Below are 115,343 nucleotides of genomic sequence, written 5' to 3'. Positions count from 1 at the left end.
TATTTTTAAGTACAGGTTTGTCTGCTCCCTGATAGGTTTTACTCAATTTCTGCATTGAGAAAATTACTTTCTTATCGTCTGACATTTTTTATTTTTATTATAATTATTTATTTTTTTAATGAATTTTGAGATTAAAACTTTCTAAACTCTACCTTTTAAAGCATTGAAAACCCAAGCATTAGCTAAAAAACCAACTCCTACAGCTCCAAATCCCCATCCTGAAACATCGCTATATCTAAAGATTCCAAGACCTATAAGCAACAATCCCATAAGTACCATTATTAAAGTTGCCCATCCTAAAATGGTATTTTTATTCATTCCCATAATTGTGCAATTATTTTAAGTAGAAAAATTTTCAGAAAGGCAAATATCGTGAATTTTAATGGCTTAATTAAATATTTTATACAGCATTTCTTTCAGCAAATCTGATTGAGGTAAAGCATTGGCTCCCACACCTTTACTTTTAACATCAATATCACGTAAAGCCCCAACAATCTGACTTACTTTTCGCATTGGGTAATTTTTTACAGCCAAATCATATTCCTTCAAGAAAAACGGATTCACACCAAGTGCTGACGCTACGTTTTTAGCGCTTTTATCTTTTAATCCGTGGTATTTTAAAAGCTGAACAAAAAATCCAAAAACTAAACCTGTTGTCATAACCAAAGGATATTCCTTCGGATTATGAGCAAAATTATCTGCTATCTTATAAGCTTTCAACTGATTACGTTCACCAATTGCTTTTCGAAGCTCAAATACATTATAATCTTTACTAAAACCAATATTTTCTTCAATATGCTGTGGCGTGATCATAGTTCCTTGAGGCAATATAATCTGTAATTTTTCTAGCTCATTATTGATCTTACTTAAATCTGTACCTAAAAATTCCACCAGCATAGCATTTGCTTTTGGATCAATAGTATATTTTTTACCAGCTAAAACTCGTTTAATCCAGTCTCCTACTTGATTTTCGTATAATTTTTTACTTTCGAAAACAACACCTTTCTGACCTAGTAATTTGGTGACTTTTTTACGCTTATCGAGTGTTTTATATTTATAGCAAAAAACTAAAACTGTAGTTTGCATTGGATTATCAACATAAGATTCAATCTTGTCAATTGTTCGAGATAAATCTTGAGCTTCTTTTACAATAACTACCTGACGTTCAGCCATCATAGGATAGCGCTTGGCCGTTGAAATAATATCATCAACAGAAACATCTCTTCCATACAAAACTGTCTGATTAAAACCTTTTTCTTCTTCAGCTAAAACATTCTGCTCAATATATTCTGATAATTTATCTATATAATAAGGTTCTTCCCCCATTAGAAAATAAATCGGTTTAATATCTCCGGCTTTAATATCGTTAACAATTTTTATTACTTCGTCCATTAAATTAAGTTTTCAGTATTCAGTGTCAGTTTTCAGTTTAATTCAAAATAAATAATTAGCAAATTTTCAAATTGACTAATTTTCAAATTATATTTGCTTTATGCTTAAACTTAATTTCCCAGCTTACACTTTCCGATTCAAAAATAGCGAAAATAAAGTGTCTATTTTTGATGAAATCAGGAAAAAATTTATAATTCTTACGCCAGAAGAATGGGTTCGTCAGCACGTTGTTCATTTTTTAATGCACGAAAAAAAATACCCCAAATCACTCATTAACGTAGAGAAAGTTTTAACTGTCAATGGATTAAGAAAACGATACGATGTTGTTGTATTCAATCCTGACGGTTCTATACTTATATTAGTAGAGTGTAAAGCACCCGAAGTAAAAATTTCTCAGGCAACTTTTGACCAAATTGCTCGTTATAATATGACAATGAAGGCACGGTTTTTGAATGTCACAAACGGACTAAACCATTTTTATTGTCAAATGGATTTTGAAAACGAAAAATATGAGTTTTTAAGAAACCTGCCTGATTATAAAGAAAACCATTAACAAATAAATAATTCAGTACTTTTGGATAAAATAGCTGTTGTCATTTTAAATTGGAACGGAGTAAAATTGCTTGAGCAGTTTTTACCATCTGTCATTCAGTTTTCCGAAGGCGCAACGATTTATGTTGCTGACAATGATTCTACAGATAATTCTGTTGAATTCGTTACAAAAAATTTCCCAAACATAAAGATTGTAAAGAACTCAGGTAATCATGGTTTTGCAAAAGGCTATAATGATGCTTTACAGCATATTGATGCAGAGATCTATGCTTTAGTCAATTCAGATATTGAAGTAACTGAAAATTGGCTAAAACCAATTCTTGATACTTTTGATAAAGAAAAACAAACTGCAATTATCCAGCCTAAGATTCTTGATTTTAAGAATAAAGAATACTTTGAATATGCTGGTGCCGCAGGTGGTTTTATTGATAAATACGGATTTCCTTTCTGTAGAGGAAGAATATTCGAAACAGTCGAAAAAGACAACGGACAGTACAATGACAACATAGAATTGTTCTGGGCTTCAGGCGCTTGCTTTTTTATCAGAAAGAAAGTTTTTGATGAATTAAAAGGTTTTGACGAAAGCTTCTTTGCGCATCAAGAAGAAATAGATCTATGTTGGCGTGCTGCCAATGAAGGACATATAATAAAGTACAATTCTCAATCTGTCGTGTACCACGTTGGAGGTGCAACATTACAACAAGGAAATCCTAAGAAGACCTATTTGAATTTTAGAAATTCATTATTAATGATGGTCAAAAATCTGCCAAAAAGTGGATTGTTTTTTGTGATTTTCTTCCGTATGGTTTTAGACGGAATTGCTGGTATTCGTTTTCTTACACAGGGCAAATTCGGGCATACTTTCGCCATTCTAAATGCACATTTTTCATTTTATTGCTTATCTTTAAAATATCTAAAAAAACGTAAAGATTTTCAAATACAGCAATACTATACGGTAAAAAGCATCGTTTTCCTTTATTATATAAGGAAATTGACCTTATTTAAAGAAATCTTTAACAGTATTCAAAATATTAAAAACTAAATTTGTAATCAAGTCTAATTAAAATTAAATTTATGAGAAAAATAGTTATCGCACTATCAGTATTAATGGCCCTGACTTCATGTGTTTCTAAAAAGAAATATGCTGAGTTAGAAGCTAAAAACAAAGAGACTCAAGATTTGTTAAACTCATGTACTGTAAAATTAAATACGTGCTTAGAAGAGAAAGCTGGATTAGCAGCAACAGCTGAAAGTTACAAACAACATAATCAAGATTTAATAAACAGTTCTAAAGATTTAACTATCTTAACTACTAAAGGTGCTGAAAACCTTGAAAAATCTCTTGAAAGTTTAAAAGAAAAAGATTTGAAAATCTCTAGACTTCAAGACGCTTTAACTAAAAAAGACAGTGTTACTTTAGCATTAGTTACAAGCTTGAAAGGTGCAGTTGGAATTAACGATCCAGATATCGAAGTTAATGTTGAAAAAGGAGTTGTATTTATCTCAATCGCTGATAAATTATTATTTAAAAGCGGAAGTTATGACGTAAGTGACAAAGCTAAATCTGTTTTGGCTAAAGTTGCTAAAGTTGTAAATGACAAACCAGATTTCGAATGTATGGTTGAAGGACACACAGATGACGTTCCTTACAAAAGCAACGGAATTATCTTAGACAACTGGGATTTAAGTGTTAAACGTTCTACTTCAATTGTTCGTGTATTAACAAACGATCTTGGTGTTAACCCAGCTAAATTAATTGCTGCAGGTAGAAGTTCTTACGTACCGTTAGTTGCAAACGATTCTGCTGAGAACAAAGCTCGTAACAGAAGAACTCGTATCGTAGTTATGCCAAAAATCGATCAATTCTATGATATGATTGAAAAAGAAATGAAAAAACAAGCTAAATAATCTTGTTTGACATACTATAAAAACAGAAAAAGCAGGTCAATCGACCTGCTTTTATGTATTCTTAATTTACTATTTAATAAGTAATTAAAGGAGAAATCAAGAATAACATTATCTTTATTAACTAACTAAATTTAACTATAATAAAGTTAGGCATTATTTTTATAAGTTTACACAATTAAAGTATTTATTTACAAAATCAACATTACACTATCTTCTGACGAGACATACTAGTATTTTGAAATCAAATCTGTCTGTCGATTTATAAATACTTTTTCAATTTATACCATAATTTAAAGGTACCATTTCTCCTATTTTTTCTTCTGCAATTTTTCCTGTAAAAATAATATCTTCAATATTAGAATTGTTTCCATACTTATATATGTAGAAAGTTTTCACATCAAAAATAACCCTTGATTCTTCTCGATTACCAAATACAAGATCATATGAGGCAACAAATTTTTTGTCGCCGTTTTCTTTTCTTTGACTTATCACTTCAACTTTTGTAAAATTATCTTGTTTAGAAACTTTAAAACAATTCTCAGGAATAACGTCGCTGTTATTTTTAGATATAAAAAACTGATCTTGCCCCCAAGTACCATTGGCTAAATTTCTAAAAAAATTAATTTGTGAACCTTTATACGCTTCTTCTCTTCGTTTTAAAATTAAATCTGAATTATTGATTTCTTCAAAATGACTGAAACCTGCATAATAACTTTTAATTACATCTCTGGAGTATATGCTTAAACTACCGAATGTAACTTCAAATTTTTGCAAGTCATAGCTTATTTTATAACCTAAGTAAGAATTAATAATCACTAACGGTTTATCCGAATAAGCTTGTAAAACATGGTTGAGTCTATCATATTTAAAGTGAATATCATCTTCATTTTCAATAGTAATTTTAGCACTATTTCTGGTTTCTCCAATAAAATACTCCCTAAATATTTTTAGTCTTTGCTCCCTAGTAAATATATCTTTTTTATTTCCTACAACTATTTCTTTAAGTGTATTTTTGGCAATTTCCATATATACAACAATATCTTTTTTTAGATCAAGATCTGTAATATATTGATTCTCAAATCCCATATAACTAAACACTAAGGTATTCTTTGCATCAGGGTCGTATTCTATAACAAAATTTCCATTTTTATCGGTACTAGTAGAAATTGTTGTTCCATCTAAAAAAATATTTGCCCCGGACAACGGTACTTTATCATTACTAAATACTTTACCTGCAATCCTTTGGCTGAAACAAGATATAGAAAAAAGTAAAACAAGAAAGAAGAATAAATTTTTCATAATTATACTGTTAATATTTAATACTAATTAACAATATATTATTTAATTTACAGTAAAATCGATGTCTTTTTTTACAAAATATCAATATCACCTTTTCCTTCTCTTACAATAACAGGTTCATGTTCAGAAAGATCTATAATTGTTGATCCAACATTATCTCCGTAGCCACCATCGATTACCATATCAACGAGATTCTGCCATTTCTCGAAAATTAATTCTGGATCTGTCGTATACTCAATTACATCATCTTCGTCACGAATAGAAGTAGAAACCACTGGATTTCCTAACTGACGAACAATTTCTAAAATTATATTATTATCGGGAACACGAATACCTACAGTTGTTTTCTTCTTAAATTCTTTCGGCAGATTGTTATTTCCTGGTAAAATAAAAGTATACGGACCAGGTAAAGCTCTCTTCAAAATTTTAAAAGTCGACGTATCAATTTGACGAACGTAGTCTGATAAATTACTCAAATCGTGGCATATGAAAGAAAAATTAGCTTTCTCTAGTTTCACTCCTTTAATTTTAGCAATTTTTTCTAAAGCTCTAGAATTGGTAATATCACAACCTAAACCATAAACAGTATCTGTTGGATAAATTACCAATCCACCATTCTGAAGCACTTTTACCACTTTTGCAATTGCAGCTTCACTAGGTTTATCGGGATATATTTTTATAAATTCAGCCATTTTGTTTCATTTTTTTGTTTGTTTCAAGTTTGTCAGGCTGAACGAACTCGAAGCCCTCATTTGTTAAAAAGCTCTTCGACTTCGCTCAGAGTGACAATAATTTATAGGTTTGAAACAATATTTTTTATCCTACGACATCTAATTTAGCAAATCTTAACAACAATTTCTTAATTCCTCCCACTTCAAATTTAATTTCTGCTTTTCTATCTGCTCCGACTCCTTCAAGATTAATCACTTCTCCTTTTCCAAAACGTTCGTGCATGACAACATTTCCTACCGTCAATTTGCTGTCAAATAAATTCGAATTTCCAGTGCTTGGAGCATTTCCAGAAACAGGTTTTAATTTTCTAATATTCAAATCTGGTTTCGGACTATTATCTGTAATATGTTTTGGCGGAGTTCCTCCTACAGGTTTTGCTAATCTCAATTTCGATTTATCTACATCTCCAAAAATATCGCCATCAATTGGTGATTTATAACGATAACTTGTTTCAGAAGGGGTTAAATATTCTAGAAACTGCCCGTCAATTTCTTCAATAAAACGAGATGGTTCACTGTCTGTTAGTTTTCCCCAACGGTAACGAGACTGAGCATAAGTCAAATACGCCTGATGTTCTGCACGTGTCAAAGCTACATAAAACAAACGACGTTCTTCTTCCAATTCGCTTCTAGTACTCATACTCATAGCACTCGGAAACAAATCTTCTTCCATTCCTACCACAAAAACGTGTGGAAACTCCAATCCTTTTGCTAAGTGAATCGTCATTAGCGCCACACGATCTTCGTCATTAGTATCTTTATCTAAATCAGTTGCCAAAGCCACATCTTCCATAAATTCAGAAAGTGCACCTCTTGCTCCGTCAATTTCTCTTTGTCCTTCGGTAAAATCTTTAATACCGTTTAAAAGTTCTTCGATATTCTGAATTTTAGCCATTCCTTCTGGAGTCGCATCTTTCTTTAATTCCTGAACCAAACCAGTTTTTTTCGCAACGTGATCTGTTATATAAAACGCGTCTTGATTTTGATCAATAACCTGAAAACTCTGAATCATCGTTACAAAATCTTTCAATTTGTTTTTTGTACCAGCATTCAGTTTCAAGTCGATTTTATCAATATTCACCATTACTTCCCAAATCGAGCGTTTGTAATGGTTTGCAGCAATAGTCAATTTTTCTACAGTTGTATCTCCAATTCCACGTGCAGGATAATTGATAACACGAATCAAAGCCTCTTCATCTTTCGGATTCAGAACCAAACGCAAATAGCATAAAACGTCTTTAATCTCCTTACGTTGGTAGAAAGATAAACCTCCATAAATTCTATACGGAATATCACGTTTTCTCAGTGCATCCTCCACCGCACGCGACTGCGCATTGGTACGATACAAAATAGCAAAAGCTCCATTATGCAACTGATTCTGCATTTTCTGCTCAAAAATCGTACTCGCTACAAAACGACCTTCTTCAGCATCAGTCAAACTTCTGTGGACTTTAATTTTTGGGCCAAATTCATTCGCCGTCCAAACTACTTTATCCAGTTTCGTTTTGTTATGCTCCATAACGGTATTTGCCGCTTCAACAATATTTCGTGTCGAGCGGTAATTCTGCTCTAAACGAAACATTACAACTCCTTCATAATCCTTCTGGAAATTCAAAATATTATTAATGTTCGCACCACGGAACGCATAAATACTCTGTGCATCATCTCCAACAACACAAATATTCTGAAATCTATCTGATAAGGCCCTAACAATCAAATACTGAGAGTGATTTGTATCTTGGTACTCATCAACCAAAATATAACGAAAACGATCTTGATATTTAGCCAAAACTTCTGGAAAACGTGTCAGTAATTCATTGGTTTTAAGCAATAAATCATCAAAATCCATTGCGCCAGCCTTAAAACAGCGATCAACATACTGCTGATAAATTTCTCCCAATCTTGGTCTTTTTGCCATTGCATCGGCTTCTACCAATTCTGGATTATTAAAATACGCTTTAACCGTAATCAAGCTGTTTTTATAACTAGATATACGTCCCAAAATTTGCTTGGGTTTGTAAATATCGCGATCCAGCTGCATTTCTTTAATAATAGAAGAAATTAATCTAGCCGAATCCTGAGAATCATAAATAGTAAAATTAGAAGGATAACCTAAATGATCTGATTCTGCACGAAGTATACGTGCAAAAATCGAGTGGAAAGTTCCCATCCAAAGATTTTTTGCTTCACTCGCCCCCACAATATCCGAAATCCTGTGTTTCATCTCGCGGGCTGCTTTATTGGTAAAAGTCAGCGACAAAATATTGAAAGCATCAACACCTTGAGCCATCAAATACGCAATTCTAATTGTTAAAACACGGGTTTTTCCCGAACCTGCACCAGCAATAATAATCATCGGCCCGTCTTTCTTTAAAACAGGTGCCCTCTGTGCTTCGTTGAGCTGGTCAATATATTTCTGCATGTAATTTTCTCCTTTTATGCAAAAATAAGAATTAAAAAAGAAAGTTCCTAAGATGCTACTCAAAGGTTCTGAGATACTAAGGTTCTGAGATACTAAGTTTTTTTTGAAGCCAAAGAATAGGCATTTTTTCAGACATGGGTTCCCGCTTTCGGCTTTATCTCTCCGCTCCGCTACGAGGATATCGCCTCAATCGGGGCTAGATTCAAACATTTTTTTTGAGATGCTAAGCTACTAAGATTCTAAGCTTTTTCTTTAGACAAAAGAGAGAAACTCAGAATCTTAGAACCTTAGCAACTTAGAATCTTATTTAAAAAACACATCGTAAGCAAATCGGATCAAAGTGCCGACAACTACAATCAAAAAGAAAATTCTAATAAATCCATTTCCTTTATTAATTGCCAATTTTGCACCAAGCCAACCTCCAAGACCATTGCTTATTGCCATCGGAACTGCAATTGCCCAAATGATTTTTCCTTTGATCATAAACAGGCAAATCGAACCAAAATTTGTGGCAAGATTTACCATTTTAGCATTCGCGGAAGCGTGAAGAAAATCAAAACCTAGAAGTGCAATAAAAGCCACTACAAAGAAACTTCCAGTTCCTGGACCAATAAAACCATCATAAAACCCAACTATTACACTAATCACAACTGCATAGATAATTTGAGTTACAGCCGAATGATCTTTAGCAACATGCTGTCCGAAATTTTTCTTGGCATAAGTATAAACAAACAATAAAGACAAAACCACCAATAAAAGCGGTTTCATAAAATCATTGCTGACCATTGTCAAAATAGTTGAACCCAGAAAAGCAGAAGGAACTGCTAGACACATCATTATAATAAGCAGTTTCCATTGAATAATAACTTTCTTTAGATATTGAAAAGCAGCAAAAGCGGTTCCGCTAAAAGCTGGAATTTTCAAAGTTCCAACAACTGTCGAAACAGGAAGATTTGGCAATAAAATCAGTCCCATTGGTGTTTGAATTAATCCGCCACCGCCTACAATTGCATCAATAAAACCAGCAGCAAAAGCCGCTAAACAAAGAAAAAATATTATGTATGTGTCCATTGCAACTATATTTCAATCAAAGTAAAAAACAAGTTGCAAAAGTACATCTTCCTTTTTGTTTATTACCATAAATTTAAAGTGGATTTCTCATCAAAAAGTATATTTTTGCTAAAAAATTAACCCAATGGATTTTACAAGAATTATAGAATTAGCCAGTTACACTTTACCTGCAATTGTTACTGGATTTGTAGCTTACAGTTTTTTTGAACTGCACATTAAAAACAACGATAAAAAGCGTGCGTTTTTGTTAAACAAACAAGCACATAAAGAATCTCTTCCTATACGTTTACAAGCTTACGAGCGTATGACTTTGTTTTTGGAGCGTATTAATTTGACAAAACTGTTAATTAGAATTACTCCAATTTCTCAAAATAAACACGATTACGAAAACTATGTAATTGATCAAATCGAACAGGAATTTGAGCACAACTTAACACAGCAAATTTACATGTCTGAAGAATGCTGGACTATCATTACAACTGCAAAAAATGCAACAATTCAAATGATTCGTAAAGCTGCAATGAGCGATAAAGTTGAAAATGCAGATAAACTTCGTGAAGTTATCTTGAATGATTTATTAGAAAAACAATCTCCAAGTAATGCCGCATTAGGATTTATAAAATCTGAAGTTGCAGAACTTTGGTATTAAATAGTCTTATAGATTTTAGATTGATTTTAGAACTTTTTGTGTCCAATCTTTATCTGTTTCAGAAATTACAATAACCTTAAAACCATATTTATCACCTTCCATTTGAACTCCTTTTGAATCATCAACATGAAGATCTATATTAAATGAAGGTGGAAATTTTGAGCAATAAATATTTTTATTTAATAAACTTCTTTGGTGTTTCTGCTGGTTTATAATATAATCCACAGAAATACCATATGAATAAAACATCCATTTTATTTTTGAAATGCTTCTGTGAGAAGTAGTATAAATATAAATTTTGTGTTTTCTCTTTTTTAATTCTTTGAATAAAACTACTGTTCCTTTTCTTAGTCTCTCAATTCTAAAAATCTTGTGAAACAAGTTTCTTTTATCCAAATCAAATTTATTGTTTAATATCAAAGTGTCGTCAAGATCAAAAGAGATTATCATAAAAACTAAACTTTAAAAATCTCAAATCAATATCTTATTATCGCTCATAACTTCAGACTTATTCTGAGCATATTCATATCCTTGCTCCCACCATTCTTTCATAACTTCTTTATTAAAAATCAAGGCATTATCTGTTAATTTTATTGGTGTGTAATATAAATTTAATTTTACATTCTTATTGTTTGCCATAAGTTTTCCTATAGCAATATCATGTTTTTCTACTTGGTCTAAAGCGATTCGGAACAAATCGATCATTAACGAAAAAGGATTTTTACCAATAACCATTTTAGAAGTATTAACCTCTGTTTCTAAAATAATAACATCAATTTCTGTAGCACCGCGATTGATTGCCTCACGTATTGGAACTAAACTTGAAAATCCGCCATCACCATATTCACAATTGTTTTTTTCGACCAAACTCATAAAAGGAACATAGTTACTAGATATCCAAGACCATTCACAAAACTCTTCATAACTACAATCCTTAACTGACTTATATTCAGATTCATTTTTAGTAAAATTGGTTACCGTAACAATAACATCTGTTTTTAGTTTTTTGAGTTTATTGAAATCTGAAAGAGAAAAATTATTCTGAATATACTTTTTCAGACCTTTGCTTTCTCCAAAAGTACGTTTCCCTTTAAAAAACTGGCGCAGTACATTAAAGTGATTAATTGTCACAATATCAACGCCATCCTTATTTTTCACCACAAACGGACAAATATTAAAAATACTCGACATGGTAACATTGGTATAAACTGAATGGATTTTTTTAATATGACCGAGAGCTAAATGCGGAATCAATAAACTTCCGGTAGAAGTTCCTATAAACAAATCGTATTCATGTTTTTTTTCTTCTATTAAATACTGGGCAACACCGCCGGCAAAAGCGCCTTTACTACCACCTCCTGAAATAACCAATGCTCTCATAAATTGTAATGTAGGTTTTGTTTTTGGATTTTAAGAGGGAAATTTTAGAGATAAAAAGCAAAATAAAAACTTCATAAACTTTTGAAATCTTTTCCCTAACTTCTTTATTTCTTGATCGATCACTCTTTCAACAAGCGATTCAATTGGAATTGCTCATCGGGTGTCAAATTAGGTAAAATTCTATTAAATGAAGCACGCATTTCGGGATTTTTTAACAGAAGCCGAATAGTATCTCGTCCGAACTTTGAAAATTGCCACATATGATGCGTTGTAGCGCCAACTAAATTACTCAAAACCTGATCGTTAATAATTTTAAAAGCAATTAGTTTTTCTAATGCATTTTGTCTTGTTGTGGCTTTATATTTTGTTGATGAAAATGCAATTAATTCATTAACCAAAGAATCTTGGTCATTGCTGTAGTTTGGTGTAGATAAAGCCAAAGAAAGCCATAGCGTTCTTAGATTATAATCGTTAAAACCAATCCAGTTTTTAGATTTATCCAAATAAATAGTTCTCTGATTCGGAAAATTTCTCCATAACCAATAAAGTGCAATTTCTTGTGTCTGATATGATTTGTCATCTAAAAGTGTTTCGTAATTTGCTCTAAAATCTTCCGGAATTTTGGTTAACGATCCAGCTAAATTTTGACGAACATTTATATTATTAGTTTGCAATGCTAAAAGCAAAAGCGCTTTTTTGTCTTCGTATTTTTCATTTTCCAACTGATCAACAACAGCTTCTTTTACAGATTGGTAAACATCTGACTCTAAAGTACTTTTTAAAACATCTGCTTTTTCAGCTAAAGGCGTTTTTTTCAATTTATCGATTTCCAATCGTTTTTGGATTGCTTTGTTTTTGCTCAATAAAGCATTTGCAGTCGGCGTATCAAAAGCAGTCGATTCTAGCCAAGTTTTTTGGAATTTATCCAAATCAAAATCGGATACTTTTTTAATTTCGTTGAAGAAATTCTTGGTGTTTACCGTTTGATAAGCATACTTATTCAGATAACTTTTAATCGCTTTTTTAAAAGCTTTATCTCCAATTGATTCATGTAAAACAAACAATGTCCACGCACCTTTTTCATAAAAAGTTAGAGAACTTGCTTTTCCATTCAAAACTGGAATAGTATCTGTGCGGGAAGCAAATTTTATCTGCTGTGCCGTATCGTATAACTTAGAATAGAAATAATCTTCGCCATAAATATCTTTTTCTGCAAGCAAGGCAAAGTATGTCGCAAATCCTTCTTGAAGCCAGTGATGTGTGCTGCTTTCAGCTGTGATCAAATCTCCAAACCAATGATGCGCCAATTCATGAGCATCTACATTAGTATAATTTCGATCGCAAAAACCTGTTGAATCTACTACGTATCGTGTGGCAAAAAGAGTTGAAGTTGTATTTTCCATTCCAGCATACAAAAAATCTCTTACTGGAATCTGTCTGTTAATTTTCCAAGGATATTTTACGCCAATTTCTTTTTCAAGGAAATCAAAAATGCGTTTCGAATAACGGTAAGTTGGTTCAAAACGATCTGCATCTTTGGGTATATAATAATATTCTAATGGAATTTTGCTTTTGGATTTAAATTCTTTTTTATCAAATTTTCCAATTGCCAGCATTAATAAATACGAACTCATTGGTTTTTCCATTTGATATTGCCAATGATTTAGATTTCCGTTTGTTGTTTTTTCTTTTAAAACTCCATTTGAAACTACCTGATAATCTTTATCATAAGAAATCTCTAAATTAAAAATCAATTTTTCATTCACATCGTCAAAACTTGGAAACCAATTGCTCGTGTATCTTCCCTGCCCTTGTGTCCAAATCTGTACTTCTTCATTTTCCATTTCAACAAAATACAGCGCTTGTTTTGGTTTTGTTGAATAATTAAAAGTTAGATGATTTTCTCCTTTTTTAAATGGAAAAACCAATTTTAACTGTTTGGTTGTATTAATGAAAATGATTTCTTTCTCGTTGATTTTCACGTTCGAGAATTCCATATTTTTAGCGTCAAGCGAAATAGTATCACAATCCTTTAAAACCTCAAATTGAAAATCGACAGCACCTGAAACTGTTTTTTCTTTTGAATTTAAAGACAATTGTCCTGAAACAGATTTAAAATCGACATATTGATTTTGCTGCGCAAAAAGAAAACTGGTGAATAATAGAAAAATGTATTTCATTGAAAATTTTATTTTAAAGAATCTGTTTCCCAAGATCTTGGATTGTTTTTAATGTAATCGTAAATCTTTTCAAACCTTTTATAATTTCTAACAATATGATCATGGTAATTAGCCTGCCAAATTGATTCTGAACCGTTTATTTGTTTAGTAGTTATTGATTTAAAAATGGCCACAAATGATGAAATCGAATTTGATTTGCGAGAAAGTTTAGATGATAATTGATTTTGAATTAGATTTTCATCGAAGCCATTTTTTGAATCCGATTGGTTTTGTAGAGGCGCACTGCAGTGCGTCTCACGCCCGTATGTCAACAAAGATATGTTCGAAATATTGTTTTCTGTTGTGGATATACTGGACGTAGACGCACTGCAGTGCGTCTCTACAATATGCGTGGTGGTTTCTACGTCAACAACAGCATCTGGATTTTGAATTTCGATTAATAAATGAATATGATTTGGCATAATAACCCAATTATGAAAAAACCAATTTTTACGAATTTTTATTGATTTTAAAAGTTCTTTTTCAATAATCCTTCCATTTTCATTTAAAATCATTTTTTCTTCTTCGATAGCACCAAAAATACATTTTCTATCTTTTGTAACTATAGTAATAAAATAAACTGCTTCACTAGAATAATCCCAGTTTTGCAGTCGGTGAGAATTTATTTTGAATCTATCTTTAAATAATAATGTCATTTGGCATGTAAAAATCCAAAGTTACAAAGGTTTCCTTTACAAATAGAATGAAATTTGTAAGTTTACAATATAAAACCGCCAAATCGTGTCTACACCTCAAAAAGCCTTATTTAACTGGAGCAGCGGAAAAGATTCTGCACTTGCCTTATACAAAACACTTCAAAATAATGATTTTCAAATAGAATGTCTACTGACAAGCGTAAATCAGCAATATCAGCGCATTTCGATGCACGGAATTCGTGTTGAATTATTACGTGAGCAAGCGCAAAGCATCGGAATTCCTTTAAAGATTCTAGAAGTTCCTGAAATGCCAACTATGGACGTTTATGAAAAAGTGATGACGGAAGTTTTAACGGAATTAAAGGGAAATGGAATAACGCATTCTATTTTTGGAGATATTTTTCTTGAAGATTTGCGCCAATATCGTGAAAATCAACTAGCAAAAATTGGCTTAAAAGGCGTTTTTCCGATTTGGAAAATCCCAACTCAAGATTTAATTCAGGAGATTATTTCATTGGGATTCAAAACAATTGTGGTTTGTGTAAATGAAAAATATTTAGACAAAAGTTTTGTTGGCAGAATTATCGATCAGGATTTTATAAATGATTTACCTGAAAACGTGGATGTTTGCGGTGAAAATGGTGAATTTCATACCTTTACTTTCGACGGCCCAATATTCTCAAAACCAATTGATTTTGAAATTGGCGAAATTGTCTATCGAAAATATGAAAAACCAGAAAAGAAAGATTCGTCAAACACAGCTTGCGATACAAATGATGAAACTGCTTTTGATTTTGGATTTTGGTATTGTGATTTAATTAAAAAATAAATGAAGTTTTTTTATAAATTTATATTTCTAATTCTTGTTTGCTTCTCTTTGCAGAGTTGTTTGGTTAATAGATGTAAAAGGCCTCAAATTACCGGTTATATTTATGATGCCGAAACGAAAAAGCCAATTGAAAACTGTAAAGTTGGTGAAACTTTAAGTCAATCTAATGGTTATTTTTCTTTAGATGAAAAACGGTATAGGCAATTTACATTTTTTGGTTTTGAAGCGCCAACTTTAGCAGTAAATGAGACTGTTAAAAAAGAAGGCTATGAATCTCAGAATATACAATATATACAACCTTTTGGAGGTGGATTGAAGAAAGGGGCTATACATAATGCAGACACTATTTACATCAAAAAAAATATTTTAAAAACTAACTAATATGGCTTTAAAAGAAAAAGATGAAGTAAAAAAAGTAGTTTTATTTTTGAAAGAAATTGGTATTGAAGTTATTGAAAAAGAGCTTGGAGAAACCTTTTTACCTGGTTTAGAATTAGGGCCTGATTGCATTTATATCGATTATAATAAATTATTATATCCTGGCGATATTTTACATGAAGCAGGGCATCTTGCTGTAACAGTTCCTGCAGAAAGAAAATTAGTTGGTACGGCAGAAATTTCTAAAGATTGGCCAACTCAAGGTGACGAAATTGCCGCAATTTTATGGTCATACGCTGCATTGCATCATTTAGAATTTCCTGCTGAGTTTGTTTTTCATCCAAATGGATACAGAGATAGTTCTGAGTGGTTTATTTCAAATTTCGAATCCGAAAATTATATGGGATTGCCTCTTCTGGAATGGATGGGATTGTGCCTTGGAAATGAAAAAGCCGAAAAAGAAAATAAATCTCCTTTTCCAGCTATGCAAAAATGGCTTCGCGATTAATCTTAAGTAGATTCGTCAACCCAAGTTTTTAGAAACCATTTATTCTCTTTTAGTTCGAAAATATAATCGACATAAATTCCATTATCAAGTCCGCGCTGTTGGAGAATGGCTTTGTTTTTCTTTACAGAAATTGTTCTTTTTAAATATTTTTCATCTGCTTTATTATTCAAATTAAGGGCTTTATACTTTTCTTTTGTCATGGTATAATCCGTTAATTCAAAATCGTCATTGTTCATTTTATATTTTAATGGAAAAACTACTCTGCTAGTTTGAAATTTCTGGTCAGCATTAAACTTCTTAAAAAAAGCATTAAAATCTTCAGAAGCTGATTTTGTATTTTGAGCGTAAATAATAGCATTTAAGCTCATTACAAAAACTATAAAAAAGTATTTTTTCATTATTCAGAATACATTTTAAGCAAATTAGTAACGGTGTTCCAGTTGCGAATCGTTGCTGTTACATTTAATTTTTTCTCAATATATTTTTGATCAAAACGGGTTTTTCCAGCGCCAACGGCATATTTTATAAAAATTCTATTTTCATCAATACTCGCTTCATCTGGTTTAAACTGACTGATCTTCAAATCGTTTATGTTTTCCTTTTTTAAAGCCATTGAAACGAATGCAACATATAGTCTTTTCGTATCAATATCTTTTTCTTTTAAAAACGAATTATTGGCAAAACAAGATTCCAAGTTCTCTTTGGTAATCATAACAATAGGAACTTCGTGTCCAAAAACTTTAAAAATTTCCTGTTTCATGATAAAACCAATTTTTGAAGCTTCTTCTTCACTATCTACAAAGACATTTCCAGATTGCAAATACGTTCGAACATTTTGAAAACCAAGATTCTCCAGCATTGCTTTCAAAGCTTCCATTTTCATTAAATTATGCCCAGAAACGTTGATTCCGCGTAAAAGCGCTAAATGTGTTTTCATTTTTTCTAATTTAAATTCAAAGATAAAAAACTATTCATCATCATCTTCCTCACTGATTTCAATATCAAATTTCACTAAAAAATCATTGAACTTTTGCTTGTACTTTCTTTTTGCTTGTTCTACAATTTCATCTGCTTCTTCATTAGATTCTATTGCATTAAAACCAAACTGTTCTTTAGCCCATTCCTGAAATTCTTCTTTGTTTTCGCTTTCTTCGTAATATTCTTCATCTTTATAAAAATAAGCATAATCAAAGTCAACAGAAATTTCAGTGTCTAAAGTCAGGAGCTGAATCAGTTTACGAGTGTTTTCTGCCACAACATGAACTCCTCCTTCGTCACCAAAAACAACAATCGGGCAATTATTCAAATCTTTATCAATAAGCCAATATGCATACGAACTTCCAGAACCATTTGCGCCTGCAAATTCGATAAAACTATTGTAAAATTCTTCTTCTTCAGACCAAGTTTTTATTCCGGTTTTATCGTCGTTAATCGTAAGTCCAAAACATTCTGAATAGGTTTCAACACCATATTCCTGCTCAAATTCGTATAATTTCACTAAATCTTCTGGTAGTTTATAATTGCCAAATTGAATAGCAAATTCTTCTAAAGAAAAACTGCTATCATAATCTGAATATTCTGTTTCTGCATCTTCTTCCTCTTCTTCAACAACTCCGGCTGTCAACATTTCAAAAGTTGCTATTGCAGCATTTTTTACGCAGAAAAGCTCAATTCCTGGAGCATTTTCATCATTTATCCATTGGTATTTTGGATTTCCTTCTTCATCAAGATATTCCAAAATAAGCATAATTTCTTCATCTTCATGACACCATAAAGCACGCATTCTGATACTAAAACCATTCGAAATTTCTTCAGAAATCTGGCTGTATTTCTTTCCTTCATAATCAAAAGGAATAAACAAATAAGTCGTTCCAGAAATATGTCTAACGATTTTTCCATTTTCTTTCAATTCCTCATTCTCAGACAAAACTTCAACCATATTAATAAACTGATTACGGAAATCTGCATACGAATATTTCTCTTTTTTATCGTAATCTAAAATTGAAAGTCCTTCTTTAAAAATATCTAAATAATTATTACCTAAGATTTCATTGCCGTAACTTGAAAGTTCTAAAAAAGCATCATCTACAATATCAGACAATTTATGAGTCGAAGGCAAATAATTTTCTACAGTTATAACAGATCCGTCGGTATCTTGAACATTACTACAAATTAAAACATCAGGTCTGCTAGCGCTTATAATTGCCTGAACATCTGTGAAACGCTCAAAATGAAATAGCATATCATCAGTATAAATCAGCCAAGCTGTAAGGTCTCCTTTTACAAAAAGTTCGCCATGATTGTATTCTCCAGCAAGTGTATCGCATTGCAATCCTCCACCTAAATAATGAACACTTCCGAACAAATTAATATTGACTGTTGTTGTTTTTCCTAAAACAATTAAGGCAGGAGAATTATCCGTATCGTAAGAACTGATAAGTTTTGCAACCGTTAGATTTCCTTTAAAAATAAATCCTAAAATGAAAATATTAGGATGTTCTTCTGTACTGAAATCCATCTCAAACAAATCCATTTCTACATCTTCTTCTGCTAATAAAAATATGGGATTTTCCTCGTAATCAGGAAAACGCCAAGTATTTTCAAAAACATTGTAGATTTTCTGATTATTGAAATCGGTAAGATCTCCAATAATATTGTGAGCTTCGTGTCGGTTGATTACTTTAAATGTAATACCTGAGAACACGATTGTTTCAAAAGGAACTTTTTCTTCTTTAATCATAATTTGAGGCTTATAATTTAAATGCTAAAACAAATCTAGCAATTATCTTTTTTTATTAAAATTATACTGACGATAAAAATAAAAAACTCCGTCAAAAAACGGAGCTTTAAAAAAAATTGAATTAGTAAGCATTCAAAAAATTATTCCTTTTTCTCATACACTAGCATTGGGCCGTCGCATATACTCCAAGTTCCGTACAAACTTCCAATACTATTAATGATGTATAAATTTTCTTTTATATTTGAAGTGCAAGATGCAATTATATCACTCTCTGCACTATAATTTAATTCAAACTGTGTTTGATCTGTCGTTTTTACTACAGAATAAGTCCCTGAAATAGTTGTAGTTTTTCCGTCTTTCTTTCTTGTTTTAGAGAATGTATTATTGGAATTAAAAGTATACGATTCCTCCCATAATAAAACATCAATCGAATTTGCTGCGGGATTGCCGCTACCCATTCTTGTTAACGTCCATTGTCCAATGTAACTTGCAGATGGTTTGTCGTCGTTATCAGAACAAGAAACAAGAGAAATAAACAACACAATTAAAAGTCCAATTTTTTTCATTTTTTAAGTTTAAGAAGGTTATCTATTTATAAGACTTTCCTTTCTTAAAATAGTTGCGTCTGCAATTTCAATTTAACGATAAATTAATATTCAAAGACTTGAAAACTATAATTCATTTTCAAATTTCCTAATTAAAATCTATCTTCGCTTTTTGATAAAATTCCAAAATTTTAAATTTCAAATTCCAATTTTTCAAATCTAAAATCTAAAATCAGAAATCTACAATAATTTAAATGTCTAATAATCTTCTAGAAACTCCAATTGAATACTTAAAAGGTGTTGGTCCGAGTCGCGGCCAGCTTCTTCGTAAGGAATTGGGTATTCATAAATATGGAGATTTAGTTAATCTTTTTCCGAATCGATATATTGACAGAACGCGTTATTATAAGATTAACGAATTGCAGAATACAGGTTCTGAAGTTCAGATTATTGGTAAAATTATCAATATTAAAACAGTTGAATTTGCTAAAAACAAAAAGCGTCTTGTAGCTAGTTTTGTTGATGAAACAGGGCAAATTGATTTAAACTGGTTTCAAGGACATAAATGGATTCGTGAAAGTTTAAAACTAAATGAGCCTTTAGTAATTTTTGGAAAATGTTCTCTTTACGGAAGCCAATTTAGTATGGCGCATCCCGAAATTGAGTTGTTAAGCGAACATGAAAGAAGCTTACGTTCGGCTATGCAACCCGTTTATCCTTCGACAGAAGCTTTGGCTAATAAAGGAATTTCGAATCGAACGATAAATAAATTAATGGAACAGCTTTTTCTGGAAACACAGGCATTGTTTACAGAAACTTTTCCTCCTTTTTTAATTGAAGAATTAAAGCTGATTCCAAAACGTGCCGCATTATTCAATATCCATTTTCCGAAAAGTGCTGAAATTTTAGCGAAAGCGCAATTCCGACTGAAATTTGAAGAATTGTTCTTTATTCAGTTGCAATTAATTACAAAAAATCTCATTCGAAAACACAAAATAAAAGGACATCCATTTGACAAAGTGGGCGAACTTTTTAATGAATTTTATAAAAATCATCTTCCTTTTGATTTAACGAATGCTCAAAAAAGAGTGATCAAAGAAATCAGAACTGATATGGGAAGTAATGCCCAAATGAATCGCTTGCTTCAAGGTGATGTGGGTTCTGGAAAAACGATTGTTGCTTTTATGAGTATGCTTTTGGCGATAGACAATGGTTTTCAGGCTTGTTTGATGGCGCCAACAGAAATTTTGGCAAATCAGCATTTTCTTGGTTTGTCTGAATTTGCTAAAACCTTAAATATCAATATACGAATATTAACGGGTTCTACTAAAACTTCTGAAAGAAAGATTATTCATGAAGAATTAGAAAACGGAGAGCTTAAAATTTTAATTGGAACTCATGCGTTATTAGAAGATAAAGTAAAATTCCAGAATTTAGGACTTTCTGTAATTGATGAACAGCATCGTTTTGGCGTGGAGCAAAGATCTAAATTGTGGAAGAAAAATGATATTCCGCCACACGTTTTAGTAATGACCGCCACTCCTATTCCGAGAACGTTGGCAATGAGTTTGTACGGTGATCTAGATATTTCTGTTATTGACGAATTACCTCCAGGAAGAAAACCAATTCAAACTGTACATCGATATGACACTAATCGTTTGAAAGTCTGGAAGTTTCTTCGTGATGAAATTGCAAAAGGAAGACAGATTTATATTGTTTATCCGCTAATTCAGGAATCGGAAAAAATGGATTATAAGGATTTAATGGATGGTTATGAAAGTATTTCTCGTGATTTCCCTCTTCCTCAATATTCTATTTCGATTCTTCACGGAAAAATGAAACCAGCTGATAAAGATGCTGAAATGAAGCGTTTCTCTGAAGGAAAAACCAATATAATGGTGGCTACAACAGTAATTGAAGTTGGTGTAAACGTACCAAACGCCAGTGTAATGATCATCGAAAGTGCGGAACGATTTGGGCTTTCGCAATTGCATCAGCTGCGCGGGCGTGTGGGGCGTGGCGCTGAACAAAGCTATTGTATCCTAATGACAGGACATAAATTGAGTTCTGACAGTAAAACTAGAATGGAAACCATGGTTCAAACCAATGATGGTTTTGAAATTGCTGAAGTTGACCTTAAGCTTCGCGGTCCAGGTGATTTAATGGGAACACAGCAAAGTGGTGTTCTAAATCTTCAAATTGCAGATATTGTAAAAGACAGGGAAATTCTTTCTTTGGCTAGAAATTACGCTATGAAAATTTTAAAAGAAGATTCTGCACTTCAAAAGCCTGAACATGCTATATTAAGGGCGATTTTCATCGAATTGACCAAAAAGAAAAACATTTGGAATTATATTAGTTAAAGATGCTAAGGCTTCAAACTTCAAAAAAAAACATATACTTCATTGCATTCTAATAGATTCTGGTGATTTAGATTTGTTGGGGGCCAAATTTAAAGTTTGAATAATTTTATAGACACAATGAAGTATATGGAAATTATTTTTTCAGGTCTTTTTTCTTTTCAAAAAGTCCGTTAAATAAGCCTTTGCTTACCTTATTTTTATCATCCTTTCCTGTAGCAATCAGATGATCGATGTATTCCATGTATGTTTTCTTTCTCTCTTCAAGAAAACCAACTAAATATTCTTCAGAAGCATGCATTCCGCTGGTTTCCTCTATTTGTAAAAGTTTCTTATACAGAGGCTCAATAAATTTGACAATAATATCATTTGGAACAGATTTTCGCGTTCCAAAAAAGCCCACGATTTCGCCATCTGTATCTGCTACAATTTTAAAATCGGTTACAACCCAGTAATAACGGCCAGTTTTAGCCATGTTTTTTATAATCACGTGAATATTTTCACTTGACTTAATGCTGTCCCATAAAAATTTAAAAATAACTTTTGGCATATCTGGATGTCTCACAATGTTATGAGGCTGTCCAACAAGTTCAAATTCGTCATAACCAGAAACATCTATAAAATCTTCATTGGCATATAAAATGGTTCCTTTTTTATCAGTTTTACTAAGCAGTACTTTATTTTTATTCCAATCTACTTCTCTATCAGAAGGTGTTGGGCGGTTTAGTTTGGCATCCATAAATTTTACATTTAAATTAAACTACAGTTCAATTATGAAAAAATAAAACAGGTCTAAAATTTATCTCTTTTTTTGAAAACTAATCCCGATTTTCACCGGGATTTCGTTGTTAGTTTCTATTGTTTGTTGATTTAACATGAATATCATTAACTAAATCGTCGATTTTCTTGGCACTTTCCCTCATCATTTCCAGATAAGTAAGCAATTTATCATTATCGGTGTGCCCTTTTGAAACATCAATAAGTTTTAAAACTGAATTTACAGGAAGTTTTAAGTCTAAAGTTGTTCTATGAATAAAGTCATTATAGTCTTTTGTAGCAGACATCGAGCTATATTTTGCAGAAGCTAATTTCATGTTTTCTAATTCATATTCATCAGAAATTTTAGAGATATGGTTTTCGCTATGCTCTTTAAAATAATAAGCCCAATAACCATTCATAAGGAATACTACGGCAGCCAAAACTGTATGAATTATTAAAGTTTCAAGATCAAAATTTACTTGAGAAAAATAAACCTGAAGTCCAGTTGCATCATTGTAGATGTAGTTTTGAAGATATGCTAACCCTGCATGATGAAGAACTACCAATAAAGTCAGCGGAATTTGAAGCCTCCAATTTTGATAAATAATCAAGATTGTACTTGCAATGAATACTGTAAAATGCATTTCGAACATTCCATGCATTTGATAAATATACTGCGCCATAAAAATGGCTAAAACAACCGACAAAACGTATTGGTAAAATTTAGAGTTTTTCATGAAAAATTTAGCCGAATAATAAGCTAAAAGATTCAATGTCCCAACACCTACGCCAATTTCGAAAGTGTCATACTTAAAGGACAATCCAATCCCGAGAAGGAAATAAACTGCAAGAACATAATTAATAATCGTATCCGATTTTTGTGTCATTGTAGACATAAAACTGTGCAAATAATCTTGCTCGTTTAAACTAGCTTTTGTTTTCATGGTTTGTTAAGATTTAGGTTTTTGGAAATAGTTATTTAGTACATTTTGGTAATGAACATCCGTATGCCTTGAGGGCTAAAGCAGTAAAAGAAGGATTGTTTTTTCTGCTGAGTAAAGAATCGATAGCCATTTGAGCATAATTACTTTTTTCATCGGTGCAATATCTCGTTTTATTGTAATTGCCTCGATAATACAAATTATGCAATGGATCTAGCAAAACTGCTTGAGGCGTAGAGAAAACACCACATTTCTTAGCTATAGATTCATCAAAATATACAGGGATTTTGGCATCGAACTTTTGTTGAATTTCTTCAATAGTAAAATTCTTTTGTTTGTTTAAAACCACAATTTTAAAATTGACTCTGTCACCATATTTTTTTATCAATCCACTTACATGCGGAACATTGAATCGTGAACAGGGACAATCTGGATTAAAAAAATGTATAAAAACTGGTTTATTATCAAATGCACAGCATGGTCCTAATTCGACTTTGGAGCCCATTGCAATGGCATGATAATTTTTTGGAATTGGTGTTGGAAGACTGTATTTAAACTCGTTCTGCCAAAATAAATAACCAATTGCAAGAAGTAAAAATGTAAACCATAAGCTTAGAAGTAATTTTTTCTTCATAGATCATTTTTTTAATAGTTTTAAACAACAAAAAATAAACACTTGTTAATATAATTATTTCCTTATATTCTTTAAAAAACTAAAAAACTACTCCTATTCGCATATTTTAACAATAATACTTTCGAATAAAGATTGTATTATCGCATAAATCAATCATTTTGTTTAACGTATCAATGTTACAAATAAAATCGATAAACTGCAAAAAAAATCAGACAAAATGCATTAAAAATATTCAAATTAAGAACTGGTCTAACTTCAGATAATTGTAAAATATCTTCTAGCCTTTTTGTTTATTAGGTTTAAGTTTTTATTCCTCATTAAAAAAATTTAATCTTTTATTAAACCTTTTGATCTCTTTTTAGTCTAACTGCAAACCTTTGTACATACAAATGTTAAATAAAAGCTAACAGCTTCCGATTTCACAACAAAAAGTTAAATTTGTAAGGTTACTAAAAACACAAAACTAAAATCTATATTCACCTCATTTTTATGAAAGTAAAACACCTCATTTACACTCTTTTAATTATAACAATTGGAGGTTTTATCACCTACAGAATAATATCTAATAAAGGTAAAAACGAAGACTCTAAAAAATTTAATGACAAAGATTCTCCAACAACTGTTAATGGAACTGTAATAAAGACAGCCACTTTTGACAATAATTTGTCTCTTACTGGTTCTATTGAAGCAAATGAACAAGTAGAAATACATAGTGAGGTTTCTGGAATTGTAGAGGGAATATTTTTTAATGAAGGAAGTTATGTTACAAAAGGGCAAGTGCTTTTTAAAGTTAACGATATTGAATTAAGAGCTCAATTAAGACAAGCTGTAACTAAAGAAGGTTTGGCAGCAGAAAACGAAAGAAGAGCAAAACTATTACTTCAAAAAGAAGCTATTAGCCAAGAAGAAGCTGATGTTGCAAGAGCAGATCATGCTTCGGCTCAAGCGCAGAGCCAATTAATTAGAGCACAAATTTCTAAAACATCTGTACGTGCTCCTTTTTCAGGAAAAATCGGATTACGTTCTATTTCTCCTGGAACTTATATTACACCAACAGTTTTAGTAGCAAAATTGGTTAATACAGGTAAATTAAAAATTACATTCTCGATTCCAGAAAAATACGCTTCTCAAGTAAAAAATGGATCTACTATAGATTTTACTGTTTCTGGTTCAGACAAAACTTATAATGCTAAGATTTATGCAATAGAGCCAGAAGTTGCTGTTGCGACTCGTACGCTTCAAATTCGTGCGATTGCTGATAACACAGACGGTAAGCTTTTCCCTGGAACTTTTGCCGACATCAAATTGCCTTTAAATATTATTAAAGATGCTATCGTTGTGCCTTCTCAAGCTATTGTTCCTGTGCAAGACGGTAAAAAAGTATTTGTTGCCGATCACGGAAAAGCAAAAGAAGTAATGGTCGATGCTACAACAAGAACTGATTCTTCAATTTTGATTTTATCAGGATTAAAAGCGGGAGACACTTTGATTACAAGTGGTGTTATGTCATTAAAGAATGAATCGCCAATTAAAGTAAAAGTAAAATAATTAAGAGTTATGAGTTTTGGGTTATGAGTTAAAAGCTAAATCTCGCTAAATCTAAAATCCGAATTCTAAAATCTAAAATCTCACATGAGTTTATCAACTACAAGTATAAAAAGGCCTGTTTTAACCATCGTACTGAATTTGTTAATTATACTTTTCGGTTTTATTGGTTATACTTTTTTGGGTGTTCGAGAGTTTCCTTCGATTGACCCTGCGCAGGTTTCCATTCGTACCAATTATACAGGTGCCAATTCTGATATTATTGAGTCACAAATTACAGAACCTCTTGAAAAAGCAGTAAACGCGATCGATGGAATTCGAAATATTACTTCTTCAAGTAACCAAGGAAGCAGTAATATCACCATCGAGTTTAATCTTGATAAAGATTTAGAAGAAGCCGCTAATGATGTTCGTGACAAAGTTTCACAAGCGATTAGAAGTTTACCACAAGATATTGATGCTCCGCCAGTTGTATCAAAAGCAGATGCCGATAGCGAAGCTATTATTTCGATGACGGTTCAAAGTGACACCAGAAGTTCCTTAGAATTAAGTGATTATGCTGAAAACGTTATTTCGCAAAGATTGGAAACAATTCCAGGAGTTAGTGCCGTTCAAATTTGGGGACAAAAACGTTACGCAATGCGTTTATGGATTGATCCTGTAAAATTAGCTGCTTACGGCTGTACCGTTGCAGAAGTTCGTACGGCATTAAATGCACAAAACGTTGAATTGCCGTCAGGAAAACTAACTGGAAACAGCACTGAATTAACAGTAAAAACAGTTGGAAACCTTTCTAAACCAGAAGAATTCAACAATATTATCATTCGTACAGATGGTGATAAAATTATTCGTTTAAGTGATATTGGAGGTGCAGAATTAGGTCCAGAAAATTTAGAAACTAAATTAAGCCAATCTGAACTTCCTTTAATTGGTTTGGCGATTGTACCAATGCCTGGAGCGAATTATTTAGATATTTCAAAAGAATTTTATAAAAAATACGAAGCTTTAAAGAAAGATCTTCCGAAAGATATTAAACTGAATATCGCGCTTGACAATACCATTTTCGTAAAGAAATCAGTACTTGAGGTTGCTGAGACTTTAGGAATTTCGATCATATTGGTAATCATTATTATTTATTTATTCTTTAGAGACTGGGCAATTGCATTTAGACCTTTAATCGATATTCCGGTTTCTTTGATTGCTACATTCTTTATTATGTGGATGTTTGGATTTTCAATTAACGTGTTAACCCTACTTGCAATTGTGTTGGCAACAGGTTTGGTTGTAGACGACGGAATTGTAGTTACCGAAAATATATTCAAAAAAGTTGAAGAAGGAATGTCGCCAATTGAGGCTGCAATTAAAGGTTCAAATGAGATTTTCTACGCTGTAATTTCAATTTCAGTTACTTTGGCAGCGGTATTTTTGCCTGTAATTTTCTTAGAAGGATTCGTTGGAAGATTATTTAGGGAATTTGGTGTCGTAATTGGTTCCGCTGTATTAATTTCTGCTTTTGTGTCTCTGACTTTAACTCCAATGTTGAATGCTTATTTGATGAAAGGTGGAGAACAGAAAAAATCTAAATTCTATATTAAAACAGAACCATTTTTCGAGAAAATGAATAGCAGTTATGCCGAAGCATTAACAAAATTTATGGGCAGAAAATGGATTAGTTTTCCAATTTTGATTGTTTGTTTCGGATTGATTTATCTGTTTTTTACAATTCTTCCAAAAGAAACAGCTCCTTATGACGATAGAAGTTCTGTAACCATGCGTATGACAACTCCTGAGGGTTCTTCGTATGAATACACAGATCGTTTTATGCAAGAAATTTCTAAACTGATTGATGACTCTATTCCAGAGAAAAAAGTAGCTTTAGTGATTACATCTCCAGGATTTAGCTCAAATTCAGTAAACAGTGGATTGGTTCGTTTGACTTTAAAAGATGTCGACGAAAGAGAGAAATCTCAAAAAGACATTGCCGACAAATTAACGAAATGGACTAAACAATATCCAAATGCAAAAACCTCAGTTACGCAACAGCCAACAATTGCTGTAAACAGACGTGGAGGTTTGCCAATTCAATACATTATTCAAGCTCCAAATTTTGATAAATTAAGAGAAAAGATTCCGTTGTTTATGGCTGAAGTTGGAAAAAGCGATGTGTTTTCTACAACAGATGTAAATTTAAAATTTAACAAGCCTGAAATTAACGTAACTATTGATCGTGCAAAAGCAGAAAGTTTAGGAATTTCTATTTTGGATATCGCACAAACTTTACAACTTTCTTTAAGTGGTCAGCGTTTTGGATATTTTATTAAAAACGGAAAACAATATCAAGTAATTGGGCAATTTGACCAAAAAGACAGATCTAAACCTTTGGATTTGACTTCAATGTTTGTAAAAAACAAAAATGGCGAACTGATTCAAATGGATAACGTGGTTAATGTATACGAACAAAGTAACCCACCGCAGTTGTATCACAATAATAGATATATGTCTGCTACAGTTGCTGCTGGTTTAGCTCCCGGAAAAAGTATGGGCGACGGTATTCAGGAAATGGACAGAATTAAAGCAAAAGTCTTAGACGAAAGTTTTACTACTGATTTAGCTGGTGAGTCTCGAGATTTCGTAGAAAGTAGCTCTAATACTTCTTTCGCTTTTGGATTAGCTTTATTGTTAATTTTCTTAATTCTTGCAGCTCAATTTGAAAGTTTTATCGACCCGTTTATTATCATCTTAACAGTTCCAATGGCGGTTGCGGGAGCTTTATTCTCGCTATGGCTATTCAATCAAACTTGGAATATCTTTAGCCAAATTGGTACTGTAATGCTGATTGGTCTGGTTACCAAAAATGGTATTTTGATTGTCGAATTTGCCAATCAATTGCGCGAACAAGGAAAACCTAAATTAGAAGCTATTTTAGAAGCTTCAGAAGCACGTTTACGTCCAATTTTAATGACGAGTTTAGCTATTGCATTAGGAGCGCTTCCAATTGCAATGTCACTTGGAGCTGCATCAACTAGTAGAATTGGTATGGGAGTTGTAATTGTGGGAGGAACTATTTTTTCATTGGCTTTGACACTTTTTGTTATTCCTGCAATTTATTTAATGTGGTCTCGAGCTAGAAAACATTATCCAGAATTTGACCACATTGACGAATACGAAAAAGAAAGCATTAAATAGAAATCAAAAAATGATGTTTTTTGGTTAAAGAAAAAAGATATGAATATCAAAAAAATATATTGTACAGTACTAATTCTGCTTTGCTGCATTTTTCAGACCAAGGCACAGGAAGTTCTTACTATTGAGCAAGCTATGACGATAGCTTTGGAGAATAATTTTGAAATTAAAATTGCAAAAAATAACTCCAAAATAAACGAAACAAACGTTACAATTGGAAATGCAGGAATGCTGCCGACAGCAACGGCAAATATTACCGACAGCAACAGCATTACAAACTCTACACAAGTTAGACAAGATGGAACATCGACTTCGTTGGATAACGCAAAAAACAACAGTTTAAACTATGGTGTTAGCTTAGGATGGACAGTATTTGACGGCATGAAAATGTTTGCTAAACTTGATCAGTTAAAAGAGCTTCAAAAACTAGGCGATGCAGAACTTAAAAGAACTATTTTGCTTAAAATAGCTCAGGTAAATTCTGCTTATTATGATTTAGTTTTACAGCAGCAACAACTTGCAGCTTTGGACACTACAATCGTAATTTCTAACCAGCGTTTAACTTTAGCTAAAAATCGATTCAGTATCGGAAAGGCTTCAAAATTAGAGGTTTTAAACGCACAGGTTGATTTAAATTCAGATCAAGTTGCTTTGTTGCGACAAAAAGAATCTTATGCTAATGGCAAAATTTTATTGAACCAATACTTAGCTCGTGACCCAAAAATTGATTTCAAGGTTACAGACGAAGTAAAAGTAGACAATAAACTGGTTTTGGCAGATTTGATGGATTTAGCGCAAAAACAAAATCCAGGTTTAGAAACGCAAATCATCAATAAACGTATAGCCGAATTACAGCTTAAACAGGTAAAAGCAGATCGATATCCTACTTTAAGATTAACTTCAGGATATAATTTTTCTGAAAGCCAGTCTAGTTTAGGTTTTACCAGTGAAACTTCTTCAAGAGGTTTGAATTATGGTTTTAATGCTTCTATGAACATATTTGATGGCTTTAATCAGCATCGCAATGAAAAAGTAGCCAAATTACAGATTGAAAATTCGCAGATTGCAATAGAACAGCAAAGCACGATTTTAAATACACAGTTAAGCACCGCTTTTCAAACGTATTTAACTAATCTTGAATTAATTGATTTAGAAGAAGATAATGAGGCTATTGCGAGACAGAACTTAGAAATCACATTAGATAAATTTAAAATTGGAACCATCACAACGCTAGATTTTAGAACTGCTCAGCTTAATTATGTGAATGCAAAAGTGCGTTACAGCAATGCACAATATGAAGCAAAATTATCTGAAATCGCCTTAAAAGAATTAGCTGGAAATATCAATTTTTAATTTACTCGCCAGTAAATAATTTCAACACATAGAGACATAGTCTTCGAGCTTTAAAAAAAAGGCGTTTCACTTACTTTAAAAAACATAGCTATATGTATTTATGTAAGTGAAACGCCTTTAAACGTTAACAGAATTATGATTCTATGTATTTAAAATATTTTTATAATTTACTTCCAACAGATTATTTTTTTAATTTAATTTTGTCTCAAAACAAACATAAATGATTTCATATAACACCAAAGATTGGTTTACTTTTATTTTTCATTTTCATAAATCTGATACAGTTCGAAAACTGATCACAATTATGATTGCTATTGGAATCTATTCTGCAATTGTATGTTATTTTGAACTTCATTATTTTAAAGTTACAAAAAACGATTATATCCATAACATTCCAATTATGCACGGAATGCTTGGTTTTGTGATCTCTCTTTTACTTGTTTTTAGAACAAATACAGCTTATGACAGATGGTGGGAAGGCCGTAAACTTTGGGGCGGACTTGTAAATAACAGCCGTAATTTAGCGATAAAACTTTCGGCAATTTTAAAAGATGAAAACGACAGAAAGTTTTTTAGAAAATATATTCCAATGTATGCAGATATACTTCATCAGCATCTTAAAGATGAAGACACGAGCAAACAGCTTTTTGAAGATGTAGATTTAGAAATTGATCACCATAAGCATAAACCTAATCAGTTAAAAAAAATTATGTATCATAAAATCAATGATTTATATGATGCTGGAAAAATATCCGGAGAGCAGTTAATTACTTTAAATGACGAATTAGTTGCTTTTACAGATATCTGTGGTGCTTGCGAACGTATCAAAAACACGCCTATTCCCTACTCTTATAGCGCTTTTATCAAGAAATTCATTTTCTTTTACACTATGACACTTCCTTTTGGATACTCTGTAAGTTTAGGGTATTTGGTTGCTCCAGTTGTTGTTTTTATATTTTATGTATTGGCAAGTTTAGAGCTTATCGCGGAAGAAATTGAAGATCCGTTTGGAAATGACGAAAATGATCTTCCGACCAAAAAAATCTCAGAAAACATCAAAAAACACGTTGAAGAATTGATATAATTAAACGTTAAATCTGCGGTTTATATTCTTATTTTCCTTAAATTTAAAGTCTTCACCAAAAATTTAGATTTAATGAATAGCCAACGATTTTTAGTCAATCCACTTCAATTATCACAAGAAAAATCATTAAAGACGCTTGTTGAAAATAGAACTATTTACAATCTTAGTCATTGTGAATTAAATCTCTTTGAAACTTACGAATCAACGCAAAAAGTTCCGTTAAAATTTAATGATTTGGTGGTGACCAGTATGCTTCGTGGCAAAAAAATCATGCATCTTTTTGATGACCCAGAATTCGTTTATCTTCCAGGTGAAACGGTAATTGTCCCTTCGAATGTTGAAATGAAAATTGATTTTCCTGAAGCTTCCAAAAATAATCCGACACAATGTTTAGCTCTAGCAATAGATCAGGCTAAAATCGCTGAGATTTTAAATTTCTTAAACGAACAATATCCGAAAGAAGGACATAATATGTACTGGCAGTTAAACTATCAGAATTATTTCTTTTACAATAATGTCGAAATGGCCGCAACGATTAATAAACTCATTAAAGAATGCATGAGCACTTCAGTTGCCAAAGATATTTTTGCCGATTTAACTTTAAAAGAATTACTGATAAGAATTATTCAGACGCAAACAGTAAAATCGATTGACGAAGGGAAATTTCTAGACGCCAATAATCCAATAAAAGAAGTTACAGAATACATCAAACAAAATTTAAAGGAAAATATGAGCTTAAAATCGCTTAGCGAAAAAGCGTGTATGAGTACAACATCTTTCTACCGCTTCTTTAAGCGCGAACTCGGAATGAGTCCAATCGAATATATTTTGAATGAAAAAATAAAATGTGCTAAAAATTTATTGAGAAATCCAACACTTCAAATCAACGAAGTTTGTTATTTATCTGGTTTTGAAGATGCAAATTATTTCATCAGATTATTTAAAAAACACGAAGGAATTACACCGAAACAATACCAGTTATTGTATGTATCTTAAAGTTGCTATCCCGAAGCTTCGGGACTGAGACGCTAAGATTCTAAGTTTTTAAAAACTGCAAATAAACTGAAAACTGCGACTGAGACTGCGACTGAGACTAAAAAAATTACTCAATCCTAGTCACCGGCTCCAAATTCTGCTCTTCTTCGGGAGTAAAAATTCGATATTCGATTTGAAATGTTTTCTTTAAAGGAGTTTCTAACGAAAAACCTCCTACTCCAAATGCATCAATTACGGTCAAAGTAAAATGCGCATGTTTCCAGTATTCAAATAAATCTTTGTCTACCCAAAACTCAACATCTTCAACGCTACCAATACAAACATCTCCAGTTCGCTGATAATAGCCTCCTTTTTCAAAACATTGTGGCTGTGTGCCTTCACAGCATCCTCCTGCTTGATAAAACATCAAATCACCGTGTTTTTCTTTTAGAACTTTAATCAGTTCAACTGCTTTTTCTGTGGCATCAATTCGTTTAATCATAACTTAAAAATTAAAACTTGAAAAGCAGTAAACTCTATTACGAAATTTACTGCCTTGACTTAACCAACTAATTATACTTTACTTTCAATCAAACAGTAATTCGATTGTATTGGATATTTACAAATCAAAATTGCCTGGAGGGAGTTTGCTTAATGCCATTAAACTTTCATTTAATGCCCCATACATATCACCAAACAATACTCCAGGATTTTGATAGTTATTTTTTAGAAGAATCCCAATTTCTTTTTGTCATAAGAAATCAGCATATTTTTTGTCTGACGGTATTGGCTCAACATCATTTTGTGATTTTCACGTCCAATTCCAGATTGTTTGTAGCCTCCAAACGGAGCGCCAGCAGGATAAGAATGGTATTGGTTAATCCAAACACGACCAGATTGAATTGCTCTAGGAACTTGATAAATTTCATGTGCATCTCTTGTCCAAACACCAGCACCTAAACCGTACATGGTATCGTTTGCGATTTCGATAGCTTCTTCAGTAGTTTTAAAAGTAGTCACCGCTAAAACAGGTCCGAAAATCTCTTCTTGGAAAATCCTCATTTTGTTGTGACCTTTAAATAAAGTCGGTTTAATGTAATAACCGCCTTCTAAATCTCCTCCAAGTTTATTTTCATCACCTCCCGTCAATAATTCTGCTCCTTCTTCTTTTCCTAATTTGATATAAGACATGATTTTCTCTTTCTGAACAATCGAAGTCTGCGCACCAATCATAGTCGATTTATCCAACGGATTTCCTGCTATAATTGCTTCAGTTCTTTCAATTACTTTTTTGATAAACTTGTCATAAATATCTTCGTGAATTAATAATCTGGAAGGACAAGTACAAATTTCACCTTGATTTAAAGCGAATAAAACTGCACCTTCAACTGCTTTATCGAAGAAATCATCGTCATGATCAGCTACAGACGGGAAGAAAATATTTGGCGATTTACCTCCTAATTCCAAAGTAACTGGAATAATATTTTCTGTTGCGTATTGCATTACCAAACGTCCTGTAGTGGTAGAACCTGTAAATGCTGCTTTTGATACTTTTTTATTAGTTACTAAAGGTCTTCCCAATTCTGCACCAAAACCGTTTACAATATTCAGAACTCCTGGAGGAAGAATATCTCCAATTAATTCCATTAAAACCATAATAGAAATTGGTGTGCTTTCTGCTGGTTTTAAAACGATTGTATTTCCTGCTGCAAGCGCTGGAGCAATTTTCCATACCGCCATTAAAATCGGGAAATTCCAAGGAATAATCTGTGCAACAACGCCAAGAGGTTCGCTTAAAGCGATAGAAACCGTTTGAGAATCCAATTCCGCAATCGAACTTTCTTCGGCTCGAATTACACCTGCAAAATATCTAAAATGGTCAATTGCTAATGGAATATCAGCGGCAAGAGTTTCACGAATTGGTTTTCCGTTATCAATCGTTTCAACCGTTGCAATATATTCTAAATTGTCTTCAATTTTTTGTGCAATCTTATTTAATAAAATACTTCTTTCGGTTACAGAAGTTTTTCCCCACGTTTTAAAAGCTTCATAAGCTGTATCTACCGCCAATTCTAAATCTGCTTTTCCAGAATGTGCGGCTTTTGTAAATACTTTACCATCAATTGGAGAAACAACATCAAAGTATTCTCCTGTAATTGGTGCGGTAAATTTTCCGCCAATATAATTATCATATTTTGCCTTAAATTCAGGTCTTTTTGCTGTGGTACTCATAATATTCTTTTTTTGATTTACCCAAATTTAGGTTCATAAAAAGAAAGAGAGTAGCACTTTTCATTCATCTTGTAGCACAAAAATTACACATTCAATTTTTTTAGCCTTTTATAATATTTATTTAATAAAATTTTAATAGATAAATTATCAAAATCTTAGCACACAGTATTTTACCGTCAAGAAAAATCAGCAAGAAAAAACCACGTAATTTTTTCTTACTCCAAACCGCAATCCTTATATTTGTAACCTTATTCAAAGAATTAAATAACTACAATGAAAATATCTTACAACTGGTTAAAACAATTTATTAAAACAGATTGGACATCTGAGCAGACTTCTGAATTGCTAACAGATTTAGGTTTAGAAGTAGAAGTTGTCGAAAAATACGAATCAATTAAAGGAGGTTTAGTAGGCGTTGTTGTTGGACACGTCTTGACTTGCGAAAAACATCCTGATGCTGATAGATTGAAAGTTACTACAGTTGATATTGGCTCAGAAGCTCCTGTACAAATTGTATGCGGTGCTGCTAATGTTGCTGCGGGACAAAAAGTACCAGTTGCAACAATCGGAACTATTTTATACGATAAAGATGGTGCTGAGTTTACCATTAAAAAAGGAAAAATCCGTGGACAAGAAAGTCATGGAATGATCTGTGCTGAAGATGAACTAGGTTTAGGAACGAGCCACGACGGAATTATGGTTTTGGCCGAGGATTTAGTTCCTGGAACTCCAGCTTCTGAAGTTTTCCAAATTGCCAATGATGAAGTTTTCGAAATCGGATTGACACCAAACCGTGCCGATGCAATGAGCCATTATGGTACTGCTCGTGATTTAAGAGCAGGAATGTTACAACGCGGTGTAAACGTAGAATTGATCACGCCTTCTGTAAGCAATTTTAGAGTAGACATGCGTACGCTTAAAATTGACGTAAATGTTGAAGATTCTCATTTAGCACCAAGATATTGCGGTGTAACCATTTCTGGAATTTCTGTTCATGAATCTCCAAGCTGGCTACAAGACCGCTTGAAAGCTATTGGCTTAACTCCAAAAAATAATATTGTTGACGTTACAAATTATGTTTTACATGAATTAGGACAGCCTTTACACGCTTTTGATGCTGCAAAAATAAACGGAAAAGTGATTGTAAAAACAGTTGCAGAAGGAACTAAGTTTGTGACTCTTGACGACGTGGAAAGAACGCTTCACAAAGAAGATTTAATGATTTGTGATGAAAAAGGTCCACTTTGTATTGCTGGAGTTTTTGGAGGAAAAAAATCTGGAGTTACAGATGGAACAACTTCTATTTTCTTAGAAAGTGCTTATTTTGATCCAGTTAGCATTCGTAAAACTGCTAAAAGACATCAGTTAAGCACAGATGCTTCTTTTAGATTTGAAAGAGGAATTGACCCAACTATTACAGAATATGCTTTGAAACGTGCAGCGCTTTTAATTCAAGAAGTTGCAGGCGGAAAAATCACTTCTGATGTTGTAGAAGTTTATCCTAAAAAAGTTGAAGATTTCTCTGTTTTGTTGAATTTTAGCCATGTTTCTAAAATTATTGGACAGGAAATTTCAAAAGATACAATTAAAAAAATCTTGGTTTCTTTAGATATTAAAGTAAATAGCGTTTCTGATACTGGTTTAGGCTTAACTATTCCTGCATATCGCGTTGACGTTCAACGTGAAATTGACGTAATCGAAGAAATCTTGAGAGTTTACGGTTATAACAACATTAATTTCTCTAAGAAATTTAATGCTACTGTAGCAAATTCGCCAAGAACAGAAGATTATAAAGTACAAAATGTAATTGCTTCTCAGCTAAATTCTCAAGGTTTCCATGAAATGATGGCAAACTCGCTGACAACTGCAGCATACGCAAAATTATCTGCTTCATTAAAAGAAGAACATAATGTTTCGATGTTGAATCCGTTGAGCAGTGATTTAGCAACGCTACGTCAGTCTTTATTGTTTTCTGGTTTAGAAGCTGTTTCTTATAACATTAATAGAAAAAATTCTGATTTAAAATTATTTGAATTCGGAAAAACATATCATAAATATCTAAACGGATACGAAGAACACAAACATCTTTCTTTATTGATTTCTGGAAACAGAAACAAAGAAAGCTGGACAAATCCTCAAAAAACAACAGATTTCTTCTTGTTGAAAGGATATGTAAAAGCGATTTTATCTCGTTTAGGAATTGAAAAAATTGGTAACGCTCCAGTTCAATCAGATATTTATTCTGAAGGAACTGCGATTACTTACAATAATGATATTTTAGTTGAAATGGGTGTTGTTAAAAAGCCTATTTTGAAGCATTTCGGTATTAAACAAGACGTTTATTATGCAGATTTTAATTGGGATTTGGTTTTAAAAATCATTACAGGAAAAATTAAATATACTGAAATCCCTAAATATCCTGAAGTTCGTAGAGATTTAGCTTTATTAATCGACGAAAAAACAACTTACGAAAGCATTTTCAATTTAGCGAAGCAAACAGAGAAAGCGCTTTTAAAAGATGTCAATTTATTTGATGTTTACCAAGGTGACAAATTACCAGAAGGGAAAAAATCATACGCATTGAGTTTTACTATTCAAGACAATACTAAAACACTAACCGATACTCAGATCGATAAAATCATGTCTAAATTACAACAGACTTTCGAAACTGAACTTGGAGCAACTTTGAGATAGTTTATTCCTTAGTTTAAAATAAAAAACCCGACAGACATAAAAGCTCTTGTCGGGTTTTGTTTTTTTATTCTTTTTTTTGTTTCAAGCTTCAAGTTTCAAGTTGATAAACTTTGAGTATAATTTTACCGCAAAGAAAATCACGCTTTGCATAAACCTTTGTTTTTTCTTTAAGATTAGAACCTTGAAAAATAAAACTACAAACAACCAAAACCATCAACAATTAACCATTAACCATTAACAATCAACCATCAACTATCAACCATCAACTATCAACCATTAACAATTAACAATTAACAATTCATAATTATCTAGAATATTTCTGATACGCTCTCATCAACTTTTCATCGTATTTATTGGTTTTGTAAGCTGGTCCGTTATATTTTAAAGCAAATGAAGCCCAGTTTTTGTTTCGTAGCAGTCCAATCAAATTATTCTTTTCTAGAAACAATCCAAAAGCTTTTAGATGTTCACCTTCGCTCTGATTCATTTTTTCTACAAATTCATCAATACTTTTATAGCCAATAGAAGTTGCATTAAAGCCCATAATTTGAAAAAGTCCCCAAGAAGCCGAACTATTCGCTGCATCAATAAATCTTTTATCCTGAGCCAGATTTCTAGCCTTTTCGAGACGTGTATATTCTCCTGCTCCGCCAACATAATACTTTTTAGTATAGTTTTCAAACAAAATATCCTGCGTGTTTGAGTTCTTATATGACCTGGGATTTATTTTTCTCTTCTCTAATTCATCCCAAAAAGCATGTCCTTCAAACAAAATCTTCGGGCGACCATCTATTAAAAAGCCTTTTCCGTTGCTTTCCACTTCGTTTACTGCTTTTACAACTGCCAATTCCAAATTAAACTGTTTCGAAAAGTTGATTAAATCTTGTTCCGACAATAATTTATTATTGGAAGAAAAACCATTTTTGCTTTTTTCTAAAAGAGTTGACCACGTTTTAAGTCCCACTACTCCATCAACAACCAGATTGTTCTTCAATTGAAAATCTCGAATTGATTTATCCGTCTCAGTTCCGAAATAATCGGAAACAATTACTTTATAGTTTAATTTGGTCAAAAGCTCGTTTAAATAATAAACTTCTGGAGATTTTGCACCTGCTTTTATGGTTTTCATTATTTCTTGTTTTAGTGGTTATAGATTTCGATTACATTTTGGAATGTCTGTTTTTGCCCTAAAACTGACAACATAAAATTATAATATTATAAAATATTATATAACAGCACTTTAACCCGAAATTTTAAATAAATTTACCTAAACAAAAAAGGGGGTATTTCCCCTTGTCCGAATTTTCTGTTTCAAATAATTTTGTCTCCAACAACTCAAAAAACTCTTAACTAAATCCTTAACCAATAAATAATAATTAAATCATGAAAAATCCTCCCGCAAAACCGAGTCAATTAATCACTAAAGAATTTGCTAAACAATTAAATGTGAATTACAACAATAAAAGAGCTTCACTTACAGCAAAAAAAGCTCAAAAAGAAGATGCTAATGCTATTTGGTATTCTTTGGAAGAATTAGAAAATTATATTCATTATATTAAAACTAACGGAGCTAATGACGGTTATAATGTAGATGGAATTCGTTTTTATTTTGGAGTTTATCCGGATGATGAAAAACATGGAGAAAAAGCTGGATTGACTACTCTATTTTTAGTTCCAACGGGCAAAAAAGTAGAAAGCAATACTGAAAAAATTCAAAGTTTTGCTTTGGTTCAAGAAGCTTCTTCATCAGACATTCAAAGCTTGGAACCAATGAATTACGGAAACATCGGAAGACCGCCTAGCTTAATATACTAAAAACCTTATGTTTGAATTTTTAAGATCTTATATAGTTTATCTGGCTTTATTATCTGGAATTGTTGGTTTATTTTCGCTACCAAAACTTCCTGATAATAAAGCTAAATTTTTAGTAATTTTAATCTGGTTTTCGATCATAACCGAAATTGTAGGCTATTATTTTACCCAATGGACGGGTTTATTGAATTTTTATGTTTACAATTTCTATATGTTTGCCAGTTTCTCTGCCTATATTTTACTTTTAAGAGCCTTGCTAACCCAAAAAGACCACCGAATTTCGGCTGTTCTTTTTTTGATTTTATTTATCATTTCTTTCTTCTTGAACATTCTATATTTCAAAGAAGATATGAACCGCTCATTTACATACAGTTTTGCGATAGGCGTATTATTAGTTTTAATACTATCTTGTCTCTATCTGGTTGAGATTTTTAATTCTGAAAAAATATTAAATTTTAAAAAGTCAGTGTTTTTCTGGTACATTTTAGGAATTCTTGTTTTCCATGTTCCTTTTACGCCTTTTATGCTGGCAATCAATTGGTTCTTAATTAAACAAGACGAATCTATTTTTAGTTTGGTTTTATTTATTTTAAATTTTCTGGCACATAGCTGCTTTATAATAGGATTTATATGGAGCGAAAAGAAATACAATTATTAGTTATTTCCTTAGGCATTGTTTTCTTCACCTTACTTGTTACTTTGGTGGTCATATTCTTTTATTTTTTAAAGAAGAAAAACAAATTTGTTGTTGAAAAAATGGAATCCGATTTGTATTTCCAATCTGAATTGGTCAAAACCAGAATTGAAATAAAAGATCAGACTTTATCTGAAATTAGTAAAGAATTACACGATAACATCGGACAAATTATCTCGGTAGCAATTATGCAGCTTAATATTTCAATAAGCACTAAAAATATTCAAATTGAAGAACTTAAAGACCTGAAAGCTGTTTTAGCAAAGTCTTTGGATGAATTAAGAATTCTTTCGCGAATCATCAACAAAGATAATTTGCTCCAAGATAATTTTCTAGAAGCGATTCAGCAGGATTTGGAAAGAATTAAAAAACTTAAAAAGATAAAATACAATTTTAATCAAACAGGAACAATTCCGACAATCAATGAAGAACACGAATTAATTATTTACAGAATCTTTCAAGAAGCGCTTCATAACAGCTTAAAACACTCCAGAAGCGATTTATTTGATGTTAATATTGAAACCACCGATTCTGTTTTCAGATTGAAATTGAAAGATTTCGGAATTGGATATGATCTTACAAAATCGGGCTCGGGAATAGGGCTGAATAATATGAAACTGAGAGCCAAACTTATTGGCGCCAAATTGATCCTAAATTCTGATGAAACGGGAGCAAGTGTAACTATTGAATATCCTTTAACTCAAGGCTATGAAAACTAACTCAAAAAGCAAAATAATAATTGTTGATGACCATTTACTTTTTTCACAGTCGTTGGAACTGCTAATTAAGAGTTTTGGCGATTATGAAGTTATAGAACGTTTTGAAAACGGAAAGGTATTTATTGATTACCTGGAAGAAAATCCTTTATCAGAAATCGATCTTATTTTACTTGATGTTAATATGCCTGTTCTAGACGGATTAAGCACTATGAAATGGCTCAAGGAAAATAGACCGGATCTTAAAGTAATTGCTTTATCTGTTAATGACGACGACGAGATTATCATTAAGATGATTACCAATGGCGCAAAAGGTTATTTGCTGAAAGATACTTCTCCTGAAATTTTTAGAGAAGCTATTCACTGCGTCATCGAAAAGGGTTTTTATTTTACTGAATTAGTTTCTGGAATGCTGATCAATAAAGTCAACAGCGACAACAGAAAAATTAGTCTAAAGGAAAAAGAAATTGTTTTTATCAAACACGCCTGTACAGAAATGACCTATAAGGAAATTGCATCAGAAATGTGTTTAAGCCCTAAAACCATTGATGGTTACAGAGAATCTCTTTTTGATAAACTTGAAATAAAAACCCGAATCGGACTTGTACTTTATGCTATTAAGCATAAAATTGTATTCGTTTGACTAATAAGTCAATGCAGCAAATACTGGATATTCTTTGATTTTTTCTCTTCCGTTCAAAAAAGTCAGTTCCATTAAGAAATTACATTGAACAATTTCGCCTCCAAGTTTCTCCACCAATTCGCAAACTGCTTTTGCAGTTCCGCCAGTAGCCAAAACATCGTCGTGAATTAAAACACGATCTCCTTTTTTGATGGCATCTGTGTGCATTTCAAGACTATCAGAACCATATTCAAGTTCGTAAGAAGCTGAAATAGTATCAAAAGGAAGTTTTTTAGGTTTTCTAACAGGAACAAATCCTGCATTTAATTCCTGCGCCAATAACATTCCGAAGAAAAAACCACGTGATTCTGCACCAACAACTTTATCTATTTTTTGATTATTTAAAGACTCAACCAGAATTTTTAAGCAATTTGCTCTCGCTTCGGGGTCAATTAGTAGTGGAGTTATATCTTTAAACAAAATTCCTTCTTTTGGAAATCCTTGAATATCACGTATATAATTTTCAATCTTCATTTTTTTTTAATTTTCTGTTGTTTTTTCCTTGTTTATCTCACATTTATGTCTATCTTTGCACCCGCAATAAGCAATCAACAAAGCTACAAAAAAATAGCTAATTGATAACAAAAAGGCCTCGTGGCGCAACTGAATAGCGCATCTGATTACGGCTCAGAAGGTTACTGGTTTGAATCCAGTCGAGGTCACAAAGCCAAATGGCGCCAATTGAAGAGAATTGGTGCCATTTCTTTTTTTAAGTGACAACTCGTAATTTTTAATTAAGCAAAGAGATGTCAATATTTAACTCTCCAAAAACAAAACTCACCATACAGCTGGCCCTAGCCCCGATAGCAGCGGAAATCCTTCTGCGCCGGTGTTCGGCGCAGAAGATTGCAGCGAATAGCGGGAAAAAGCTCCAAAAAAAAACCAACTCTAAAAACTAAACCTAAAAACCAGCCCTAAAAAATAACATCATACAAACCCTTCAATAAATAAATAAATAAATAAATAAATAAATAAACAGAGCCAGTCCGGTGACTGCCAGGCCCCTTGAAAAAAACGCAGAAACACCAAAAAAAATCCCGCGCCGCCTCCCCCGCATCCCTTGACAGGACATCACTTTTTGCCTAATTTTGCCCTATGAACCCTGAAGAGATAAAAAGATATTTTGAGCATAATCCGCCTCCGAAAGAAGTAAGACTTACCGAGTGGGCCAATATCACCGATACCCAGGTATTCCTAAGGAGCTGCTATTTGACCATCAGAAACTTCAGCGGACCTGTGGAGAGATGCCCCGCGTGGTGGCATCTGAGGGATTTTTATCTTCTCATGAAAAAAACGCCGCAACTGAATTCTGCAGCATCCCAGGAGAATCCTTCAGCAGAACAAGCTATGCCAGCAGAAGAAAATAGCATTCAAGAAACAGGTCATTAGCCGGCTAGTAGAAGACCTGCCGAAAAATGGATTGATTTATGATTTGCTGCAGACAGCACCTTATCTGATATATCAGACAAGCAGAAATCTGCTGCCGCTTTTCTGCACGCTTCCCCAGTCCATCTCAAATACTTTCTGCAAAAGGTCCTTGAGCCCCTGAAAGCTGCTTGGCTTGACGGCATAGAAATCAGCGCCGAGCTTATGGCAGAGCTCTATATTATCGGGGCTTTTGCTTGTGGAGAGCATAATGATCCTCACTTCTTTCAGGGCATCCTCCCTTCTTCGGATTTCCGCAAGGCAGTCAAATCCGTTCTTGATCGGCATATTGATGTCCAGAAAAATCATATCAGGCAGGCGGCCTTTGTTCTTGTCAAGGGTATGGAGCAGTTCCTGCCCGTCGCGGGCGCCCTGGACCACAGCAGGAAGGCTTAAATCCTCCAGGGCATCCAAAAACAGCAGCCTGTCGTCTTCATCGTCATCTGCGTGATAAATAATTTTAGGGGTATTCTGATGTGCCATCGCTTTCACATTTAGGGCAGTCCAAGGCAAGGGGGCCTTGGCAATCTGCAGGAGTTATGGTTAAAAAATCAATAAGGCTCTGCAAATAGGCAAACGATAGAATTATGTCTTGATGTATGGTGAAAAGCAAATATACGGCTAATTTTTAAAAAAAAGCGCTGCAAATTTGGCAAAATCGGCTTCTTTGCCCGTTTCTTCATTTGCACGTCTGCATTTGATATCGGCATGGCCCTTTTTATCCAGCATGTCCATATCCAGACTGCTCTCTTCTACTGCTGAAGAGGCTCCAACTAAATTACCGCTCCTTTCTCCAGGTGCAGAATCGGCGCACCTATTTCAAAATAAAACCGAAAACACCGTCTAACAATCGCTTGAAGCCTTAAGTTCGAATCATTACTAGCTTATAATCCATATATAAAAAAATGAAAAGCAAACTCGGCCAGTAGGCGTTCCAAAAAAAACTTAAAAGCCAAAAGCCTTTAAACATCATTGTTTAAAGGCTTTTTCTTTTAGGGAAATCTTTAAAAAAACACATGCTTTCACAAAGTACAGCTACCTATTTTTATTGTATTATGGCAGGTCTTAATTTAACGGAAAACCTCAAATTAAGACTTATTTTACAATAATCTGCCGAAATTATATTTCCAGCATCAAATATCAACGGACTAAAAGATAAATTTGGAAGCAGCGATCTTGATCTTATCTCAGCAGCAAATTTCACAACAATTATTTAATTCTGTTCTCCGCCTGCAATGGCAGCACTAAATTCATATTGTTTTTTATGTTAAGGTCAAAAATAGTGCGCAGTTTCTTTAGTACTTCTCCATCCCCACCGATCTTGGCTTTGCCGCCGGATACTAACTTGTCCAACTCCACTTTTCCAGTCATAAGAGAAAGCAAATCGCTCTTGGAAATTTCAAGTGTCGCCATCGGATTTTTACTTTGGTAATCCGATACACTATTCAGCACGCCATTATGCAATTCCAAACCGAATTTGGCTTCTCCTTTTATTACAAGGTTAATGTTTAGATTGCCTAGCGCTAAAGCCTTTTTTGGATCAACTGCCATGCTCAAATACGAGATAAGCAGTTCTGGCGGTAATGCCCCGACAACCTCTGGCGAAATTGTGCTAAGATCATTCGGCACATTCCCGCCAATCCTTAGTTCATAGGCACAAGAAAGGTAAAGGTTTCGATAAAGCGCATTTTCTTCCTGATAACCAAGCTGTTCCAAAGCATCAGCCATCAAATAATTTGCTTCTGTATTGCCGCCATTGTATGCGACAATATTATTTAGCAAATCAACAGTAAAGCGATAGTCGCCTAGGTTAAATGATTTAAACGCAGCATCCACCACTTTTCTCTCTCCCCCCATTACTTCTACATAACGCTTCCCTCTTGCATCATCAGGGTAGGTAGCAAGCTTGGCTGCATTTCCGTCAAACCACCCGAGATTAAGAATATATGTTGCCTTTAGGTTATTTTTGAGATGACCATAGTATGGGCGATTATACCAGCTATTTGATACCGGATCGGGTAACTTTGCTTCTTCAGCAATTTCATCTGGACCATAACCATAATTGGCGTAGCGCAATACTGTATTATAAATAGATTGATACAAATCTCTTTGAGTTTTCATATATTCTATCACATTTTTATTATCCCAAACTGGCCAGGTGTGTGGTCCAAAGTTTACCTCCACCTCATCTCCCCATCGGGCAATAACCTCGCCTAAGTAATGTGCCCACAAGTTTGCATCTCTCGATTTTGCGCCACGCAAGGTGTAGATGTTGTGCTGCAGATGGTTCAGGTCCTCGGCCATAGACAGCGCTTTCCATTTTCTGATAAAAAACACCATTTCAGCTGGAGCCTCCGCATGGGGAGTTAAGAAGAATTCAAAATTCACCCCATCAATATCGACAGTTTCCCAATTCTTTTTAATCAGCTTATTAGGAATCGGAAGCCCAGAAGCTCCATCTGCCAAAACTACTCCAAGAGCAGCGGTAACCTTGCCTTTTGGCCCAGATTCAAGGATATTGCCATATTGATAACCTGCTCTGCGAGCCATCACATTACCAGCCATTACGTTTTCGCTTACAGCTTCCTCTACAAAATGTTCAGGTGCTATCAATGGAATGCGGCCACTGGAAAAGTCTTCAGGAGTGGCAAGTCCTGCTTTAAATATACCGTCAATTCCTCCAAAATGGTCTGCATGGCTGTGAGAAATGATACAGCTTTTAGCGGTCGTTTCCCACGATTTTTTTCATAAAGTTCGATTGACTTTGCCAAAGTCTCCGGGGAATACTCAATATCAAATAGGATAATTCCATTGTTAGTCTCAATTATTGAAAGGTTAACCAAGTCCTGCCCCCTCACTTGATAAATATTATCAATTACCTTGTACAAACCACCTCGGTTTACCAATTGGGCATGGCGCCATAAGCTAGGATTGACCGTAGCAGGCGCTTCCTTATTTTGCATAAAGTTCATCTTGGTTGCGCTGATTACGTCTTTAATATCCCCATTGTTAATTAAAGGGGCAATAAATCCCCTATCAACATCCTTAAAAGCAGTTTTATCATCAAACGCTAACTGCTTATATACAGCCTCATTAAGTTCTTTCGTAAATTTGGAGGCCTCTTTTTGACTGGCATCTGTTAAATACTTTTCACTTCCTTTTTTTTGATTTTGACAAATAGCTGTTATTGAAAAACTTGCTGCTGCCATTAAAATTAGCTTTTTCATATATGATTATCATTAGATGGTTAATATTCATTTTTTTTAATATTCTATAACTCTCTCACAACAAGAAAAAAATTTAATTGCTTACTTTTTTTTGAGTCCTAATAGTAAAAAACGCAGCACTATTTCGAAATTTTATTCTCTTTTTTCAGCAATTATCTTTGCAGTTTTCTATACACTTCAAAAAAAACTCGTTCTCTCATTTTTGCTTTGAAAGTTTGTGGTATTAGTAAGATGAGGTTCCTCATGGAGACATTCCGCAAAAATTTAAAACGTTTCTTAAATCATGAAAATTTCCAAATCTGATTTCTGACAATAGCAAATTTGGCTTTTATTTGGCTTAAGTTGAATATCAAAAATGTTTGCGTCCCATGTTTGGCAAGAACTATAAGAAATTAACTTAAGCATTAACATAAGAATGCCGAATAGCTAGCTAAAATTCCTACGATAGCTAAAATAAAAATTTTATCCAACTCAAGAATATCAGGGCCAGTTTGTTGTTTCAAATTGCAAAATGAAACAAAGTTGTAGGATATGAAACAAAATCAAAGGGACGCTCACCATATATTTGGCTTAACTAAAACAATTTTTGAACATCTCTCAAAATAGATTTGATAGTTTTTTGCCGCTAAAAGCGTAAATTTGATTTAAGCGCTCAAAACAGAGCATATCTTTCTGGTTTTTAAAAATTTATGCTGATTCATTTTAAATATTTAAAAACCTATAAAAAAGCATTATCGATATTTTAAATGTCAATAGAAAAATTATGAAAAAAATCACAGACTTATTCAATTTAAGGGAAGGAGAAGATGACAGGGCAAAAACATTGGAAACCGTAAGAAGGAATATAACCTTTGAAGGTGCCAATCTTTGGATTCTAGCCTGTGCCATTATTATAGCCTCAGTAGGACTGAATGTTAATTCAACAGCTGTCATAATTGGAGCAATGCTGATATCTCCTCTTATGGGACCCATTGTAGGAGCAGGATTTGCACTGGGTATTTATGATTTTGTATTGCTTAAAAAATCACTTAAAAATCTGCTGAATGCTACGGCAGTAAGCCTTGCAGTTTCCACGCTTTATTTTTATCTCAGTCCCTTCAAAGACGTGCAGTCGGAATTACTGGCCCGAACCTCTCCAAATATTTATGATATCCTTATTGCATTTTTTGGAGGAGTTGTCGGAGTGATTGCCGTAACAAGATCAGAGAAAGGAAACCCTATCCCCGGTGTTGCCATTGCAACTGCCCTAATGCCTCCGCTTTGTACGGCCGGCTACGGTCTTGCAACAGCGCAATGGTCATTTTTTTTAGGGGCATTTTATCTTTATTGCATCAATTGCGTCTTTATTGGAATTGCTACATTTTTAATTATTAAATATCTTAATTATAGAGCTGTCAAACAAGTTGACGAAAAGAGTCAGAAACGCGTAAAATACATTATCGTTTTTCTAATAATAATTATGCTCCTGCCAAGCAGCTACCTTGCCTATTCGCTTTATCAGGAACAGCAGTTTAAAAAAAATATAAACATATTTATTGAAAATGAATTTACTGACAAGGGATATACGATCGTCTATAAAAAAACAGACTATACTGCCAATGCCAAAAATCTTGAGCTGGCTTTTCTTTCTAAACGTTTTTCCCCCTCAGAAATAGAAAACCTTAAAACCAAGCTGCAGAGCAATGAATACCTTTCGGACACACAATTAGAAATCCGACAGGACACTACCGACCGCTTCAATACATTAAAAGGAGATATTTTAAATCAGATTAAAGGCAGTGAAAATGAGATGAACCTAAAAGATGTCAAAATAATGCAGCTTGAGAAAGAAATCGAAAGTAATAAAATTGATAATCGCCAAATATTAAAAGAAACATCTGCATTATTTCCATCTGTCAGCTCAATCTCTATTGCCAAAAGTACAATGATCAATCAAAGGGACAGCATCATTACTTTAACAGCTGTGATATACGGAAGCAGCACGGAGCTGAGCAAGACAGAGAATGCCCGATTAGCTGAATGGCTCAATGAACGGCTGAAGGTTAAAGATGTCTCTCTATTCAAAAAAAATTAAGTAAGGACATTTTTTTTTTCAGGACAATTCTTAGGCAAATTCATAAACCTTAAAGACATTCGAAAATAAACCAGATGCACCCTGAATCAGAAAAAAAGATAGTCCCGGCAGCTCGAACCAGATGGACAAATCTCTTTGCACGTGCTGAATTTTTCAAACTATCAAATAAAAAAATCCGCTCTATGAGCGGATTCTATAAATATGAAGGGTACTAACTCTAATTAAAAAAATAACCAATGGTTATCTGAAAAACTCTATTCTTCATATCGCTGTTGATGATGTAATTTCCTGTCGGATTTGCTTCTTTGAATATATCTGAATACGAGATATTATATCTTGCATCGGCGTAGAACTTATCTTTAAATTGATAGCCTAAGCCAAAATTTACAGAAGTATCTATTCCATTTGTATAGTCTTTCAAATTAAGATTTTCACGATTTTCATATCCTAAAAAATTGTCTTGATATTCGTTTTTAGCTTTCAAAAGTATTCCTATTTGCGGTCCTGCCTGAATGCTAAATCCTTTTACAACATAATATTTTAACATCACCGGAATATTGATGTAGTTTAAACTTATGGTACTTTTGTAATGCGAATTTTCGACCTCTGCATCAGCATAAGAAAACTTCATTCCTTGTTGGCTGTATACTAATTCGGGCTGGATGGAAAATTTTTCCGCAACAGGAATCTCAGCCATTAAACCAGCAGCAAATCCGCTTTTATTTGAAGAGTTTATTTCACTCTCGTCAAAACTAAGACTGGAAATATTTAAACCTGCCTTCACGCCCAGTCTTACCTTTTTGGTTTGAGCCGTAACAGTTGCACACAACATAAGTGTGCATATAATTAGCATGGATTTTTTCATAAAATTTAATTGGTTTTAAGAATGGTAACTCTATTTTTATAGAGTTACCGTTTCTATCTGTAATTTTTGTTACTTCTTGATAATTTTAGCTGTGTACTTTTTACCTTGTACTGTACAATCTAAAACATACACTCCCGCAGGCAATTCACTAATATTTATTGTCGACGGCATGCTAGAATAGTTTTTATTCCATAATACATTACCATTCATACCGTACAATTTTATTTGTGTCTGTCCTTCAATATTTTCTGCAAGGAAGATATTTGCCGTGTCAACAACCGGATTCGGGAAAACTCTGAACGGATTTGTCAATTTTCCGATGATCATGCCTTTAGAATCGATTGGTTCTGACATGCTGCTGCAGCCATTACTATTTGTTGTCTGAAGACTGTAAGTCCCTTCCCAAATTGCCACAATTGTTTTTTGAGTTGCGTTTGGAATGATTCTGCCATTTAAATACCATTGGTAAGCAGGAGCATCAGCAGTTGCACTAATTTTCTTTTCGCCTACAACCTCTATTTCTGGCGCGATGTTTTCAAGAACTGTAATACTTGTACTGAAAGTTTTACCTAATCCATTTTCATTGTAAACCGTTACATAATAATCACCGCTTTCTGTTGTGCTGTAAGTTGGATCGGTTGAACCGTCGAACCATTCGTAGGCTTTGTATTTTCCTGGATTTAAAACCACTATTGGCCCACAAACATCCCCGCTTGCTAATCCAGATTCAAAAGTGTCAAATGTTACATTTACTTTTTCTGTAATTGAACATCCGTTTTTCAAAACAGCAGTTACAATATAATCTCCGGCTTTTGTTACCTCGATAGCAGAAGTATTTTCTCCCGTACTCCATTTATATGAAGTTGCATCAAGTTCTCTGATTAACAAATTAGATTCGGCATTAAGATAAACGCTTTTTCCTGCGTACCCGTGGACTGATGGATTGTCAAATAATTTAAAATCTCCTGCCACTCCCTGATAGGTATAATCCTCAATTGTATTATTCTGGGCAATGATGTCATTTTCTAATTTTGCTGTAAAATTGAAAACTTGGGAATCACCATTCTGAATTAATTTTGGTTTTGTTTTAAAAGTATATTCAATACTTCCTCCCACTGGAATTCCTGCCGCAACAGCTTCTGAGATTTTCTCCGAAGTATTTTTATATTCTAAATTTACCTGAATAGAATTCTCTTTAATCGCAATCTGACCTTCATTTGTCAATTTAACTTTATATTCTTCGTTTCCGCAAACATCCTTTGGCGATAAAATCTGCATAGAAACATCTGTAACAGCCTCGTTAAAGACTTTTAAATCATCTAAAACCATGTATGAATAGCCATCTGACTTAGCGTGTCTGAAACGGAACATTACTGATTTTCCTTTATATTTAGTAATATTCAAATCGACTTTCTTCCATTCGGTGTCAACAAAAGAACCTTCTTTGTTTGTTCTCCATAATTCCGTCCAGGTACCTCCTACCGTTTTAATATCGACAAGGAAAATGTCATTAGCATTACTTTGCATTGCATAATAAAACTCAAAAGCGCTTGCATTCTCATCTAATTTATACATTGGGGAAACCAACTCGCTGTAATAAGACAAACCTTCCAGCTGGCTATAAAGCATGTTTGCCGCTGTATCTCCTGTATGGTCTTTTTGAGGTACGGTCAAATATTCATTGTCCGGATTAACCACAACTCTCCATGGATAATTATCATCACTTAAACTCGAAACAAAACCTTTTTGCCCAAATAATGAACCGCTTGGTACAGTTGAGAAAGTTTCAACAGTAAATTCCCGTGCTTTTTCAATAACTTCAAAAGATCCTTTTAAAACCTGAGCCTGATCTTTAGGCTCATTGTCTGTGAATGCTTTTACAGCAATATCATATTTGCCCGGAGCCAGTTTTGGCAAACCATCTATTTTGTATGTGATAGTTTGTCCAACTAGTATTTCCTCGCTTTTTTCAATAGAAACAGGTTTTCCAACAGCAGTTCCGTTTTGAGAAATCTGATATTCAATTGTAAATTTATCTAATGTTTTGTAAGCCGAATTTCTAAGGTTTATATTGAATTCATGTGAAGGCGCATCTTCGTAAACCGTTTCTGCAACGACTAAATTAGAAGGCCTTAAATTCGATTTAGCTTCTTTGATTTGGATATTATCTACTGCAAAGCCGTTCGCAAAAAATCCATTATCATTGTGTTGGAACGCTATCATTACGCAAGATTTTCCAGCATATTCTGTTAAATCAACACCATATTCCCACCAAGCGCCATAATATGGCATGTGAAATACTTCTTTCCAGGTCTGACCTCCGTCTGTACTTACTTTTACATACCCATCTGACCATTGTTGAGGATCTCCAAAACCGTCAAATGATAAATGCGCTTCCTTGTAATTTGTCAAATCAAATACAGGCGAAACCAGCATATCGTTTGATGAATCGCAATTGCATTTGTCATCATTACTAGCCATAAAATGGGTATGGTCTTCAAGAAACCACGCCGGCGAACCTAAATCAGCGCGCTCTCCGTATTTCCAGCCGGCAGCTCCCTTATTTTCAGAAGTTCTCCAGCCTTTGTATTTGGAAGCATCTTCAAAATCCATTTTGTATGGAAGCACAGATACTTTCATATCTTCATTGTTCCAATTGTCATATGTAAATACATAAGAATTATTAGCTTGCTTTACATCTTGCAGCATATCTTCCGGAAAAACAGAAACTGATACCGTATGCTCGCCTACAGTTTTCAAATTGATATTTGGAACACTGATTGTAAGTGTGTCTTTAAATTTTGTAAAGGCTAAAGTTCTTTTTTCTGTTAATGAAAAAACTTCATTTTGTGCCGCGTCCAGAATTTTAGTAGTCACATTCACAACCTGACTACTTGTAGCAAAATTGTTAGTGACATAAGTATTTACGGTAGTAGTATTATTGTTGATGTCGCATTTACCAGCGTCTAATTTCGCAGATACAACTTCTAAATCATAAGGTGCATCTTTCACTAAAATATTATCTATAAATCCTCCTAAGAACCCATCATAATAATCATCAGATTTTACACGAAAACGAATTGCTGCTTTTTTTCCTGCAAGTTCATTTAAGCGTATTTGATAAGGGTCTTTTCTCAGACTATTATTTACTCCTGTAAACCAGCCCCCATCAAATAGATCATTGTTATGTTCTATTTCCGGATAGTTAACCGTAGTTACTTTTTTCCAGCTTTTGCCTTTATCTTCAGAATATTCAACAATTAAACCGTCATATGTTCTATGCAATAGATAATATAAATCGAACTCAACATATGGAGAAACCACATTTGTAAAATCAAAGATTGGCGATTCTAAGACGAAATCAGAATTAAGTCCCATTCTCTCATTTGTTTTAAAATCTACCATTCCCCACATATATTGCGATTTAACAGATCTAAATGATGCCGGATAATTCTGAAATATGAATTTCTGGTTTTCACTTAAAGCCTTTGAATTCCATCCTCCAGGAGTTCTTTCAAAGCCTTGAACATATGGGAATTGGGTAACAGTACCACTGTAAGCAGCATTCAAAATACTGTTATTTGCTGTAACGGGATCTTTATCATAAGTTACATAGGCTTCGTATGTATGCAAGCCAACTGCTGATAAATCTACCGTTCCGTCAAAAGGAATTTTGATTTCTGATTTCCCTTTAAAGGCAGTTTCTAAAGTAATATCCTTCCAAACGGCAGCACTTCCTGGTGCCGTGTCTGCATATCCGATTTTTAACTGTGTTCCAGCCGGAATATCCTGACAGCCTAAATTATAAAGCGTAATTGCTAAAGTATTATTTGCAGTAAGAACATCTCCTGTATAATCCGGAATCTCAAGATTTGTCACTTTAATATCAAAATCTTTTTGAGCTATTGGAACAATGATTTGTGAAGTAAACGAATAGCCATCTTTAGTACCAAATTCAGTAATTGGGTTAAGATCCATTTTCACTTCTATATAATTTGTGGCACCTCCCACCTGATATGGAATATTATCTTTAATTTCGATAGTAATTTCTTCTCCAACACCTAGATCCTTATCAAAAGTAACTGTACCATCATTAGAATAAAACTCAATAAGTCTGCCTAAAGCACCTGCCATTGCTCGCAATTTGTAATTTAGAACTTCGTTTGCTTTAATTAGAGTAGATCCGGTATTTTTAAGAGTCACATAAAAAGGTTCATCACCTTTTAATTGCCCACATGGCAAAGAAGGATCTTGAACAGAAACAAGTGAAAGCTGTTTATCTGAATAAGCGGCGCCAACACCAATTGCATACCATGCATTGGTAACTTGTTTGTATTCTTCAGAACCTAGTCCGTACAAATCTTCTGCAACCAATAAAGAAGCCTGACGCATGTCGCTAAAATTTGAAGAAGGCGACAAATATTCTGTAAGCGTTAGATATGCAATTTTCTCTGCTTTAGCCAAACCAAGGCCTTTAATAGTATAGCTATTGTCAAGATCATTAACTCCTTGTCCACCTTCGACCAAAAGATAATACCAATAGTTGGTAATTCCGCTGTTTTGGTGAACACCGCCATTATCATAACTTGTATTTGCAGGATCTGCCCAAAATTCGCCTCCGTAAGTATCAGGCTGGCCAGCCGCTTTTGGGTCTGCCATGCTTCTCAAACTTCCGTGTTTGTACAATTCATCACCCAGCATCCAAATGTCATTCTTAGAATCTTTTCCAGCGTACAGCTCAATCGAAATACCAAAAATATCACTGAATGATTCATTCATAGCTCCAGATTCTCCAAGATAAATCAAACCGGCTGAAAATTGCGTTACCGCGTGTGTCATCTCGTGACCCGTAATTCCTAAACTCACAAAAGGCTGCGTATCTCCATCGCCAAACTGTGCCCATCCGCCAGTCCACGATGCATTTTGAACATGAGTTCCTAAATGCGCAAGTCCAAAAATGGTCATTCCTTTATCATCAACACTATTACGGTTAAATTTTTCTTCGTAATAGTTTAATGTTGTTTGCAATCCCCAATGAATATCAATCGCCGCTTCATCGTGGTCTTTGTTGTATAAATCATTCCAGTTGTTATCCTCATCAATATATTCTGTAAGCACTTCATCAGATGCATGCTCGGCATGATTCATATTTAAAGTGTAAATCGGCACTTTGAATTTACCCTCTAAAGTTTCCAATTTATAACCTTCTGCATATTGAGTCGTTCCAAAAGTAACGTTTCCTGTAAATCTTGCTTTTCCATTACCAATAGCTGCTCGGCCATCAACAGGAGCAGAAGAAGCTGAACGAACATCTCTGTTTAAATCAATCTTTAAAATTGTTTTCCCAGAATTTGCGTCAACGTAAATAGTTTGGCTCGATTGCGGATTAGTTGCAAAAACATCGTACTTCCAAGCCAAATGATATTCTTTCAATTCAGAAGAAAAACTTGGCCCTACGTAAACCAGTTCACCTTGCGGTTTTTGGCTTATTTTTTTATTCACCAAAGAGCTTAATTTTTTGCTTTGCCAAACATATTCTTTGGCGTTTACATCTTTCAAGGCATATTCTAAGCCTTGAGAAGCATTTACTTTATAAGAACTGTTAGCAGGAAGTTTGCTGGTAATTTGCCCAAAAGCATCAATTTTGGTTTTGTTCTCTCTGACTTTATAAATAGCTCCTTCTACAGGAATAGAATTATGCAATTGCTGATAGGTAGCCAGACTTCTGCCATTTTTGTCTGAAACAGATTTCAATTGCATTTTATCTGAACTGCTTAACCCAAAAGCGGCTTTTTTGACTTCAAAAACATTTCTGGAAGTTAAATTTGCAGATTTTGCAAAAGACTTGAGCTTCGAAATACTATCCTGAGCAGCTGCTTTACTTTTAGCCGAACTTGCATTTGGTTTAAAAAGCTTTTGGCTTGCCTTAAATTGCTGATTAACGGCTTCACTTTCTTTTTGTGAAAGTTTCTTACCATTAATATCTTCTTGTTTTGGAAGAAGAGGATCATTGGCGTCAGCTTCCTGAAAAGCATTTGAATCGCTTGTTTTCTTAGAAACTTGATCCTTTGTTGTGGTTTTTCCTGGCGTTTGAATCGCCATTTGCACATTAGCCGATTTGTTTTTTTGCAAAGGCGACTGAGCCATTCCAAAGGAAAAGACAAAGAAACTCAACAAAACAAACAAATACCTGGGCTTAGAGTAGGTTTGGTTCATTTTTTTAATTTAAAAGTTAATATTAAGGTTGTTTGATTAAATGAAAACTCACGTTTTTTTAGGGTTGATAACAAGCAACAAAAGCAAATGCTAAGAATCATCCTGGAGGCTGATCATTAGAATTTGCTTTTGTAATTTTTTGTAGAATTTTTAAGAGTGCACTCTTCTTTGTTTTTGTTTCTTCCAGCAGCTCATCCAGACTTTTCGTCTGTTCCTTTTTTTTCTTAGTATTCATCCAATCCTTTTTTATAATAGATTCGGCGAATATAAAGTGAGACTCAGAAATGCTAAAAAAAAGGAGTTATGTAAAAACATTCGCGGGCAAAAAAAGTACCCTTCAAAAACATTCTTTTTTACATAACACACAATAAACCAAACACTTAATTTTTAAATTATTTTTATGATTCGTTGTGTTTTAGCGTAGTTAGATAAGTAGATAGATTTACTTTCTCGTTGGTTATATCAAACTTTTTGCGAAGTCTTGCTCTGGCGCTTTCGATAGATTTGTACGATTGTCCCGTTATTTGGCAAATTTCTTTTGTAGTTAAATCAAGATACAGCAGTGCACATAATCTTCGGTCTTTTGGAGTTAGTGAAGGATAGTCAACTGCAAGCTTATCGAAGAAAGATTTATGAACCTGCTCAAAACTCATTTCAAATTCCTTCCAGATATCTGTATTTAAGTCTTTTTCCAGACGTTTTAAAACTATGTCGATCGCATTCTGCATTTCTTTACTGGCCGTTTGGAGCTTGATCTTCTTCAGATCTGTCAGGATTTCATTGATATTGTCTGTACGATGTATTTCCGACATTGCTTTTCCGATCAAAACCATGTTTTTTGCTTCCAGACTTTGTTTTAGTTCCTGCTGTTTGGCTTTTAGCTTCTCTTTTTCTAATTGATTCTTAATATTTCTGTTACGATAGCGAATTAATAAAAGAATCAAAGTCAAAATCCCGACAACTAGAATTAATCCAACAACATAATATTTAAATCTTGTTTTTTCTTCTACTAAGGATCTAATTTGGCTTCGTACTTTATAATCCTGCTCGAGCCTTATTCGTTCAAGATTTACGGCTTTCTGCTCTATGTCGATACTGTCGCTTATCTGGTTGTACTTCTGAAAATAATGTACTGCATTTTTATAATCTTCTTTACCTAGATAAGCTTCATAGAGTATTTTATTTAAACGCATGCTTGAAAAACCAAATGCTTTTTCTTTATTGTATCCTAAAGCTTTTTTGGCGTTTTCAATAGAATTTTCAAACCTCCGGTCTTTTAAATTATATTCAGAAAAAGATTCGTAAACAAATGACTTTAAAGAATTGTCAGTAATGGAATCTAAAAGAGAAAAAGCTTTTTCAAAATAGAATTTTGTGTTTTTCTGATCCTTTTTTAAAGTATAAGTCCTTGCTAAATTGGTATAAATATATACGGTCAAAGTATTATCCTTTAATTTAGTAGTAATCAAATGGGCTTTCTGATAATAATGCAATGATGAATCGGCATTTTTATCAAGATAAATTGTTCCAATATTATTTAGGATTTTAACGAGCTTTGCAGAATCCTTCTTCGCTTTTTGATATTTGTAAACATGAGAAAAAAACTTCAAAGCTTTTTCTTGATTATTACTTTTAGCATATACAATGGCAAGATTGTTTTCTGTATTTGCAATTTCCTGAACATTGTTTTTCTCTTTATAGATATCGTATGATTTTAAGTAGTATTGAAGAGCAACATCTAAAACATCTTTTGAATAGTACAGGTCTCCGGCAGTTGTATATATTCCAGCTAAAGTTTCTGCTGGCTTTGCTGTTTTCTTGGCTTCACTTTCTGCTAACTCAATATATTTTATCGCTCTATTCCAGTCAGTAGACTGCAATTGAGTTGCTATTATTCGACATAAATTGACCTTTTTTTCATGATCATCAATAGCATTTAAGCTGTCAATCAATTCTTTTGTTGAAGATTGAGAATGAAGAAAAAAAGAAGTAAAAAGTAAGAATATAGGCAGTACTCGTATCATTATGTTCGAAAATTCTTGGAAATTTATGCAAATTTAGAGAAAATAAATATTCTTAATAGATTAATAGAAGCTTTATTGGGATTTATAAAACCTTGAACTAAGACAAGGTGGAAAATCAAATTTATAGAAGACACAATTACAATATTGTGATGCGAACATTTTTAGAATAATAATTTACTTTTAATATACTTTTTTACAATCAAAAATTTGGAGTTGATGCCTTTTTGTGACTAAAAATTAAGATTGGAGGTGCTACCTTTTTCGCGACTAAAAGCTTAGACAGTATCGATCAGAAAGTGTAAAAAAGTAGGATGCAGTACTTAGAATTTCTTATTGAAAGCTAACTTTATGAATTCTGATTTTTACAGGCATGAAAACGACAAGGAGAACCTTTACTTTAGGCTTCAAGATTCTGGCCGCCACCATGAGCAGCCACTGCGGAAGGGTCTTTGAGGTGGCAAGAGAACTCGACATCAGCACAAGCACCCTGCAGCACTGGAAGAAGTGTTATAAGGAAGGTAGATATAACATAAAGAAAACCTCAGCTGAAATATCCCTTAAAAATGAATTAGTGAAACTGCGAAAACGGATCAAAGAGCTGGAAATTGAAAGGGACATCCTAGAAAAGGCTCAAAATATCTTCTCCAAGAGCGGCGGGTGAAATATGAATTCATCAGAGAAAACTCGAAAATATTTCCCGTTGAGAAGATGTGCCGGATTTTTCAGATCCACAAAAGCAGTTTTTTCCGATGGCGCAAAAGAACACCCACCACAAGGGCCCAGCGAAAAACTTTCGTCATAAACGAAATTATTAGAATCTACCAATGGAGCCAGTGCCGATACGGAAGTCCGAGAATTGCTAAAGAATTGGATACTATCGGGATAAAAGTCTCCAGGAAATTTGTCAGTCAGATCATGAAGGAAAACCATCTGAGCAGCATTGCAAAATCGAAATACAAAAGGACTACTAACTCATCCCTCAATAGCAAGGTCGTCGAAAACAGATTGGAACAGATTTTTAAAGCAGGCAGAAAAAATGAAGTCTGGGTTTCTGATATGACCTACTTAGAAACAGAAGAAGGCTGGCTGTATCTCACTGTGGTGCTAGATCTTTTTGACCGCAAAGTGATCGGCTGGTTCATCAGCGAAACAATGAAAGCAAAAGAGACCAGCATTGCGTCCTTGACAAAAGCTCTTTTAGATCGTCCCCTGCAGATCGGTCAGTAACTGCTATTTCACTCAGACCGGGGAATACAATACACCTGCCGTGAGTTTATTAACCTATTAGAGGCAAATAAAATAGCTCAAAGCATGAGCCGCAAAGGGAACTGCTACGATAATGCAGTAGCGGAAAGCTTCTTCAAGACCTTAAAGATAGAACTTGTGTACCAGAATAAATACAAGACCAAAGAGAAGGCAGAAAAATCCATAGCTGATTATATAGAGAACTTTTACAATACCTGCAGAAGACATTCCGCACTCGGAAATTTAACGATTGAAGAGTTTCAGAATCAGCTGCCAACTAATTAATAGCTTTTTTTATGATGCTAGCATTAAACTGTGTGCACAATCGATGCGTTCAGATTTAACAAGAACTTATACTCCTACATTAAAAAAATTTGAAACCTCAATTTAGAAACATTACTAAACTTCTTTAGCGCCGTACAATAATATAAATAAAAGAGTTCGTGTCTTAGTATTACGTACAAAGAACCCTTTCTATGAAACAGTTGCAAATTAAGGTAGTTGTAGCCAGTTTTATTACTGTTCTACCGAGCCTTTAAAATTGATTTATCTCTGATCCAACTTAATAAAAGAAATATTATGAGAGGTGCGAGCCTATTATAAAATGTTTTAAAGATTTGCCCTTATGTTTGCGCAATGCCCTAAAACAGCTTGCCCGGGAGCCAAATCCACAAATAAGCGACATTTTTTCAATAGATAGATTCTTTAATATAGGGGCATTTATATTTTCCAGCAAGTATTGAATTCTTTTTAAATTTACATAATCATTAAAATTTAACCTAAGCTCAGCATTAATCAGATAAGAAATTTTATGCCCGGTAATTCCTGTTTCTTCCGATAGCTGGGCCAGACACAAATCTTTATTTAAAAAAAGCTTTTTGGAATTCATGAAAAATTCTATTCTTACCAAGCATTCTTCTTTTTCTTCCTTCTTTAGTTTGCAAAACATATTCCCCATATGCTTATTTTTAGAAATTATTTCAATCTAATACTGCCAGTTAGACAGATCCTACATTGGCAGATACCATCTAAATCCTAATCTAACTCCAAAATTTGAAGAATTTCTCGGATAGCCGTCGGATCTATAAGCCATAACCTCAGGTTCGATATAAGCATTATACTTTAATTTGCCCGACCATATATATCCAACCCTGAAATCCATCGGTATAGCTTTTCCAGTCTTATAGTCGATCTGCCATTCGGATTCAATCCCAGCATAAACCCCATTTGCCCATCTATAGAAGACATTTGGCTGCAAGCCGGCATAAGTGGAAGAACCATACGTGTCATTTCCAGATATGGAGAAAAAATTTTCCATATCCAGTACATCTGCCATTTTCCAAGATCCGTGAAAATTACTGTGAAAGCCGGACCGATACTCCACTGGGGAGAACCCAACTGGTCGTCGGTTCTTGTAGGGATCTGAATATTCCATCCCGCACCAAACTCCCCCCAGCCTTTCTTGGTGAGGAGAAAAAACCTATTCAAAGTCAGATCTCCCAATCCAGTTTTGCCGTCTGGCGCCGTATTTAAAAAAGTAATAACCCTTATCAGCTGCGGCACTTTTATTAAAAATCCTTCTTTCAAAGGAATTATCCCTCTAAAGCGAAAATTTTGTGCGAATCCATCCTGTCCCTCAGTCTTAAAAATTGCATATTCTTCCAATTGCAGCTGCCAGGCTAAAGTGGTGGGATTCATCACTTCCTGCGATAGTTTTACCGAATTGGCACCGCTCTGCGGTTCCTTGTTTTCTTCAGTTTCCTGCGCAGCCCCAGCAATGCACCCCGCGAAGAGCATCACTAATCACGCAGCATAGTCTCTGGCGCCTTCTGCTTCCCGGTTAAATATTTTTAATTTCATAGCTCGCATTTTAATTAGTTAATTGCCAGGAAAAATCACTTTCCAATCCTTTTTCATGTCCGCAAAAGCCCAATTTTTAGCCTTTCCCTCATCAAGCCCTTTATCGAGTGTCCCCACTGGAGATTTTCTGTCATATGCCCATTCGCGGATAGAATCTGTGTGGTGGACATACAATTCAAAATTCTTGTATTTATTGGAAGCCGCCCACTGCAGCATCTGAAGGTCGCCGTCTGAATTTCCTGCCGAGAAAACCGGTTTTTTCCCAATATACTTTTCTATTGCAACTGGTTTTCCCTCTTTGTCATCATTAAAATCTAGGGCAGGCAGTTTTGTTATCACCGGTTTGCCATTGTTGTAGTCATATTTTGCCTGGAGTGTGCTGCCCACAATCTGGTCTTTTGGGATTCCGTAGACGTCCTCAGCCCATGCGCGCATGAAATCAATACCGCCTCCTGAAACAATAAATACTTTGAACTGGTTATCCTGCAGATATTTGACCAATTCAAGCATAGGCTGGTAAATGAGTTCTCTGTAAAGTTTTTTCTTTGTCGGATGCTTCGCCGTGCTGATCCATTTGCCTACGCTAGCCTCGAATTCATCGGTAGACATTCCCGCATGGCTGACGGCCACTATCTGCATCAATCCTGCTTTGCCCTGCTTCATCAGTTCCCCCATATTATTTTCCAGCACTGCTTTAAAAGGCTGCTTGCTCTTCCATTCCGGATGTTTGGGAGCTAAGGCTTTGACCTGATCCAAGGCGAAGAAAAGCTGGAAATAAAAAGGCTGTTCAGCCCATAAAGTACCGTCATTGTCAAAAGTTGCGATGCGGTCCTTTACAGGTATAAAATTAGGGCTTTCTGTATTGGTTACATCTTTTACATAGGCAATGATGTCCTGTTTTACTTTTGTATCGTTCCATGATGGCAGATGATCACCGCTTGAGACGGCTGTCGGAGCTTTTTCCTTGGCGGTACTGTCTTCTTTAATCCCTTCTTTTTTGCATCCTGCTGCAGCGATCAGCAAAACAACGGAAAGGAATAATTTAAGGCCTGCTGTATTATTTACTTTTTTCATCTTATCTGATTTAATTTTGCTGGTGGTCAAAATATGACCTTAATAAAAATTTGAAATCTTTCATTCCCTTCTTTATTAAAGCTAAAGTTAAGGCACTACATAACGATTTGAGAGGCTTTTTTTGCTCTTCCCTGCCATTTCCAAACCTCAAACATTCTCGCTTGCTTCATATGCTTCTGCATGCTAAGAAACCTTTGAGGGACGGCATTATAAAAAGAGCCAGCTGCTTATATGCAAGCATAGCCAGCCCTTTCTTAAAACAAATCACATATTTCATGGCAGCCAAATAATAATTTTTCAATCTTCAGCCGATATTTTATCACCCGCCTCCGCTTCTTTTTGCAGTAGTTGTGGCTTTAAGTTTTTCCTGAACATTTTTCATCATTATATAATCATTGATTGTTATTGGTCCAGGATACATTTGGCTCTGCAATGGACTTGGCGGATATTTTTCATACGTTTTGACAAAATCCGCAAGAATGTTTTGAACAGTTGGCAAAAACCATGTCTTCTCGGTAAAGTTATTCATAAACAAATCATAGCGTTCTTGAGGATCTGCCCATAAATCAAATATCTGCGGTACGGTAGCCACATAACTTGCTGGCCCTTTCCACCCTAAATTGGCATCTACTGCCAGACCTCCTGTACGGGCGCCATCATCGCCTCGCAGATTAAATACCGCCTTGAATTTACCAATTCGGATTGCTCCCGGAGCCAATTCGTCTTCCGTAAAATAAAGCCACATATTTCTTTTTGATTTGCCTGTGCCAAATAAAACCGGCGACATATCATAGCTGTCAAAAATAGTCGGTTTTCCTTCCCTGTCTACAGTTGGCAGCTCCTGTCCTGATAAAGCGGCAAATGTTGCCATAAAATCAAGTGTTCCTAAAATGTCACTGTTCTTACTGTTTGCCTTGATTTTCCCTGGCCACCAAGCCAAGGTCGGAATACGGCTTCCCCCTTCACGGTCTGTCCCTTTAGTTCCTCTGAAAGGCGTATAGCCACAATCAGGGTATACATCCTGCCAAGTGCCGTTATCCACTGTGTAGATAACCAAAGTGTTTTCAGCAATTCCAAGATTGCGCACCTCGTCCATGATGCGGCCTATTCTTGAATCCAGTTCGACAATACAGTCGGCATATTTATTTTTTCCGGCAGATTTCCCCACATAATCTGGATGAGGCAGGTTAGGCTGGTGGTTTTTGGCAAAAGAAATTTCCATAAAAAAAGGCTTGTCCTTTTTAGCATTCTCTTTCAGCCATTTAATGGATTCCTCTTCAGTATACTGATCTAAAAACGGAATCACTTTTCCATCGATTTTTCTTACTTCTCTATAAGGTTTGCCTGCCTCTCCTTCGAGTGCGCCTTTAGTCCCTTTAACCCACATTGCTCTGATATCATCCGGCATGTCCGCATTCCAATCTGGATCCGTATAGGTGTAGGCATTCAAGTGATATAATGTTACATTTTTCATTACATCAAAACCCTGCGCAATGGGCATAGAATAGTCTTCCTCGCCAAGATGCCATTTCCCAGCGAAAAAAGTATTGTAATTTTTGCGTTTCAATAAAGACGCCAAAGTCCATTCAGCTTTTGGAAGCCCCCCTCCATCTCCTGGAAAAGCAACTGTTGTCATACCGCTGCGGTTGGGAATTCTTCCGGTTATCAGGGCAGCTCTCCCCGGTGTGCAGCTTGGCTGGCCGTAAAAAGACCAGAACTGCATTCCTTCGTTTGCCATGCGGTCGATATTAGGAGTGGCTGCGCCTCTGGCTTCCCCTCCACCATAAGGGCCTAAATCACCCCATCCAGTATCATCTGACAGCAGAATAATAATGTTCGGGCTTTTTTTCGTCTGGGCATCAATAACAGCGCACGTAAATAACGAGAGCGCCAATATTGATAATAGATGTCTTCTTTTTTTCATAATAAGAGATTTATAATTATACTAGAGATTAATTTGTTATGTCATGGAAGAACTGATTAAAAAATGATTAAAGATTTTTTTTGTGCTTAAGCGTCCGCCCATTTGCAAGGAATTATAAATTTAAAGAAAGAACCCACACAGAATAACGGTAAAAAGGTTTCATTTTATAATTTGCAACAAAAAAATAGAAAGTGCAACGAACTTATTTCCTCAAAATCGGATTTGAACTTACAGACTATGAGAGATTAGCCATTTATGCGATTTATTAAATCAGCCCATATTATGTCATGTTCCTATTTTGGAGTTGCTACTTTTTTCGCAACTAAAAGATTGGTGAGTGTTTATCTGAAGGAGTAAAAAAGAACCATATAGCACTTAGAATTTCTTATTGAAAGCTAACTTTATGAGTGCTAATTTTCACGGCATGACAAATACGAGAAGAACCTTTGCTTTAGGCTTTAAGATTCTGGTCGCCGCCAAGGGAAATAAATCAATTTTTAGCTTCTGTGGAAGAACAATAAATAAGTGGAAAAATATTTATTATTTTCATCAAAATCGGCAGAAATAATCATCAAATTTTGACCTAAATAATCTCAAAACTATTATTTAATTTTGCTAAAAACTTATTTAAGTTATCCATTTAAATGCTAAGTTATGTAGTTTCATTTTACAAGTATATTAATAGCTCCATTTATTGAATTAATGAAATCACATCTTTTAACGTTTTTTAACATTAAACCCGGTTCTGTCGCATCTGTCAGAATCAAATATAAAAATTGAAGTAATTTAAAAGTTAGCCCGCCAATTTACAGAATGATTTAAACATAGTTATCCCTGGTCTAACCATTTGATTCTTTCTCAGCATATGCACAACTTCAATTCCGCTCAATGTTCGTCTTGCCGATTCAAAACTTTTAAAGCCTAACCCATTTTGTATCCTCCATTTTATAAATCGATGGTCCTGTTCGACAATATTGTTGAGATATTTACACTGCCGGATTTTAATCTTTGTGAATGAACGTTTGTTATAGACTTTGATAGCGGCAGTATTAGAACCGCTTTTATCAATGTTTACTACTCTTGGTCTGTAGTTATTACTAATTGCTTTAATTAGAAATGACTGCGCACTCATTCTTTGTCTTTTTCTGGTCAAAAGAAAATCAACCGTATTGCCTAATTTATCTACTGCCCTATATAAATAACACCAAATACCTTTTACTTTGATGTAGGTCTCATCCAATCTCCAACTCTCCCCCACTCTGCCTTTTCTCTTCTTCATTTCTGCCTCAAGCAAAGGTGCAAACTTGTAAACCCAACGCTGAATCGTCGCATGATCCACAATGACTCCTCTAATCTTCATTAGTTCTTCAACATCACGGTAACTAAGTGTAAATCTTAGCTTGAAATATAATGCCTAAAGAATTATGTATTTTGGATAACAATGACCTTTAGTATTCATCTTTTGATCGGTTTAAAATTCTAAAGATAAAAGTTATTCCCAGATGCGACAGAACCAATGAAATTATGGCGTACAAAATTAATGCTCACAGGATCTCATTTTACAAACCTTTTTAAACTGCAAGATATTGAAAACAGCATTATATCAGTACAATACCCCCAGCTGTAAAATAGTCCGCAGGCCAAGCTCACATTATCCACAAACCCTTAAATGAGTTTTTTAAGCATGCCGTCAAATATAAAACCATGAAACGGCAGCACGGCATACCAGTATAGTCTTCCAATAAGACCGTGGGGTTTAAAAGTGGCCGCCTGATATAAGGTATTGTTGATTATTTTAAATTCCAGCCAGGCTTCGCCCGGAAGTTTCATCTCGGCATACAAAACCAGTTTGCCCTTCTTCTTATCGGCATATACAACCCTCCAGAAATCCAGTGCATCCCCTGCATGTATCTGCGTTTTATGCGTCCTTCCCCTTCTGGTGCCCACACCGCCAAAAACCTTATCGATGAATCCGCGCAGCTCCCAGAGCCAGTCGGCGTAATACCACCCGGTCTCTCCTCCTATGGACCAGATCCGAGCAATTGTATATTCCCTGTTTATGACTGCTCTTTTTCTTCTGTCAATGTAACAGCCCTTTTTTGGGACCTTCAGGTATTGGGAAACATTTCCTTTGAACTGTCCGCTGACACGGGAGTCTTTCCAGCTCGAGATGATATCATCATCACTGATTTTTTTCAAAGCCCTCTCTAATGCCTGCCGGTAAGTAATAGGTGTAACGCCCAGCAGGCTGTTAATCCTGTTATCTCGGCAGATGACTTCCACTTTCATGCTGCTGACCAGCGCCGAGGCCAGCTTAAAGGAAGTTGAAGTCACAAAATACAGCCAGTAGGACGATAATTTCGGGGTCATCACCGGTACGGTGTAAATGTATCTCCGTAGTTTTTTTGCTCTGGCAAACTCCAGCAGCATTTCCTTGTAGGTCAAAATATCAGGTCCCCCGATATCAAAACTTTCACCATAAACTGCCGGATTTAACAGCGAGCGGATTAAAAACTCCAAAACATCGCTGATGGCAATCGGCTGGCATTTGGTATTGAGCCATTTTGGGGTAATCATAAGGGGCAGTTTATCCACCAGATCACGTATTATTTCAAAAGAGGCGCTTCCCGATCCTACTATTATTCCGGCCCGAAGCACCGTTAAGGGCAATGCTGCAGTCTTTAAAATATCTTCCACCGCCTTCCTTGATGACAAATGTTTGGATAATGACTTATCATTTACAATTCCGCTGAGGTAAATAATCTGTTTTGCATTTGTCTGGTTTATTTTTTCTATAAAATAATGTGCCGAAATGCTTTCCAGCTGATCATAATTGGAAGCGCCGGACATGGAATGGATCAGGTAATAGGCCGCGTCTATATCATCGGGAATACTCTTCAGGCTTTCCGGATCCAGAAAATCAGCTTCAATGACCTGTATTTTATTTTCAAATTGTTCAGGAAAGTAAAACCTGTTTTTATCCCGAACGCAGCAGATTACTTCATTTCCGTGATCCAGCAGCAAGGGCAGCAGCCTCTTGCCGATATAACCTGTAGCGCCTGTTAAAAGAATTTTCATCTCTGAGCTGTTTTACAATTTAAAGCTTACCAAACCATAATCCATCGCGAAAACCTGGCCTGAAATTGATGCTGCATCTTCAGAGATAAGATAGCCAGCCATACGTCCAACCTCCTCGGGTTTTAGATAATTTTTCAAGGGGTGTCGTTCCTTCATATTTTCCTTCATCCTGTCGTTTCTTAAAATAGATGCTGATAAAGAAGTCTCTGTAATAGTCGGGGCAATAGCATTGATACGGATTAACGGGGCAAGCTCGGCGCCGAGCGATTTAACCAGACCCTCTACTGCTGCTTTCGAGGCCGCAATACTGGCATGAAAAGGCATTCCGAGTTTTGCCGCAACACTGCTGAATAAAACAATAGAAGGTTTTTCCCCTTTCTTTAACGCAGGCAGATAATGCTGAATCACTTTGACTGCTCCCACCACATTAATTTCAAAATCATTTCTGAAATCATCCAGGCTTAAGCCCAGAATGGGTTTCAGGTTTATAGATCCCGGACAATAAACCAGGGCATCCATACTTTCAAATTCAGGCAAAGGATCCCCGAGCACATCGATTGCAAAATGAATTAAATTCGGATGGGTAATATCAGGAGCTGTCCTGCTGATATTGATAATCCGGCAGTTTTCCAGATTCTGCATTACAACAGCATTCCCTATTCCTTTACTGCCGCCAACAATTACAATAGTTTTCATTTTTTTAAGATTAAATTTAAGAGCTGGGAGGACTGTTTGTGCTATGATTTTCAATAAAATAAGATATTCTTTATTAATTATCAAAAAAGCTAAACTGTGTTTTAGCATAAAGTTATCTTAGTATCTTAAAGATAACAATTGTTTGACAATTTTAAATAAATATTAAACAAAATAAAAATTATTTTATCTAAATTAGCTATGCTCTTCTCAATTCTTCAAGGAGAATCCCTCAAAAAATACAATCATGAAAAAATTAAAACAGCAGTTTGCTGATCGTGACCTGGACCGCATTATTGAAATGGCATGGGAAGACAGAACCCCTTTTGAGGCTATTGAACACCAGTTTGCTCTTAAGGAAGCTGATGTAAAAACTTTAATGAAGAAGGAACTCAAAACCGGCAGTTATATACTTTGGCGTAAAAGGGTAGAAAATTGTAAAACAAAGCATCTGCAGAAACGCTGTGAGCAGATCAGCCGCTTTAAGTGCAGAGAGCAGCGGGGCATTTCCAATAACAAAATAGCAAAGAAGAAATAATAAAAATGATTACCTGCCAATTATTGGAATTATGATAAAAAATATGGAATCCCTGTAACAGGAAACTTTTTAAAAACCAGTATATTCGCCATTAAAGACCAAAACACCAATCAAACCTAACGCTATGTACCGAAATCCAGGGCTTCTACAAAATATAATTGATGCTATCCCTCTTCCCGTCGGGGTATATGTGGGAGATAATTTAGAAATTGCACTGGCCAATGATGCCATGATCAAAACATGGGGCAAAGGAAATGATGTACTTGGAAAAACCTATCTGAGTGTTGTTCCTGAAATTGAAAACCAGCAGATTCTCGATGAGGCCCTTGGCGTTCTTAAAACCGGAACTGCCTTTCATGCTGTAGGAAAAAAAGTAGATTTGGTCATGCATGGGATTATGACCGAACATTACTTTAATTATAGTTTTATTCCGCTATTTGACGAGCATGGAAAAGTCTATGGCGTGCTTAATACCGGCGCTGATATCACAGATCTGCACAAAGCAAAAGAAGAAACCCTGAAAGCAAATGAAAAATTAACCATAGCCATAGAAAGTTCCGGGATAGGAAGCTACGAAATAGACCTTGAGACCAAAAAAATCAAGACTTCAGCAAATTTCAATACGATCTGCTCGATTGGAAGCGAAACAACAAATGACGATTTAATTGCCAAACTGCACCCAGAGGACCTTCCGGCACGCGAAAAAGCGCACCAGCAGTCCGAGGAAACGGGAAAAATATGCTATGAAGCGCGGATTTTAAATGATGACGGCGCCTACCGCTGGGCTAAAATCAATGGAAAGATTATCAAGGACAAGGACGGGTCTGCAAAGACCATCATTGGTATTGTTCAGGATATACACGAGCATAAAGAATTTCAGGAGGAATTAAAAAAACAGGTGGCTGCCCGCACAAATGAACTCACGCGTTCCAATCGTGATCTGATGCATTTTGCCAGCGTAGTGAGCCACGATCTTCGCGAACCACTGCGAAAAATTAAAATTTTCAATACCCTTTTACGAAATGACATAGAAGGCAATGTTAATGAAAAATCCAAAAAATACCTTCATAAAGTAAGCCAGTCCGCCCAGAGAATGGAAAATATCATCGAGGGAATTCTGACTTATTCCACATTGGATAAAACACTGCAGGTCATAGAAACAATCAATCTCAATGAGGTTATTGAAGACATCAAAATAGATCTGGAACTGATCATAAAGGAAAAAGGTGCTATTTTAATTACTTCTGATCTTCCACAGATTCAGGGAGCACCGATTTTAATTAACCAGCTATTCTATAACCTGATCCAAAATGCCCTGAAATTTTCCAAAGCGGACCAGCCTCCAAGGGTTATCATAACAAGCAGCATTATCAATAGTGACGGCCAGGATTTTGTACAGATCAAAATAAAGGATAATGGTATTGGTATTGAGGCTGAATTTGCAGAAAAGATTTTCACGGCATTTGAAAGACTGCACTCCAAAGATGAGTATGAAGGCAACGGGCTTGGGCTTGCCCTGTGCAGAAAGATTGCCGAAAGGCATAATGGCAAAATAACAGCCGCCGGGGAAAAGGACAATGGCGCCGAATTTACAGTGACCCTTCCTTTAAAACAAAAAGCCCATACGCTGTAGCAATTCAAATTTACAACTTCCCGCCGTTAGAGCAATTTTACAAATAACAGCAATCTGTCTGATAAAATAATATTAGACAGCTTCATAAACACATATTTTTTTTATTTTGCATTCCTGTAAATTTCAATCTTGCCAATCACATCAAAATCCAATGTGTAATGGGCAGCAGGCTGATAATTTTCATCGGTGAGGACAATTTTCATGACCTGATGAATTGAAGGATGAGTGTCTGTATCTACATTTTTTGAAAGAACAGGGTAAAATGACAATATTCCCTGCGGAACATTACCGTTTATAAAAAAAACAAATTCTTCTATTTTAGTGGGCTCCACAAAAGACTGACCTGGAAAGTTAAGTGGATTTTGCCCTATAAAAGCCTGAAACTGCTCAAGCTCAGTACTATTAAAGCACAGTGCGTTTAAACTGGAACTATCGGCCTTGTCAAGTCTGAACCATTTGAGATTTAGAATTAACCTTTTAGAATTAAAACTGCAGTTAAAATATGCCAGCTGTGTATTTATGGTATACATGAAGACTTTCCTTTGTTAAATTTAATTCTCCTATTCAATTTTAAAAAGTTACCCTGATTTCATTATGTTTCATTACTGATGCCATGACCAGGAGCCGCATCATTTTAAAAAGCCGATACTGTTATTGTACTGCTAACTTACTGCAATTTAATCCTGCAATAAAAGCCTGAATAAAATTTAGAATCATTCTAACGGCAGCAGCCTGATAACCAAAGGTATTTTGAAGTAATTTTATTTGGAAATTATAGACCTATGAAAATGGATGTTATGGATAGAGAGATTCTCTCGGACACTCTTAAAAACATAGATAAAAAAATTGAAGGGTTAAATAATCAAAAAATTAAAGCCTTCTTTGAGTCTCTGGGACTGGAGCAAAGAGATGACATTGCTAAAGATTATCTGAACTGGGAAAACATACTTATTGTGGTTCCCAGCCGCAGTACTTTAAATGAACTGAAGAAATATAAGTATTCCATATCCCGAATCTCTTTTATTGCAAATCCTAATGCAGAGCAGATTCATATTTACGATTTTAATGAATGGAAAAACAGAACCCGGAACAAGACACAATTTCAGATCAGGGAACTGCTGAAAACCAATTTTGGAGGCAGTCCAAAAATATCTGAAAATCGGGACTGGGTTAAATTAATGCAAAAAAATCATGGAAGCTGAAAATCATTACATCACCAGAAGCGGGTGGCTGAGGGCAGCAGTTCTGGGCGCCAATGACGGAATTTTATCCACCACCAGCCTGGCTATTGGCGTGGCAGCTGCAAGCGTGAGCAGAGAACCTATTCTGCTGGCGGCAACAGCCGGTTTAGTGGCAGGTGCATTGTCCATGGCCGCAGGCGAATACGTATCGGTAAGCTCTCAGGCTGATGTTGAAACTGCTGATCTTACCCGCGAGAAAGAGGAACTTAAAAATATGCCTGAATCAGAGCTTGAGGAACTGACCCATATTTATATGAAGCGCGGGCTGAACAGTGAACTGGCAAAACAGGTTGCAGTCGAATTGACAGCCCATAATGCACTTCAAACACATGCGAGAGATGAGCTCGGAATCAATGAAATTACCCAGGCTAATCCCTTAATGGCCGCTTTCGCATCAGCTGTATCTTTTGTCATAGGGGGCTTGCTGCCGCTGCTGGTGGCTATTTTCGCTCCCATAAAAGAAATGGTATTGTACCAGTATGGTTTTTCAATACTCTTTTTGGCATTATCGGGAATGCTGGCCGCTAAGGCCGGGGGATCCCATACGCTGAAAGCTGTAATGCGTATCTGCATCTGGGGAACTTTTGCAATGGCAGCCTCAGCCTTGGTCGGTTATATTTTCGGGGTTCATACGGCTTAAGAAAAACAGTCCTGAAGCCGGAGTAAAAATTAATTGAATCTTAAGCAATTAAAAAAAATAAGAATCGCAGCAATGCGTTATTTCGTATATACCTAAAAACAGACTGCAAAATGAAACTAATTACATTATTGCTTTTAATGACCGTGCTTCCCATTAACTGGGAACCTGATTTTAATAATGCAAAAAAAACAGCAAAAGAAAAACATGAATTAATACTGCTCAACTTCTCGGGTTCAGACTGGTGCGGACCCTGCATTGTGACGCGCAGAGATTATCTTGAAAGCCAGGTATTCTCAGAGATGGCAAATGAAAATCTGGTACTTGTTAATGCTGATTTTCCAAGGAAAAAGAAAAATATCGGAACACCGCAGCAGGTTAAACGAAATGAAGATTTAGCCGAAATATACAACAAGGAAGGAAATTTTCCCCTGACGCTTCTTTTGGATGCCGATGGAAAAGTGCTTAAAACCTGGCATGGAAAACCCGAATCTACTCCTGAACAGTGGACTGCCGAAATAAAAGCGATCTGTGAGAGCCGAAAATAACATGCTTAAAAACCAAAAATATTCCGAGTCCCTAAAACTCATGGGGAACAGCTTTACCATAACAGTTGTTGCTGAAAATGAAAAAACAGGAAATGAGAATATTGCACTTGCCACCCAGGAAATCAAACGGATTGAAAAACTTTTGACTACCTATAAACAGGACAGCCAGACCAATCTGATCAATGATAACGCAGGAATAGCACCCGTTAAAGTAGATTTGGAGGTTTTTAATCTTATTGAAAGATCTATCGGAATTTCGAGAATCACACAAGGTGCATTTGATATTTCTTATGGAAGTATCGACAAAAGTCTGTGGAATTTTGACAAATCCATGACCAGTCTTCCTGATGCCCAGACCGCTCTCAAAATGGTACACCTTATTGATTACCGAAATATTATACTTGACAGGGAAAATACAACAGTATTTCTAAAAGAAAAAGGAATGCGGATTGGTTTTGGAGGTATCGGAAAAGGATATGCTGCCGAGATGGCAAAACAAATTCTTATAAAACATAATGTACAGAGCGGCATAATTAATGCCAGCGGAGATCTTTCGGCATGGGGACTGCAGCCCAACGGCAAAAAATGGACCATCGGTGTGGCTGATCCTGACTCGCCAAATGCGGCATTCTCCTATATGGAAATCTCAAATAAGGCGGTGGCAACCTCGGGCAATTATGAAAAATTCGTGACCATTAACGGAAAAAAATATTCGCATACCATTGACCCAAAAACAGGACTTCCGATATCGGGAATAAAAAGCGTGACCATTATCGCCTCAAATGCAGAATTTGCAGATGCTATGGCAACTCCTATAGCGGTAATGGGGATTAAAGCAGGCTTGTTTTTAATAGATCAGATACCGGATCTATTTTGTATTATAATTGACGACAACAACAAAATTTACACTTCTAAAAACATCAACCTGAAATGAAAAAGCCAAGGCAAAAAAATCTCGTGCTTTTATGCAGTATTGCTTTAACAGGCATTCTTCTCACATCCTGCACCTCTGTAAAGGAATACCAGAAAGGAAAAATCAACGATTCTGAAATGGTACTTTCCAACAGGAAAATAGAAAAGACAGAACTTAGTTTTCAATCCTACCGTGAGGGAGCTTCCGGGGCCAATTCAGGAAAAAGCGGCGGCGGCTGTGGCTGTAACTAATTTTCATACGATCAAAAAATGAAAAGAATATTCATTACAGGATTTGCATTATTGGCATTATTTCAGGCAAGGGCGCAGAATGTCCCGGCCGATTCTACCAGTTATAAAAGCAATAAATTAAAATTGGAAGAAGTTAATCTGGTTTCGAGCTATTATAAACAAGACGGAAACAATTCAGCCGTTACGGGTGGAATCGGTTCTGAGCATCTAACTGATATTGCCAATACCATTGATGTTAAGCTGGTAAAATACGGCCAGACCGGAATCAAGCATACCTTTGATATTGAAGCCGGTATTGACCATTATACCTCTGCTTCATCAGATATGATTGACCTGAGCGCTAATTCATCTGCATCGTCTTCAGACAACCGCTTCTACCCTTCTTTGACCTACCTTAGGGAAAATGAAGAAAAAGGAAGAACGCTTGGAATCGCCGTTTCATCATCAACGGAATTTGATTACCAGTCTTTTGGAGGAAATATTGCCTTCTCGCAGAAAACAAAAGACAGAAACGGGGAATTCACGGCCAAATTCCAGACCTTTATAGATCAGCTCAAATTAATTGAGCCCGTTGAACTTCGTGCTCCGGGAAGTGAAGGTTATGAAAGTGCTAACAGAAATACTTTTGCAGGGACTTTGAGCTACTCCCAGGTTGTAAACAAAAACCTGCAGCTAATGCTTGTAGGGGACGTCATCAGCCAGAATGGCTATTTAAGTCTTCCTTTTCACAGGGTTTATTTTGCTGACGGCTCTGTCCATCAGGAAAAAATGCCCGATACAAGACTTAAAATCCCATTGGGAATAAGGGCCAGTTATTTCTTGGGAGATAACGTAATTATTCGCGCTTATTACAGATATTATACCGATGACTGGAGCCTCAAAGCACATACGGCTGACCTTGAAATTCCTGTAAAATTAACACAGGCGTTTTCTGTGAGTCCGTTCTACAGGTATTATACACAGACAGGAACGAAATATTTTAAACCGTACGGCGAACACACCGCTTCTGATGAATATTATACCAGCAACTATGATTTGTCTAAGTTTGACAGCAGTTTCTTTGGGATGGGAATGAAATTCACACCTCTTAATGGAATTTTTGGGCTCAAGCATTGGAATACGCTGGAGATTCGTTATGGGCATTATACCAGAACTACCAATATGACTTCTGATATTATCAGCATCAACATAAAATATAAATAACACATAATCAAACAAGTGTAATGGATATGAATTTACGGCATGTTTATTGTTTTTATCCAAATATAATAATGAATTTAAAAGTAAAATCATGAAAACTTTAAAATATTTTTTGATCGGGGTATTATTCCTTTCATTTGGTTACGCTCAGGCTCAGGTATCAGTAAATGTAAACATAGGAACACCTCCTGCCTGGGGACCTGCCGGTTATGCGGATGCCCGTTATTATTATCTGCCGGATCTTGAAACCTATTACGATGTAAGCACGTCCAATTATGTTTATCTCAATAACGGAAAATGGGTGCGAACCAGATCACTTCCCTCTGCCTATCGAAACTATGATCTTTATAATGAATATAAAGTAGTACTGACTGATTACAGAGGAGACAGGCCTTACGACAGCTTTAAATCCCATAAAGTAAAATATGCAAAGGGCTATAAAGGAAAACCTCAAAAAACAATAGGACAAAAGCCAGGAAAAGGAAACAATAAAGATAAAAGCCACCATGATAATGGAAACCATAATGGAAATGGCAAGGGAAAAGGAAATGGTAAACATTAATTTAAAAGAGGCTTTGGGGAGCCTGTTTTTTTATCTTCAAAGAGCAGCCAATACCTCATATTTTAAAATATAATCCATAAAAGCTATTCAATCAGTCTATTTTACAGATCGGTTTTAAAACGGCTGCAATGATTTAGATTCATAAAAAAAGGGTTCATGACTTAATTTAAGTACAATGAACCCTTTCCATGAAACAGATGTTAATTTACAAATAAATCAGAAAGGAATTGATATTTATAACTGACTTTTATTCAAAAATAATAAGCACTATTACAATAGAATTAAGGTCCTTTGTAACTAACTTAAATTTACACGTATTTTATACAATTTTTATGGACAGCTCGAATTTAATTTGTTAGATCTAAACTTGCAAAAGTACCATTGATTTCTTTCATTACTTCAGTGAAAGCTGGGTGAACTTAATTCTGTCTTTAAAATTAAAAATAGTTGAAACACTTATGCTTTCATTGATTTTATTGTGCTTAAGGAAAGATAAAAGTCATTTTTTTTTACAGTATTCTTAGGGCCAACAAATGAAAATTTAAGTTTCTGTTGCACATCTGGATCTTTAGAAATTTCCCTCATTTCATCATCCATCCCTGAAGTTAAAGGCACTATGCCAGTTTTGCCATTCACCATATTTTTAATCATCAGGATCGGTGAGAACAGCAAGAGTTCAGCTTCCATACTTTTCGAAAAGAAAAATCCAAATCAAATGACTTTGCACATTACTATTATATGTTCATCAATGTTTAGAAAGCATTTTACATCAATCCCCAATAGTCTTAATGTAGCTTTATTAAAGATTTAATCTAAGCTGATCTATGATTCGAAGTCACTCTAAGTTTATAGGTATTTTTCTCTCTTGATTTATGGTAATTTTTTGACATTAATTCCAGTTCAGATTTATAGCTGTAATTACCATTAATCTAATTATAATAAATATCTAAATTATATGCATTATAGCCGCTGCCTAAGATATTAACTTGTATAACCATTTTATTTACCTATATTCGCTTAGTATAAAAATTACCTCATTTACCATCAAGGTATACGTTCTAAATAATTATTAAAATATAGGTGCTTTTCCAGCAAATTACTGCCGTTATTTTTCAAATAAAACATCGCTTACTATGAGCATTAAAGAAAAAAATGGTATTAAGGAAGTAGTGCTTTCTGATGAAAATAATTCAGAGAATAAGGTACATCCCACAGGAGAAAAGTTACCACTTCAGAAAATCAAAATATCAAAAAAAGCAGTTCAGCCTTTTAGCAACAGCATTAAAGCCGAATTTCACAATAAGCAAATAGAACCTGAAATTTTAGCACTTAAAGAACAACTTGATGCAAATGAACAGTATTTGTTAAATCTAACAAATGCTATAAACACCACAAACGCATCTGTTGAGTTCGATATGGATGGCAATATTTTAAATGCCAATAAAAATTTCCTCAAAATTATGGGCTACACTGCAAAAGATTTGCTGGGAAAGCATCATAGTCTTTTAGTTGATCCCTCCTATTCAAAATCAAATGCGTATCAGTTTTTTTGGAACAGCCTGAAAAAAGGTATTCATCAAAGGGACGAATTTATCCTGACGGCGAAAAACGGCAAATTAATATGGTTTTCGGGCAGTTATAATCCTATTTTCAATACTCAAGGGAAACCTTATAAGGTCTTAAAAATAGCAACAGACATAACACTTTCCAAAACACAATTTTTACAGCTGGCTGTCCAAGCTCAGGAAAAGGAAAAAAGATCATCTGAGTTAGTTATTGCAAATAAAGAACTTGCTTTTCAAAATAAGGAAAAGGAAGACCGTGCTGCAGAATTAATCATTGCAAATAAAGAATTAAAATTTCAGAATGAACAAAAAGAAAAACGAGCAGAAGAATTAATTAACGCCAATAAAGAACTGGCTATTCAGAGTATTGAAAAAGAAAAACGTGCTGCTGAACTTATAATAGCCAACAAAAAACTTGCTTCAGAAAAGATTTTGAAAGAGAAAAGAAAAGTGGAAAAGCTAAAAAGGGCTGCAGAATTAATAGTTAAAAACAGAGAACTTGCCTATCAGGAAAAGCGAAGCAGTGAACTGACCCTGGCTAATGATGAACTAAAAAAAGCGCAGGAAGAACTGGGATCATTTTCCTACTCAGTTTCACATGATCTGCGTGCACCTATTCGGGCGATTAACGGTTATACACAAATACTGATAGAGGACCATGCAGATTCAATAGATGATGATGGAAAAAAAATCATCCAAGCCATAGTCAACAACTCCAATAAAATGGGAATATTGATCGATGACCTGCTTGCTTTCAGCAAATTAGGACGCAAAGAGGTCTCATCTAGCAATATAAATATGACCTCACTAGTAAATGGAGTCATAAATGATATAACATTTGAAAAAGGTGAAAATACACCCATTTTTGAAATTGAAGAACTTGCCCCAGCAAATGGAGATTCCTCACTGATCAAACAGGTTTGGATCAATCTAATCTCTAATGCTATAAAATATTCAAAATACAAGCCAGAGATAAAAATCAAAATAGCATCAACGTTGCAAGACCACAAAATCATCTACAGTATAAAAGATTGGGGTGCAGGATTCGATATGGCTTATTATGATAAATTGTTTGGCGTTTTCCAGCGTCTGCACTCGCAGGAAGAATTTACAGGAACAGGCATTGGACTGGCGATTGTGCAAAAAATTGTCAGCCGGCATTCGGGAGCAGTTTGGGCAGAATCAAAACTAGATGAAGGTGCTGAATTTTACTTCAGCCTGCCGAATATTAAACATTAAAAAAACAAAAAAAATGGATTACGAAGATATTGAAATTTTATTTGCCGAAGACAGCATGGAAGATGCTATGCTGACCGTGCGCGCTCTTAATAAAAGCGGCTTTACAAACAAACTCCTGCATGTCAAGGATGGCGCCGAAGCGCTTGATTTTCTGTACTGCAGGGGAATCTATTCAAAGAGAAATCCAAAATTACATCCCAAACTTCTTCTCTTGGATTTAAAAATGCCCAAGATGTCAGGAATGCAGGTATTGGAAAAAGTCAAAAGCGATGATGCGCTTAAATCTATTCCAATAGTCATTCTTACCTCTTCCCAGGAAGATCCGGACATTGCAGAATGTTATAGTCTTGGTGCTAACAGTTACATTGTAAAACCTGTAGACAGCAACAACTTTTTTAATGCAATAAAAGAACTTGGGATGTATTGGATGATCCTGAGCCAGCCTGCTAATTAAGGATTTAACTTATATTCCTAAAACTATGATTCTATAGTAAATGAAAAAAGATATTAGAGCATTGATATTAGAAGACAATACTTCTGATGCAGATTTATTAATCCGTCACTTGAGAAAATCAGGGGTGTCGTTTGTAACAAAAATAGTCGATTCAAGAAATGTTTTTGAAGAATCTCTTGATACATTTTTGCCCGATATTATCCTATCAGATTATACGCTGCCTTCATTTGATGCTGTTTCTGCGTTTAAAATAGTAAAAGACAGGAGCCTTAATATACCCTTTGTCATAATTTCAGGTACTATTGGGGAAGAAAATGCTGTCATGCTTATAAAAGAAGGTGTTACGGATTATGTTTCCAAAAATAATTTCTCATCCCTTATCCAAAAAATAAATCGTGCCCTGAAAGAAGCAGAAGAATTAGTTCAGAAAGAAGAGCTTATTGAAAAACTAAAAATACAGACTGCAGCACTGCTTAAGGCAAATCAGGAACTCGAACTCCAAAATGCGGAGAAGGAAAAAAGAGCAATTGAGCTATTGAATGCAAATAAAGAACTGCTTGCTTTTAATTTTATCTCAAGCCATGACCTGCAGGAACCGCTGCGAAAAATTCAGACTTTCATTTCCATTATAATGGAAAAAGAGATCAACACGATGACTGAGGCGGGAAAAAACAATTTGAAACGCATACATGTCTCGGCAACAAGAATGAGACAGCTTATTGAAGATTTACTGGAATTTTCAAAAGTGAGTGTACTGGAACATCCCTATGAAGTGAGTGATTTGAGTGCTGTAATCGAAGATATTAAATCAGAATTTTCAGATGCAATTGATCAAAAAAAAGCTGTTTTTAAAATAAACGGATTAGTGCCTGCCTATATAAGGCCATTCCAATTTCGCCAGCTTATCTATAACCTGATATCAAACTCCTTAAAGTTCTCTATACCTGATATTGAACTTCATATTACCATACAATCTACTATAATTAAGTACAGTGAATTCAAGCTGCTTAATCTGCCAGGTAGTACGCAGGTTTGTGACTATTGGAATCTTACTTTTAAAGATAATGGAATTGGCTTTGAAGCTCAATACAACGAGACTGTCTTTATCATATTTCAAAGACTCCATCACATTGAGGAATATCCCGGAACGGGAATTGGTCTGGCTATTGTAAAGAAAATTGTAGAAAATCATAATGGAATTATAACCGCTGATGGTAATTTAAACAAGGGCGTTTTATTCAACATTTATATCCCAGTAATTAAACAAAAATTTTAAATTTATATTTAATTTTAGCCTTAGAAATCTATTAGATAATAAGGAAAATGGCATTGCACGCTATTTGTTCAATTATCGTATTAGTGCATGTAAGAGCATTAAAAACATTTTTAAACTCATAGCAGGAGCCCCATTTAAACGAGTTTTAAAATCACAAAACAGGCATTTTATTATTTGTGTTTTTTAGATATTTCTTTTCTGCCTTTTCTTTTCCAAAGAATAAATCCCGTAATAGAAAGTATTGCAGGACTGAATCCGGCAATTACATACAAAATTTTTATCCAAAAACTGTCATAATCCCCCCTGTGAAGCTGTTTCATGATCCAATAAAACCGGTCGGAAAATGATTTTTCTTCAATGCGTATGGTTTTGATCCAAGTTCCGTTATCACTGTCATAATAAACGTCGCTGCCTTTACCAAAATACAGCGGGTTTTGGGTATCAGAAAACTCACCGCTTACTATAATATCCGTTTTTTTATCAGCAGCTATTTTTACGGCAATTGGATTGAAATTTGGAATTTCCCGGGCATGTTTTATCACCTGGTCAATATTTGCCCTTGTCCGATAATTCTGTTCTTTCTTAGAAATTAATTCCCATTCAGAAGGTAAAAAAAGACTTTTATTCATCCAGAAACCTGTAAAAAAAAGAATAAAATTAAGCAACAGGGTCCAGACACCAATAATCCTGTGCAGCGAAGAATAAAGGGTTCTGGAAGATTTACGATTTAACTTCTCTTTAAAAACAAGTACAGCAAATATCTTTTTGCGATAAATGATCACACCTGTAATTAAGTTTAAAATTAATGCAATGGCCGCAATGGCCGTTATAAGCCTGCCTGGTTTATCAATTAAAAGGGAATAATGCGCAGCATACAGCCAGCGGAAAAAAGGCGATTGTAAAGAGCTAAAACTGCCTTCTGCTACAATTTTTCCAGAATAAGGGTCTACCATACAGCAATAGAGATAATTATCGCTGACATTATCCTGATAATTAAAAATCATAAATTCATAGGTGTCGCAGCTATTTCTGGGAAAAGTCTGCAGCATGATCTGCCGCGCCTGGGGATACCTCTCAGAGACTTTATGATACATCTGGTTTAATGAAATGGTTTTACTGCCCTTTACACAGCAATGCATTGGCGGATTATTGAAATACTCAATCTCTTTTTTAAAAACCAATAAAGCGCCCGAAATTCCAAAAAACAGATACAGTACCCCGAAAAACAATCCGAGGCAGCTGTGCAGTTTAAATGAGGTCTTTGTAATTTTTTTCAATGGAAGTTCTGAATTACAGCATTACAATTTTAATTTCAAAGATAAAATCACCTGGCGAAGGGTTCCCGGAGTAACCATACCACGGCCGCCATACCAATAATGTTCGTTGAGCAGGTTATTGGCAGAAAGTGAAAATACATAACGGGTTTTCTCAAAACTCAGCACCGAGTTGATTACCGTATAAGGATTCGTATAAAAAGAGCCATTGATATTATTGATCATCAGATCTTTACCATAATGACTGCCGCCTATACCTAATGAAAAGCCATTTAAAGCTTTTGACTGCGGAGCGTAATTCACGTACCAGGTTCCGGAAAGTTTGGGACCGGCATCTACAGGCCTTAGCCCTTGAGTAAGTGCATCGGAAACAATAAGTTTACTGTCATTATAAGCAAAACCAGCATGCAAAAACAGTCCTTTCATCGGATTTGATTCTAAATCTGCTTCAAAACCTTTACTGCGCTGCTCGCCATCCTGCAGATAGGAAGCCGTATCATTTGGATTTTGTCTTACCGCATTGGTTAGATCAATATTATAATAGCTCAAAACGGCATCCAACAGGTTCTTTTTCAGGGAAACTTTAACTCCCGATTCCCACTGGTTTCCATAAACGGGCTGGAAATTGGTCATCTGCCCGTTTACCGACTGCGGTGCCTGCGGCTGAAAACCATTCATATAATTAGCAAATAATGCTATTCTTTCAGGGATAATCTGGTAATTGATTCCCAATTTCGGAGAAACAGCCGTTTGTGTGTAATCCCCGGTAGTTGTCGCTGTTAATAAATCCTCAGTCCCTTTGTTATTGATGTAATTGATTCGGGCACTAAGCATTACACTTAAATTCTCCAAAGGGTTGATAACGTCTGAAATATATAGGGAATAATGATCCTGAATTGCCTTATAATTCTCTCCATAGGGTTTTAAGGCCAATTGACCGGAAATGTATTCATTATTAAAATTAGCATTCTCAGGATCTGTCCCAGCAGCTGAAACTTTAGTAAAATTCATAGATTTACTGGCAATCCCATAGAGATAATGATAGTATTCAACCCCCGCAATCAGCCGGTTTTTCACACTGCCAATTTTGAAATTCCCCACAAAATCCTGCTGGATCTGCTGGCTGGTAATGTTTTCCGGATACATTCTGTACACTCTTCGCGTCACATTCTGGCTGTTATCATCTAATCTTAATCGGATGTAATCGCCCGGAGTTTTATTATTGACTGAAATTAAATTGGTTTCCGATTTCCAATTCTCTGAAAGCCTGTAAATGACTTTTCCGTAAATATTTACTGCCTTATTATTGAGTGTAAGTGAGTTGTCATTGAAAGAACGGTAATAATCCAAATGGAGTTCATCTGCTGATTTAGCAGTCCCCAAAGCCACCTGGTAAAGCGGATTGTTGGTAGCGGTTTTGTTTAAAATTTCGGCATCAAGCTGAATATTTAAATCATCGCTGATTTTATAAGAAATACTTGGAGCTAAAAAAAATGTTTTTGAAAAACCCTGGTCCTGAAAAGTATCATTGTAGTTATAAGCGCCGGTTAAACGGGCAAGAACCTTTCCATCTTTGTCAAGAGGTGTATTGATATCAAGAGTTGCACGTTGCAGATTGTAAGATCCGCCCATTACAGTAATGTCAGCAAAAGTGGTCTGTTGTGGTTTTAGGGTAACCCGATTAATTAGTCCTCCAAAAGTAATCATAGTTGCGCCGCCTCCGCCAAAAATTACAGCGCTTGGTCCTTTAATTACTTCTAACTGGGCGATGTTTGCCGGATCCATATCAGAGGCCACATAACCGTTTACGCCATTTCTGAAGCTCGATCGGGTACGAAATCCCCGGATGGAATAATAAGGTGAAATTCCTGCCCAGCTGGGCGCAACACCTGTGGCATTTTTGAGCATTTCGCCTTGAGTGAAAAAATTTCTGTTTTTAATAAGCTGCGGTGAGACCGAAGCGGTCACCTGAGGATTTTCCAGGTTCTTGAGTGGCAATTTAGAAGCCAGTTCACTGGAAACATCTTTGGACTTTCTGACTCCTTCAATAATCACCTCGTCCATTAAGGTATATTTGCCCGATATGCTGTCTTTTTTTTGCGCATAGATTTGTAGTGAAGCCGTCAAAGCTGCCACAAAAAATAGTACTTTTTTCATTTTGTAATTTTTATATAATTGTAATTTTATTAAAGTGCAAGCAATCTTTCATTGTTATACAACAATGAAAAATTATTCCAATAGGAATTGCAATGGAAATTATAATTTATATAAAAAGAGAAGGGGGACGGAAAGTCTCTGTTAAAACAGAAACAGGCTTATTGTCGAATCTAGCCGAAAAGCCAGCTTTGATTTCAATAGGTTCTAATAATTTGAAAGTCTTATTTGAAGTGTTTAAAATGTAAACCAACTCTGTTTTTTCTTTAAGGTTGTTCTGCATTTTCTTTTCGTTGTCGTCGTATTTCTTTAGACTTTTTTGAAGTTCACAGCGTCCGTTACAGGTATTAAAAACCATTTTTCGCTGTACGCAGATTGTTTTTACAATTTCTTGCTGCTCTAGTTTAAAAGATACATAAACAAAAACACTGCCAAATGATGGCACTAAAATAATGCAGCCAAGCAATACGATTAGATACTTTTTCAAAGTTATTGTTTTGTTTATGGAGCGCAAAAGTACTCTTTTTTGTTTTTATCTTAAATAAAGTTCTTGTTTTCTTTACCAAAAAACACCACTTTGTCTATTTATAATACTTGGGATTAAAACGGTTCTCTCATACCTGTTTTTTTTAACATAATTCAAGGTGTTAACATTAAAAAGTTAATCTAATAAAGAACAATTGCATAACCATAATAATGCGACCGTCAAGACATAATTGAAGATCAATTGTCGTGGCAATGTCACGACAATCTTACTCAATAAATAGGTTGTTTTTTCATTTTACATCAATCCTGAACAGGATAACTAAACCAAATTTGTAAAGCCACTGAATTTCCCGCTCTCATTTTTTCAAATATAACTGTTGCTTCACTAAAGCAAAAAAATGGTTTGTTTCCGAATTGTCTTTTTAACTTTTTAGCCCCGATAGCAGTGGAAATCCTTTTGCGGCGGGGTTCGGCGCAAAAGATTGGAACGTATAGCGGGAAGAGCTCCTAAAAATTCTTCAGTATAACCCCACGAAAATTGGCATTTTGAAAGTGATATCCTTTATTTCTGCTTTTGGGCCAGTTACGTAAAAAATAAATTACCTTTATCCGGCATTACCACTTTCTAAGAAATCAAAATTTATTTAAGCTTTAAATCCAATCCTATGAGCCAAGAAGAATTATTGGTATTAATCCGCAAAAAAGATGAAAGGGCTTTCACCCATCTCTACGATATGTACTCAAAAAGCTTATTTTCGGTCATAAATGTTCTGGTAAAAAACCGGGAAGAAGCCGAAGATGTCCTGCAGGAAGTCTTTGTAAAAATCTGGAAAAATATCGATTCTTATAACGAAAGCAAGGGGCGATTCTACACCTGGATCCTTAATATTGCAAGGAACACATCGATTGACAAGCTGCGATCCAAAAATTTTAATAACAGCCAAAAAAACCTTTCTTCGGATAATTTCGTAAATCTGTTAGATGACAGTAATAAATTAGCTAATAAACTAGATGCAATTGGCATTCAGGAGTTCGTTAAAAAACTGAAACCAAAATGCATCGAGATTATTGATCTGCTATTCTTTAAAGGATATACCCAGCAGGAAGCTTCAGAAGAATTAGCTATACCTTTGGGAACTGTAAAGACACAAAACAGGAACTGTATCAATGACTTAAGGAATTATTTAAAGATATAATGGAAGCGAATCAATATATTGAGTCAGGCATTTTAGAAATGTACGTTTACGGCCTGCTGACAGAAAAAGAGAATCTGGAAATTGCCGAACTGGCCAGAGAAAACCCTGAGATTGAAAGTGAAATCATTTCTATAGAAAAAGCTGTTTCGGCCTTATCATCTAGCTTCTCACCTTTCCACTCGGCTGCCAATTTCGAGAAAATAAAAGCGCGTTTAGAGCTTAAACATACTAAAGTTGTCGATATAAAACCAGCATCAAACCTGCCGCAATACTTCGGCTGGGCGGCTGCAGTATTATTATTGCTAGGTTTTGGATATCAGACTTTAGAACTGGCAAAATCCAAACAGGCAGTCTCTGAGGCTGGAGGCAAAAAAAATAAAATTGAAAGAGAATATGCTATTTTAGACCAGCAGAATAAACAGACTGAGAAAAATCTGAGCATTGTGAGAGACATTAAAAATACAAGCGTTACTCTGGGCGGACAATCAGTATCTCCGGCATCATTTGCAAAAGTGTACTGGAACAAAGAAACAAAAACGACTTATATCGACGCGGCAGGTCTGCCAAACCCTCCAAAAGGAATGGTTTACCAGGTTTGGTCTTTAAAACTAAGTCCGGTGATTACACCGACAAGTATTGGTCTGCTGGATAATTTTGAAGAAAACTCTCAAAAAATCTTCGCTGTAAGCCAAACCGATTCAGCTGAAGCTTTTGGGATCACGCTGGAACCTGCAGGGGGAAGCCGTACACCTACAATGGAGCAGCTTTATACTTTAGGAAAAGTCTAATTCCATAAAAAGTCCTAACTAAAAAGCGCATATTGATACTAATCAATATGCGCTTTTTGGGATTCGATCTGCACTCTGGCGGAACTTTAACCAAACCCCTTAGCCATAGTAAAAAAATCTAAAATCATCGTCAAATTTTGACTTGAATAGTTTCTCTGTTAATAGTTTAAATTTGTGCAGCCAAAGTAGAATTTTAAAGCATCCTTTCAATAATTAGATACTTTCGACTTATACTTTATTTAATTAAAAAGTTTAAGCTTAACGTTTTTTAGCGTTTAACCCTCGAGGATGTTTATAAACTGTTTTTGACCAACAATTTCAAATAGTAATCTTCCAAATTCACTTGAAAAATAAGATAAATTGAAACTTAGCGTAAGTTAAAAGTTAACAGGATTCGAACGCCAAAAATGGAATAGACCCCATACTTCTTTTTTTAAAATTTCTAGTAATTGAAATAATGAAAACCCATTAAATCGTTAACTATTTATCATTTATTGAATTTTCCACTCTCACTCTCTGATTATCAATTATTGCTCAGCTGAGGCAGAAAATTAGTTTACTCCTCAAGCGTTTGGTACGCCGGCCCGCCTTTTTTATAACATGGATCAATGACGTGAGGCAATTTATAGTAAAAAAACTGATTATAAAATTAATTAATAATCATGTAATTATCACCAAATTAATTAGTCTAACTTTACCAAATGAGGAATTGATTACTCCCATGCAGAATTAAGTAAACATTTTTTGGAAGATTATGTTTATGGACAAGCCCGTCGCAGCGTGCACCGCAGCTGACGGGTTCTATTTTTGCATGGCTTGTTTCAGTACTCTGGTAAGCTTTGAAACTGAAACTGATTAAGCATTTATGACAGATTGATTTTGTATTTTTCTTCTATTGGTGAAGAAGCCTTATCCGGTGCAAGCTGTCCTATCTGAAATACTTTTTCAATGAATTCAATGCTTTGATCCACTGAAGTGTTTTCATTTTTTAAATGGCTGGCAAAATGGTTTGTTAATTTTTGAATAATTCTTGAACTGATTAAATCCATCTGTGCATCATCAAAATGGGTTGTTTTCCTTTTTTGAAAAGCAAATTCTGCTGATACAATATCATTTAGCTTGGATTTTAAGGCATGAATAGTCGGAGCACATTTTCGGCCGTTCACCCAGGTATTCAGTTCTAATTTCAGATCATCAATAATGGCTTCCGCAGCAGGAATATGCTGTTTTCTTTTTTCCAGCGTGTCATCCGTAATTTGAGACAGATCATCCAGATGTATTAAAGTTACACCGGGGATTTCTTCTACATTGGCATCTACATTGCTAGGGATGGATAAATCCAGAATCAATAAGGGTTTCTGTAAAGCAAGCGATGTTTTGTCAATAGTCGGATTTTGTGCTCCTGTAGCTACAACCAGCACATCGGCCTGCTGCAGTTCCTGTTTTAAATCAGCATAATCTTTTACAATAACATTCAGCTTGCCAGCCAGTAATTCGGCTTTGTTTTTTGTTCTGTTTATAAGGGCAATATGGCTGTTTTTAGTATGTTTTACTAAGTTTTCGCACGTATTTCTTCCTATTTTCCCCGTTCCGAATAACAAAATATTTTTATTCCCAATATCCGCCACATTTTGGATAATATACTGCACTGATGCAAAAGAAACCGATGTTGCGCCGGAAGAAATTTTCGTCTCCGTTTTAACTTTTTTGCTCGCCTGAATAACTGTATTTACCAACCGGTCCAGAAAAGTATTTACCAAACCTTCCCGTTTACTATTGTTAAAGGCGGTTTTAATCTGGCTGATGATTTCAAAATCACCCAGAATCTGACTGTCTAAACCTGTTCCTACACGAAACATATGGTTAACAGCTTCTTCATTTTTATAAATATACGCAGCCTGCTGAAATTCTTCTACAGAACCATTGCTGTTTTCGCAAAGCAATTTGATGAGTTCATAAGGATGATGGGCAAATCCATAAATTTCAGTTCTGTTACAAGTAGAAGTAACAATCAATGATTCTATACCTTCTGCTTTGGCTTGCATCAATAAATCAGATTGTGCTTTAGCATCTAAACTAAATTTTCCTCTTATAACTGCATCTGCTTTCTTATAGCTTAACCCTAATGCGTAAAAAGTGGTAGATCTGGACATATTAAAATTTTCCATATTTATGCTTTCCTTAAAAAGTTCAAAAAATTATTACTAAGTAATTTATATAACAAGGCTATAAGAACTTACTATATCGCTTTACAATACATCGATTCAAATTGGCGATTTTATATAATTTCCTGCCATTATACATGATATTAGACTTTCAAAATATTTATATACTGATTCTAAAATATTGTTAAGAGTCCCGCACTTCAAATAGTATTGAAATATAAAACGCTGCCTTTTTCAGGCAGCGTTTTGAGAAGAAATTTATTTTTGAACTATAGGAGTTCTCAATGATTCCAAAACAGCAACAATATCAGTATAAAGTTCTGTATTTGAAGCAACGCCATTCGCATTGGCCGCAGCTCCAACATATCCTTCAAATTTTGTATAATCTGCACTGCTTGATTTTGTTCCCATACGAGGATTTTTTGCAGGATCATGCGCAGCCGACATACTCAAACCAGAATATGTATTTACAGCATTGGTACCTCCGGTATTAAACGAAAAGAAATCAGTAAGGTTATCTGATAATTTAGCAATATTGGTAGACTGGGTAGTTCCAGTTTCTGCTAATAAAGGGGCAAAATGTGCCTGCAGATTACCCGACGCGTTCGATTGGATATCAGCAACAATCAATCCGATAGTTGAATTTACCACTTTGCGGAAACTCAAACGACCCTGTTCAATCATCTGTCCGGAATTATCAGGATCAGAAACCATTTTAGTTCCGCCTAAACGCTCGTAGATAGAAGCCTTAACCGGTGCTGGGGTTTCGTCGTCATTACTGCTGCAGGAAATCATAGCTGCCGATGCAGCAATTAGTACACTAAGTGTAAGTTTTGAATAAACTTTCATAAATTTAAAGTATTAAAGGGTTAATTAAAAAAACGATTTATCTTTTGAGACAGTCTATAGCTCAAACTATTTTGATTCATTGGGCATACTTCTTTGTCTGCTAAATTTGCCGGCAGTATATAACGCTGCGCATCGTAACGTCCTTTAGCCATCAGCTCGTTGAAAACTTTCTCAGAGTTTGTAATTTTATTATTGTGGAAGTACACCACAACATTTCTTTTAACGATGATAGAGTCTGATGTCAGGCCTTTTATGCTTCTCAGGTCGGCACAGATTTTTCTGGCCTGCAGAGAATCGATGTCTGATTTAAAATCGATTCTGCTTACCTGAAGATTCGGGGTGTCATAAACGGGCGGTTTGGCCGTTATAATGTGAAAAAGCAAAATCGCGGCAAACAGTACAAATATGCCGCTCAGAATTAAAAGTCCTTTTTTGATTATTTTATTAGTTTTCATAATTTTTATGGTTTTAAAATTATCTACGTGTACTTGATCAATGCGGTTTTAGAAATAGCAATAAATCGATCAATTTAGAATCATTTTAAATACAGAAATTACCTAATAATTTAATTATAAAGCAGATACTAGAAAACCCTGGCAAGATTAAATCCAAAAAATATATCTCCTTTTGTCCAGTCGCCAGTGGTTCTTCCCAGATACCCAGCCTCATCAATTGCCTGTGAACTGGTAAAATGCATCTGGAAAACATGACCGCCGGTTTCCAGATCAAAACCAATAGACAGCGGATTTTTATAAAGAGAATTTGACGCCCTGTTTAAATGCGCCGCATAATCCATATTTAAAGACCAGCGCTTAGCGAATTTATACCTCCCTCCAAATCCTATCGCATATTGGGAATTGCTTTGGTCTACGTCTTCAACAAAATTTTGATGAAAGAATGACGGCACAATTTCTAAAGAAAGTTTTTCAGAAAATTTTCTGGAAATCAGCAGCTGCGCAACATAAGTAAGCCTGTCTTTAAATTCAAGTTTAGGGTACAAGCTTTCTTTTAACGTGTTATTAATAGACAAACTATTGAACCCGGCGATAGTGACGGGAAAACCATCTTTTATTTGAGGAAATAGCATATACTTTATTGCAAAGTCATATGCAAATTCACTTCTGGCCGCACTTACATTAAGTCCATTTGTTACACCGTAAATAAATTTAATTTGTGTATTGGCATTATCGAGTCCATAAAACCCTTCAAAACCATCTTTAATAGAGCCGAATCGGTGTGCAACAACAAAATACAAATCGCCTTTTGCGGCCAATTTTGTAGACTCGAGATTAACAATTTTTAAGGCTTTGAATGCAGAGGTCACTTTTTCTTTTACAGAAGGAGTTTCTACTCCAGACAATAAATCGGTTTGGGAAAAGGTTAAAAGCGGAAATAAAAAAAATAATAGAATAAAGTTTTTCATGTGGTTAGTTTTAAATTGTTATTTGTATTAGTGTACAACTGAAGATTGGTCTATTTTAAATTCCTGAAGCAGTTCGTCATATCCTAAAAAACGCCCTTTAATTTTTAGGTTTTTCCCGGATATAATATTTTGCGGCAAACGGTCTTTGAATGTCACAAATACTTTTTCGCCCATAACAATACCATTGCCGGCTTTATCGATACTGGTTACCCGTGCAGATAGTTCAATTGTTTTGTCCTGATATTTGATGTAAGCCAGAGAGTCGTTTGAGGTAAACTCTCTCTCCAGTCCGCTGACCGTTACAGCATAATCGGCAGTTTCCGATTCTATATCCCTATGTCCTTTGTAGAGGTAGAGGTACGTTGAAATTCCGATTATTATAAAAAGGAAAATTGTAATTAGTATTTTTTTTCTCATAACTGGTTTTTAGTATTTCAAATTATCTACGTTAAAAAATACCTATTGGATTTAAAACATTAAATATGCCTCTTGCCAAATCTGTATTATTCTTTTCAACGTATATGATTTTGAAATGCCTGATGATCCTTAAAAAAATCATGCATTTATTTATAACTAAAAACCAATCTTATGAATTTAAAAACCCTTCTGGCCATCTCATCATTAGCTTCAATCTTTGTAAGTTGTGCCAACGATGATCCAAGTACTTTAATTGACTCTACACCAATTAATGGTTTGGCAACATACAACCAAAATGTAAAATCTATTATTGATAATAACTGTGTTGTATGCCATGCGGCAGTTCCTAAAAATGGCGCGCCAATGTCTTTAGTTACTTATGAACAGGTGAAAAATGCAGTTTTAAATAGAGGACTGCTGACACGAATTTCTTTAGAAAATGGAGATAGTTCCTTAATGCCGCAAGGTGGACCAAGATTGCCTCAAGCTACTATCGACATTATAAAAAAATGGAATCAGGATGGATTATTAGAAAAATAATCTATAACAGCAACATGAAGAAAATCATAATAATGCCAATGCTATTGGCTTCTTTTATTGTTTTTTCACAGGAAAAAATAGTAACTAAATCTGCAACAATAACTCTGGAAGCTTCAGTACCTTCTTTTCAGCCGGTTGCAGGAACTAACAGCAATGTAACTTTTGTTTTGAATCCCGCAACTGGAGAAGTGGCAAGTCTGGCTTTAATGAAAGGATTTGAATTTGAAATGGCATTGATGGAAGAACATTTTAATGAAAATTACATGGAAACCGATAAGTATCCAAAAGCTATTTTTAGAGGGCAAATAGAAGGATTCGACATTAAAAATCTAACTGAAGATTATAAAGATTACACCATAAAAGGAAAATTAGAAGTGCATGGAAAATCCAAGGATATAAGTGCCGATGCAAAAATTACAAGATCGGGTTCCAGAGTCACCCTTATATCTGATTTTGAAATAAATGCAAGTGATTTTAACATTCCGATTCCAGCGCTTATTAAATATAAACTGGATAATAAAGTCAAAATTCAAATTATTGCAGTTTTAAAATAAGACTGCGCAAAACAGGATGATTTTATAAAAAAATAAAGGCGAAATAATGAAAAAAACAATACTTATTGCAATGCTGTGTCTTTGCGCCATTGGCGTATCACAAGAAAAAATGGTCAGTAAATCGGCAAAAGTCATTTTTGAAGCTTCCGTTCCTTCTTTTGAAGAAGTTAAAGCAGTGAATCGGAATGTTACTTTTGTTTTGAATCCAGCAACAGGAGAGATTGCAAGTTTAGCCCTGATGAAAGGTTTCCAGTTTAAGGTTGCCTTAATGGAAGAACACTTCAATGAAAATTACATCGAAAGTGACCAATATCCAAAAGCCATATTTAAAGGAAAGATAGAAGGATTTGATCTTCAAAGCCTAAGCGCAGATGCTAAGGATTTTATCATTAAAGGCAAATTACAACTCCACGGTAAATCCAGGGATATAAATACTGATGCAAAGATAAGCAGATCACCATCAGGGGTCAGCATTTCATGTAATTTCAGCGTAAATGCCAGTGATTTTAATATCGAAATCCCAAATTTGGTTAAAAGCAAGCTTTCCAATAAAATAAATATCCAGTTTGCCGCAGTTTTAGAAGCCAATAAACAATAACCAGCTGGAAACTATCTCGAAAAGTCAATAATTTTTTATATCAAAAAAATGGAGGAAGAAATACAAATTGAGGACGGCCTTACCCTTATCCGTTTCCAGAACGACAGCTCAGAATCTTTTTCTGCACAGCACGAAATAGGTGCCGGCCTGATACAGTTTCATTTCGCACTAAAAGGCAATGCATTTTTTTTGTCCAGTCAGGATCATTGCACATTAGAATTGAAAGAGGAAAAATCACTGATTTTGTGCAATCTGCAGCATCAGTCATTGCTTAAGTTAGAACTTTCTCCAAATTCATGGATGATTTCTGTTATTGTTTCGATTAATAAATTTCACTCGTTATTTTCCGTTCAAGCAGATTATATTTCTATTTTAAGCCCCGATAAGAAGAAAAAAAAGTATTATACCGAAGGGTACATCAGTCCTGCTATGGCTGTTGTTTTGAGCCAGCTGTTTCATTACAGCCTTCATCCTTCCCTAAAGAACCTTTATTATAAAGGAAAAGCATATGAATTATTGAGTCTGTATTTCAATAAAATGGAAGATCCAAACGCAGTGCAATGTCCATTTTTGACTGATGAAGATAACGTGCTGAAAATCAAAAAAGCCAGAGAAATACTTATCGCCAATATGGCCGAACCGCCAGGACTGCAGCAGCTGGCAGATGAAATTGGGCTGAATATGAAAAAATTAAAAACAGGCTTCAAACAAATTTATGGTGATACGGTATACGGTTTTCTGTTTGACTACAAAATGGATTTCGCCTTAAAACTATTGGACAGCGGTTCTTACAATGTAAATGAAGTCGGGCTGAAAATAGGATACAGCACCGGAAGCCACTTTATTGCGGGATTCAAGAAAAAATTTTCCACAACCCCAAAAAGATATATAATGTCCATTAATACCAATCATAAAAACAGTTTCGCTTTTATAGATTAAGGCATAAATAAAAATATATTTGATTAATTTTAAGAAGCAACAAGTAATGAGTTTGAGGAAAATTAAAACAAAAACGATAATGAAAGGCGTATTATTAGTAAATTTGGGATCTCCCGAAAGTCCCGCACCAAAAGATGTTAAACCGTATTTAGATGAATTTTTAATGGATAAATACGTGATCGATGTTCCGTATTTATTGAGAGTTTTATTGGTTCGCGGCATTATTTTAAGAAAAAGGCCAGAAGAATCTGCGCACGCTTATGCGAAAATCTGGTGGGAAGAAGGTTCTCCATTAGTTGTTCTTTCAGAAAGAATGCAGAAAAAAGTACAGACTTTAGTAAATGTACCGGTTGAACTTGCAATGCGTTACGGAAGCATGACAATCGAGAAAGGACTCCAGCAATTGCATGATAAAGGCGTTACTGAAGTACTGCTTTTTCCGCTGTATCCGCAATATGCAATGGCTTCGACTTTGACTATTTTGGTAAAGGCCGAAGAAATCCGCAAGAAGAAGTTTCCACACATTACATTTACTGATGTTCCGGCATTTTATAACAAACCGGATTACATCAAGAATTTGGCAGATTCAATTCAAAAACATTTAGTTGGTTTTGAATATGATCATTTGTTGTTTTCTTATCACGGAATTCCAGAGCGTCACATTCGCAAAACCGACGTTACAAAATCACATTGTAAAATTGACGGTTCTTGTTGCAGTGCGCCATCTCCGGCACACGATTTCTGTTATCGTCACCAATGTTACGAAACAACAAGGCAAGTTGTAAAATTATTAGGGCTTCCCGAAGATAAATACAGTCTGACATTTCAATCGCGTTTGGCGGGAGATAAATGGTTAGAGCCTTATACTGATATTGAAATTGACAAAATGCCGGCAAAAGGAATTAAAAATCTGGCTGTTGTAACACCTGCTTTCGTTTCGGATTGTTTAGAAACGCTCGAAGAAATCGCCATGCGCGCCAAAGAAGATTTTGAGAAAAATGGAGGGGAAAATTTCCTGGCTATTCCCTGTTTGAATGACGACCAGAAGTGGTGCCAGACTGTTAGCAACTGGATTAATGAGTGGGCTGAATAATGCTAAAATAACAATAGGGAATATTGGAGCTTTCATTATTAATATATCAATTCGCCTCTTGTATTCATTTTAATTTATTTTTTTACCTCTTTTAAAACCAAAAAGAATATTAAAGCGTAAATGACTTTATAACTTAAAAAAAGTAATTATGAAAACTAGAAAATTTTTAGCAGCAGCAATCCTGGCATTAGGATTTGGATTGACATCATTTGCACAAAAAACAGTAATGGTTGGTGGAGCAGCTATGTATCCTAATAAAAATATTATAGAAAATGCGGTAAACTCAAAGGATCATACCACCTTGGTAGCAGCAGTAAAAGCAGCAGGATTAGTTGAAACTTTACAAGGTAAAGGCCCATTTACTGTTTTTGCACCAACAAATGAAGCATTTAGTAAATTGCCGGCTGGAACTGTTGAAACATTATTGAAACCTGAGAATATTAAATCATTACAAACTATATTGACATATCATGTAGTGGCCGGTAAAATGAATAGTTCTGATATTGCAAAAGCAATAAAAGCTGGTAAAGGAAAAGCTTCTTTAAAAACAGTTAGCGGCGGAACTCTAACTGCCTGGATGGATGGAAAAGATTTGTACATTAGTGACGAAAGTGGCAATAAAGCTAAAGTTACAATTTCAGATGTAAATCAATCTAATGGTGTCATACATGTAGTGGACGCAGTACTGCTTCCAAAAATGTAGTTTGCTGAAAATAAATTACAATTAAGCCCTGAAATTTCAGGGCTTTTTATATAATTACTATGCGACAAAATAGTAATAGTCAATTGTATTAGAGATTTTGATTACCATTTTATTGCCAGCTCAAAACTTTAAATATAAGGAATTGATATCTTTTTTTTGCAAAAGATTAAGGCTGTCTCTTTTTATTTTTGGTAAAATAATACATAAAACTAAATATATTTTTGCTTCAATCCCCAACAGTACATCTAAACCAAAACTCTAAAGCCAATGAAAGACAAACATTACATGTAGTAAGCCAATTTCTTCAAATCATCCAAAAATGATGTTGTAATTTGTCCCGTTGAGGTCACTCTTAAAAAAACGTTAAAACATCAGTTTTAGCGTTTTTTTTATGCTTTTTTCATATAATTTAACCCGCTTTAACTTACAAAAATAAGAGATTTGTTAATCCAGTAAGGTTGACTTGACTGGATTCAAACCAAACTTAAACACTCTAATACAGCATTATACAAACACCAACTATCTTTAACTTAACAAAAATTCATCCAATAAAAGTCTTAAATTTTAAATTTAATTAATTTAGCGATCTGTACTCCAACGGTGAATATCCCGTAATCTTTTTAAATGATCGCGTAAAATGCTGTGGATACTTAAAACCTAATTCATAAGCAATTTCACTTACAGACTTGCTTGCATCCATAATTCTTTCTTTTGCAAGGTCCACGATTTTCAAATGAATATATTCCATTGCCGTTTTACCGGTTTCTTTTTTAACCATATCTCCAAAATAGTTAGGCGAAAGAAACAATTGTTCTGCACAATAAGCAACACTGGGCAATCCGATAGTCTGCGGCTTGTCTGAATTGAAATAATCTTTTAACAGGTTATCAAATTTTTCAATGTTAGTACGGTTTGCATCATTACGTGTTATAAACTGTCTATCATAAAAACGAACGCAATAATCAAGGAACAATTCAATGTTTGCCGCAATTAGTTTTTTACTGTGCTTATCTGTTCCCTGCTCCAATTCATATTTAATTTTATCAAAACAATCAAGTACAATCTTTCTTTCTTTTTCAGATAAATGTAAAGCTTCTCTGGATTCATACGAAAAAAACGAATAATCATCAATATGCCTGCCAAGTGCTGTTCCGTGTATTAGGTCAGGATGAAATAATAAAGCAAAGCCCTGAGGTTTGTAATTTTCATCAATATTTACATTAATAATTTGTCCGGGTGCTACAAACACTAATGTTTTGTCCTGATAATCATAGGTACTGCGTCCGTATTTAAGGTCACCACACTGAACATCTTTTAAATAAACTGCATAAAAACCAAAACTCATACGTGATGCATAAACCTCGGGGAATGTTTCACTAAAATCAATGACACTAACAAGTGGATGCAGATTTTCTTTATGATAAAAAGTATCATGTTCACTCACAGTATCAATTCTTTGTATCTTTTCCATAACTTTTCTTTTAAAATCTAAACAAATTTAGAGCAATTAATCAACCTATTTTAAATCCCAAGGCCAAACCTGTAAAAATGGTATGTGAATCTGTATTTTGTATAAGTTTTCACAACCGTAACAGCCTGAACTTTGCATTGTAAATAATTTAAGAAAGAAATCATGAATAAAATGAATGGAAAAGTGGCATTAGTGACCGGTGCTGCATCAGGATTAGGATTTGCAACTGCAAGAGCATTTGCACAACAAGGAGCTTCTGTTGCTCTTGTAGACTGGAATGAAAAACATGTTAAAGAAGCTGCTGAAAAACTTGCAGCGGAAGGATACAACACAGTTGCTATACAATGCGATGTGTCTAACGATAAAGAAGTAGAATCAATGGTAATTAAAACTATCGCCACATTCGGAGGTTTAGACTACGCGTATAACAATGCAGGAGTTCAAAATGAATTGGCAGAAGCTGCAGACCAGACCTTGGAAGATTTTAATCGTGTAACTAGTATCAACTATCAGGGGGTATGGAGTTGTATGAAATATGAACTTCAATATATGCGCAAACAAGGAAGTGGTGCAATTGTAAACTGTTCTTCTATCGGTGGGATTCGTGCGGGTGCTCAGCGTGGTGTATATCATGGTGCAAAACATGGCGTTATAGGTTTAACCAAAAGTGCTGCTGTAGAATATGCCAGTCGAGGAATTCGAATCAATAGTGTAAGTCCAGGTCTTTTTCAAACCTCAATGTCTGATCAAATGATCGCGGCCGGACAAAAAGAAGCATTAGATGGTATGCTGGAAATGGTGCCTATCGGCAGATTAGGACTTCCTGAAGAAATTGCAAGTACTGTAATTTTTCTTTGCAGTGATGATGCCAGAATGGTTGTAGGACACAATTTGGTAGTAGATGGAGGTTTAACTGTATAATATTTTAAACAAATTCCGATGAGAAAAATACTTTTATCATTTATAGTAGTTCTATTTTTTCAACTGAATAGCTGGTCACAGCAAAATCATTCAACTACAATCTTTACTAAAGGCAAGCAAATAACAGCTAACTTTACGGGAGTAGTTTGGGTACAGCAGCTTGTGGCCAAAGATAGTATTTTTAATCTTGTTGCCGGAAATGTAACTTTCGAAGCTGGTGCCCGCAGCTATTGGCATACACATAATGCAGGTCAAATCCTTTTAGTTACCGACGGCATCGGCTACACCCAGGAAAAAGGAAAACTGATTCGGGTTTTTCATAAGGGCGAAGTAATTATCTGTCCGCCAAATGTAGAGCATTGGCATGGTGCTTCGCCCGGAAGTTCGATGACACATATTTCTATAAATCCGAATGCAGATAAAGGCGTGGTAACTTGGCTGAGACCAGTAACAGATCAGGAATACAACGGTCTCAGAAGTAATAACTAAACTTATTTCTATGAAAACTCTATTCTCTTTAGCCGTTTTTATTCTTATAACAAACATTAAAGCACAAAACAAGATGGACAATCAAAATTTAGACTCTAAACAAAAGAGTATTGTTAGTATATCAGCATTGACTGCGACGGGCAGCCTCGATCAATTAAAAATGGAGTTAAATACAGGTCTCGATAACGGACTAACCATTAATGAGATTAAAGAAGAATTGGTACAGCTTTATGCTTATTGTGGTTTCCCTAGAAGCCTTAACGCTATTAATACCTTTATGGCTGTTGTCGATGAACGAACAGCTAACGGCAAAAAAGATATTGTAGGCAATGACGCATCCCCGATAAATGATAACCAAAAGTATCAGACAGGAAAAAATACTTTACAAAAACTAACGCACAGAGAAGAAAAAACGCTTAGCGGCGCAAATGCTTTTGCACCTGCTATTGATGTTTTTTTAAAGGAGCATCTGTTTGCAGATATTTTTAGCCGTGACGTTCTTAACTACCAGCAGCGCGAACTTATTACTATTGCTGCATTGGCTGCCATGACTGGTGTAGAGCCACAATTGCAGGCACATATTGGCATAGGCTTAAATACAGGTATTACTGAAAATCAATTAATAGAAACTTTTTCGGTAATTGATGAAAAAATCAATAAAATGCAAGGAGAGTTAGCGCGTCAGGCATTAGAAAAGGTGTTAGCTGCAAAAAAGCAATAAACAAAAATCGAAAACAATAAAGATTAACCAACAGTAAATTCTATTCTATGAAAACTAAACTTTTATTAATCAAAATACTAATTTTCAGCATCATGATATTTACCATTGGCAATACAAAAATTTTTGCGCAACAGGATAAAAGAAAAATACGGATTGCCAAAATAGAAGTTTATCCTTCTTTTCTAAATGAATATATAACAGCACTTGCTGAGCATGCAGAAACTGCCGTTAAGGTCGAATCCGGAGTACTCGCACTTGAGGCCGTCTATGATAAAAAACAGCCGGAATTGGTTACCGTTTTTGAGGTATATGCCAGTGAAGAAGCGTATCAGATACATTTAAAAACACCGCATTTTCTTAAGTACAAAAGCGGAACATTAAAAATGGTTAAATCTTTAGAACTTATAGAGGTCTCTCCTATTGCCCTTGAGATTAAACCTGAATTAATTGAAAATAAATCGTATGGAGGAAAAGAAAAATAATCCATCTAGAAGAATATTTATTAAACAGACTGCTATTGCTGGTTCTGGACTATTGTTTGCAGGACCATTACAGCTTTTCGCACAACCAGATAAAACAGAATTTATGAGCCCAAATATAAAAACAAAAGGATATGCAGGTCGTGATACAAATAGTAACTTAGCAGTATGGAATTTTGAACGCCGTGCAGTTGGAGATAATGATATGCTTATTGATATAAAATTTTCAGGAATCTGCCATTCAGATATTCATACTATAAAAGGCCATTGGGGCAAACAGGTTTATCCGCAGGTTCCCGGACATGAGATTGCCGGAATTGTAACTGCTATTGGTAAAAATGTCACTAAATTTAAAGTGGGAGACAAAGCTGGCGTAGGCTGTATGGTTGACAGCTGCATGGAATGCATTAGCTGTAAAAATGGCGAAGAGCATCATTGCGAAACCACAGGAATGGTAGGAACATACGGAGCATCAGACAAGACCTCTCCATCAGGAATTACCCAAGGCGGTTATGCCAATAATATTGTTGTAAGAGAGCATTTTGCTATTAAAATACCGGAGAATATTAGTCTTCAAAATGCGGCGCCTTTGCTTTGTGCAGGCATTACCACTTATTCGCCTTTAATGAAAGCTAATTTCCTGAAAGGAGATAAAATTGGTGTAGCAGGAATTGGCGGTTTAGGACATCTTGCAATAAAACTTGCTGTGGCAAAAGGTGCTGAAGTTTATGCTTTTACAACAAGCGAAAGTAAACGTCAGGATATTTTAGATTTTGGAGCTAAAGAAGTGATCGTAGTAGATTCTATTGATAAACTAAAGCCATATAAAGGAAAACTCGATTATATGATATCAACTATTCCGTATGCTTACGAGCTTTCTGACTATGCAGAATGCGTAAAGCCTTATGGCAGTTTTACGCAAGTTGGCCAGCCTATTAATGGGGAATTTAAAATAGATAATGCTAAGTTCTTTTTTAGCCGTGTCAATTTTAATGCCTCACTAATTGGAGGTATTCCCGAAACGCAGGAAGTGATGAATCATTGCGCGCAAAATAAGATATATCCGCAGATTGAAATAATTAAAGCATCAGAAATTAACGAAGCATGGAATAAAGTGGTAAACAAAGAAGCCCGATATCGTTATGTAATTGATATAGCAACCCTTTAAAAGAAATTATTATGAGTGATAAAGAACAAAAGAAAACAGCACCAGAAGGGTTTGGTCCTGTCGCAACAGATTACTTTACTGGCACTGGCTGGCTAAAAATGAGAGTTATACCAGATGAAGTTACAAACTGCAGTATTGGCGAAGTAATTTTTGAACCAAACTGCAGAAACAACTGGCACACACATCCAAGCAATCAAATGCTTATTGTTACAGAAGGTACAGGTTATTATCAGGAAGAAGGCTCTCCTATTCGCCAGATAAAAGTTGGTGATATTGTCAATGTTCTTCCAGGAATTAAACACTGGCACGGTGCAACACCAAACGGTAGGTTTGCTCATTACGCCATAGGTATTAATACTGAAAAAGGTATAGTAGACTGGCTTGAGCCTGTTACTGACGAACAATACAACAGTTTTGAATAAGTTAGTTCAAATTATTGCATTAAAATTGATAAGTATCATTTGTTTCAATGCAATAAGCTTAAACAAATAATTGCAAAATTATGTTTTTTTCTTAGATAGATTATGATGTGAATTTTCCAAAAATATTTTATTAATTTTATCTGATAACTAAATAGATGAAAATCAGAAGCTAGCTCTTCCTTAAAATATTAATAATAATTTTTTAACGTTTTTTAACATTTAACGCTAACGATAGTTACAAACCGCTCCTGAGTCAAAATACAAAATAATTATCTTACAAATCAACTTGAAAATAAGTCAATTTCTTTAAATCATTCATAAAATGATTTATAAATTGTGAACTAAACGTCACTTAAAAAATTGAACAATCCCTATGTATTTGATACATAGGGATTTATTTGTTTGTACTAGGATTCAAACATTCTTTCTACTCAATTTACAAATCACTAATAATCAATTAAGTATATTTTAATTAAAAAATTATGATACCCTCATGAACTAATTCACTTCCCATAAACTTCCCAATAATTTATTGGGGAAGTTTAAATCTTTAAATCTTATGAAATGAAAGAAAAAATATTTACAATTGAGAATATCTATTTTATTATACTTATTGCAATCATTACATTTTGGTTAACAATGGTTACTGCAAAAGGAAGCTTAACAAATAATAGAAGAAAATGGTGGAAGCGATTAACGGAAAGAGGAAGGATAGCTTGTTATATAGGATTATTATTAGCTCTTATTTTAGCACTTCAGGAATTCAATAACCAAAGAATTTCATATAACAATAATATTGATTTAAAAAATGCACAGGACTCAAGTGCTACTATGATAACCCAAGGCGTAAAAAAAGGTGTTAAAACAGAAACAGACAAACTTTTTGAAAATCTAACAATTGCTTTTAAAAAACAAGGTTTACAATACGATTCAATAAAAAATACAGTAACGAAGATTAAAGACTCTGTTAAAACAACAATTATCAATGGAGAACCTCCATTGATAGAATTTGTAAATATTCAGATTATTGATAGTTCATACTTTAGAAATAACTATACTATAAGATTCACTCTTAAATCTCTTAATTCAGTAAGTTATAACACAGATTTAATAATAGAAAGTTTTGGAATTTTTAGTGATAGAAAAATTGATTATATGGGCAATGTAAGAATTTTATCAAAAACTACACTTCCAAAGGAAATTTCTTTTTATCAAAACATGATAGTTGAAAAGGATTCATCTTTTATCTTTTATGCTTTCAGATTAAGAGGTTTTTATTTTAAACATGATAAAACAAAAATTACAATTGATAAATTCTATACACTAGAACCAAAAGCAAAAAAAGATAATGTGAAATATACTACTCCTGAAATGGAAAACGATTTAAGAAATTATATTAAAAAGAAGAATATTAAATAATACTTCCCACAAACTTCCCAACACATGATAACACATATTGATTTACAACTATTTACGCATAAGGTTTATTTCCAGTCGAGGTCACAAAGCCAAATGGCGCCAATTGAATTCAATTGGCGCCATTTTTTATTTGGTGAGGAGGAATCGAAAGGTATCGAAATTGATTTGAATGGAAATATCACACGATAAGGGAGATACACAGATCAGAATCCCTTCTGATACCATAAACAGCATTATGGCTATTAAATTGAATCTTGAAAAATCTATTCCAAATATTTCAAGTATGGCTTATTTTGACAAATACACGGGTAAACTTTTGAAAATAAGACGTTATGAATCCTTTAGCAATGGCGATAAAATATGACGCTTAATTTACCCAATTCACACAGGAAGTATCTATGGTTATCCAACAAAAATTTTAGCCTTTTTAGTTTGCTTATTTGCGGCAACATTACCCATTACAGGACTTCTTATTTGTTTGTGAAGAAAGAAAAAAGCCGTTAGTATTTTTTCTGAAAGTAAAGATAATTTGTCGTTGTACCTTCATCTCGCAATCTTATCTGAGAATTATTAAATTCAAAAAGCTTCCAGTCAAAATTTAATTTAGAAAGCACTCCTGTACTAAAACTTATCTTTACTTCTGTAACTCCGCTTTGGACTGAACTTTCCCACTGTCCCGTTTCCGAAACTCCATTTTTGGTGGCAACTACAGATTGATCGGTTTTAAATACAAATGTATAATCACTGTAATTTGAAGTCTTAACAGTACCATCATAAAAATAGGGAATTTCCCAAGAATCTTTTGTGATGGTTGTAGAAAAATCTAGTGTCACAAGGTTATTTTCTGGGCAATAATCTATGGCATATTTAATAGCGTTTTCGAAATCCTGATTATTTGAAATCGTTTTTATCTGATTATTGTAATCAGCAATTGTGATAGGATATTTTAAAGATATGTACTGGCTTTCATTTAAATTTTTAATGAAATTAAAAAAGGCCTGGTCACTTACTATCGATTGAGAACTGCCTGCTTGATTCGCGCTGTTGTAGATATTGATAGTGATAGGATAATTGATATTCAATCCGTTGATTTTGGATAAAAGATCTGGGTAAAGATTCCAATAATCTATTAATGCATCAAAATCTGCCTGATTTGGAATAAGTTTTTCGATGTAATTGTAGTATACCATCGTTACAGGAAAATCTATTTTTACAATATCATCATCATAATTGCTTGCGTTGATATTATCCAAAACTTTCTGATAATCGGCTGTGGTATTTACTGCAATCTGTTCATTATTTACTGTAACAGTATATGGGAGTTTTATGGTGCAGTAGCTGGATCCGTCGATCATATTATCTTGTACAGTTCTAACCATAGCAACTCTTTGCAGATAAGTAGTGAGCGGAGAAACAGTAGTAATTGTCCCCTGCGAATTATTGTTTTGTTCGTCTATTTCACTTTGACAAGAAAACAATAACAACAGGAAAACTGCAATTGATAAATATTTTTTCAAAAGGAACATATTTATGTTTTTACAAAGGTAAATAAATTTTAAAAGAAACTATTTTTTAATGAACCAACATCAAAAGGTTCATAATTTTCATCTATACTAAATTATCAAAAACCAATAGCATTTTATTACTCAATAAAACAATCATCTTTACTTTTACCCTACTTAAATTAAAAACAAATACTTTTGCGCTTTACAAACTGAAACTCTAAATGCCAGATAAAAACCAATCTAATACCTGCGATGAAATCATTTTTTCGTCTTTCTTCAAAAGTCATGTAAAAGCACTTCGGAATTTTCTTTTTTACAAATTTGGAAACGCAGAACAAGCAGAAGATGTAACTCAGGAAGCATTTGTAAAGCTTTGGCAGAATTGTGCTTCTGTACCTTTAGAAAAAGCAAAATCATACCTTTATACGATTGCAAACAACAGCAGTCTTAATCAAATTGCACACCAAAAAGTAGTTTTGAAATATGAAAAAAACTTCAGCGGTTTAGACAAAACAAACGAAAATCCAGAATATCTCTTGGAGGAAAAACAATTTCAAGCCAAACTTTTAAAAGCAATCGAAAACTTAAACGAAAAACAGCGCACTGCCTTTTTGATGCACAGAATTGACGGAAAAAAATACAGCGAAATCGCCATAGAGCTCAACATTAGTGTAAAGGCTGTGGAAAAACGCATTCATTTGGCGTTGTTAAGCTTACGTAAAGAAATTGATTTATAAAAAGTAGGGTAAATTTAGTTCTAATTGTTTTAATTAAATAATACGATAAAATGAAAAAAAATCGCTTATTAGCAAAATGGCTCAACGACGATTTGTCTCCGGATGAATTGGCTGAATTTGAGGCAAGCCCCGATTTTGAAAAATACCAAAAGATAAAAAATTATACCGCTCATCTTGAAACAGGTGATTTGGATGAAAATGCTATGCTGTCTGCTATTTTAAGTCAGAAAAAAACAGCACCAAAAGTAGTTCCGCTTTACAAAAAATGGGCATTTAAAGCTGCCGCCATATTTGTGCTGGCTCTCGGAATTAGTTTTGCGATAAAAGTTTTTGTCCCTCAAACCGAAACTGCCGATTTTGGAAAAAAGACTGCTTTTTCATTACCCGATAATTCTGAAGTGATTTTAAATTCAGGTTCTGAAATACACTATAAAAAGTGGAATTGGGATAAAAACAGACATCTTGAACTAAAAGGAGAAGCTTATTTTAAAGTCGCAAAAGGCAGAAAATTTGAAGTCCAAACGAATCTTGGAAAAGTAACCGTTTTAGGAACGCAATTTAACGTTAAAGCCAGAAAAAACAGGTTCGACGTTGTGTGTTATGAAGGTCGTGTCAAAGTAAATTATAACAACATTCAAGTTTTATTAACTCACGGTCAGAGCGTTCGTTTTGAAAATGGAAAACAGATTCAAAGAACTGTAAATGCATTACAACCAGAATGGATGAACGATCAGATTTGTTTTTATAAAGAAAATATCAGAAGCCTTCTTGATGAAGTAGAAAGACAATATAATATTAAGATTGAACTAAATACAAAAGATACTATCTCCTTGTTTACAGGTAAATTACCAGCAAAAAATCTAAATACAGCTTTGCAGATTATTAGTACAACGTATCATTTGGAGGCTAAAAAAGTATCTGACAACAAAATAATTTTTGACGAAAAATAAATGTTCCGCCCCAAACAATTTCATTTTTTGTTTTTTCTCTTTTTTCTTGCCCTGAATCTTTTTGCTCAGGACAAAGGAAAAGTGATGCCCATTAAAAAAATAATAATTGATATTGAAGAACAGCATGGTGTAAGTTTTAATTACACAGAAGATAATATTGAAGGTCTCCAATTAAATCCTCCAAAAAAATCACTTTCATTAGAACAAAAACTAGAATATTTAAGAAAAAGAACTCATTTATCTTTTGAAAATATAGGAAACAAGTTCATCAATATCTACAAAAAGAACAATGAAGCTCCAATAATTTGCGGCTATGTTTTTTCAAACATCGATAAAAAACCTATTGAGAATGCGAATGTTAGTTTAAATAATAAAACTCACATTACAACTGATTCTCAAGGGTATTTTGAGTTTAACAAAGAAGATAAAAACACTTTTATAATTAGTCATGTTGGTTTTGCCTCAAAGAGAATTACGGCAGGAAATCCAGACGCTAAAAATTGTCTTCAAATTGTATTAGAACCTGAAATTACAGAATTGCACGAAATTAAAACCAATGCGATTTTAGCTTCGGGTATTTCTAAAAACACCGATGGATCTCTTGAAATTAAACCTAAAAAATTTGGTATTCTTCCAGGCCTTATTGAACCTGACGCTTTGCAGACTATGCAGCAGATTCCGGGCGTAAACAGTCTCGATGAAAGTGTCTCAAGTATTAATGTTCGCGGTGGCACGCACGATCAGAATTTATTTTTGTGGAATGGAATACGAATGTTTCAAACGGGACATTTTTTTGGTTTAATATCTGTTTTTAATCCAAATCTTGGGCATACGATTTCTATATATAAAAACGGAAGTTCTGCCTTTTATGGAGAAAGTGTTTCAAGTGTAGTCGCCATTTCTTCTACTCCAGAAAAAGCCGAAAAAAATTCATTTAGTGCGGGAATCAACATGATTAATGCTGATGTTTATGGAAAGTATAATCTTTCTAAAAAAAGTTATATCGAAATTTCGGCGCGCAAATCGATTACTGATTTTGTAGAAACTCCTACTTATAAAGAATATTTCAATAAAGTATTTCAAAACACTACCATAACAGATTTTTCGCAGAACCAAAATCTTAATTATAAAAGCGATAAAAAATTTGGTTTTTATGATGCTACCATAAAATATGCTCAAAAAATAGGAATTAAAGATCAAATAGTACTGGATTTAATAACCATAAAAGATAACTTGGAAGTTACTAAAAGTGCTGTTTCATACAATATAAATAAAGCACAAAACAATATTTTACGCCAGCAGAATTATGGCGGAAATTTGTCTTGGAAAAGAAACTGGAATAGCTTCAACACCACAAAAATTAATGTTTACAATTCTTCCTATGAACTTCTAGCCGATCAGAAGTCAATTTACGAAAACCAGACCGTTATTCAGGAAAATACCGTAAACAACAATGGCGTGAATCTAGAAAACAATCATATTTTAAACTCTAAATTTAGTTTCAGCGACGGCTATCAATTTAATGAAATTGGTATTACTAATTTAGAGCAGGTAACTAATCCTGATTTTTATCGTAAAGTAAAAGACGTATTACGAACTCACGCTTTAATTGTAGAAGGAAAATATAATGATACCATTTCTCGAGTATATTTTAAGGGTGGAATGCGACTTAATTATATTGAAAAATTTAAAAAATATATTGCGGAACCAAGACTTCAATTGGGTTACGGAATAAGCAAAAGCCTTAATTTAGAATTGCTTGGCGAACTCAAAAGTCAAAACTCTCAGCAAATTATTGATTTGCAGAAAGATTATTTTGGTATTGAAAAAAGACGCTGGATTATCTCCAATAATGGCACAATTCCTATTCAAAAGAGCAGACAGTTATCCTTAAACTTGTTTTATAAAAAAAACGACTGGCTTTTGGATATTGAAAACTTTTATAAAAAAGTAACGGGAATAACTACTTCTAGTCAAGGTTTTCAGAATCAGCTGGAATTTGTTAGAACTACAGGTGGTTATGAAATCTGGGGAATAGAAATGTTGGTTCAGAAAAAAATAAATCACTTTCTTACGTGGTTGAGTTATACTTACAATGAAAACAATTATAATTTTCCGAATTATGAATACTCTCGTTTTCCAAACAACTTTGAGCTGACACACACTTTGTCGTGGGCGGCAATTTATGAGAAAAACAATTTCAAGATTGCCTTAGGAACAAAATGGACTTCTGGAAGACCAAAAACATCTCCAAATTTATCTCAAATTGATCTTTTTGATCCTGTACTGGTTTACAACAAACCAAACGACAGTAATCTGAATATGTTTTCTCAGGTTAATCTTTCGTCAACTTATAAGTGGGAAACCGCAGACGGAATTCAATACAAAATAGGAATCTCAATCCTAAATATTCTTGACAGAAGAAATGAAATCAGCGAATATTATAGAATTAATTCTTTAACCAATTCTATAGAAGAAGTCGATACTTTTTCATTGCAAAGAACTCCAAATCTGAGTTTTAGAGTTTCATTTTAATATCCATTCTACAAGAGTTTTAAAGCTCTCATTCTTCCTTTTTACTTTTTTTTCAAAAAATTACAATTCTTTGGTAGGGTAATCTACGCTAAGGCTGTTTCACTATAGAATCATCATTTGATTTGAGACAGTTTTAAGTATGAATACACAAGAAAATGCAACATCTAAAAAACGTCAGATCAGGTTTGCGTCAAAATACAAATCTGAAATAGTGCCCATTATGGATGCTCTTTACATTATAAACGGAAAATGGAGAATTCCAATAATCCTGACGTTTATGGAAAAGCTATTTTAAAAAAAGCGCTGAATGATTATCACATCAAAAAAAACTAAAAACAAAATTATGAAAAGAAAAAAAATAACAATTGTAACTGCGGTATTACTGTTAATGGTTTCTGCCGGAATCTACTTTTATTATGGAATAATATTTAAAGAAGCCCGAAATATAGCATCTGAAGCGCCAGATTTTAGCATAACGGCAAAAAAACTGCTTGAAGATTATAACGCTGATCCTAAAAAAGCAGATTCAGTATACCTCAATAAAACTATTGAAATAACGGGTAAAGTAACCAAAGAAACCAACTCTACAATTATACTTGAAAATACTGTTTTCTGTCTGTTTAAAGAAAAATTAAAAAATAAAATGATCAACAATAAAATGACGATTAAAGGCAAATGCATTGGTTATGACGAACTATTTATGGAAGTCAAAATAGACCAATGCACTGTCAAATAAACCAAACAAATAATAATTAATTTATGAAGAAAATTCTAGTTCCGTTCTGCCTGTTTTTAGTTACGCTGGCTTACTCACAGGATGATTTATTGAAGAGTCTTGATTCTACACAAACAGAAGAAAGCTATTCTACAGCTACTTTTAAAGCTTTACAGCTGGTAACCTTACAGACCACAAAAATGCCTGCTAAAAAAGAGTTTTATTTTGTGGTTTCGCATCGTTTTGGCACTGTAAAAGATGGTTTTGACAGTTTTTTTGGACTTGACAATGCAACCACAAAACTTGGGGGAATTTATGGTGTTACAGATTGGTTAGCTGTCAGCCTTTCGAGACATACTTTAAATAAAATGTATGAAACTGGATTAAAGTACAGATTAGCAAGACAAAACGATAATTTTCCGCTGGATATTGTTGGCTATAGCGTTGCGGATATCAATACTTTTTTAGAAAAAGACCAATATCCTGGTTTAGAATTTAAGCATCGCATGACGTATGTGCAGCAACTTTTAATATCTAGAAAAGTAAGTGAAAAATTCTCTATTGAATTAGTACCGTCTTTTTTACACAAAAACCTTTACAATCCTGATATCGAAAGAGATAATCAGTTTTCTTTTGGCGGTGGCGGGCGCTATAAAATCACAAAAAGATTATCTGTCAATTTAGAATACATGCACAATTTTGACAAACCTGACTTTTATAAAAATCCATTGTCTGTAGGTCTTGATGTAGAAACTGGCGGACACGTATTTCAATTAATTTTTACCAATTCACAATCTATGAGTGAGAGCGGATACCTTACTAATGCCTCTGGAGACTGGGGCAAAGGAGATTTCTTCTTTGGCTTTAACCTTTACAGAGTATTCTAACAATTAAAAACAATAAATCATGAAAAAAACAATCTTACTTACAATTTTATTGGCTGTATTTGCAAGCTGTAGTGATTCTGACACCTATGAGGATATCGAAACACCACCTACTACACCAACAAATCCAACAAATCCAACAACTGGGGTTACCTACAATAAAGATGTAAAATCTATTATTGACGCCAACTGTGTAAGCTGCCACTCAAGCGGAAGGTCTGCAGCTTTTAGACCGCTGACTACTTTTGCTCAGGTAAAAGCTGCCGTAGAAAGTGCTGGTTTATTAGGGAGAATCCAGCTTCAAAGTGGCCAGCAAGGACTTATGCCTCAAGGCGGAAGAATGGCTCAGGCTAATATTGATCTAATTGTGAAATGGAACACCGATGGTCTAAAAGAAAATTAATTATTATGAAAAAATCATTCATAAATTTCTTTGCATTATTGCTCGTTATAGTTGCAAACACTAGTGGATTTGCACAAAAACTAATTACAAAATCAGGGAATATAAAATTTCAAGCATCAATGCCTTCTTACGAAGAAGTCGCTGCAGAAAGCAAATCAGTATCAGCAGTTCTGGATCAGACAACGGGAGATTTTGCGAGTTTAGTTCTTATAAAAGGTTTTCGATTTAAAGTAGCATTAATGGAGGAGCACTTTAATGAAAATTATATGGAATCTGAAAAGTTTCCCAAAGCAACTTTCAAAGGTAAAATAGAAGATTTTGATAGTTCTAAAATTACAAATTCTCCTAAAAATTTTACACTAAAAGGAGATCTTACTATTCATGGAAAAACAAAAGCAGTCTCAGTGATTGTAAAAATTTCAAAAGCTCCAAACGGTGTCAATGCTATTGGCACGTTTGAAGCAAAACCAGAAGATTTTGATATTGAAATACCAAGTCTTGTGAGAAAGAAAATTGCTGACAAAATAAAGATTAATTACAATTTTTTATTAGCTAAATAATCCTATTTAAGTATCTGATTCATTCAGATTCAAAAGAGTTTTAAACATGACTAATGTTCTAGAGGCCGGTAAATGATTACGCCGGTCTCTTTTTTAAACCTTAAATTATATTAAAATGATCTGTAAAAATTATGTTGTTACCGGAGAAGATGTAAATGATTATATGGTTATGGAAGATACCGCATATATCTCATATACTGTCAGATTGTTATACCAATTTTTGTTTTGCAATGGTTTTTCCAAAGAAAAGCTTAATTACATGCATTTAGGTTTACAGGAAGGAAATCATGAATTAATCATCTATAAAAACCTAATGTTTACAGAACATTTTTTAGTTGAAATGAAGCATTGTTACTTAGCGGATAAAATCAATATTAAAAGCTGTTTTTTTAACTCGAAAAACGAGTGTTGTGCAGAAGTAATAAAAGAAGTAAAATGGTTTGACCCAATCAGTAAAGAAGTTGTTAAAACACCTAAACAAATTCTTAGACATTTTTATCCGAAAATATAAAATCCAACACATCTCCTACATGTATTTGCTTCCAAGTTTTATAATATTACGATAAAAGCCTAATATCTAAAAGATATCAGGCTTTACTTCAAAAAACGAATATTTAAATTGCTGTTAACAAGGCCAATTGCAAAAATTTTGTTTTAACTAACTCATATTTCATTTAAATTTCATAAAAGTTAAATTTTCATTTTTAACATCATTTTTTCAATTCTGGAAAGTGAAATTTCGGGATTCGCTCCAGGAGATTCAGCTACTAATGCACCTACTGCACAGGCAAAATCTATTGAATACTGAGGTTCTTTTCCACTTAACAATGAAGCTATCAAAGCCGCCAGAAATGAATCTCCAGCACCTACGGTGTCAGCAACTTCAACAGGATATCCCTCATTTTCATAAAGTCGGCCTTCCCACATTAGCAAGGCTCCGTGTTTGCCTCTCGTTACACACATTCCCGTTACTTTACTTCGTTCAGCTATAAAATTCATATTGTCCTCCAGACTTGTAAATGGCGAAGCCATAGCTGTAGTAATTTCTAATAATTCCTCATCATTAAACTTTATAAAATCCGCTGACTGCATTAGTCTTTCGAGCATTTCATATGAATAATGTGGTTTTCTTAAATTCACGTCAAAAACCTTATAGACTTTTTTTTGAAGCATTTCTTCAAGTGCCAGTCTTGAAACGTTATCTCGGCAAACTAAACTGCCATAAATTAAAACATCGGCATTAGCAACTGAATTCCTCGCCAAATCATTCAATTCAATTTTATCCCATGCAGACGGATAACTGATTTCATAACTTGCAGATCCCCGCTCATTTAAGGTCACATTGACCAAACCAGTTGGGAAATCTTCAGAAACTACAATTGTATCCGTTTCAAGTCCCAGTTGTTTCACTTGCTCTTTTATTGCTTTCCCGTCTTCGTCATTGCCCACACAGCTTATCATAGCTACTTCGCAACCCAGCGTTTTCATTCGCAAGGCTACATTCAATGGTGCTCCGCCAATCTTTTTTTCATTGGCAAAAACATCCCAAAGTACCTCTCCGTATGCCACCGCCTTAAGGTTTTTTCCGTTATTCATTCTAAAATATTTTATTATTGTTCTTATTCAGGCTGGGTTATCTGAAGATTTGAGATTGTGCTCGTTTGTCCTTCAGCAATTAAACCCCATTTGTTTTTGTCTCTTCCGTAAATGCGATTTGTGAGCGCTGCTTTTCCGTTTATGTAAACTACGACAACACTTTCTTCAGCAATTATTTCAACATCATATTTTACATTCGTCTGAAATGCAAATGGCAAACGCGTTACTTCCTGTAAAGCCGAATTATAACCGCTTATTTTACTATTAGCAATATCCAAAACCACTTTATAGTAACTTCCTGTATCATTGGTATGAAAAACAAATCCTGTTGTTCCTGAAGCTTTCGCTAAAGTAATTTCTGCTTTTATTTTGACTTTTTTTCCAAAACTTTTAAAAGTAACCATTGCTTTTTCTGTTTCTCCGGACAAAGAATAAGTTCCATTGCTAGCTGTTGCATTAGAAGTAATTGCATCTACTTCTGCAGTAGGATTCTTTTTCAAAAATAAATCCTTAACCGACTTCGGCGATTGAGTTCCTAAAGTTCCATCTGAATTCTGAGTTAATTCATGAATGACCATATTCCCCGCCCAATCTTTATTTCCTAAATCATTTTCAGGCGTTTTTCTGGCATTCCATCCAAAAACATATCTTTTATTTCCGTCAGAAGCTGTTTTTCCTGCATAAAAATATTCTCCATCAATTCGGTCATTTTCGGGTTTTACCCACGGTCCATTTATTGATGATGAAATTCTATAATGCGTTCCTTTGTTTCCGCTCCAATTCTCAGAAAAAATTAAATACCAATTGCTTCCCATTTTGAAAATATCCGCACATTCCATCATCAGATAGTTATCCTCAGGAGTTGTCGTATAAATCGGAGCTTCTACATTCCATTTTCCTGATGCAGGATCTGCGCTTGTAAAATGCAGCAAAACGGCTTTTCTTCCAGGTTCTGTCTGTGTACTTACTAACATGGAATATTTTTTCAATTCATCATTATAAAACACATGCGGGTCTCTGAAATCATAATTGTAGTAGCCCGCCGGAGCTGTAATTTTAAAAGATGGAACTTTTGTCCAGTTTTTTAAATCACTGCTTGTTGCGCACAACACACTTTCTCTGGCATTGGACTGAACAAAAGCGGGATTTTCATTGTGCCCTGTATAATAGAAATAATAAAGATTGCCCACTTTGACAACTGATCCTGTGCCAATAGCAAAATCAGGTTCAAGCATTGTACCATATGGAATGGTTTGACCTTCATAAGTAAAATGCGCCAAATCTGTACTTTGATATTCATGAATATCATGAAACCCTTTTCCGGCAGGTTTATTTTGTGCATCATGTAGAAAGTAAATATGGAATTTTCCGTTATCGAAAAAAGGTATAATATCTCCGGTATAACCCGCACTGTAATATGGGTCGTTTGCGCCCATCCATTGCGCGGGCGGAACAGGAAAAACACTAGTTATTTCAGAATTTCCTCCTGAAATCGAACCTCCAATATACGTTTCATCCTGACTGCATGAAGCCAGTGAAAAGAAAACGAAGGCGATTGTTATTATATTTCTATATTTCATTTTAGTTAAATTCAAGGTGGATTATTTTGCCGCTAGATAATTGATACTGTTTTGTGTCAGCAGTTTAATGTTTGTAATAAACTCGTTTGCCTGACTTGGCATACCGCTGCTATTGGTTTCATTGTACCAATCATAAGCTCCCATAGAAATAACAATTACATTTTTATTTGTACTCGTGTTCGGGAATTCTGCAATTGTTACTCTTCCGTTCAGTTCATTATCCCAGGCTTCACTTGCCAGATTGGTTCCTCCTGTTTGGTTTCTCCAACCTTCTCCATTATTGTAGCCTCCCCATTCCGGTAAAAACCACCACGCTGTATGGTTTAATCTGAAAGTTCCACTTTGCAGTAAATTGGCTTTTCCTGCTTCAAAAGTGGTTAAGCCCTGGAATATTGGATGACCTTCATGACCAACAAATGACATTCCCCATGAATTTCCGTCTACAAATCCATTTGGAGGGAAATCACCAAAAACATTATTTGGTCCTTTTCCTGACGGAACAATTCCTAAAGCATCGACATATTGCGAAGCAAAAGAAGTCAAAAGCAAGTTTCCGCCATTTGTTCTGAAATTTTTCAAAGCATTGGTAACCGTAGGATTATAAGCCACAGAAGGTAAATTTGCAGCCGAATCAAAATGCCACCAAATGACGTCGATATCACTTAAATCGGCACCATTTTGTATACTTTCGAAGGAAATGTATTTAGCACCTGGGAAATTATCAAACAGCCAGTTTGAAGCTGTAACTTCATCCATATTTGTAATTCCTGATCTTGTAGCGGCAGTTCCTAAAAACGCCACAGTTAATCCTGTTACCGGAACTCCAACATTTGCTGTATAATTAACGCTTTTTCCGTTTGATGTTATTACAAAAGTAAATGCATTTGTAAAATCAACTGTTGCTCCTGAAGCAGGTGAAATCGTAACACCAGTAGTTGTTTCAATTACTGGTTTTAGCGCTGTCAAATCTGTATTTTCAGGAAGAGTCATATTAATGGTTTTGCTAATGTCGTTTACAGTCGCTGCAACGCCATTAATTGTAAAACTCTTAATTGGACTCAAAACGGTTGTGGTTACCGTATAATCTTTATATAAATTGCCATTAACCACTCTGAATTTTACTGGATTTGTAAAATTCATCGTCGAATTTAATTCCGGATTTGATGTTGCGCCATCGACAAAAACAACTTCCGGTTTTATAGCTGTTATGTCAGATCCGTAAGGCATTACCACAGTAATTTTTCCTGTTGTCTGATCAATGCTTCCTGAAACTCCATTTAATTTGAATGACAGTACATTTGAAGGCGAACTCACATCAAATCCGCCAGTTTCAAAACTATTTTCGCAGGCAGTAATCATAAAAATCATTGCCAATACTATAGACACTTTGGTCCAATATTTATTTAAAGCTTTTTTCATATTGCTGATTCTTTAAAGATTAATAACCTGGATTTTGTTTGTACAATCCCTGACTGAAATTAATTTGCTTCAACGGAATTGGGCAATATTCTTCTTTATGCGCATCAAAAAAAGCATCCTGATAATAAGTACGTTTTGTTTTTTCTTTAGCATAAAAATCATTCATCACCTGATCTGTAATTCCCCAACGGACAAGGTCAAAGAATCGGCTTCCTTCCATTGCCAATTCTAAACGACGTTCCCAACGCAACGCTTTACGGGCAAAATCCTGCGTCCAGTTGCAATTGCTTCCGTCCACATAAGTATTGATTTTGAAATTACTCACATAAGGCAGTCGTCCTGTACTTTGTGCGGCTCTTTCTCTGATTTCATTGATCAACGGCAAAGCTTCAGATTGTCTTCCTAATTCAATCAAAGCTTCGGCACGCATCAAAATCACATCAGCATAACGAATCTGAATTCTATTTTTAGAATTTCCGTAAAACGGATCAATATTTACAACACAGCTGCAATTTGGAGCAACGTTTTCTTTTAATGAAGCAAAATAACCATACGTTCCCGGAGATCTTACCCAAGCTTCAACATATAGAAATTCTGGATCATATTTGTAAGGCAGACCTGGCATTGCAACGGTATGATACAATCTAGGATCAACTGTATTTGCATCTATATTTTTATAATCAAAATCTTCGTTGTTGTACGTGTCAAACTCAGGCAAACCATTTGCTCCTGTTTTAAAAGCATTCACCAAGTTTTGACTTGGTTTATGAAAATCGCAACAACCTAAACCTTGTGGCGTAGAAAGAACATCTGAAAAATTTAATCTTCCGTATAAAGTTCCGTCATTATCAGAAAACTGAATTGAGAAAATAGATTCTGCTCCGTTTTCGTAAGTTCCCGGCAGGAAGTTGTTTGCAAAATCAGGCTCCAAACTTGCTTTTCCAATTACGTTATCTGTTGCCACGATTACTTCCTGCAGATGCTGCTGGTTTATTCCTGTAACTTTGAATGTTTCATCCTGTGTGTACGCTTGGTACAATCTTGTTTTTGCCAAATAAGCATAAGCTGCTTTTTTAGTTGCACGCCCCACTTGTGGCTGTGTATCTGGCAAATTATCGGCTGCAGCCTGAAAATCTTCAGCAATTTTATTCCAAAGTTCTTCGTTTGAAAGTGCTTTGTTTGAAATCGTTTTATAATCTTCAACCGGAACATCTTCGGTAATATAAGGCACATTTCTGAACATGATTTTCAGCATAAAATAGAAATGTCCTCTTAAAAAATGCATTTCTGCCATTCTTGTTTTCTTCAATGGATAATCGGCTTCTGAGATTTGTTCCAAAGCTTTCAACGCTTTATTGGCTCTTGAAACACCCACATAACTGATGTACCAGAAACTGTCCAACTCTCCAAAATCTGGACGGATATTATTTGAAACTTCAAAAAAATGAAAATCTTGGATATCATTTGTACCGCTTCCGCCTTTAT

113 protein-coding genes, 1 tRNA gene and 1 pseudogene (2 of these 115 only partly in view) are annotated in these 115,343 nt (G+C 34.6%); 63 read left to right on the top strand and 52 right to left on the bottom strand.

The features are described from left to right. The 3 genes from ettA to holA form a co-directional block, all read right to left on the bottom strand. On the bottom strand, window positions 1-85 hold the 5' end (the start) of the coding sequence (ettA, locus tag DM444_RS23075; protein ID WP_111291005.1) for an energy-dependent translational throttle protein EttA. It extends 1,607 nt beyond the left edge of the window; the window shows 85 of its 1,692 coding nt (coding positions 1-85); the start codon lies at window positions 83-85; the stop codon falls past the left edge of the window. A gap of 56 nt (window positions 86-141) precedes the next feature. Continuing rightward, entirely contained in the window at window positions 142-324 is a 183-nt protein-coding gene (locus DM444_RS23070; protein WP_111291003.1) for a CAL67264 family membrane protein, read from the bottom strand. A 63-nt stretch (window positions 325-387) separates the two neighbouring features. Continuing rightward, complete coding sequence (holA, locus tag DM444_RS23065; protein WP_111291001.1) at window positions 388-1,392, bottom strand: DNA polymerase III subunit delta; 1,005 nt, start codon at window positions 1,390-1,392, stop codon at window positions 388-390. 100 nt (window positions 1,393-1,492) lie between these two features. On the opposite strand from holA, the gene DM444_RS23060 reads away from it, so the two are divergent. From DM444_RS23060 to DM444_RS23050, 3 genes are read left to right on the top strand one after another with little or no spacing between them, the layout of a single operon-like run. After that, window positions 1,493-1,945, top strand: coding sequence for a type I restriction enzyme HsdR N-terminal domain-containing protein (locus DM444_RS23060; protein WP_111290999.1), 453 nt, complete (start codon window positions 1,493-1,495; stop codon window positions 1,943-1,945). Between the two features lie 21 nt (window positions 1,946-1,966). Further along, window positions 1,967-2,986 (top strand): glycosyltransferase family 2 protein, encoded by a 1,020-nt coding sequence (locus tag DM444_RS23055; protein WP_111290997.1) that lies wholly within the window; start codon window positions 1,967-1,969, stop codon window positions 2,984-2,986. 32 nt (window positions 2,987-3,018) lie between these two features. Next, window positions 3,019-3,852, top strand: a complete 834-nt coding sequence (locus DM444_RS23050; RefSeq protein WP_111290995.1) for an OmpA/MotB family protein — start codon at window positions 3,019-3,021, stop codon at window positions 3,850-3,852. A 273-nt stretch (window positions 3,853-4,125) separates the two neighbouring features. On the opposite strand, the gene DM444_RS23045 is transcribed toward DM444_RS23050, so the two are convergent. The 4 genes from DM444_RS23045 to DM444_RS23030 all read right to left on the bottom strand — a co-directional run bounded on the left by DM444_RS23045 (window position 4,126) and on the right by DM444_RS23030 (window position 9,375). Then, on the bottom strand, window positions 4,126-5,151 hold the full coding sequence (locus DM444_RS23045; RefSeq protein WP_111290993.1) for a carboxypeptidase-like regulatory domain-containing protein: 1,026 nt from the start codon (window positions 5,149-5,151) through the stop codon (window positions 4,126-4,128). 71 nt (window positions 5,152-5,222) lie between these two features. Continuing rightward, window positions 5,223-5,843 carry an L-threonylcarbamoyladenylate synthase gene (locus DM444_RS23040; protein WP_072970810.1) on the bottom strand — a complete coding sequence of 207 codons (621 nt, stop codon included), beginning with the start codon at window positions 5,841-5,843 and terminating at the stop codon, window positions 5,223-5,225. A 124-nt stretch (window positions 5,844-5,967) separates the two neighbouring features. Further along, window positions 5,968-8,304 (bottom strand): ATP-dependent helicase, encoded by a 2,337-nt coding sequence (locus tag DM444_RS23035; protein WP_111290991.1) that lies wholly within the window; start codon window positions 8,302-8,304, stop codon window positions 5,968-5,970. Between the two features lie 303 nt (window positions 8,305-8,607). Continuing rightward, window positions 8,608-9,375 (bottom strand): sulfite exporter TauE/SafE family protein, encoded by a 768-nt coding sequence (locus DM444_RS23030; protein ID WP_111290989.1) that lies wholly within the window; start codon window positions 9,373-9,375, stop codon window positions 8,608-8,610. 124 nt (window positions 9,376-9,499) lie between these two features. On the opposite strand from DM444_RS23030, the gene DM444_RS23025 reads away from it, so the two are divergent. Next, a complete protein-coding gene (locus tag DM444_RS23025; protein WP_111290987.1) occupies window positions 9,500-10,024 on the top strand; it encodes a DUF7935 family protein in 525 nt (174 codons plus the stop codon). Between the two features lie 15 nt (window positions 10,025-10,039). On the opposite strand, the gene DM444_RS23020 is transcribed toward DM444_RS23025, so the two are convergent. From DM444_RS23020 to DM444_RS23005, 4 genes are all read right to left on the bottom strand, one after another. Continuing rightward, window positions 10,040-10,474: a hypothetical protein gene (locus tag DM444_RS23020; protein WP_111290985.1), complete on the bottom strand. Its 435-nt coding sequence runs from the start codon at window positions 10,472-10,474 to the stop codon at window positions 10,040-10,042. A gap of 21 nt (window positions 10,475-10,495) precedes the next feature. Further along, entirely contained in the window at window positions 10,496-11,404 is a 909-nt protein-coding gene (locus DM444_RS23015; RefSeq protein ID WP_111290983.1) for a patatin-like phospholipase family protein, read from the bottom strand. 119 nt (window positions 11,405-11,523) lie between these two features. Then, the gene (locus DM444_RS23010; RefSeq protein ID WP_111290981.1) at window positions 11,524-13,584 is read right to left on the bottom strand and encodes a M1 family metallopeptidase; all 2,061 of its coding nucleotides are present in this window, start codon (window positions 13,582-13,584) and stop codon (window positions 11,524-11,526) included. A gap of 8 nt (window positions 13,585-13,592) precedes the next feature. After that, the gene (locus tag DM444_RS23005; protein ID WP_111290979.1) at window positions 13,593-14,279 is read right to left on the bottom strand and encodes a transposase; all 687 of its coding nucleotides are present in this window, start codon (window positions 14,277-14,279) and stop codon (window positions 13,593-13,595) included. A gap of 85 nt (window positions 14,280-14,364) precedes the next feature. On the opposite strand from DM444_RS23005, the gene DM444_RS23000 reads away from it, so the two are divergent. Genes DM444_RS23000 through DM444_RS22990 form a run of 3 tightly spaced genes read left to right on the top strand, consistent with a single transcriptional unit; the run spans window position 14,365 to window position 15,994 of the window. Next, window positions 14,365-15,108, top strand: coding sequence for a Dph6-related ATP pyrophosphatase (locus tag DM444_RS23000; protein WP_111290977.1), 744 nt, complete (start codon window positions 14,365-14,367; stop codon window positions 15,106-15,108). Then, entirely contained in the window at window positions 15,109-15,489 is a 381-nt protein-coding gene (locus DM444_RS22995; RefSeq protein ID WP_111290975.1) for a hypothetical protein, read from the top strand. 1 nt (window position 15,490) lies between these two features. After that, window positions 15,491-15,994, top strand: coding sequence for a hypothetical protein (locus DM444_RS22990; protein ID WP_111290973.1), 504 nt, complete (start codon window positions 15,491-15,493; stop codon window positions 15,992-15,994). A 2-nt stretch (window positions 15,995-15,996) separates the two neighbouring features. Here the strand turns inward: DM444_RS22990 and DM444_RS22985 are convergent, their stop codons facing one another. The 4 genes from DM444_RS22985 to DM444_RS22970 all read right to left on the bottom strand — a co-directional run bounded on the left by DM444_RS22985 (window position 15,997) and on the right by DM444_RS22970 (window position 19,300). Further along, complete coding sequence (locus DM444_RS22985; protein WP_111290971.1) at window positions 15,997-16,392, bottom strand: DUF4348 domain-containing protein; 396 nt, start codon at window positions 16,390-16,392, stop codon at window positions 15,997-15,999. Continuing rightward, a complete protein-coding gene (locus DM444_RS22980; protein ID WP_111290969.1) occupies window positions 16,392-16,931 on the bottom strand; it encodes a DUF1697 domain-containing protein in 540 nt (179 codons plus the stop codon). The genes DM444_RS22985 and DM444_RS22980 overlap by 1 nt, the downstream gene beginning before the upstream one ends. A 30-nt stretch (window positions 16,932-16,961) precedes the next feature. After that, the gene (locus tag DM444_RS22975) at window positions 16,962-18,734 is read right to left on the bottom strand and encodes a hypothetical protein (RefSeq protein ID WP_239455779.1); all 1,773 of its coding nucleotides are present in this window, start codon (window positions 18,732-18,734) and stop codon (window positions 16,962-16,964) included. Window positions 18,735-18,874: 140 nt separating this feature from the next. Continuing rightward, window positions 18,875-19,300, bottom strand: coding sequence for a hypothetical protein (locus DM444_RS22970; protein WP_111290967.1), 426 nt, complete (start codon window positions 19,298-19,300; stop codon window positions 18,875-18,877). Window positions 19,301-19,533: 233 nt separating this feature from the next. Between DM444_RS22970 and recG the strand changes: the two genes are divergently transcribed. Then, a complete protein-coding gene (recG, locus tag DM444_RS22965) occupies window positions 19,534-21,642 on the top strand; it encodes an ATP-dependent DNA helicase RecG (RefSeq protein ID WP_111290965.1) in 2,109 nt (702 codons plus the stop codon). Window positions 21,643-21,775: 133 nt separating this feature from the next. Here recG and DM444_RS22960 read toward each other — a convergent pair whose 3' ends face one another. From DM444_RS22960 to DM444_RS22950, 3 genes are all read right to left on the bottom strand, one after another. Beyond that, window positions 21,776-22,378, bottom strand: coding sequence for a PAS domain-containing protein (locus DM444_RS22960; RefSeq protein WP_111290963.1), 603 nt, complete (start codon window positions 22,376-22,378; stop codon window positions 21,776-21,778). Window positions 22,379-22,487: 109 nt separating this feature from the next. Next, a complete protein-coding gene (locus tag DM444_RS22955) occupies window positions 22,488-23,342 on the bottom strand; it encodes a hypothetical protein (RefSeq protein WP_111290961.1) in 855 nt (284 codons plus the stop codon). A gap of 31 nt (window positions 23,343-23,373) precedes the next feature. Next, the gene (locus DM444_RS22950; RefSeq protein ID WP_111290959.1) at window positions 23,374-23,973 is read right to left on the bottom strand and encodes a DUF6436 domain-containing protein; all 600 of its coding nucleotides are present in this window, start codon (window positions 23,971-23,973) and stop codon (window positions 23,374-23,376) included. Between the two features lie 489 nt (window positions 23,974-24,462). On the opposite strand from DM444_RS22950, the gene DM444_RS22945 reads away from it, so the two are divergent. The 5 genes from DM444_RS22945 to DM444_RS22925 all read left to right on the top strand — a co-directional run bounded on the left by DM444_RS22945 (window position 24,463) and on the right by DM444_RS22925 (window position 32,134). After that, window positions 24,463-25,521, top strand: a complete 1,059-nt coding sequence (locus tag DM444_RS22945) for an efflux RND transporter periplasmic adaptor subunit (RefSeq protein WP_111290957.1) — start codon at window positions 24,463-24,465, stop codon at window positions 25,519-25,521. Between the two features lie 84 nt (window positions 25,522-25,605). Beyond that, window positions 25,606-28,704 (top strand): efflux RND transporter permease subunit, encoded by a 3,099-nt coding sequence (locus DM444_RS22940; protein ID WP_111290955.1) that lies wholly within the window; start codon window positions 25,606-25,608, stop codon window positions 28,702-28,704. A 39-nt stretch (window positions 28,705-28,743) separates the two neighbouring features. Further along, window positions 28,744-30,054 carry a TolC family protein gene (locus DM444_RS22935; RefSeq protein WP_111290953.1) on the top strand — a complete coding sequence of 437 codons (1,311 nt, stop codon included), beginning with the start codon at window positions 28,744-28,746 and terminating at the stop codon, window positions 30,052-30,054. A gap of 220 nt (window positions 30,055-30,274) precedes the next feature. Continuing rightward, window positions 30,275-31,138, top strand: a complete 864-nt coding sequence (locus tag DM444_RS22930) for a bestrophin family protein (protein ID WP_111290951.1) — start codon at window positions 30,275-30,277, stop codon at window positions 31,136-31,138. A 72-nt stretch (window positions 31,139-31,210) separates the two neighbouring features. Beyond that, window positions 31,211-32,134: an AraC family transcriptional regulator gene (locus tag DM444_RS22925; RefSeq protein ID WP_111290949.1), complete on the top strand. Its 924-nt coding sequence runs from the start codon at window positions 31,211-31,213 to the stop codon at window positions 32,132-32,134. Between the two features lie 106 nt (window positions 32,135-32,240). Here DM444_RS22925 and DM444_RS22920 read toward each other — a convergent pair whose 3' ends face one another. Both DM444_RS22920 and DM444_RS22915 read right to left on the bottom strand, forming a co-directional pair. Next, the gene (locus DM444_RS22920; protein WP_111290947.1) at window positions 32,241-32,615 is read right to left on the bottom strand and encodes a DUF779 domain-containing protein; all 375 of its coding nucleotides are present in this window, start codon (window positions 32,613-32,615) and stop codon (window positions 32,241-32,243) included. A gap of 224 nt (window positions 32,616-32,839) precedes the next feature. Then, window positions 32,840-34,345, bottom strand: a complete 1,506-nt coding sequence (locus tag DM444_RS22915; protein WP_111290945.1) for an aldehyde dehydrogenase family protein — start codon at window positions 34,343-34,345, stop codon at window positions 32,840-32,842. 273 nt (window positions 34,346-34,618) lie between these two features. Between DM444_RS22915 and pheT the strand changes: the two genes are divergently transcribed. Beyond that, the gene (gene pheT / locus DM444_RS22910) at window positions 34,619-37,039 is read left to right on the top strand and encodes a phenylalanine--tRNA ligase subunit beta (protein ID WP_111290943.1); all 2,421 of its coding nucleotides are present in this window, start codon (window positions 34,619-34,621) and stop codon (window positions 37,037-37,039) included. Between the two features lie 304 nt (window positions 37,040-37,343). On the opposite strand, the gene DM444_RS22905 is transcribed toward pheT, so the two are convergent. Next, window positions 37,344-38,168, bottom strand: a complete 825-nt coding sequence (locus DM444_RS22905; protein WP_111290941.1) for an N-acetylmuramidase domain-containing protein — start codon at window positions 38,166-38,168, stop codon at window positions 37,344-37,346. Between the two features lie 254 nt (window positions 38,169-38,422). Here DM444_RS22905 and DM444_RS22900 point away from each other — a divergent pair, with 254 nt between their 5' ends. The 4 genes from DM444_RS22900 to DM444_RS22885 all read left to right on the top strand — a co-directional run bounded on the left by DM444_RS22900 (window position 38,423) and on the right by DM444_RS22885 (window position 40,904). Continuing rightward, a complete protein-coding gene (locus tag DM444_RS22900; RefSeq protein WP_111290939.1) occupies window positions 38,423-38,854 on the top strand; it encodes a hypothetical protein in 432 nt (143 codons plus the stop codon). 7 nt (window positions 38,855-38,861) lie between these two features. Next, the gene (locus DM444_RS22895) at window positions 38,862-39,509 is read left to right on the top strand and encodes a hypothetical protein (RefSeq protein WP_111290937.1); all 648 of its coding nucleotides are present in this window, start codon (window positions 38,862-38,864) and stop codon (window positions 39,507-39,509) included. Window positions 39,510-39,607: 98 nt separating this feature from the next. Next, the gene (locus tag DM444_RS22890) at window positions 39,608-40,264 is read left to right on the top strand and encodes a sensor histidine kinase (protein WP_239455778.1); all 657 of its coding nucleotides are present in this window, start codon (window positions 39,608-39,610) and stop codon (window positions 40,262-40,264) included. After that, the gene (locus DM444_RS22885) at window positions 40,254-40,904 is read left to right on the top strand and encodes a response regulator transcription factor (protein WP_111290933.1); all 651 of its coding nucleotides are present in this window, start codon (window positions 40,254-40,256) and stop codon (window positions 40,902-40,904) included. The genes DM444_RS22890 and DM444_RS22885 overlap by 11 nt, the downstream gene beginning before the upstream one ends. On the opposite strand, the gene DM444_RS22880 is transcribed toward DM444_RS22885, so the two are convergent. Then, complete coding sequence (locus DM444_RS22880; protein WP_111290931.1) at window positions 40,905-41,417, bottom strand: adenine phosphoribosyltransferase; 513 nt, start codon at window positions 41,415-41,417, stop codon at window positions 40,905-40,907. 114 nt (window positions 41,418-41,531) lie between these two features. On the opposite strand from DM444_RS22880, the gene DM444_RS22875 reads away from it, so the two are divergent. After that, window positions 41,532-41,605 (top strand) — tRNA-Arg (locus DM444_RS22875). A gap of 433 nt (window positions 41,606-42,038) precedes the next feature. Beyond that, window positions 42,039-42,332 carry a DUF6965 family protein gene (locus DM444_RS22870; protein ID WP_109193328.1) on the top strand — a complete coding sequence of 98 codons (294 nt, stop codon included), beginning with the start codon at window positions 42,039-42,041 and terminating at the stop codon, window positions 42,330-42,332. Window positions 42,333-42,404: 72 nt separating this feature from the next. Here the strand turns inward: DM444_RS22870 and DM444_RS22865 are convergent, their stop codons facing one another. From DM444_RS22865 to DM444_RS22850, 3 genes are all read right to left on the bottom strand, one after another. Continuing rightward, window positions 42,405-42,851, bottom strand: a complete 447-nt coding sequence (locus DM444_RS22865; protein WP_109194856.1) for a response regulator — start codon at window positions 42,849-42,851, stop codon at window positions 42,405-42,407. 726 nt (window positions 42,852-43,577) lie between these two features. Next, window positions 43,578-44,981 carry an alkyl/aryl-sulfatase gene (locus DM444_RS22855; protein WP_111290929.1) on the bottom strand — a complete coding sequence of 468 codons (1,404 nt, stop codon included), beginning with the start codon at window positions 44,979-44,981 and terminating at the stop codon, window positions 43,578-43,580. Then, complete coding sequence (locus DM444_RS22850) at window positions 44,978-45,595, bottom strand: hypothetical protein (RefSeq protein ID WP_111290927.1); 618 nt, start codon at window positions 45,593-45,595, stop codon at window positions 44,978-44,980. Before DM444_RS22850 ends, DM444_RS22855 begins: the two co-directional genes overlap by 4 nt. Before the next feature lie 763 nt (window positions 45,596-46,358). Here DM444_RS22850 and DM444_RS22845 point away from each other — a divergent pair. Continuing rightward, the gene (locus tag DM444_RS22845) at window positions 46,359-47,669 is read left to right on the top strand and encodes a DUF389 domain-containing protein (protein ID WP_204251712.1); all 1,311 of its coding nucleotides are present in this window, start codon (window positions 46,359-46,361) and stop codon (window positions 47,667-47,669) included. A gap of 217 nt (window positions 47,670-47,886) precedes the next feature. Here DM444_RS22845 and DM444_RS22840 read toward each other — a convergent pair whose 3' ends face one another. The 4 genes from DM444_RS22840 to DM444_RS22830 all read right to left on the bottom strand — a co-directional run bounded on the left by DM444_RS22840 (window position 47,887) and on the right by DM444_RS22830 (window position 56,774). Beyond that, on the bottom strand, window positions 47,887-48,534 hold the full coding sequence (locus DM444_RS22840; protein ID WP_111290925.1) for a porin family protein: 648 nt from the start codon (window positions 48,532-48,534) through the stop codon (window positions 47,887-47,889). A 69-nt stretch (window positions 48,535-48,603) separates the two neighbouring features. Next, a complete protein-coding gene (locus tag DM444_RS22835) occupies window positions 48,604-54,750 on the bottom strand; it encodes a M4 family metallopeptidase (RefSeq protein ID WP_111290923.1) in 6,147 nt (2,048 codons plus the stop codon). Window positions 54,751-54,847: 97 nt separating this feature from the next. Then, entirely contained in the window at window positions 54,848-54,985 is a 138-nt protein-coding gene (locus DM444_RS23715; RefSeq protein WP_162615036.1) for a hypothetical protein, read from the bottom strand. A gap of 163 nt (window positions 54,986-55,148) precedes the next feature. Next, window positions 55,149-56,774, bottom strand: a complete 1,626-nt coding sequence (locus DM444_RS22830) for a tetratricopeptide repeat protein (protein ID WP_111290921.1) — start codon at window positions 56,772-56,774, stop codon at window positions 55,149-55,151. 370 nt (window positions 56,775-57,144) lie between these two features. Between DM444_RS22830 and DM444_RS22825 the strand changes: the two genes are divergently transcribed. From DM444_RS22825 to DM444_RS22815, 3 genes are read left to right on the top strand one after another with little or no spacing between them, the layout of a single operon-like run. Continuing rightward, window positions 57,145-57,435 carry a transposase gene (locus tag DM444_RS22825; protein ID WP_111290919.1) on the top strand — a complete coding sequence of 97 codons (291 nt, stop codon included), beginning with the start codon at window positions 57,145-57,147 and terminating at the stop codon, window positions 57,433-57,435. Then, a complete protein-coding gene (locus DM444_RS22820; RefSeq protein WP_111290917.1) occupies window positions 57,432-58,001 on the top strand; it encodes an IS3 family transposase in 570 nt (189 codons plus the stop codon). Before DM444_RS22825 ends, DM444_RS22820 begins: the two co-directional genes overlap by 4 nt. Further along, window positions 58,002-58,304: an integrase core domain-containing protein gene (locus tag DM444_RS22815; protein WP_111290915.1), complete on the top strand. Its 303-nt coding sequence runs from the start codon at window positions 58,002-58,004 to the stop codon at window positions 58,302-58,304. A gap of 292 nt (window positions 58,305-58,596) precedes the next feature. Here the strand turns inward: DM444_RS22815 and DM444_RS22810 are convergent, their stop codons facing one another. The 7 genes and pseudogenes from DM444_RS22810 to DM444_RS22780 all read right to left on the bottom strand — a co-directional run bounded on the left by DM444_RS22810 (window position 58,597) and on the right by DM444_RS22780 (window position 66,651). Beyond that, window positions 58,597-58,977, bottom strand: coding sequence for a helix-turn-helix domain-containing protein (locus DM444_RS22810; protein ID WP_111290913.1), 381 nt, complete (start codon window positions 58,975-58,977; stop codon window positions 58,597-58,599). 164 nt (window positions 58,978-59,141) lie between these two features. Further along, window positions 59,142-59,717 carry a transporter gene (locus DM444_RS22805; protein ID WP_162615034.1) on the bottom strand — a complete coding sequence of 192 codons (576 nt, stop codon included), beginning with the start codon at window positions 59,715-59,717 and terminating at the stop codon, window positions 59,142-59,144. A gap of 180 nt (window positions 59,718-59,897) precedes the next feature. After that, window positions 59,898-60,953 carry an HAD family hydrolase gene (locus DM444_RS22800; RefSeq protein ID WP_111290909.1) on the bottom strand — a complete coding sequence of 352 codons (1,056 nt, stop codon included), beginning with the start codon at window positions 60,951-60,953 and terminating at the stop codon, window positions 59,898-59,900. A gap of 319 nt (window positions 60,954-61,272) precedes the next feature. Continuing rightward, entirely contained in the window at window positions 61,273-62,877 is a 1,605-nt protein-coding gene (locus tag DM444_RS22795) for an arylsulfatase (RefSeq protein WP_111290907.1), read from the bottom strand. Window positions 62,878-63,670: 793 nt separating this feature from the next. Next, a pseudogene (locus tag DM444_RS22790) lies at window positions 63,671-64,336 on the bottom strand (IS6 family transposase). Between the two features lie 206 nt (window positions 64,337-64,542). Next, on the bottom strand, window positions 64,543-65,955 hold the full coding sequence (locus DM444_RS22785) for an SDR family oxidoreductase (protein WP_111290905.1): 1,413 nt from the start codon (window positions 65,953-65,955) through the stop codon (window positions 64,543-64,545). Window positions 65,956-65,967: 12 nt separating this feature from the next. Then, window positions 65,968-66,651: an SDR family NAD(P)-dependent oxidoreductase gene (locus DM444_RS22780; RefSeq protein WP_111291226.1), complete on the bottom strand. Its 684-nt coding sequence runs from the start codon at window positions 66,649-66,651 to the stop codon at window positions 65,968-65,970. A gap of 244 nt (window positions 66,652-66,895) precedes the next feature. Between DM444_RS22780 and DM444_RS22775 the strand changes: the two genes are divergently transcribed. After that, entirely contained in the window at window positions 66,896-67,186 is a 291-nt protein-coding gene (locus DM444_RS22775) for a TIGR03643 family protein (RefSeq protein WP_109193311.1), read from the top strand. Window positions 67,187-67,310: 124 nt separating this feature from the next. Next, window positions 67,311-68,819, top strand: coding sequence for a sensor histidine kinase (locus DM444_RS22770; protein ID WP_111290903.1), 1,509 nt, complete (start codon window positions 67,311-67,313; stop codon window positions 68,817-68,819). A 101-nt stretch (window positions 68,820-68,920) separates the two neighbouring features. On the opposite strand, the gene DM444_RS22765 is transcribed toward DM444_RS22770, so the two are convergent. Then, on the bottom strand, window positions 68,921-69,349 hold the full coding sequence (locus tag DM444_RS22765; protein WP_111290900.1) for a hypothetical protein: 429 nt from the start codon (window positions 69,347-69,349) through the stop codon (window positions 68,921-68,923). Between the two features lie 267 nt (window positions 69,350-69,616). Between DM444_RS22765 and DM444_RS22760 the strand changes: the two genes are divergently transcribed. The 7 genes from DM444_RS22760 (at window position 69,617) to DM444_RS22730 (ending at window position 74,171) form a co-directional block, all read left to right on the top strand. Next, window positions 69,617-70,021 carry a hypothetical protein gene (locus DM444_RS22760; RefSeq protein WP_239455777.1) on the top strand — a complete coding sequence of 135 codons (405 nt, stop codon included), beginning with the start codon at window positions 69,617-69,619 and terminating at the stop codon, window positions 70,019-70,021. Beyond that, a complete protein-coding gene (locus tag DM444_RS22755; protein WP_109193308.1) occupies window positions 70,011-70,700 on the top strand; it encodes a VIT1/CCC1 transporter family protein in 690 nt (229 codons plus the stop codon). Before DM444_RS22760 ends, DM444_RS22755 begins: the two co-directional genes overlap by 11 nt. Window positions 70,701-70,810: 110 nt before the next feature. Further along, on the top strand, window positions 70,811-71,245 hold the full coding sequence (locus DM444_RS22750; protein ID WP_109193307.1) for a thioredoxin family protein: 435 nt from the start codon (window positions 70,811-70,813) through the stop codon (window positions 71,243-71,245). Between the two features lie 40 nt (window positions 71,246-71,285). Continuing rightward, window positions 71,286-72,179: an FAD:protein FMN transferase gene (locus DM444_RS22745; protein ID WP_317047875.1), complete on the top strand. Its 894-nt coding sequence runs from the start codon at window positions 71,286-71,288 to the stop codon at window positions 72,177-72,179. Continuing rightward, the gene (locus DM444_RS22740; RefSeq protein WP_109193305.1) at window positions 72,176-72,409 is read left to right on the top strand and encodes a DUF4266 domain-containing protein; all 234 of its coding nucleotides are present in this window, start codon (window positions 72,176-72,178) and stop codon (window positions 72,407-72,409) included. The genes DM444_RS22745 and DM444_RS22740 overlap by 4 nt, the downstream gene beginning before the upstream one ends. 18 nt (window positions 72,410-72,427) lie before the next feature. Then, window positions 72,428-73,612 carry a DUF3570 domain-containing protein gene (locus DM444_RS22735; RefSeq protein ID WP_111290898.1) on the top strand — a complete coding sequence of 395 codons (1,185 nt, stop codon included), beginning with the start codon at window positions 72,428-72,430 and terminating at the stop codon, window positions 73,610-73,612. Window positions 73,613-73,700: 88 nt separating this feature from the next. Then, a complete protein-coding gene (locus DM444_RS22730) occupies window positions 73,701-74,171 on the top strand; it encodes a hypothetical protein (RefSeq protein ID WP_109193303.1) in 471 nt (156 codons plus the stop codon). Between the two features lie 456 nt (window positions 74,172-74,627). Here the strand turns inward: DM444_RS22730 and DM444_RS22725 are convergent, their stop codons facing one another. Then, on the bottom strand, window positions 74,628-74,858 hold the full coding sequence (locus DM444_RS22725; protein ID WP_111290896.1) for a hypothetical protein: 231 nt from the start codon (window positions 74,856-74,858) through the stop codon (window positions 74,628-74,630). A gap of 446 nt (window positions 74,859-75,304) precedes the next feature. Here DM444_RS22725 and DM444_RS22720 point away from each other — a divergent pair, with 446 nt between their 5' ends. Genes DM444_RS22720 through DM444_RS22710 form a run of 3 tightly spaced genes read left to right on the top strand, consistent with a single transcriptional unit; the run spans window position 75,305 to window position 78,705 of the window. Next, a complete protein-coding gene (locus DM444_RS22720; protein ID WP_111290894.1) occupies window positions 75,305-76,975 on the top strand; it encodes an ATP-binding protein in 1,671 nt (556 codons plus the stop codon). 13 nt (window positions 76,976-76,988) lie between these two features. Further along, a complete protein-coding gene (locus DM444_RS22715; RefSeq protein WP_109194853.1) occupies window positions 76,989-77,429 on the top strand; it encodes a response regulator in 441 nt (146 codons plus the stop codon). 40 nt (window positions 77,430-77,469) lie between these two features. Further along, entirely contained in the window at window positions 77,470-78,705 is a 1,236-nt protein-coding gene (locus DM444_RS22710; RefSeq protein WP_111290892.1) for a sensor histidine kinase, read from the top strand. Window positions 78,706-78,875: 170 nt separating this feature from the next. Here DM444_RS22710 and DM444_RS22705 read toward each other — a convergent pair whose 3' ends face one another. The 3 genes from DM444_RS22705 to DM444_RS22695 all read right to left on the bottom strand — a co-directional run bounded on the left by DM444_RS22705 (window position 78,876) and on the right by DM444_RS22695 (window position 82,620). Beyond that, window positions 78,876-79,982 (bottom strand): PepSY-associated TM helix domain-containing protein, encoded by a 1,107-nt coding sequence (locus DM444_RS22705; protein ID WP_111290890.1) that lies wholly within the window; start codon window positions 79,980-79,982, stop codon window positions 78,876-78,878. Between the two features lie 21 nt (window positions 79,983-80,003). Then, on the bottom strand, window positions 80,004-82,043 hold the full coding sequence (locus tag DM444_RS22700) for a TonB-dependent siderophore receptor (protein ID WP_262510520.1): 2,040 nt from the start codon (window positions 82,041-82,043) through the stop codon (window positions 80,004-80,006). A gap of 199 nt (window positions 82,044-82,242) precedes the next feature. Further along, the gene (locus tag DM444_RS22695) at window positions 82,243-82,620 is read right to left on the bottom strand and encodes a hypothetical protein (RefSeq protein WP_236673041.1); all 378 of its coding nucleotides are present in this window, start codon (window positions 82,618-82,620) and stop codon (window positions 82,243-82,245) included. Between the two features lie 664 nt (window positions 82,621-83,284). Here DM444_RS22695 and DM444_RS22690 point away from each other — a divergent pair. Both DM444_RS22690 and DM444_RS22685 read left to right on the top strand, forming a co-directional pair. Beyond that, complete coding sequence (locus DM444_RS22690) at window positions 83,285-83,815, top strand: RNA polymerase sigma factor (protein WP_111290886.1); 531 nt, start codon at window positions 83,285-83,287, stop codon at window positions 83,813-83,815. Continuing rightward, the gene (locus DM444_RS22685; RefSeq protein WP_111290884.1) at window positions 83,815-84,603 is read left to right on the top strand and encodes an anti-sigma factor; all 789 of its coding nucleotides are present in this window, start codon (window positions 83,815-83,817) and stop codon (window positions 84,601-84,603) included. The genes DM444_RS22690 and DM444_RS22685 overlap by 1 nt, the downstream gene beginning before the upstream one ends. Before the next feature lie 863 nt (window positions 84,604-85,466). Here the strand turns inward: DM444_RS22685 and hemA are convergent. From hemA to DM444_RS22660, 5 genes are all read right to left on the bottom strand, one after another. Beyond that, window positions 85,467-86,771: a glutamyl-tRNA reductase gene (hemA, locus tag DM444_RS22680; RefSeq protein WP_111290882.1), complete on the bottom strand. Its 1,305-nt coding sequence runs from the start codon at window positions 86,769-86,771 to the stop codon at window positions 85,467-85,469. Window positions 86,772-87,026: 255 nt separating this feature from the next. After that, window positions 87,027-87,617, bottom strand: a complete 591-nt coding sequence (locus DM444_RS22675; RefSeq protein WP_095955078.1) for a globin family protein — start codon at window positions 87,615-87,617, stop codon at window positions 87,027-87,029. Window positions 87,618-87,637: 20 nt separating this feature from the next. Then, window positions 87,638-88,072 (bottom strand): hypothetical protein, encoded by a 435-nt coding sequence (locus DM444_RS22670; RefSeq protein WP_111290880.1) that lies wholly within the window; start codon window positions 88,070-88,072, stop codon window positions 87,638-87,640. 128 nt (window positions 88,073-88,200) lie between these two features. Then, on the bottom strand, window positions 88,201-89,040 hold the full coding sequence (locus DM444_RS22665; protein ID WP_111290878.1) for a DUF5777 family beta-barrel protein: 840 nt from the start codon (window positions 89,038-89,040) through the stop codon (window positions 88,201-88,203). A 27-nt stretch (window positions 89,041-89,067) separates the two neighbouring features. Then, the gene (locus DM444_RS22660) at window positions 89,068-89,457 is read right to left on the bottom strand and encodes a hypothetical protein (protein WP_111290876.1); all 390 of its coding nucleotides are present in this window, start codon (window positions 89,455-89,457) and stop codon (window positions 89,068-89,070) included. Between the two features lie 171 nt (window positions 89,458-89,628). Between DM444_RS22660 and DM444_RS22655 the strand changes: the two genes are divergently transcribed. The 6 genes from DM444_RS22655 to DM444_RS22630 all read left to right on the top strand — a co-directional run bounded on the left by DM444_RS22655 (window position 89,629) and on the right by DM444_RS22630 (window position 93,884). Next, window positions 89,629-89,997 carry a hypothetical protein gene (locus DM444_RS22655; RefSeq protein ID WP_109193290.1) on the top strand — a complete coding sequence of 123 codons (369 nt, stop codon included), beginning with the start codon at window positions 89,629-89,631 and terminating at the stop codon, window positions 89,995-89,997. 14 nt (window positions 89,998-90,011) lie between these two features. Then, on the top strand, window positions 90,012-90,551 hold the full coding sequence (locus tag DM444_RS22650) for a YceI family protein (protein WP_111291220.1): 540 nt from the start codon (window positions 90,012-90,014) through the stop codon (window positions 90,549-90,551). A 46-nt stretch (window positions 90,552-90,597) separates the two neighbouring features. Then, on the top strand, window positions 90,598-91,149 hold the full coding sequence (locus tag DM444_RS22645; protein WP_109193289.1) for a YceI family protein: 552 nt from the start codon (window positions 90,598-90,600) through the stop codon (window positions 91,147-91,149). Window positions 91,150-91,197: 48 nt separating this feature from the next. Continuing rightward, entirely contained in the window at window positions 91,198-92,088 is an 891-nt protein-coding gene (locus tag DM444_RS22640; RefSeq protein WP_109193288.1) for an AraC family transcriptional regulator, read from the top strand. A 79-nt stretch (window positions 92,089-92,167) separates the two neighbouring features. Next, window positions 92,168-93,181 carry a ferrochelatase gene (hemH, locus tag DM444_RS22635; RefSeq protein ID WP_109193287.1) on the top strand — a complete coding sequence of 338 codons (1,014 nt, stop codon included), beginning with the start codon at window positions 92,168-92,170 and terminating at the stop codon, window positions 93,179-93,181. Between the two features lie 148 nt (window positions 93,182-93,329). Beyond that, on the top strand, window positions 93,330-93,884 hold the full coding sequence (locus DM444_RS22630; protein WP_109193286.1) for a fasciclin domain-containing protein: 555 nt from the start codon (window positions 93,330-93,332) through the stop codon (window positions 93,882-93,884). Between the two features lie 574 nt (window positions 93,885-94,458). Here DM444_RS22630 and DM444_RS22625 read toward each other — a convergent pair. Further along, entirely contained in the window at window positions 94,459-95,355 is an 897-nt protein-coding gene (locus DM444_RS22625; RefSeq protein WP_111290874.1) for a helix-turn-helix domain-containing protein, read from the bottom strand. 162 nt (window positions 95,356-95,517) lie between these two features. Between DM444_RS22625 and DM444_RS22620 the strand changes: the two genes are divergently transcribed. From DM444_RS22620 to DM444_RS24015, 10 genes are all read left to right on the top strand, one after another. Continuing rightward, a complete protein-coding gene (locus DM444_RS22620; protein ID WP_111290872.1) occupies window positions 95,518-96,276 on the top strand; it encodes an SDR family NAD(P)-dependent oxidoreductase in 759 nt (252 codons plus the stop codon). An 18-nt stretch (window positions 96,277-96,294) separates the two neighbouring features. Next, a complete protein-coding gene (locus DM444_RS22615; protein ID WP_111290870.1) occupies window positions 96,295-96,765 on the top strand; it encodes a cupin domain-containing protein in 471 nt (156 codons plus the stop codon). Window positions 96,766-96,775: 10 nt separating this feature from the next. Beyond that, a complete protein-coding gene (locus DM444_RS22610) occupies window positions 96,776-97,486 on the top strand; it encodes a carboxymuconolactone decarboxylase family protein (RefSeq protein ID WP_111290868.1) in 711 nt (236 codons plus the stop codon). Window positions 97,487-97,533: 47 nt separating this feature from the next. Then, window positions 97,534-97,968 carry a putative quinol monooxygenase gene (locus DM444_RS22605; protein ID WP_111290866.1) on the top strand — a complete coding sequence of 145 codons (435 nt, stop codon included), beginning with the start codon at window positions 97,534-97,536 and terminating at the stop codon, window positions 97,966-97,968. Then, a complete protein-coding gene (locus tag DM444_RS22600) occupies window positions 97,949-99,133 on the top strand; it encodes an NAD(P)-dependent alcohol dehydrogenase (RefSeq protein ID WP_111290864.1) in 1,185 nt (394 codons plus the stop codon). The genes DM444_RS22605 and DM444_RS22600 overlap by 20 nt, the downstream gene beginning before the upstream one ends. 11 nt (window positions 99,134-99,144) lie before the next feature. Next, window positions 99,145-99,555: a cupin domain-containing protein gene (locus DM444_RS22595; protein ID WP_111290862.1), complete on the top strand. Its 411-nt coding sequence runs from the start codon at window positions 99,145-99,147 to the stop codon at window positions 99,553-99,555. 564 nt (window positions 99,556-100,119) lie between these two features. Continuing rightward, window positions 100,120-100,974: a hypothetical protein gene (locus tag DM444_RS22590; protein WP_111290860.1), complete on the top strand. Its 855-nt coding sequence runs from the start codon at window positions 100,120-100,122 to the stop codon at window positions 100,972-100,974. A gap of 24 nt (window positions 100,975-100,998) precedes the next feature. After that, window positions 100,999-101,163: a hypothetical protein gene (locus tag DM444_RS23710; protein ID WP_162615032.1), complete on the top strand. Its 165-nt coding sequence runs from the start codon at window positions 100,999-101,001 to the stop codon at window positions 101,161-101,163. Beyond that, on the top strand, window positions 101,144-101,338 hold the full coding sequence (locus DM444_RS23950; protein WP_239455776.1) for a hypothetical protein: 195 nt from the start codon (window positions 101,144-101,146) through the stop codon (window positions 101,336-101,338). The genes DM444_RS23710 and DM444_RS23950 overlap by 20 nt, the downstream gene beginning before the upstream one ends. 6 nt (window positions 101,339-101,344) lie before the next feature. After that, window positions 101,345-101,458, top strand: coding sequence for a PepSY-associated TM helix domain-containing protein (locus DM444_RS24015; RefSeq protein WP_317048492.1), 114 nt, complete (start codon window positions 101,345-101,347; stop codon window positions 101,456-101,458). Window positions 101,459-101,474: 16 nt separating this feature from the next. Here the strand turns inward: DM444_RS24015 and DM444_RS22580 are convergent, their stop codons facing one another. Continuing rightward, a complete protein-coding gene (locus tag DM444_RS22580; RefSeq protein WP_111290858.1) occupies window positions 101,475-102,500 on the bottom strand; it encodes a hypothetical protein in 1,026 nt (341 codons plus the stop codon). Window positions 102,501-102,700: 200 nt separating this feature from the next. Between DM444_RS22580 and DM444_RS22575 the strand changes: the two genes are divergently transcribed. The 9 genes from DM444_RS22575 (at window position 102,701) to DM444_RS22540 (ending at window position 109,774) form a co-directional block, all read left to right on the top strand. Next, entirely contained in the window at window positions 102,701-103,216 is a 516-nt protein-coding gene (locus tag DM444_RS22575; RefSeq protein ID WP_109193278.1) for an RNA polymerase sigma factor, read from the top strand. Window positions 103,217-103,266: 50 nt separating this feature from the next. Next, window positions 103,267-104,166: a FecR family protein gene (locus DM444_RS22570; protein WP_111290856.1), complete on the top strand. Its 900-nt coding sequence runs from the start codon at window positions 103,267-103,269 to the stop codon at window positions 104,164-104,166. A gap of 27 nt (window positions 104,167-104,193) precedes the next feature. Further along, window positions 104,194-106,701, top strand: a complete 2,508-nt coding sequence (locus tag DM444_RS22565; protein WP_239455775.1) for a TonB-dependent receptor — start codon at window positions 104,194-104,196, stop codon at window positions 106,699-106,701. Between the two features lie 139 nt (window positions 106,702-106,840). Beyond that, a complete protein-coding gene (locus DM444_RS23705) occupies window positions 106,841-106,996 on the top strand; it encodes a hypothetical protein (protein WP_162615031.1) in 156 nt (51 codons plus the stop codon). 48 nt (window positions 106,997-107,044) lie between these two features. Further along, window positions 107,045-107,437, top strand: a complete 393-nt coding sequence (locus DM444_RS22560) for an OB-fold protein (RefSeq protein ID WP_111291218.1) — start codon at window positions 107,045-107,047, stop codon at window positions 107,435-107,437. A 23-nt stretch (window positions 107,438-107,460) separates the two neighbouring features. Further along, a complete protein-coding gene (locus DM444_RS22555; RefSeq protein ID WP_111290852.1) occupies window positions 107,461-108,303 on the top strand; it encodes a DUF5777 family beta-barrel protein in 843 nt (280 codons plus the stop codon). A gap of 19 nt (window positions 108,304-108,322) precedes the next feature. After that, window positions 108,323-108,703, top strand: coding sequence for a cytochrome c (locus DM444_RS22550; RefSeq protein ID WP_111290850.1), 381 nt, complete (start codon window positions 108,323-108,325; stop codon window positions 108,701-108,703). Window positions 108,704-108,708: 5 nt separating this feature from the next. Next, window positions 108,709-109,263 carry a YceI family protein gene (locus DM444_RS22545; RefSeq protein WP_239455774.1) on the top strand — a complete coding sequence of 185 codons (555 nt, stop codon included), beginning with the start codon at window positions 108,709-108,711 and terminating at the stop codon, window positions 109,261-109,263. Between the two features lie 115 nt (window positions 109,264-109,378). Further along, window positions 109,379-109,774 (top strand): hypothetical protein, encoded by a 396-nt coding sequence (locus DM444_RS22540; protein WP_111290846.1) that lies wholly within the window; start codon window positions 109,379-109,381, stop codon window positions 109,772-109,774. 179 nt (window positions 109,775-109,953) lie between these two features. Here DM444_RS22540 and DM444_RS22535 read toward each other — a convergent pair whose 3' ends face one another. The 4 genes in view from DM444_RS22535 to DM444_RS22520 are tightly spaced (at most 23 nt apart) and all read right to left on the bottom strand, a layout consistent with a single transcriptional unit that may run on beyond the window. After that, window positions 109,954-110,859 (bottom strand): carbohydrate kinase family protein, encoded by a 906-nt coding sequence (locus tag DM444_RS22535; protein ID WP_111290844.1) that lies wholly within the window; start codon window positions 110,857-110,859, stop codon window positions 109,954-109,956. Window positions 110,860-110,882: 23 nt separating this feature from the next. Beyond that, on the bottom strand, window positions 110,883-112,439 hold the full coding sequence (locus DM444_RS22530; RefSeq protein ID WP_111290842.1) for a glycoside hydrolase family 32 protein: 1,557 nt from the start codon (window positions 112,437-112,439) through the stop codon (window positions 110,883-110,885). A gap of 21 nt (window positions 112,440-112,460) precedes the next feature. Beyond that, window positions 112,461-113,858 carry a DUF4960 domain-containing protein gene (locus DM444_RS22525; RefSeq protein WP_111290840.1) on the bottom strand — a complete coding sequence of 466 codons (1,398 nt, stop codon included), beginning with the start codon at window positions 113,856-113,858 and terminating at the stop codon, window positions 112,461-112,463. A 19-nt stretch (window positions 113,859-113,877) separates the two neighbouring features. Continuing rightward, a protein-coding gene (locus tag DM444_RS22520; protein WP_111290838.1) for a RagB/SusD family nutrient uptake outer membrane protein crosses the window boundary here: on the bottom strand, window positions 113,878-115,343 show its 3' portion. It continues 226 nt past the right edge of the window; the window shows 1,466 of its 1,692 coding nt (coding positions 227-1,692); its start codon lies beyond the right edge, outside the window — the gene reads right to left on this strand; its stop codon occupies window positions 113,878-113,880.

It is taken from the genome of Flavobacterium ginsenosidimutans, from assembly GCF_003254625.1.
Classification (GTDB): domain Bacteria; phylum Bacteroidota; class Bacteroidia; order Flavobacteriales; family Flavobacteriaceae; genus Flavobacterium; species Flavobacterium ginsenosidimutans.
The sequence above is the reverse complement of the archived record's forward strand: the minus strand, read 5'-3'. Positions and strand labels throughout refer to the sequence as shown.

What these genes read in the sequence shown, in the direction of transcription:
- DM444_RS23070 (WP_111291003.1), bottom strand. Translation starts at nt 324, where the DNA reads ATGGGAATGAATAAAAATACCATTTTAGGATGGGCAACTTTAATAATG.
- holA (WP_111291001.1), bottom strand. Translation starts at nt 1,392, where the DNA reads ATGGACGAAGTAATAAAAATTGTTAACGATATTAAAGCCGGAGATATT.
- DM444_RS23060 (WP_111290999.1), top strand. Translation starts at nt 1,493, where the DNA reads ATGCTTAAACTTAATTTCCCAGCTTACACTTTCCGATTCAAAAATAGC.
- DM444_RS23050 (WP_111290995.1), top strand. Translation starts at nt 3,019, where the DNA reads ATGAGAAAAATAGTTATCGCACTATCAGTATTAATGGCCCTGACTTCA.
- DM444_RS23045 (WP_111290993.1), bottom strand. Translation starts at nt 5,151, where the DNA reads ATGAAAAATTTATTCTTCTTTCTTGTTTTACTTTTTTCTATATCTTGT.
- DM444_RS23040 (WP_072970810.1), bottom strand. Translation starts at nt 5,843, where the DNA reads ATGGCTGAATTTATAAAAATATATCCCGATAAACCTAGTGAAGCTGCA.
- DM444_RS23035 (WP_111290991.1), bottom strand. Translation starts at nt 8,304, where the DNA reads ATGCAGAAATATATTGACCAGCTCAACGAAGCACAGAGGGCACCTGTT.
- DM444_RS23030 (WP_111290989.1), bottom strand. Translation starts at nt 9,375, where the DNA reads ATGGACACATACATAATATTTTTTCTTTGTTTAGCGGCTTTTGCTGCT.
- DM444_RS23025 (WP_111290987.1), top strand. Translation starts at nt 9,500, where the DNA reads ATGGATTTTACAAGAATTATAGAATTAGCCAGTTACACTTTACCTGCA.
- DM444_RS23020 (WP_111290985.1), bottom strand. Translation starts at nt 10,474, where the DNA reads ATGATAATCTCTTTTGATCTTGACGACACTTTGATATTAAACAATAAA.
- DM444_RS23015 (WP_111290983.1), bottom strand. Translation starts at nt 11,404, where the DNA reads ATGAGAGCATTGGTTATTTCAGGAGGTGGTAGTAAAGGCGCTTTTGCC.
- DM444_RS23010 (WP_111290981.1), bottom strand. Translation starts at nt 13,584, where the DNA reads ATGAAATACATTTTTCTATTATTCACCAGTTTTCTTTTTGCGCAGCAA.
- DM444_RS23005 (WP_111290979.1), bottom strand. Translation starts at nt 14,279, where the DNA reads ATGACATTATTATTTAAAGATAGATTCAAAATAAATTCTCACCGACTG.
- DM444_RS22995 (WP_111290975.1), top strand. Translation starts at nt 15,109, where the DNA reads ATGAAGTTTTTTTATAAATTTATATTTCTAATTCTTGTTTGCTTCTCT.
- DM444_RS22990 (WP_111290973.1), top strand. Translation starts at nt 15,491, where the DNA reads ATGGCTTTAAAAGAAAAAGATGAAGTAAAAAAAGTAGTTTTATTTTTG.
- DM444_RS22985 (WP_111290971.1), bottom strand. Translation starts at nt 16,392, where the DNA reads ATGAAAAAATACTTTTTTATAGTTTTTGTAATGAGCTTAAATGCTATT.
- DM444_RS22980 (WP_111290969.1), bottom strand. Translation starts at nt 16,931, where the DNA reads ATGAAAACACATTTAGCGCTTTTACGCGGAATCAACGTTTCTGGGCAT.
- DM444_RS22975 (WP_239455779.1), bottom strand. Translation starts at nt 18,734, where the DNA reads ATGATTAAAGAAGAAAAAGTTCCTTTTGAAACAATCGTGTTCTCAGGT.
- DM444_RS22970 (WP_111290967.1), bottom strand. Translation starts at nt 19,300, where the DNA reads ATGAAAAAAATTGGACTTTTAATTGTGTTGTTTATTTCTCTTGTTTCT.
- recG (WP_111290965.1), top strand. Translation starts at nt 19,534, where the DNA reads ATGTCTAATAATCTTCTAGAAACTCCAATTGAATACTTAAAAGGTGTT.
- DM444_RS22960 (WP_111290963.1), bottom strand. Translation starts at nt 22,378, where the DNA reads ATGGATGCCAAACTAAACCGCCCAACACCTTCTGATAGAGAAGTAGAT.
- DM444_RS22955 (WP_111290961.1), bottom strand. Translation starts at nt 23,342, where the DNA reads ATGAAAACAAAAGCTAGTTTAAACGAGCAAGATTATTTGCACAGTTTT.
- DM444_RS22950 (WP_111290959.1), bottom strand. Translation starts at nt 23,973, where the DNA reads ATGAAGAAAAAATTACTTCTAAGCTTATGGTTTACATTTTTACTTCTT.
- DM444_RS22945 (WP_111290957.1), top strand. Translation starts at nt 24,463, where the DNA reads ATGAAAGTAAAACACCTCATTTACACTCTTTTAATTATAACAATTGGA.
- DM444_RS22940 (WP_111290955.1), top strand. Translation starts at nt 25,606, where the DNA reads ATGAGTTTATCAACTACAAGTATAAAAAGGCCTGTTTTAACCATCGTA.
- DM444_RS22935 (WP_111290953.1), top strand. Translation starts at nt 28,744, where the DNA reads ATGAATATCAAAAAAATATATTGTACAGTACTAATTCTGCTTTGCTGC.
- DM444_RS22930 (WP_111290951.1), top strand. Translation starts at nt 30,275, where the DNA reads ATGATTTCATATAACACCAAAGATTGGTTTACTTTTATTTTTCATTTT.
- DM444_RS22925 (WP_111290949.1), top strand. Translation starts at nt 31,211, where the DNA reads ATGAATAGCCAACGATTTTTAGTCAATCCACTTCAATTATCACAAGAA.
- DM444_RS22920 (WP_111290947.1), bottom strand. Translation starts at nt 32,615, where the DNA reads ATGATTAAACGAATTGATGCCACAGAAAAAGCAGTTGAACTGATTAAA.
- DM444_RS22915 (WP_111290945.1), bottom strand. Translation starts at nt 34,345, where the DNA reads ATGAGTACCACAGCAAAAAGACCTGAATTTAAGGCAAAATATGATAAT.
- pheT (WP_111290943.1), top strand. Translation starts at nt 34,619, where the DNA reads ATGAAAATATCTTACAACTGGTTAAAACAATTTATTAAAACAGATTGG.
- DM444_RS22905 (WP_111290941.1), bottom strand. Translation starts at nt 38,168, where the DNA reads ATGAAAACCATAAAAGCAGGTGCAAAATCTCCAGAAGTTTATTATTTA.
- DM444_RS22900 (WP_111290939.1), top strand. Translation starts at nt 38,423, where the DNA reads ATGAAAAATCCTCCCGCAAAACCGAGTCAATTAATCACTAAAGAATTT.
- DM444_RS22895 (WP_111290937.1), top strand. Translation starts at nt 38,862, where the DNA reads ATGTTTGAATTTTTAAGATCTTATATAGTTTATCTGGCTTTATTATCT.
- DM444_RS22890 (WP_239455778.1), top strand. Translation starts at nt 39,608, where the DNA reads ATGGAATCCGATTTGTATTTCCAATCTGAATTGGTCAAAACCAGAATT.
- DM444_RS22885 (WP_111290933.1), top strand. Translation starts at nt 40,254, where the DNA reads ATGAAAACTAACTCAAAAAGCAAAATAATAATTGTTGATGACCATTTA.
- DM444_RS22880 (WP_111290931.1), bottom strand. Translation starts at nt 41,417, where the DNA reads ATGAAGATTGAAAATTATATACGTGATATTCAAGGATTTCCAAAAGAA.
- DM444_RS22870 (WP_109193328.1), top strand. Translation starts at nt 42,039, where the DNA reads ATGAACCCTGAAGAGATAAAAAGATATTTTGAGCATAATCCGCCTCCG.
- DM444_RS22865 (WP_109194856.1), bottom strand. Translation starts at nt 42,851, where the DNA reads ATGGCACATCAGAATACCCCTAAAATTATTTATCACGCAGATGACGAT.
- DM444_RS22850 (WP_111290927.1), bottom strand. Translation starts at nt 45,595, where the DNA reads ATGAAAAAGCTAATTTTAATGGCAGCAGCAAGTTTTTCAATAACAGCT.
- DM444_RS22845 (WP_204251712.1), top strand. Translation starts at nt 46,359, where the DNA reads ATGAAAAAAATCACAGACTTATTCAATTTAAGGGAAGGAGAAGATGAC.
- DM444_RS22840 (WP_111290925.1), bottom strand. Translation starts at nt 48,534, where the DNA reads ATGAAAAAATCCATGCTAATTATATGCACACTTATGTTGTGTGCAACT.
- DM444_RS22835 (WP_111290923.1), bottom strand. Translation starts at nt 54,750, where the DNA reads ATGAACCAAACCTACTCTAAGCCCAGGTATTTGTTTGTTTTGTTGAGT.
- DM444_RS23715 (WP_162615036.1), bottom strand. Translation starts at nt 54,985, where the DNA reads ATGAATACTAAGAAAAAAAAGGAACAGACGAAAAGTCTGGATGAGCTG.
- DM444_RS22830 (WP_111290921.1), bottom strand. Translation starts at nt 56,774, where the DNA reads ATGATACGAGTACTGCCTATATTCTTACTTTTTACTTCTTTTTTTCTT.
- DM444_RS22825 (WP_111290919.1), top strand. Translation starts at nt 57,145, where the DNA reads ATGAAAACGACAAGGAGAACCTTTACTTTAGGCTTCAAGATTCTGGCC.
- DM444_RS22810 (WP_111290913.1), bottom strand. Translation starts at nt 58,977, where the DNA reads ATGGGGAATATGTTTTGCAAACTAAAGAAGGAAGAAAAAGAAGAATGC.
- DM444_RS22805 (WP_162615034.1), bottom strand. Translation starts at nt 59,717, where the DNA reads ATGAATCCCACCACTTTAGCCTGGCAGCTGCAATTGGAAGAATATGCA.
- DM444_RS22800 (WP_111290909.1), bottom strand. Translation starts at nt 60,953, where the DNA reads ATGAAAAAAGTAAATAATACAGCAGGCCTTAAATTATTCCTTTCCGTT.
- DM444_RS22795 (WP_111290907.1), bottom strand. Translation starts at nt 62,877, where the DNA reads ATGAAAAAAAGAAGACATCTATTATCAATATTGGCGCTCTCGTTATTT.
- DM444_RS22785 (WP_111290905.1), bottom strand. Translation starts at nt 65,955, where the DNA reads ATGAAAATTCTTTTAACAGGCGCTACAGGTTATATCGGCAAGAGGCTG.
- DM444_RS22780 (WP_111291226.1), bottom strand. Translation starts at nt 66,651, where the DNA reads ATGAAAACTATTGTAATTGTTGGCGGCAGTAAAGGAATAGGGAATGCT.
- DM444_RS22775 (WP_109193311.1), top strand. Translation starts at nt 66,896, where the DNA reads ATGAAAAAATTAAAACAGCAGTTTGCTGATCGTGACCTGGACCGCATT.
- DM444_RS22770 (WP_111290903.1), top strand. Translation starts at nt 67,311, where the DNA reads ATGTACCGAAATCCAGGGCTTCTACAAAATATAATTGATGCTATCCCT.
- DM444_RS22765 (WP_111290900.1), bottom strand. Translation starts at nt 69,349, where the DNA reads ATGTATACCATAAATACACAGCTGGCATATTTTAACTGCAGTTTTAAT.
- DM444_RS22760 (WP_239455777.1), top strand. Translation starts at nt 69,617, where the DNA reads ATGGATAGAGAGATTCTCTCGGACACTCTTAAAAACATAGATAAAAAA.
- DM444_RS22755 (WP_109193308.1), top strand. Translation starts at nt 70,011, where the DNA reads ATGGAAGCTGAAAATCATTACATCACCAGAAGCGGGTGGCTGAGGGCA.
- DM444_RS22750 (WP_109193307.1), top strand. Translation starts at nt 70,811, where the DNA reads ATGAAACTAATTACATTATTGCTTTTAATGACCGTGCTTCCCATTAAC.
- DM444_RS22745 (WP_317047875.1), top strand. Translation starts at nt 71,286, where the DNA reads ATGGGGAACAGCTTTACCATAACAGTTGTTGCTGAAAATGAAAAAACA.
- DM444_RS22740 (WP_109193305.1), top strand. Translation starts at nt 72,176, where the DNA reads ATGAAAAAGCCAAGGCAAAAAAATCTCGTGCTTTTATGCAGTATTGCT.
- DM444_RS22735 (WP_111290898.1), top strand. Translation starts at nt 72,428, where the DNA reads ATGAAAAGAATATTCATTACAGGATTTGCATTATTGGCATTATTTCAG.
- DM444_RS22730 (WP_109193303.1), top strand. Translation starts at nt 73,701, where the DNA reads ATGAAAACTTTAAAATATTTTTTGATCGGGGTATTATTCCTTTCATTT.
- DM444_RS22725 (WP_111290896.1), bottom strand. Translation starts at nt 74,858, where the DNA reads ATGGAAGCTGAACTCTTGCTGTTCTCACCGATCCTGATGATTAAAAAT.
- DM444_RS22720 (WP_111290894.1), top strand. Translation starts at nt 75,305, where the DNA reads ATGAGCATTAAAGAAAAAAATGGTATTAAGGAAGTAGTGCTTTCTGAT.
- DM444_RS22715 (WP_109194853.1), top strand. Translation starts at nt 76,989, where the DNA reads ATGGATTACGAAGATATTGAAATTTTATTTGCCGAAGACAGCATGGAA.
- DM444_RS22710 (WP_111290892.1), top strand. Translation starts at nt 77,470, where the DNA reads ATGAAAAAAGATATTAGAGCATTGATATTAGAAGACAATACTTCTGAT.
- DM444_RS22700 (WP_262510520.1), bottom strand. Translation starts at nt 82,043, where the DNA reads ATGGACGAGGTGATTATTGAAGGAGTCAGAAAGTCCAAAGATGTTTCC.
- DM444_RS22690 (WP_111290886.1), top strand. Translation starts at nt 83,285, where the DNA reads ATGAGCCAAGAAGAATTATTGGTATTAATCCGCAAAAAAGATGAAAGG.
- DM444_RS22685 (WP_111290884.1), top strand. Translation starts at nt 83,815, where the DNA reads ATGGAAGCGAATCAATATATTGAGTCAGGCATTTTAGAAATGTACGTT.
- hemA (WP_111290882.1), bottom strand. Translation starts at nt 86,771, where the DNA reads ATGGAAAATTTTAATATGTCCAGATCTACCACTTTTTACGCATTAGGG.
- DM444_RS22675 (WP_095955078.1), bottom strand. Translation starts at nt 87,617, where the DNA reads ATGAAAGTTTATTCAAAACTTACACTTAGTGTACTAATTGCTGCATCG.
- DM444_RS22670 (WP_111290880.1), bottom strand. Translation starts at nt 88,072, where the DNA reads ATGAAAACTAATAAAATAATCAAAAAAGGACTTTTAATTCTGAGCGGC.
- DM444_RS22665 (WP_111290878.1), bottom strand. Translation starts at nt 89,040, where the DNA reads ATGAAAAACTTTATTCTATTATTTTTTTTATTTCCGCTTTTAACCTTT.
- DM444_RS22660 (WP_111290876.1), bottom strand. Translation starts at nt 89,457, where the DNA reads ATGAGAAAAAAAATACTAATTACAATTTTCCTTTTTATAATAATCGGA.
- DM444_RS22655 (WP_109193290.1), top strand. Translation starts at nt 89,629, where the DNA reads ATGAATTTAAAAACCCTTCTGGCCATCTCATCATTAGCTTCAATCTTT.
- DM444_RS22650 (WP_111291220.1), top strand. Translation starts at nt 90,012, where the DNA reads ATGAAGAAAATCATAATAATGCCAATGCTATTGGCTTCTTTTATTGTT.
- DM444_RS22645 (WP_109193289.1), top strand. Translation starts at nt 90,598, where the DNA reads ATGAAAAAAACAATACTTATTGCAATGCTGTGTCTTTGCGCCATTGGC.
- DM444_RS22640 (WP_109193288.1), top strand. Translation starts at nt 91,198, where the DNA reads ATGGAGGAAGAAATACAAATTGAGGACGGCCTTACCCTTATCCGTTTC.
- hemH (WP_109193287.1), top strand. Translation starts at nt 92,168, where the DNA reads ATGAAAGGCGTATTATTAGTAAATTTGGGATCTCCCGAAAGTCCCGCA.
- DM444_RS22630 (WP_109193286.1), top strand. Translation starts at nt 93,330, where the DNA reads ATGAAAACTAGAAAATTTTTAGCAGCAGCAATCCTGGCATTAGGATTT.
- DM444_RS22625 (WP_111290874.1), bottom strand. Translation starts at nt 95,355, where the DNA reads ATGGAAAAGATACAAAGAATTGATACTGTGAGTGAACATGATACTTTT.
- DM444_RS22620 (WP_111290872.1), top strand. Translation starts at nt 95,518, where the DNA reads ATGAATAAAATGAATGGAAAAGTGGCATTAGTGACCGGTGCTGCATCA.
- DM444_RS22615 (WP_111290870.1), top strand. Translation starts at nt 96,295, where the DNA reads ATGAGAAAAATACTTTTATCATTTATAGTAGTTCTATTTTTTCAACTG.
- DM444_RS22610 (WP_111290868.1), top strand. Translation starts at nt 96,776, where the DNA reads ATGAAAACTCTATTCTCTTTAGCCGTTTTTATTCTTATAACAAACATT.
- DM444_RS22605 (WP_111290866.1), top strand. Translation starts at nt 97,534, where the DNA reads ATGAAAACTAAACTTTTATTAATCAAAATACTAATTTTCAGCATCATG.
- DM444_RS22600 (WP_111290864.1), top strand. Translation starts at nt 97,949, where the DNA reads ATGGAGGAAAAGAAAAATAATCCATCTAGAAGAATATTTATTAAACAG.
- DM444_RS22595 (WP_111290862.1), top strand. Translation starts at nt 99,145, where the DNA reads ATGAGTGATAAAGAACAAAAGAAAACAGCACCAGAAGGGTTTGGTCCT.
- DM444_RS22590 (WP_111290860.1), top strand. Translation starts at nt 100,120, where the DNA reads ATGAAAGAAAAAATATTTACAATTGAGAATATCTATTTTATTATACTT.
- DM444_RS23710 (WP_162615032.1), top strand. Translation starts at nt 100,999, where the DNA reads ATGATAACACATATTGATTTACAACTATTTACGCATAAGGTTTATTTC.
- DM444_RS23950 (WP_239455776.1), top strand. Translation starts at nt 101,144, where the DNA reads ATGGAAATATCACACGATAAGGGAGATACACAGATCAGAATCCCTTCT.
- DM444_RS22580 (WP_111290858.1), bottom strand. Translation starts at nt 102,500, where the DNA reads ATGTTCCTTTTGAAAAAATATTTATCAATTGCAGTTTTCCTGTTGTTA.
- DM444_RS22575 (WP_109193278.1), top strand. Translation starts at nt 102,701, where the DNA reads ATGCCAGATAAAAACCAATCTAATACCTGCGATGAAATCATTTTTTCG.
- DM444_RS22570 (WP_111290856.1), top strand. Translation starts at nt 103,267, where the DNA reads ATGAAAAAAAATCGCTTATTAGCAAAATGGCTCAACGACGATTTGTCT.
- DM444_RS23705 (WP_162615031.1), top strand. Translation starts at nt 106,841, where the DNA reads ATGAATACACAAGAAAATGCAACATCTAAAAAACGTCAGATCAGGTTT.
- DM444_RS22560 (WP_111291218.1), top strand. Translation starts at nt 107,045, where the DNA reads ATGAAAAGAAAAAAAATAACAATTGTAACTGCGGTATTACTGTTAATG.
- DM444_RS22555 (WP_111290852.1), top strand. Translation starts at nt 107,461, where the DNA reads ATGAAGAAAATTCTAGTTCCGTTCTGCCTGTTTTTAGTTACGCTGGCT.
- DM444_RS22550 (WP_111290850.1), top strand. Translation starts at nt 108,323, where the DNA reads ATGAAAAAAACAATCTTACTTACAATTTTATTGGCTGTATTTGCAAGC.
- DM444_RS22545 (WP_239455774.1), top strand. Translation starts at nt 108,709, where the DNA reads ATGAAAAAATCATTCATAAATTTCTTTGCATTATTGCTCGTTATAGTT.
- DM444_RS22540 (WP_111290846.1), top strand. Translation starts at nt 109,379, where the DNA reads ATGATCTGTAAAAATTATGTTGTTACCGGAGAAGATGTAAATGATTAT.
- DM444_RS22535 (WP_111290844.1), bottom strand. Translation starts at nt 110,859, where the DNA reads ATGAATAACGGAAAAAACCTTAAGGCGGTGGCATACGGAGAGGTACTT.
- DM444_RS22530 (WP_111290842.1), bottom strand. Translation starts at nt 112,439, where the DNA reads ATGAAATATAGAAATATAATAACAATCGCCTTCGTTTTCTTTTCACTG.
- DM444_RS22525 (WP_111290840.1), bottom strand. Translation starts at nt 113,858, where the DNA reads ATGAAAAAAGCTTTAAATAAATATTGGACCAAAGTGTCTATAGTATTG.